Genomic DNA, 115,343 nt, shown 5'->3' on the forward strand with positions numbered 1-115,343 from the left:
AGGGCATCAACTTCCCAAATACCCTGGCTGTACCGATAATAAATTATCTTTACCTATCAATCGCACCACTGCTTTTTTGATCAGTGAAACCGGGCATACTCTGGAAGGAACGTGGATAAAACATAACGCTATTTCTACAAATGATATCAGTTCCTCAAATACTAAAATTGACAACACATCACGTGTCCCTGACGTTCATGGATCTACCGGGACAACTGATCCAAGCACCTTAGTAGGTCAAATAGCAGATGTTACTTCAATTGATAGTATAAGGATGTATTATACTCAAACCTTTAACAATGACACTTATAATAAATACTGGGCAAATCCGGGAGCTAAGCAAGTATGGTACTTTGCTAAGTTTTGGGTGTCATTTGATTCTTACACTTATATGTACAAAGACAAACTCCTTCGAGCCACCTTTGCAGATGGAACATCAGGCTTAGAAATCACAGGCGCGACGTGCGTGCCACCGTCCGGTACCATTCAGCTCACAGCGAAATTAACGAAGGTAGACGGAAGTACATACAATCTGCAAAGACACGACAAGTTAACCTGGCGGAGCTCGGATAGCAGTGTCATGACTATCAATGCTTCAGGTGTAGTGACAGCCGTAGCAACGACAGGGCAAGCGACGATTACGGCTCATTTTAAAGATACTGCCCAGGCACTGGATGAAACCGCCGATACCTCGATTCAGGTTGGGACAGGCTCGTCTTGCGGGAATACCGGTGGAGGAGATCCGGGAGGACCAGGTGGCCCACCCAACACATGCGGAATCCAAATCGGTGCTGCGAGAAAGGGAACTGTTTCATCGCATACGGTTATGGACCCTGTGGCAACGGGCGTAATTAAGGCGGACAATCGAGACGTTGAAAAGTTTGATGTTCTGGACGGGATACCGACTTCGGAATCCTTATACGTCAATGTTTTCGGACTCAATTATCTGTACAAGAACCAATGGGCGAACTTGTTGGGGGAAATCACCTACACCGTTCCCGTCAAAAAGACGTACATTCTCACCTGGACGATACCGGGAGAACCAAGCTCGGGTCCGGATGATCCCGGCACGCCTGATGAACCCATGGAAGAAGAGGTCCCGGTAGAAGAACAAGTTACGATAACGAGGCCGTATTCCTACTGGCAAATCGATAACCTGGAGGTCTATAAGTTAGCCAAAACAACCGTTAGCAATTATGCATTACCGGGTGGTTCAGTGAGCCTTACTCCAACCGGTTACACCCCTCCTGTCCTTACATCCGATCATAGCGCGAATGTTGACGATCATGTGGAGCCTGCATCATGCGAAGAAGTGGATTTAGGGATGGAAACCGTTTCAGGCGGTTCGAGCAGGCCAGCAGTACCGACAACGGATTTTACATCCGTAGCGGAGTCGGCTGTAGGTCAAAACCAAGTGAAAAACGATAGAGTCCTGTTTAACGGATCTACCGTAATGAGTGACAGCTGGGCGCAAGGGACGGCACCAACACCAGGGATCATTCCTCCGGCTGCGACGATTCAAAGAGACGTCCTATACGGCAGAAACTATCTCATTAGCAATACGTTATTGAATAAAGCGAATACGACGAGCACAGGAACGATTGAATATGATCTCATACCCGGCAACATTAATGGCGGGTCTAATCAATCATTTCCGGTCAATGCCATTAACACCGTCACCGTCCATACGCCGGTAGTCAATTATTCGTCGGTGACGGATGATCAGGCCCACAATCAGAAGACGACCCCGAACCCGGACCGGTCTGCATTCATCTTGGATAGGCCGTTTACGGTGCGTATTCCTACCTCGGGTCAGCATCGGAATATCCAGGGATACGGAGATCGAGACTATGCGAAATATGTAAGATCGAAGCAGGTCTATTTTCCGTTCGATGTCTACAGCAGCGACAGGAGCACCTTTTATCCCAAAGACACCTGGATCACAATCCCGACGGCTCAGCTGGACACGGAGTTTTTCCTGCCGGTATGGGTGGATGAGGGTGATTATCAGGTATACTTCCGTACGATTGCGGAGAACGCTCCTTCCGACTTTACGACACAGCCCAGCGCGAACCTGGATTTGGCTCACCATGTGGCTACGGATATTGAACCAGTTGAAGTGATCGGGCGCGTATATGATTTCCATATCACGGATATTGCCGATTATAACTGGGAGACGGTCTTCCGCAAACAAAAAGGGAATGCAACACCAAGTGGTGCGTCCTATTGGACAGGACTTCGGGATATTGACGGTGGAGCACGCGGGAACTCGCTTCCGTACACACTTCCCATCGCACCGGGCAAACATCCGGCACAGGGGTATAAGAATGCGGCCGTAAAGACAGGCTACCACTTCAAATTCGATTTAAAGACGAAGGGCAATATGTTTGGTGTACAAGACGGCATTTCAATTACACCGAGTTTTTATTTCGTTAATCAGGGCGGCAGCGGACGGCAGCCTGTTGATCTGTATTACCACAGCGGAAACCGGAAGTTCATTCGGATCGGTTCCCCGCAGGACACGGAGAAGCGTTATGTCATTCTGAATGACAGGCTGCGCAATGTTCCGCAAGGCGAGTTGCAGGATACCGCATCGTATTTGTACAACCGCGGCGGAGCCCCGGCGGGGATGTCCGCGGCAGCCTACATGAAGCAGTACTTGGAGAAGATCAGCAAGGGCAAGACCTGGGTAGGGCGGCTCGACTGGATGCTGCTGCCATTCGAAATACGCACACTGATCGGCCCGAAGTCAGGATTGCCTGCCTCCGTTGATACGGAGCGGGCCAACGCGGCTGTACAGCGCTGGTATGGTGAATACAGTCTTCCTGCCGATGTGTATGTGGTGAAGAAAGGGACCGACCTGGCCGCTTATGGACGGACGAACCGACTGGACGAGAAATCCTCGATTTTTCTCAAAAAAGGGTATATCGTGGTCAATTTCAACATCGAGACGATCCGGGAGGGCAATACGGCCAAACCCCATCTGCAATACATTCATGGTCCGCTCATGAATCAATGGCAGCTTGAAGGGTACAGCCGCACGTATAACGATCCGTATGGTAAGCGGTTTTCTCTTATGGACGGGGACGTCGTATTTTATCATGCCGATAAATCCAGTAAAGGAGATTTTAAATCCCAGGTGCCTCATTAAAATCGTGAAAAACCAGCTTCTCCCTGATCTTTAGGGAGAAGCTGGTTTTTGCAATTCAATAATGCGGCCAGACACCGTTATCATAGAGATAACGGGCAAAGGCCATTGGATTGTGGTATGAGCATTTCCATGCATCTGCCATCCCAGCCTCCAAAAAACCATAACGTTGATCGCAGCCATTGCATTCAATGAAATAGAGCTTTCCAACCTCGGTAATGCCAATATCCATTCCAAAATCAGCGGCAAACGGAATAAACAAGGATAGCGTTTTGGCGATGTGGAGGGAAAACTCAGCGATTCTTTCTATGGTTGGCCCGACAGGCACACCAGGCAAACAGCTGGATAATATGTCCGGTACCCGATAAGCTGAGCCGCCTTGAGCAATGTTGGAGACGAACGTTCGTGGGGCCGATGTTTTTGCAAACATGCCGGCGACCTCCCAGCGCCCGCTTCCCCCGCGCTGAACGGTAACTCTGATATCAAAGGGGCGGTCATCATATTCGGCAAGCGGAATGCGCTGCTGTACAAGGAATGGAGCTTTCCTGATCCGCTGATAGATCAGGGGATGGAGCTTTCCGGGCGGCAGGGTAACCGTTCTCCACCCCTTGGCCGATGGTAATGAGCGGGAGTAAGTGAATTGACTGCGTAGGGAGTTACCTTTCAATCGCATAATACCAACCCCGATGCTTCCATTGCATGGCTTTAGAACGAGATCCCCGTGCTGACTAAGCATGGAGTGAATCGAGGCGGGGGTAGCTTTAACCGTATGAGGCAGGGATGGTGATATCCCCTGGTCCTGCTCCAGCATATGATGTATAACGTTTTTACCGTAGCGTGTACGCCCGTTATAAATAAATATCCCGCGATTGATTAGTTGATCAATCAGCGCCAGCTCCTGTTTTTTATGATAAATAGCTCGCATATGAACAACACGCGGGAGGGGGATATGCACTCGTGAATATCCAACTGGAGCCGGAATATAACCAGTCACCTTTCCAGTCTCTAGTGAAATATGATGAATGGTAAAAAAACAAGGAATCAACCCGTTCACGGCAGCAGCTTCTTCATAATTGGTCAGTGATTCAGTGCCGGTTTCCCCGCTGGAAATTCTGCGATACGTATTGTTGTTGAGTAGAATGCCGACATATTCCAGATGCATGGTCATCCTCCTTGTTACCACAGATCATGTAGTCTTTGTACCACATCGTATGCATAAGAAAGATTGTCCCGGGTGGACGGGTGTCGCCCGTGGTTGGCCTATTCTTTACTGGATAATAGTCACCAATAGACCCTGATCCGGTATATGTTAAGGTATCAGACCATACAAATGACAGGTATGCGTTTTTTTTTTGAATAAGGCAACGAAACGCTACTGGTACAAGGGGATTGATACCTTTGATATATCAGCAGGTGTTTTTCATATAGATAAGATGTGAGAAGGATGTGGAGTTATGGGTTTGCGGAAGGTGGCGGTTGTGACGCCGGGATCGTTTGTTATTCCATCGGGGAGGAGCAGCTCCGTCGAGCGGGTAGTGGAGCAGACCATTCCATTGGCACAGGGTACCATGGATGTGCGCATATTCGGAGTGCTGGGAAAAGGGCTCCCTTCAAAAGACACGATTAACGGCGTTCCGTGCTACCGCCTGCCATCTGGTACGAATTATTATCCTTCCTTGCTGCGGAGACTTCAGAAGTGGAGACCGGATATTATTGAAGTTCACAATCGGCCGCTGCTGGCCCAGCGCCTCAAAATGCATCTGCCGGATGTGAAAGTCGTACTTAATCTTCATTCCAATACATTTATTATGCCTCCATATATGAGCGAGCAGCGCTTTGGGAACATTGCCCGCTGGATGGACGGCATTGTAGTAAACAGCCGTTTTCTGCTGGAGGATATTACTTCAAGACATGCTTGGCTTTTGGAGAAGATCACGATTAATCATCTTGGTGTTAGTCTTGATCATTTTACCCCGGCATTCAGCCCTGCTGCCAAGGCCCTAAAAGAGGCAAAGCTTGCTCATTACGGATGGAGTGGACGTCGTATCATCCTGTTTGCGGGACGGCTTATCCCTGACAAAGGGGTTCACCATCTGATTGACGTACTGCCACATATTATTGACAAGCATCCAGATGTTCTATTGCTTATTATCGGAAGTGCGGCTTACGGATCCGATCGTGAAACCGCCTATGTCCGGGAACTGAAAAAAGCTGCCGGACCTTATTTGCATTGGGTATACTTTCGACCCTTTGTCCCTTATCCAGCGATTGCAGACTGGTACTCGCTTGCTGATATTGTGGCTGTCCCCTCAGCGCCGAGGGAGGCCTTTGGACTCGTGAATGTTGAAGCAATGGCAGCTGGGGTTCCTGTCATCGCTGCGAACGCAGGTGGTATCCCGGAGATCGTGGAGAACGGTGTGACGGGTTATCTTGTTCAAAGAGATGATTTTCCTGGTGGACTCGCTGAACGGATTAACGGATTGCTTCAAGATGAGAATCTGCGTACACAAATCGGAATGGCCGGTCGTGAAACGGTACGTCAACGTTTCAGGTGGGATCATACAGCAGAACGATGGGCTAACCTGATGCAAACCATCTAACCGACAGTGGCAGTAGCCCTATCTCTTGAATAGGATGAATGTAACGATTAGAAGCAGAGGAGAGAGCCGACAGTGAACAAAGCCAGAAGGATCACCAGGATAAGAAGGGGAAGGCCCTTTCGGCGGTACGATGGCTATTATAAGAAGATGACCATCAGAGGAACTTCCGCCAACTGGTCAGATTTAGAGAAGGATGTGATGGATCACGCCTTGACTGATGATGTAATCAGTGCTTCCCATCTGCAGCATCGTAGTGTAAGAAGTGAGGCGATTGAGGATTATGCCATACACAGTATTCATTTGTCATCCGAATCCATCATTTCTTCCAAACTAGCACTTGAGTCGGTTCAACCGAGTCATCTTTCATTTAATCCGGTCCAAGGGATACCTGACACACCTTTACTTCAGCAGTTTGGATATATCCCCTTTACCTTTCCCGATGAACATGAAGCGATCGAAATTACAGTACCACTTCAGACCTCTTATCAAGATGAACATTACGTAGTGGTGGCATCGTGCAGTGATCCAGTGTTTCAAGCTGGCATTCGAAAACGGCAGCATGAGGAGGTGGCCATCGGAATTACACGACCAGCAGGTACATTGATCTCAGAAGGCTGGTTGTACTGGATTTCAATAGGCCGGATGGAAACATAAGGGAGTAGAAGGATGGGGGAAGCGAGATTCCACCCATCCTTTTTAGTAAGCAGGGAGGATCAAAATCGTAAACATGCTGAAGATGCCATTCCGGAGATTCAAGTGCCAATCATCCGCGGAAGTGATTTTTAAGGAGTTCCCCGTATTACTCTCAGTATTCGCGTAATGCTGCTCCAATCAAGTTGTATACATAATTACAGATTATGATGTGTCTAGAGGATAGAATGGTCCCTGCGGATGCCGTCACGGAGCGAGAAAGTCAACATATAATAGAAATGAATTGCCAAAAGATTATTCGGTCCTCACGCAGTGATGAGAAACGGGAGGCGGAATTTATATGAAGGACTTTTTACGATGAGGAGACGAGGCGCTCGCTTACGGACATCTTTATCGGCGACTCTTCCCAAAGCTGATCCGGTTGAAGGACGGAAGGATGGATTTATCGTTGGCTATTCTTATGGCGTTCAACACGGACAAAATAACGGAGATTGCTCATTTGACGGCATCAGCATCATTATCCCCATTCATGATCCAAATGAAGATGCCATTGGCAAGATCAGAAGAATCGAAGCCTTAACGCCGCATCCATATGAGCTGCTCATCGCTGATGCCGGATCCTCGGAAGGAACAAGGCAATATGCACGCGGCCGTATCGGAGCGGTACGACACATTGTCGGGAGAAGTGATCAAGGCATAGGGGTTGTTCTTAATAAGGCACTTCGTGCTGCACACGGGAAGAAGTTAGTTATTCTATATGGCTGTACACCTGTTATGGATAACTGGATTGGCGGTCTGACGGATGAGTTGGAACATGCCCCCGCTATCAAAACGGTTTGTGTGAGTTTTGCACAGTCAGGAACCCCCATACTGCCTAGGGATGAAGTGGATACTCATAATCGGTTAAATGCGTGCTGTGCTCTGTTCCGCCCGGAGCTGTTATCGGATGTTGGAGGACTAGATGAAGGGAGTCCATCATTACAGGAAAGCATAAGCGAATGGTTAGGACGTGTTCCACAGCAATATAGAACGATGCTGCAGGCTAAGGATCTATTCACCTGATTCGAAAGACGGCATTATTCATGGCACCAGAAAGCTTGTCGAAGCATATGTTGAAAAATATGATGAGCGAAGGAGAGTTATGTCGTGGAGAAAAAAATTGATGATATGGTCGAACACCTTTCGCACTCCCAGCGGCAGTTAGCGCGCATTTTAGAAGCTCAGCGTCATGCAGCAGTCCGCATGGCTCAAATTATACATTCATTACCCAATCATGAAATCCAAACCTCCGAAGAACCAAATTCACGAGAAGGACCATCGTTAGGGGGACAATTATTAGGAAGCCGATCGTCAGGATCCCAGGTGGAACAAGTCAATAGCAGCATTACTGCTTATTTGAACGCCATGGCCGACCTACAACAAACATCGGCAGACAGTTTGGAAATCGTAATGAAAGAGCTTAAAGCGACCGAGCAAGGTGAAGAATAATGGGATCCGACTTCGTTGGTTAAGGGGGAATGTATGTGAGTAAAGAGGAATCGTTCATGCGGATTCTCGATGCATCCGTTACTATTCAATATAATACCTATCTCATTCTTCAAGGGAAAGCGGTAGAGGCCGAAAAGGTTTGTCAATGGGTCCTGACTCAATATCCTCGTTCCAAGGGAGAGTTGAAGGATTCGTTATCCATTCACGAGCAAATTGTTGAGCAAATCGAGGGCTTGACGAAAATAGGCTCCGGTCTGTGCCGGAATCTGCGAATTATCCTCGGAACGGAAGCTGAACAAGATGACGCCATGGGATTTGATGCATTCGATTTCGGAGACACGGACTCATGATCGCGCGCATACAGCGGGAACATGAAGCCAAGATTGCTGTGGTATCATCCATTGCTAGAAGTCAGCAAGCGCTGGCAAGTATTTTGGAAAGTATCGCAGAGGTTACGGCACATTCTGAAACAACCGCGCGCACTCTCGCGGAGAATATTCGGCTGCTTGTCGGCTATCAATCCGTGATGGCTGAAATGTTGACAGGCATTCCGTTAAATCGGTACAAATTAGGCAGTCCGGCATCGCCCTGGATAACATCCGAGTGCCAGCTATCTTACAACGAGGCCGGGTTAGAAGCTACGAACTGAACCTTGCAGGAGGATTCGGCATGAACATGGCATTATCCGTTAGGAATCATCGAAAGACTTCAGAAATGGCACGGAAGAAATCATTCGCAAAGGGGCTGCGTAGCCTGAAGTCATCAGGCAGTAAACGCCGTCATGGCAAGAAAGGCAAGCGCCATCGAGCCGGTGGCCGTTACAGCTCCAGGCCTGGGGTCGGCAGATCCCGGCCTTTATCTCAAGTCCATGACCATGGGTATGATCATTCCTACATGGAAGACTTTAAAGCTGGATTTGCGAAAGGTTATGAGGATGGCAGACAGGCGGATGCCTCTCCATAACGACTCTGGTGGCATTCTATGTAACTTGAGCTGAAGAACGCTCCATCTTATATAGTATCAAAATTATTGAAGAATCTACCGTGGCCAATTGGAGAACGAGCACAGCACACCTCTGTTTGTTAGGCAAATGAATGGATGCGCATCTCTATGTTCGACATACAATGGTTTAAAAGCGAAAAATGGAGTGAGGACTAATGAGTCCAACCAGCAGAATAGACAAGCGATTCATTCGAAAAACATGGCGTAAGATGGATTTTTCCAAGTCATTCAAGTCCTTTGGCACCGAAGTGAGATTAGATCATCAAACAATGGAATGTTTAAAAGACTCATACAAAAGCAGCATATGGAAACTTGAAATCAAACATGAACAAAAGCGCATTCCCATCATTCTTAAAATTTCGAAACCGCTCGAAAAAGACCGACCGGAAAGCACGGTTGAGAAAAATATATACCGTAAAGGAAGAAAAGTACTTCAGCCGTTCATGCCACTAGTTTATAAAACCAAAAGAAATGTAAACGGACGCGATTTGTGGGTGTTCATGGAATACATCGAACCTCTTAAAGGGCGGGTGCAGTATAATCCGGATCACTTTGACAAAATCATTCCTACGTTAGCGAAGCTTCACTCCTCTACGATGAATGAACGCTTTAAACAACATGAGCGACTATTCGGTGATTGGCTGCCTCAATTTAGCTCTAATGTTGTGAGAGAAGAAAGAAAAAGCATAAATAAGTTAACCTTGTATTATTTAGATGAAGCGATGAAAAACAACCATTTAAAAGAAATGATAAATCCATATTACTCACTCGTGAAGGAACTGCTGCAGAGAGGGCCAGATTATTTCCCGGAGGTCGTTCATGAAGGCTGCAGCATTATCCACGGAGATCTTCACACTGCAAACATAGCGGCCTACAATGTTAAGGAGAAATCGTGGAAAATCAAGTTTATTGATTGGGAAGGCGCAAAATATGCTCCGTGCTGGTTTGATCTCGTCAATTTGATCGGGGTTTTCTTGGCATACCGCCGAGAGTGGGAAGATCAGGAGGAGGTTATAACCCGCCGTTGTGTTCAGTTATATTCGAATGAGATGAGAAGGCATGGAGTTATCTTTAAAACCGATCCATTCAAACTGTATCAGATGGCATTCCTAAAACGAATACTTGAGAAGGGGCTGTATCTGCAGCTGAATTGGGCTGTTACCGGTAAAAAAGAGGCGAAGCTACTGCCGGTGTATTTAGAAAAAATCAAAGTTTTAGGAAAAAAATTGGAGCTTTATTAGTACTTATTCGATTCAATGGATATTAAGTTGAGTACTACTCGGATAACCCGCGTGTTCAGCGGGTTGTTTTGCGTTGTTTTTGATGAATCTATCTCACAATCGCAGCAGAAATTCTTGGCTAATCGTTATCCAATTATTCGAGTAATGTTAAATCATGTGTGTGGAATGTTAAATCGCATTTTTTTAATGTCATGTCGGAGGTCCTCCACATAGGATATAAAAGGAATACGGAGTGGAGGAACGCGGATATGACAAAAATGGGTAGTTCGGAAGGATTCGAGCAAGGTCGTACGGATGGATTTAGAAAGGGAAAAGAAGATGGATATAATAAAGGGCTTGAGGATGCACAAGCCTTATTGGTAAACCCGCCTCTTAATGATATCAGTCTGAAATGGCGAGAGCTTCGATGTGCTGACCAGATTGCAAGCCATTTCGGATCTTCAGTTGTTTTAAACGACAGGAATATGGAATGTTTGAAAGAAACATTCAAGAGTGCAATCTGGAAACTCGAAATTACGGCAAACGGACAAAATTATCCGATTATTTTAAAGATATTCAAAGCACCTGTGAACGAACAGAAATTAATCGAGTTAAACATGTACCGGAAAGCAACCAGTATTCTACCGGATTTGATACCTACCATATATTTGATCGTGGAAGGTATGAATGGTGAGGATGTATGGGTATTCATGGAGTTCGTCCCTCAAGTAAAGGGTCAGGTTATCTTTACACCCGATTATTTCGACCGGATTATCCCTTCGTTGGCGAAGCTTCATGCACTAACCTATAACGACAATTTTTATAATCATTGGGAAACATTCGAGGAATGGCTTCCGCTTTACGACTCCGAAACCTCAACGCAAGAACGCCAGAAGAACCATCAAAAAACGATGGAATATCTGGATAAGGCAATGGAACGTCCTGAATTAAAGCAGAGACTGGAGTCGAGCTACGCTAATGTCCGTACCATGTTACAAAAGGGACCTATTTATTTTCCCGAACTTCTCCAGGCTGGTAAAAGTATCATTCACAATGATCTTCAAACTCCGAATATCGGCTGCCACAATGTAGCTGAAGAGACCTGGAATATTAAATTTATCGATTGGGAAGGGGCACGTTTCTCACCATGCTGGTTTGATATGTTTAATTTAATGGGTGTGTTTTTTGCATACCGAAAGGACTGGAGAGGTGACGAAAATGCCGTGATTGAGCGCTGTGCGCCTTTGTATGCCGCAGAAATGCTCAAATATGGAATCCGGTTCGATACGGACCCGGTTACGTTATACAAAATGGCTTATTTGCAGCGCGTTTTGGAACGCAGCTTGCTCCAGCAGCTTATTTGGGGAGTGGAAGATCTGAAGTCGGTTTATTTATTGGATCATTATTTAGAGAAAATCAATGTGTGGGGCAAGGAGCTCGGGTTATATTAATGCCAATGACTTTAGCGGGATAGGATCTAGGAGCATCAGAATCATTGGAAGAATGGGCAGGTCAATGCTCTAACAACAGGAGGGAGGTATAGGAATGAATCATGTGTTAACCTATCTAGATTTAGCGGATTCTCTGCTGTGCTCCCTTCCCTCCAGGGCTCGGATTGCAGGAAGCCCGAAGCTCCCATGCAATCGAACCTTCCGAATACGAGTCGACAGAACGATGCCCTTTGAGTTTGTTGCCAATTTGATGCCTCCGTTTTGCGGATTATGGGAGGCTGATGTCTGTTTTGATTACTCTGATTATGATAACGCTCTGTCCGGTATTGGCGGGGAAACTCAGGCGGATGTATATATCATCTGGTTAGATTGGCGGATCTACGCCAGCTCAATGAGCGCACAGGAAGCTGCTCATTGGCTGAATGAACGGATCGATAAACTCCGTATGGTAACGGATAAACCGATCTGGGTAAATAACTGGCCGGAGTCTCTGGAAGACGCAAATAGGGTGCTCAGCTTCCGTGCAAGTGATCGTGGATGGTTCCGAAAGTTAAATTCGTATTTGTTGGAGTCCGTAGAGAAGAACACAGGATGTGTTCTGATCGATTTAGCCGAATTGGCCCATGAAGGTACTGGATCCTTTTATGATTATCGGAACGAGGAAATCAGCAACTACCCATTTTCCAATCAGGCAACGACGATGATCTCCCGTCACCTGGGTGTACATCTCTTACCTGCTTCCTGTATTCCGAGACTTAAAGCAATTGCTCTTGATCTTGATGATACGCTTTATAACGGGGTATTGGGAGAGGAAGGGGCTGAAGGGGTAACGCTAACGGAAGGTCATCATCGGTTGCAAAGGCTGCTGCTCAAACTTAAACAATCAGGAGTGCTGCTTACGTTGTGCAGCCGTAATGAAGAAGAAGATGTTAAGGCTCTGTTTGATACCCGGAGCGATTTTCCGCTGAGATGGGACGATTTTGCCGCTGTCTGCGCGAATTGGCAGACAAAAGCAGAAAATCTGAATCGCTTGGCACGAATACTGAATATCGACCCGTCTGCTTTCTTGTTTGTGGATGACAATCCGGCAGAGTTGGTGAAGATGGCCGCTGTACTGCCAGAGGTTCGTCTTCTACGAGCAAAGCAAAACGGTGAAGAAACGATGTTTGGATTATGTCATTTTCCCGGATTGTATCAACTTCACCAGGATAACATGGCTGTATCCAGAACAACCGATATTCAGGCCAATCAGACAAGGGAGAAGATTAGACAAACAGCATCGGACTATCGTTCCTATTTAGACAGCTTGAACATGGTTGTAACCATCTATGAGAATGAAGCTTCCCATGTCACGCGGCTGCATGAATTAAGTCATAAAACAAATCAGTTTAACCTGGCGTTAAGGCGGATGACAGAAGTGGAGGCGAATGACGTTATGAATGCCTCGAAATATACTACGATTACGATTCGCCTCTCGGATATACTGTCAGACAGTGGAATTATCGGCGCTTTTATATGCCGGTTGGATGGTGAGCAAGCGCATTTAATCGAAACGCTTTTTAGCTGCAGGGCGCTTGGCCGTGAGATTGAAACGGTAGCCTTTGCTTGGATCTTGGAGAAATTAATAGATCGAGGAGTGCAGCGTATCAATATCGAAATGGCTCAGGGGCCGCGAAATGCTCCCGCCTTGGACTGGATAAAGCGTTTTGTTACGGGCTCGCCTGAACAACTGTCGCTTAAAGATCTCTATGCACGTGTAAAAGCAGCTTGCGGAAGTCATCCTGCTAGAGTGGAGGTAAATCGATGACTACAGAATTACGCAAACAAATCGGGTCGATCTTATCCGAGGTATTAAACACTGCATTACCGCCTCATGATAATCCAAAGCGGGAAGAGCTGGCGAATTGGGATTCTTTAAAACATATGGAACTCATTCTTCGTCTTGAAGAGCAATTTGATGTTCGCTTCTCCATTAGGGAAGTAGCGGGAATTCAAAGCTTGGATGACATCGCCAAGATCATTGAGGTGAAGTCGTGAAGCACAACATCAAAGTTGAACGCTTTGGGATTCGATTAAGACCCATTACGATGGACGACGCTGATTTTATTTTCAAACTAAGAAGATCCCCTGATTTATCCAGGTATATTGGAGAAATCGACTCTCGTTATTCTACTCATGAATCATGGTTGAAACAATATTTTCACAGAGAAGGCGACTATTACTTCTGCATTGAGCTTCTCTCGGGCGTACCTATCGGAACCATAGCGATCTATGATATTGATGGTCAAGCCGGGAATTGGGGAAGATGGATTATTTCCGATTCGATCCCTGCCGCTCCTGCCAGCGTATGGCTTATTTTTCACGTTGCGTTTGATATTCTGGGTTTGTCCAGTGTGTTCTCCAACACGGTTATTGATAATGCGAGTGTCGTTTCTTTTCATGATAACTGCGGTTTGCCCCGGACCGGAATTGAACGTAATGGCCTTACCATTAGAGGCGTATCCTATGACATGGTTATTCATACGGCTACGAAGGAGAACTGGCCTATGATTCAACAAAGATTAGAGAAGCCTGCAATATTGGCGGAGCGTCTGCTGAGGGAGAATCCGGAAGAATAATTAACATACTTTACGGAATGTAAGAAAATATGACTTGTTTACTGACGACAGCGAAACCGTTCGCTGTCTTTTCTGTATGTACCGGACGAAAAGGAATGACATGGGTAATATGTCTGGTGAATTCGCCGTTGCTTCTCTCAGGTGTATTTCATATTTTATCAGGAGAAGGAAATTCATGATCGCCCGGTAATTTCATCATGGGTGTTTTTTTGAACAAGGACTTACTCTTCAAGAAAGGATGGACAACCAGGATGAGCGAAATCTTGCATAAAATAGAAACCAAGACGGCAACGGTGGCCGTGATCGGTCTTGGTTACGTCGGACTATCTGTGGCAGTGGAGGCGGCAAGAGCCAATTACAGGGTGTACGGAATTGACATCGATAAGAATAAAACGGAACAGTTACAACGCGGAGAATCGTATGTTACGGATATAAAGGATGAAGATATCGATTCTTTGATCCATCAGCGCTTTTATGCCTTTCATGAGTTTTCAGTGCTGGCTGAGGCAGATATCATCGTTATTTGCTTGCCCACCCCGCTAAACATTAACAGGGACCCTGACGTTTCCATGATTCGGTCAGCGGTTGATTCCATCATCCGGTATGCTTCGAGAGATACGCTCATTATTTTGGAAAGCACCACCTATCCCGGAACGACCGAAGAATTAATTAAGAATGTGATTGAAGCCAATACGCAATGGGAAGTGGGAAAGGATGTTTTTGTATGTTATTCTCCGGAAAGAGTGGACCCTGGAAACCATAAATTCAATGTAAAAAACACACCTAAAATCTTAGGTGGAATCACAGAGGAATGTACCCATCTCGGCCTTCAATTTTATCGTTCTTTTTTGGATAACGTGATTCCGGTAAGCTCAACGGCCGCGGCCGAAATGGTTAAGTTGCTCGAGAACACGTTTCGAAGTGTTAACATTGCGCTTGTGAACGAGCTGACGCTCATGTGTGATCGAATGGGGATTAACATCTGGGAAGTGATCGACGCTGCTTCGACCAAGCCGTTTGGTTACATCCCCTTTTTCCCAGGGCCGGGGATCGGCGGCCACTGCATCCCGATCGATCCGACCTATCTGTCATGGAGAGCTAAAAAGTTCGGCTTCTATAACAAATTTATTGAATTGACCAGCGATATCAACAGCAATATGCCCCGATATGTCATATCGCAGATTACCGACATACTCAATGACAATGAAAAGCCGCTAAAAAACTCAAATATTATATGCATTGGAATGGCTTATAAAAAGGATGTCAACGATATGCGGGAATCGCCTGCACTCGAAGTGTTCAGGCTTCTACAGCAGAAGGGGGCTGCTGTAACCTATTATGACCCGCTCATTCCATGGTTTATAGACAATGGCCACAGGATATCCTCCATAGAACTTTTGCCGGATCTGATTGCCTCCGCCGACCTGGTCGTTATTACTACCGATCATAGTACGATCGATTACCAGTTTATTGCTGAGCATGCCGCTTTGCTGTATGACACGAAAAATGTGACTCGGTCGATTAAAGGAAACATCGTATTGCTCGGCGGACATAAGCGATTGGAGAAAAGTTTATCCCCGGTTGTGTCGATCAAAGATAACGGGGAAGGGAGGGAAGGGATTGATTGATGTTGTCATTTGTGTGCATAACGGTTTGAATGCGGTAAAACAATGTTTGAACTCCATTCAAAATAATACGACACAAAAAATTAATGTAATTATCATAGATGATGGAAGCGATCAAACCACAAAGCGATATCTGGAACAGTACACACGACAATTTCACTATACATTAATTCGACACGATAAACCGCAAGGCTATACGGCTTCTGCGAATCAAGGATTAAAACAGTCAACATCGCGATACTGCGTCCTCCTCAACAGCGATACGATCGTAACCGGTCAGTGGTTGGAAAGGCTGACGGAAACCATGGAATCCGATCGCAGGATCGGGATCGTCGGTCCGCTGTCTAATGCAGCCAGCTGGCAATCCATTCCCCATCTGGATAGGAGCCGGAATGGATTGGAGCCCAACTTAACGATCGAACAAATGGCCGAGCTTGTCTATCAATCCTCCGATAAGAATTTTCCGAGAGTCATGTTTTTGAACGGCTTCTGTTTAATGATCAAGAAGGAAGTCATAGACAAAATCGGGTATTTCGATGAAAAGAACTTTCCGATAGGTTACGGGGAAGAAGATGATTATTGTCTTCGTGCCCGCGCTGCTAACTTTAAATTAAAGGTTGCCACGCATTGTTATATCTATCATCAAAAATCGGCAAGTTTTGGATCTAATAGAAGGAAGAAATTGGCTGAAAATGGTAAATATGCCCTTTATCGAAAACATGGCGAGGCAAGGGTTAAGCAATCGATACAAAAAATGGTCGAACATCGATTGCTCAAAGAAACAAGGGCAAAATTAAAATGGCTATTAGCGTGCAGACGACAAATCATAACACGAAATCAACGAAAAACCGTAATATACACAGCGATAACCGGTAATTACGATAAGCTACAGGATCCCTTGTATTTGAGCAAGCATTGTGATTACTATTGTTTCACCGATAATCCGAAATTAAAGTCCGGAACCTGGAAAATGATTAAGTTAGATAAAATATTCCCTGATACGGCGCGTCAAGCTAGATGGGTAAAAGTTATGCCACATTTATTATTCCCGACCTACAAACACAGTGTTTGGGTTGACGGGAATATCCGAATTGTCGGAGATATCGATCGGTTTATTGAAAAATATAGCGCCTCACCGCTCGTGTTCTACAAACATTCACATCGGAATTGTATTTATAAAGAAGCTGAAGCTTGTATTGCCTTGGGGAAGGATAACAAAGAAGTCATATTAAAACAAGTAGCCTTGTATAAGAATGCGGGATATCCGAGGGATAACGGACTAATTGAGTCCGGCGTGATCCTAAGACGCCATAATGATCCAATCGTTACGGGGGCAATGACCACATGGTGGAGACAAATCATAAGTTATAGTAAAAGAGACCAAATCAGCTTTAATTACGTTGCCTGGAAGAATAACGTTCCATTTACCGCGATCAATGGCAATATCCGTAATAATGAATTTTTTAATTGGAGCAAGCATCACAATAAGCCGGTTATGAAAAGATTGAAACGCTAATATGTATCTTTGGGGCTGTTATCGTACAACGGCCCCTTCGTCATGTCTTTAAGCATGGCGGTGGTTAGTGTGGTGGAAGGAAAAATGTTTTATTTAACGCCACCCAAATGCCTGCTTACGATATCATCCTTCTTCAGTTCGTCTAATACAATCTCCTGTACCCGGAAACTCTTCAGGGGGAGTTTCATTTGCCTGATCGATCCGCCGAGGTAGTAGTAGAGGCTGTAAGGAAAAATCGCGTCTATATAGTAGAGTTCTTCAAAGGACTTCCCTTCAGGAAATCTCGCAAAATACTCTTTATTATATGAAGACAACACAATCCTCGGTAATAAATAACGGATATCCTTGATGGGAGAGTCAATTCTTGAATGCTCCAGGTCAATAATCCATATATCTCCTGATGTTGTTTTTATTGCGTTTAAATGGGTTAGATCCCCATGCACGACCCATCTTCTTTTGCTCACGGCTTTGAGATGGTCAGCGAGGAGGGGCGCTCTCCGGGAAGAAACTCTTATACATTTCTCAGCTAATTGTATACATGGTTGAATATGCTTCAAGGAGTACTGGTCTTTCCATTTCAACAATTCTTTTAATTTGAATTGATATTCAGATATCCACCTGTTTATTCCGACCTTCAAGTCGTCCGGATTTTGTTTGGGTGTGAGTGAACTTGGAAACCTGGCGTGTTGATGAAAATCTCCGATTACCCTTACGCGGTCAATTATCGATGCAGGACCGCCGGAGATATATCTAGACAAATAATAACGATGCTCACCTTGTTTCGTACATAGTTTCCGTTGATTCGTGGCGATTACCTCAGGAACCTTTAACCCCTGTTGGGATAGCGCGTATTGTAGAGTGATTGAAGGGGTGAACGTTTTACTTGATCTATAGTCCGACTTAAGGATATAGGTTTCGTTGTTATTGATTACCTTCCACACCGCTTTATCCGGCTCGTTCTGAATCCATTCGATTTTCGGCTTCTTGATATCATAATACTGGTTAAGAACCAACATTGCATCTTGAATTGTAGGCATGCCATCACCTCTCCATCGAGATCATAGGACAAGATCATCATCTAATCTATTACAGGTTCTATGGTATGTCGATCAGGCCTTGAAAAAGAGACCTCCAATTTTCCGCATTCTGTTTGACCGTAAAGTTCTTGGCCACGGCCTTTGCGGCCTTTTGTGAAATTTTTTTCCGAAGTTTGGGATTTTCGATCATTTCTCGAATCCCGACGTACCAACCTTGCTCTGTTTGAGGAACAAAATAACCCGTTTTTTTGTGGAATACCCAATCACGGTATATGGGGGATAATGAATAAATGCCGGGAATGCGGCAGGATGCGTAGTCGCGGAATTTCACATTACTTTTGCAGTGGTAGAACAGATCATCATCCATGGGTGCAAGACCGATATCCCAATTGGCCCGATACAGCCGCTGCATGAACTGGCTGTAATTTTCATTATGTTTACAATGCGAGACATTAGGATGACCCTTCAATTCTTCAGGACAGTACCCATAGAACTCCAGTCTGACAAAATCTCCGTATTCCTTAAGTATACGCTTCAATGCGGGAATAACGGGTCGGAAAGAACTCTCTTTTTTTGCACCTTCGTATCCGATCACGAGTCGATCTTCCTTTTTCGGACCTCTGGACAATTTTGTAAATGAAAGATCGATACTCCCTGGAAAATAGATCACTTTAGGAGTGAATTGCTTCTTAATCACTTCGCGAAAGACGGGTGATTCTACTTTGACCATGTGTACATTTCTTAGAAAGTAAGTATAGGTTTTTTTATAAGCGGGTTTTGCGTATATCTGGCCAAGACGAGTGGTTTGAGGGATCGCGAGAAAATGGTCGTCAATGACGTATACGGTCTTCTTTCCCTCACGGTGTGCCCATTCTAAACATTGGAGCGCTGCTGGCTCAATGCTTCTTAGAAACAAAATAATATCGTATGAAGAAATGATAGATCGGGTTACCTGTTTATGAGGAAGGATCTTAAAACTGCAGTATCCTTGTCCTTCCAGATAACGGAGAGGTGGGAGAAGAATGATTTGGTACGATGCGGTTCCCTCTGAGCCGACCACAAGAATTCTTCTCATTTAGTGACCCCCAATCAACAATGATTACTGGATGCCCTTGCGGGTAATTCAGTTGAAAAATAGTGCTTGCCCTCACGAGGAGAGCAAGCGTAAAAGTCATACATGAAACATGGAATTTAGAACAAGTTATTATCGGTACCTGTAATGGAGATTTGAGTCGGCGTGTTACCGGTGAACCGATTTCCGAATGCGGTGTTTTCATTGCCTGAAATGACGAGTCCAAAATTCTTGTTGAATTCCATCTCGTTGAATTCCACACTGCTGAACGTCGCGCCAATGGCGATACCGGTTTGAGTGTTTTCATCGGAATCGTTGGCTCCAAGATATCCGTTATCCCCACCTGTTGTGATCGAAATGCCGTTCCCCGTATTTTTTTCCACAATATTGCGGAGCAGTACGTTGTTTGCTGCAGTAACGGTGATTCCGCCTGTCGCGTTAAGCGTGACTGTGTTGCCGAATATCAGATTGTTCGCTCCAGTGCTCGAGATGCCGATTGTGCCGTTTTCAGATACAGTATTACCTACAGCCGCATTATTGGCACCGGCCAACAGAATACCCAGATTTGTATTGCTGAAGGATACATTCTGTGCGATCCAGCTGCTGGAGCTTGCTACGTCGATTCCAGCAGCGCCACCTGCGTCTTGAACACTATTTCTCCAGGCTACATGTCCGGTGCCGGTAGCTAAATTAATGCCAATACCAAGCGTGTTGTTAATGGTGTTGCCAATAATGCGGTGATTCGAACCAGTGGTAACATCAATCGCATTGGCCGTGTAGTTTTGAATGGTAAATCCGTTAATTTCAACCCCCGCAGCAGCCGTGACAATGAACGCACTTGGTACAGCGTTTAATCCCTGGCGTACCGCGGTACCTTCATTCTTAGCAATAACTTTTACGTTGGAAGTCGCTACAGTCACAGCCGGCTCCGAATACGTTCCAGCATGGACCAATACGACATCACCAGCGACAGCTGAAGCTACCGCAGTTGCAATTGGCGTCCCTGTAGGTGAAGGGAAGACTGAAATAATGGCCATCACTTCTACCTCCTTATATATAGAATTGATTAAGATTTTGTATTCTTAATCTAGTAACAGTTAATGCAATGGAAGAAAGTTATGTTAAGGCAGATGAATGAGATAAAATGCACATTTTTGAGAGGTTGAAAGGACAGATAGGTTAAAGCCTAGGTTCCTGCTGGCAAGACGTTATTTCATTTGATGATGTGCTTCTCTCGGTGAACCTGGCCGCGAATTTCCCCATCCGGATTTTGGATCGTGTGAACAGGCGGTACCTCGTTTCTTCCTAATAATAAAGCCTGGAATGTTCTGATAGGTCTTCACTTTCTTTCTTTTTAATGCTCTAGTTTATTCAATGTAGATAGAGTTGGTATGTTTATTGGTCTATAGCTCAACCCAATTTATTTCGCCTCAGGTACGAATGCCGTTACAGTAAAAAAACCTATACATAAAATGAGGGGGAAGTCTTCTTAATCCAAACTTGGCAGGTGAGAAACATGAAGAAACGAAGTCCTTCGAGTCCCGTTAACAGAACAAAGAGGAGAAGATCCCTATCCTCGATCAAAAATGCGGAGCTTCCGAAGGTATCCGTCATCATTCCTGCTATGAACGAATCGAAGACCATTGCGGCAGTCATTCGGCAAGCCTATCAAGTGCACCCCGACACGGAGGTTATCGTTGTTGCCAATGGTTCAACGGACGGTACAGCCGAAATTGCTCAAAGCATCGGAGCGAGGGTGATTCACATGCCCTTTCCGCTCGGTCATGATGTGGGACGAAGTATCGGCGCTGCAGCGGCTAGAGGAGACATCTTGCTGTTTACCGATGCAGACATTGTTATTCAAGCAAGTGATTTGACGCCTTTGACGAAAGCTGTGGAAGAAGGTGTGGATGTAGCTTTGAACAAGTATTTGGGTCCAACCGACAAGCATCACGTTCACAGCGTGATCCTCGCCAAGCATACGTTAAACATTTTGGTTTCCAATCCCGAATTGAAAGGAGCTTCTTTAACAACGATTCCACATGCAATGAGCCGTAAAGCCATAAATCTGATTGGCATCGACAATTTGGCTGTCCCCCCGAAAGCTCAAGCAATGGCCATTTATAATGGTTTGAAGGTACGAGGGGTCCATTACGTGGATGTGGGAAGAAGAAACCCCAGAAGGGGTAGAACCAGAGGAAATGATCCCCTTGAAACCTTGATCGTTGGGGATCATTTGGAGGCGATAGATTGGTTAATCTCTAAATCCGGCATGCGGGGAAATCGGTCGGATCTCACACGAAAAAGAGAAAGCGTGTGGTGATGGGATGGTGCGAAGAAAGCAGAGACGAGTTATGATGCCAGCCTCATATTCTTTTAGAAGAGCAATGAAGCCAATAAGTAAAAGAAAAAGTGCCAAGAACAAACGCAGCCGCCATAAATTAGGGGCTCGGATGTTCAAGAATCGTCTGAGTTCAAACGGAGTTATCGACTATTGGAAAGAGAAAGCATACACTGTCGGTTATCAACAAGCAGTCCATGAAGATATTGAGCGTAAAGATACTGACCCCCATATCAAATTGAATGAGAGTTGGAACCGCTGGTACCATTCAGTTAGGCCGCTACCATGGGAGATTTACCATGCGGCGGCGTCTAAATTTGTGGAAGGACACCGTAAGCATTCTGGAATCTATCTAGGAAATGCAGTACTCCTGCCAACTGACAAAAGAGTAGCGGCAATTGTCTTGGTGATGAACGAGAAAGATACGATTTTACAATTGCTGGAACAGCTTCATCGGCTGCCGCTACATGAGATCATTTTTGTGGTGAACGGATCAACCGATGAAAGCTTTGAAATGATCCGTAACCAATCGAAAGCGATTATTGTGCACTATAAACAAGCTTTGGGACACGATGTTGGCAGAGCGGTTGGGGCGAAGTTGGCCGATTCTGATATTCTGCTGTTCCTTGATGGAGATGTTCCGATATTAGCCGAGCATCTAGTACCGTTCATCGATGCCATTGAACAGGGTAGCGATATTGCCTTAAATGATATTTCTCCATTGATCGGGATGTTTTCCAAAAGAGACTACGTAACCATAGTTAAGGAGTTTATTAACCGATCCATGGGCAGGGCGGACCTCGAAGCGAATTCGCTTACGGCGGTGCCTCACGCGATCAAGAAAGAAGCAGCGCAGATCATTGGGTACGCCAATTTATCCGTCCCACCGAAAGCGCAAGTCATCGCCCTTGAAAAGGGTTTTAAAATAAATGCACCGGCCAGTGTAGACGTTATTTCAAAAAATCGACTCCGGGCTCGAAATGTCGGACTACAGAATGCCGTTTCCGATTTGATCATTGGAGACCACATCGAAGCTCTAAAAACAGCATTCGATTTAAAGGGATCACGGCTATCTTTTTCGGATCAGATTAGACAAAGGCAGCTAACCAAGGTTTAGAAGGTGGAAGCTATGCAAAAAACAAGTATCATTATTCCAACTTTCAATGGAAAGGATCTGCTAAAGGATTGTATTTATTCCATTAAACTTCATACGAAAGAGCCCTATGAGATCATTGTTGTTGATAATGGTTCCTCCGACGGTACCGTTGATATTTGCCGTCAGGAGGGGATTACCTTCATTTCATTGGCAAGTAACGTTGGCTTTCCGGCAGCATGCAACAAGGGATTAAAAATCGCAACCGGCGATACGATACTTCTGCTGAATAATGATGTCATTGTCACCCGCAACTGGTTACAGAATATGTTGAATTGTTTGAACAGCGAAACGAATATCGGTATCGTCGGACCACTTACCAACTATGCGAGCGGCAAGCAACAGATCGATATGCCTTATACCAGTTTGGAAGAGATGTCGAGCCAGCTGAATGAGCCGGATGCGAAAAAGTGGCTACAGGTGGAACGAATCGTCGGAATGTGCTTCCTGTTTAAACGGGAGTTAATGGACCGCATCGGACTGCTGGACGAACGTTATTCCCCGGGTCATTTTGAGGACGATGATTATTGTCACCGGGCCAGGAATGCGGGATATACGTTCAGGATAGCTGGGGATGTCTTTGTTTTTCATCATGGGAGTGCCAGCTTTGCCAAGCAGGACATGAGTAAAGTGAAGCATCTTGTTGATATAAACAGACAGAAGTTTATTGATAAATGGGGCGTCGATCCAACGATCTATGTATAATTATATAGTTTGCGAAAGGAAGGGTTATATGAAAGGCGTCATTCTGGCAGGAGGTACGGGCACCCGTCTTTATCCATTGACCAAAGTCATAAATAAACATCTGCTGCCTGTCGGGAAAGTACCGATGATATGTCACGGAATAGAGAAATTCAAAAAAGCGGGTATTGAAGATATTCTCATTGTGATCGGCAAGCAATCTGCGGGTTTATATATAGACCTGATCGGCAGTGGAAAAGAGTGGGGAGTAAATGCCACATTTAAAGTCCAGGAAGAAGCCGGGGGTATCGCCCAAGCTTTATACCTGGCTGAACCGTTCGTAACACCAGGCGAAAAATTCGTTGTCCTTCTTGGGGATAATCTGTTTGAAGATCATCTAACCACTTATGTTCGAGATTTTGAAAAACAAACCGATGGAGCGCGTGTACTTCTAAAGAAGGTTCATGATCCGAAGCGATACGGGGTTCCCGTCTTGGAGAAAGACAACATCGTAATGATTGAAGAAAAACCGGAGGAACCCCAATCTGATTATTGTGTAACCGGTATTTATATGTATGATTCGACTGTGTTTGAAACGATCCGAGCCATTAAACCATCGGCACGAGGTGAATTGGAAATAACAGACGTTAACAATGTGTACGCGTCGAAGGGGAAACTTGCCTATGACATTTTAGAGGGGTGGTGGACGGATGCAGGAACCTTCCAGTCCTTATACCAAGCCAGTGGCCGATTGTAGAGAACTCAATATTTGGAATGAATAAGTCCGGAGGCATGACTGCATGAGAATAATGAATGATCATTTGTTGCTTCAGGGAGAGGAACAATCGGCTCACATGGAAGGATACAGAAACGGTTTTACAGAGGGGCGGAGAGAGGGGTACCGGATTGGTTTTTCCGATGCAGTTATACGATCTTTACCCAAGGAAGAGGAGCCGATCCGGGATCTCCGAATTCTCTATGTCACCACAGGCATTGGCGTTCCGTATCCTGCGCTTGATCAAGCGGTGACTGAAGCTTTAAAGGTACTGGTTCGAAGTCTTTCGGTTGCAAATCCTTCAGATGATATCGTTCTTTTGGCTAAGAAATTTCAGCCGGATCTAGTACTAGCGTTAAACGGAGTTGTTTTGGAAGCTGATACGCTCAAGGAGCTGCGGGATAGCGGATTTAAAACGGCCATTTGGTTTACTGACGACCCGTACTATACGGACTGGACAGTATCGATCGCTCCCCGTTACGATTACATTTTTACGCTTGAATCAAACTGCGTATCTTTTTATCGAGATTTAGGTTGTGAACACGTCTATCATTTGCCTTTTGCAGTCAATCCTAATGTATTTTACCCGAAGCATGTACCCACCTCATATCAAACCGATATCTGTTTTATTGGAACAGCGTATTGGAACAGAGTGGAGTTAATGGATCATCTCGCCCCGATTCTGAAAAATAAAAAAGTGGTTATCTCTGGATGGTGGTGGGACCGGATGCAGCATTACGCCCAGCTGTCTGACAAGATCAAACTCGGAGATTGGATGACGCCAGAGGATACGGCCACCTATTATAATGGTGCCAAAATTGTGATCAACCAGCACCGTTCATCCGATGATGATACGATCAATGCCAACAGTAGAAAAGTACAGGCGCTTTCCGTTAATCCCCGCACATTTGAAATATCCGGCTGTGGCACACTTCAGTTATCGGATATCCGCCATGATATGAGCCAGTTATATTCCCCAGGATCGGAGATAGAGACCTATGGTTCTTATGGTGAATTGATGGATAAAATCGACTATTATTTGCGTCATGAGGAAGAGAGACAGCGAATTGCGTTGAACGGCTTGATGAGAACAAGAAAGGATCATACCTATCATAAACGTTTAGGTTTGATGCTTCGTACTATTTTCCCCTAGTTGTCTGGTCAAAATGGATTGTTATACCCGTTTCCTAATGAATTCTAAAGAATATATTGTGCGTAAGACGGGGTGATCATCATACGGCAGCACTTGGAAAAAAAAAGAAAAAGGTTGGTAAAGAGGCGACCTAAGCGGAAGTTAACTCTTCAAAGAACAAGATCCCATGCACCAAACGAGTGTACCCAGAAATTGTTGGAGCAAGCTGCAGCTTCTTTTAATGAAGGTTTTGATATCGGCTATGACGAGGCCATGATGAGGTCGCAGCAGCATTCCGTACCCGAAACGAAGGTCAAACCAAGCTCGGGAGAGGGGTACGCGAAGGGATTATATGATGGAGGAGAAGGTATTGTGGACTCGATTCTACCGGAGCTCGAGGTTCTCCCTGAAATTTCAGTTCGCCATATTATTGAAGAAGGTATGAAGCAACTGAGTTCTCAGTATTATCGTCTTATGAGCGCGGCGGAAGTTGCGGGAAGGATTAAAGAAGCTTTAGACTCAAGTTCCCCGTTGTCTGTTATCCGTTTAGGGGATGGAGAATTGCTTACGCTTGCGCAGGAAATGGTTTTGAACGAGGATGAGGTGCGGAAAGAAGGACATTTTTTAAGCTACGCCGGTGTTAGTTTACCCGATCTAATAGCAAGGGATCTGCTGGCAGCCTCTGTGAGAAATGCAGATATCGTTGGAATTCCCAAATTAAGATTGCCAAACTTCCAACCTCTGTGCTTTTCCGTGTTTAGAGCTCACGGCATTGATTATCGAAAGTTACAGCTAACCTTATCGACAGTCAACTATGCATTACATTTGGAAGGTTTGTTGCCTGGGATCCTTGCAGGACGTCGAGTTCTCGTTGTGGGCAATTCTGCTCCTGGTCTTTCACGGGTGTTGTCAGATCGCGGAATCAAGGTGACCGGCACGGTTGCTCCCGTGGAAGGAATGCACGATATTCCAAGAACAATGAATGAAATTCGAGGTCATCCATTCGACATCGCTCTTGTGGGTGCCGGCATTCCGGCTGTTATCATTACAGAGCGCATAGCCTCAGAGCTCGGGAAAGTCGCCATTGATTTCGGGCATTTGGCTGATTCATTAACCAATGGAGAGTCAACCTTATGAATCAGATGAGCAATCATAAAAGAAATGGTTACAACGACGGATTTAACAAAGGATTCAATTCCGGCTACAAGGATGGATATTCCCGTGGGCGGCATGTGGGAATAACCCAATTCACAAATGTCTTCCAAGGTACAAGTATCATTGTGCCGACCTATAATCAGCTTGACTATTTAAAAGAATGCATTGAAAGTATCCTCCACTATACTGATGTGCCGTATGAACTCATTATTATTGATAATGCATCTGATGACGGCACAGCAGAATTTCTCAAATCTTCCCAAGGACTCCGCTTTCAAATCAATGAAGAAAATTTAGGCTTTGCAGGTGCTGTCAATCAGGGACTTATGATGGCAAAAGGAACAACGTTGATGATCTTAAATAATGACTCCGTTGTAACGACCAACTGGCTCTCGAATTTGCTCAACTGTTTGCAAAGCGACTCACGGTTCGGAATTGTCGGACCGGTGACAAATTATATCAGCGGAGATCAACTGATCCATGTGAGTTACCAAGATATAGCGGAGATGCAGCAATTCTCCAAATCATACAATCAATCCAATGCGAACAGCTGGATCGTGACAGAACGATTGACGGGTTTTTGCATGTTGATTCGGCGAGATGACTTTAACCGGTTGGGTTTTTTTGACGAAGGTTTTGAGATTGGAAACTGTGAAGACGACGATTATGGGCTGCGTGCCCGGCTTCTTGGCATGCAGCTAGTTATAGCAAAGGATACGTTTATTCATCATTACGGCAGCGTCAGTATGAAGACGTTAAATTCCAAATTCGAACAAGTGTATGCAAATAATCTTACGTTCTACTCCAGTAAATGGGGAGATCCCCATGAAATGTTGTCCTTGAAGTGGCAGCAAAACATGAACAGCGGTATGAAGCTGCGTACCATTGATTTGTATCCGACATGTATCTTCGTGAGAGGCGCCAATTCGAAAACGTATTGGATAGAGAATGGGGTCAGGTATCCGATTCATGGTACCAGCGGAATTCAGCCAGTCCGAGTTTCACAGGTTGATCTTCGTTGCTGGGCGCTTGGGGATGGTATTTCTGCGGAGGACGCCATTGGGCGTATGAAGATGGTATATTTCTCATCGGATTCATGGGAACAGGAAGGGAGGCTTATCAAGCTTAGGAATGGCAGTGTTTATCAGTACAAGGGGAAGAGACTGCACCGATTCATGAATCGGCTCGCAGTTGCCGCTTGGCACCTTGATTCTTACGAGCCATTGCTAGTGAACGAGCAAGAGGTTCAGAAATATGAGGAGGAAGTTCCGATCATTTCTCCACCGGTAATTAAGGCAGATAACATTTAATAAAGAGCAGAGGGTGAGATGGATGAAAGCACGGAGAAAAAATGGCGGTGTATCGCTGCGATTGAAAAGAAAAGGTATCCGTGGAAGAGGTTTAAGAGGTAAGGGGATAAATAGAGCTTCTGGAGGAAAGAGAAGGAGGGGGCCGGGAAGCATAGCTCCGGTTCAAAATGCAGTCGACTATAACCAATCCTATGATGCGGGATTTGATAAAGCGTATAACGAAGGGTTTAACGTTGGTTATGCGGAGGGTATGGAGGCCGGTCATCAAGAAGCTTATAAAGGAGAAGGATAAGATGGCTTTAAGAAAAAAAACAAGGCCTCGAAAGCGAGTTGGAAAAGGAAAACGCCAACCTGTTCGTCTTAACGCATATCAAATAGGGAGTATTGATGGTTTTCAGCGAGGAAAAGAGGAAGGTTTTGCACAAGGGCGTGCGGAAGCCCAGAAAAGGTCTCATAACGCTGTTGCCGTTATCGAGTCGGAATTGCCAAAGATTAATGTTCTTGTAATCGCGGCAGGCATTATACCTTCGCTTGAAATCGGCGTTATTCAGCCCCTTAGTGCACTGAATAAACAAGAGAATCTGCAATTCGATGTGAAATTGGAAACCGATGTGACCCATGAAATGATTGCTGCCGCAAACACGATCGTATTTGTTCGTAATGTTGAGCCAGCCGCCTATGCATTATTGGAGTTGGCCCATCAGCTGAAAAAAAGGACGGTATATGTTATTGATGATAATTTCTTGGAGATTCAGCCGACGACTTCGGTAGGGGAATATTATAACGATCCGATCCGAAGAGAGACGTTTATTAAGTTTTTGAAAAATACGCAAATCATTAAAGTAGATGCACCTGATCTCGGCACCTACATTCATGAGCGGTACAACAGACATGTCATTTATTTCCCTGCCAGCATCGACTTTGAGTGGCTGGATCAGCACGACAGGAGAGATAAGAGTCAGGAGCAAGTTGTCATCGGTTATGCAGGAGGGGACAAAGAGGAAGATTTCGTTCCCGTCATTTCCGCTCTGAACAAAATTCTGGATTACTACGGGGGATTTGTGAGATTGGAATTTTTCGGCTACCTTCCGCCTTCACTGGCTGAACATCCAAGCGTTAAATATGAAGGTGGGGGGATGGAATACAAGGAATTTCTGAAGAAGCTAAATCAAAGCAACTGGAACATCGGAATTGCGCCTCTTGCCAACAATTCATTTAACAAGGGGAAAACGAATACAAAATTCCGTGAATACGGTGCCTGCGGAATTCCGGGTATATACTCGAAGTCTCCTGTTTATATGCATTGGGTCGAGCAGGGCGAAACAGGCTACCTGGTTGAGCATAACGAGGAGCATTGGTATGAGGGAATCAAGGCCATGATAGAAGATCCAGCGATGCGGCAGCGAATCAAGGAGAATGCGCAAAGTGCAGCTAGGCAGCATTTTGCACTTCAGACATGCATCGATAATTGGAAGAAATTTATATTCAAAACGTAAAATCGGGGGAGAGAGCGGGAAAATGGGGAAAAGAGGGGATATAAACGTTCTCATCATCGGATCGGATAAAATCGCTTCCTATAAAATCGGCATTGAGCAGCCGCTTCGCCATCTGCAGAAGATGGGAGTCTGCGAATTTGACGTCAGATCCGATAATGAGATGGACAGATCAAGGCTGGCTGAAGCGGATATCGTGCTCTTCTTCCGAACGGTTCAGCCTGAAGCATATAAGTTTCTGGAGATGGCCCGGGAGATGGGGAAAAAAACGGTGTACGTGATCGATGACCATTTTATCGCAATGTCCCCGGGATCGGATATGGGAAGATATTACCATGATTCTTCACGAAGAAAGACGTATGTTAAATTTCTGAAAAACGCTCAAATCGTAAAGGTAGCTTCCGGTTTTTTTGCCAAACATCTTGATACGCATTTCGGTCCCCAAAAAATTGTGTATTTTCCGGGAAGCGTTGATTTCGCTGCTATCTCCGGGTTGAAAAAGAACCGCAAGGAAGAAGGTAAAGTTGTAATCGGGTATGAAGGCGGAAAAAAACAAGCGGCTTTTGAACCGGTTACCAGTGCATTGATTAAAATCATTGGGAAATACGGGGATAAAATCAAAATGGAGTTCTGCGGGTATGTTCCTGATGAACTCAGAGAGAAGCCACAGGTCTTTACGGAAACCTATGATGAGAACTATAAAAACTTTCTAAAGCGTCTCTATCGGTCAAATTGGGATATCGGGCTAGCGCCGTTGGAACGAACGCTGCTGCATGACTGCAAAAGCAACAATAAATTTCGTGAATATTCCGCCTGTAGAATTCCGGGCATTTATACTTCCTCTCCAGCTTACGAAGAATGGGTAACCGGGAAGGAAAACGGTCTGATTGTTTCCAGTACTAGTGATGATTGGTATGAAGCTATGGTCCAACTGATAGAACAGCCAGAACTGCGCCAGAGCATTGCGGAACATGCCGAACAAGTAGCATGGGCAAATTTTTCAGTGGAAGCTTGCGCCGAACGATGGCGCTCACAAATTCTAATGTCGGAATAACGAGGATAACGAAAGGGGAGGTTCACTTGGACCATAAGCTGATACCTGTTCTTCAACCGAGTATAGGTCAAGAGGAAATTGACGCTGTGTCGGATGTTTTACGGTCCGGATGGCTTGGTCTTGGCCCTAGAACGGAACAGTTTGAGCAAGAATTTGCCAAGTATGTCGGCAGTCGTTTTGCGGTTGCTCTTAACTCCGGTACGGCTGCGCTCCATCTAGCCATGGACATTTTAGGGATTGGGCCCGGTGACGAGGTAATCGTTCCTTCCATCACGTTCATATCCACTGTCCATGCCGTTAGTTATGTGGGAGCAACGCCGGTTTTTGCGGATATTGAACCCGATACGATGAACATATCTCCGGCAGATATCGAACGGAAGATTACGGATAAAACAAAGGCAATTATCGTTGTTCACATGGGCGGGCATCCCTGCGACATGGATACGATCCATGAGTTGGCGAATTCCAGAGGCATCAAGGTAGTGGAAGATGCTGCGCATGCGTGCGGCGCGGAATATAAAGGCAAAAAGATTGGCTCCATCAGCGATATCACCTGCTTTAGTTTTCACGCAGTCAAAAATTTGACGAGTGGTGAAGGCGGGGCGATCACCTGCAATACAGAGTGGATGAATCGTAAGCTGCGTGAGAAGCGGTGGGTTGGTATCTCCCGGGATACGTGGATACGATCGTCGCATGAAAAGGTGTATGCATGGCAGTATTTCGTTGATGACGTAGGGTATAAATATCATATGAATGATATGCAGGCTGCCATCGGGCTCGTTCAGTTAAAAAAGCTGCACCAATTGAACGGAAGACGAAAGGAAATAGCGGCTCACTACCAATCCGAATTAAATGACTTGGAATGGCTGGAACTTCCTCAGGAACAAATGTATGCTCATAGCTCCTGGCATTTGTTCCAAGTTAAATTCAGCAAAGAAAACTCGAGAGATCGCATGATTGGCCACTTGCAGGAACACAATATCGCGACGGGTGTTCATTACTATCCATGTCACCTGCATCCTAGCTACCTGCATTTAAAAGCCATCGTGCCGCTATCCTCAGAGATCTGGAAAAGAATTCTAACTCTTCCCATTCATCCGAATATCACAGAAGAGGATATGGATCGGATCATAACCCGTATAAGGGAGTTTAAGCCATGAGAAAACTGTTGGTTCTAGGTGCAGGAATCTCTCAGCTTCCATTAATCGAAACTGCGAAAAGAATGGGGTTGTACGTCATTGTTGTGAGCCGCCAAGGAAACTATCCCGGGTTTGCCAAGGCTGACAAGTTTTATTATGAGGATACAACCGATATGGATAAGGTAGTTGAAATCGCCCGTCTTGAAGGAATTCATGGAATCTGTACAACGGGCACGGACGTGGCCGTCAAGTCGGTTGGCAAAGTCGTGGATGAATTGGGAGTTAGCGGATTGAGTTATGAGTCCGCTCAACTCTCCTCAAATAAATGGAAGATGAAACAGGCCTTTATGAAACATGGCGTAAGAACAGCCCGGTTTCTAAAAGTCACAACTTTAGAGGAAGCTTACAGCGCTTTCGAAGTATTGTCGCCGCCGCTTATCTTTAAGGCAGTGGACGGGGGAGCAAGCAAGGGCATTGTGAAGGTTGCAGATATCGCCCATGTGGAATACGCATTTGAAACCGTGCGCAAGGATACGAAACTGGATTTTTTCATCGTTGAAGAGTTTATTGAAGGAACCGAGTTCGGCGCACAGGCATTCGTCTACGAAAACCAAATTCAATTCATCATGCCGCACGGGGATTTCGTCTTTTATGGGGATACGGGTGTTCCCATCGGTCATTATGTCCCATATGAATTGCCCGAAGAAGTGCAGCAAGATCTGTTTTTCCAGTTGAAACAAAGTATCGAAGCGCTGGAATTAAATCATTGTGCAATCAATGCGGATTTTATTTTGAAAGACGGGCATGTGTATGTTCTTGAAATCGGAGGCAGAGCAGGAGCTACATGCTTACCCGAACTGGTGTCCACTTTCTATGGATTCGATTACTATGAGCAGATCATCAAGGCTGCTCTTCGTATGAATCCGTCATTTCCCTCTCATACTTCACAGCCTTGTGCGTGTGAACTACTGATCTCCGATAAAGATGGGGATATTACTGGACTTGAGAACGGAAATGATCAGCATGAGAATATTATTCAAATATCATTTGATTATCATATAGGCGAGAAGGTAAATAAATTCAGGGTTGGCACAGACCGAATCGGCCAGATCATCGTGAAAGGGGACCGTTTGGAAGAAGTGCTAAGCCTGCTGGAAGAAGTTAAAGAGAAGATAAGAATCGAGTTAGGATAGATCTCATATATATCATATCGAAATCTCGATCTGCAGCAGCGATCGGGATTTTTGCATGGGGGAGCGCATTGCCTATATCCTAATTTGGGATTAGACATATAAATAATTGAGAGAGCGGAAACCGACGTTTTCGGTAAAGCTCTTTCTAATCCATGTACCGGAGGCAGCAGATGAAAATCACGGATACAAAGCTCCAAGGCGTGAAACGGATTGAATCGGCCGTTCACCAAGACCATCGGGGATTTTTTATGGAAAGTTTCAATGATCGAGTTCTTAAAGGATGCGGCATTAACGACCATTTTATTCAGGATAATCACTCGATGTCACGTGAGGCGGGTGTTATTAGAGGACTGCATTACCAACTGTCTCCCGAGGGACAGACGAAATTGATCCGCGTTGTAAGCGGGGCGATCTATGATGTGGTCGTTGATATTCGTTCGGGCTCTCCTACCTATGGACAATGGCAAGGTTTTATCTTATCCGCAGCCAATTACCTTCAACTTCTCGTTCCCAAAGGATTTGCCCATGGTTTTTGTACCCTTGTTCACGAGACGGAGGTCATATACAAGGTCGATGCCTACTATTCGCCAGAGCATGATCGAGGTATAGCCTGGAACGATCCGGATCTTAATATCGATTGGCCCGTGAACAAACCTGTTCTCTCAGACAAAGATTCAAAGCATCCTCGATTGGCTATGGCAGAAAATAACTATATATACGAGGGGTGAGGTGGCATGAAGATCGTTGTTACAGGCGGTGCGGGATTTATAGGCAGTAACTTTATACGATATATGCTGTCTCAACATCCGCATGACGAATTTATTAATGTGGATAAACTAACGTATGCCGGCAATTCAGGAAATCTGAGCGAAGTGCGGACGAATCCTAAATATCGTTTTGTGAAAGCGGATATCAGAGACCGGGCAGCTTTAGAACCCCTCTTTAAGGAGGGGGTTGATGCGGTAGTTAATCTTGCAGCTGAATCTCATGTCGACCGCAGCATTTTGCAGCCTGAATTGTTTGTCTTGACGAATGTGGCAGGAACTCAGACGCTCCTCGATCTGTCGAGGCAATATGGAGTCGGCAAGTTTGTCCAGGTCTCTACAGACGAGGTCTATGGAACGCTGGGAGCCACCGGCCTATTTACCGAAGAATCACCGCTTCAACCCAACAGTCCTTATTCTGCAAGCAAAGCAGGCGCCGATTTGCTTGTTCGAGCTTATTATGAGACGTTTGGATTACCGATCAATATCACGCGCTGTTCAAATAATTACGGCCCATATCAGTATCCTGAAAAGCTAATACCGCTTATCATTTACAATGCTTTGCATAACAAGCCCCTTCCGGTGTATGGGGACGGTTTGAACGTACGCGATTGGCTGTACGTAGAAGATCATTGCCGGGCAATCGATCTGGTTTTGCGCCGCGGCGTTGAAGGAGAAATATATAATATTGGAGGACACAATGAAAGGAATAATTTGCAGGTCATCCGTACGATCCTGACTGAACTGAACAAACCTGAATCATTGATTCAGCACATTGAAGATCGCCTAGGACATGATCGTCGTTATGCGATTAATGCTGATAAGATAAGGAAGGAGCTTGGTTGGACTCCCCAATATAATTATGAAAGCGGCATTCGTGCGACGATCCGATGGTATCAGGACAACATAGCTTGGCTTGAACAAGTGCGAACACCGCTTGAAGAGGGTGATTAACAGGGCTTGCCCTGATTTCGTTTAACTGAATAAACCAGGACATTATAATGGAATGAAACACCGATGCTGAATGCTTTAATCGGCGTTTTTGGTGCATAAAAGGTCTAGTCAGCATTTATCTTCCATGTTAAAACCTTTCAGCATACCGGCTCTGCTGCAAGGTCATCCTATACGATGTTAACACACTCACTATAGAGATGGAGGATGAATCATGATTAAGTCCAAAGCCCTCAACCTGACCGTCTCCACAGCATTGCTGCTTAGTATGGCTGCGGTAGCAGGGTGCGGTAACACTACTGACGGCAAAACGACGCGTACCCAAAGTGTGGACGGTGGCCGTGTCGGTGTGAAATCCGTGCGGAATAATAACCTGCACGTGCGAAGCACGCAACAGCATGACCTGACGAACCTTAAGTACAGCAAAACGTTGTCCAAAAAGGTGTCTGATCTTGGCGTTGGTACAGCACATGTATTTGTGACCAACCACAACGCCTACGTTTCACTGTCCAAGGATGGCGCGCACACCAACAACATTGACGGTCATGTGACGGGTATGAGCACTCCAAACCGTTATACAGACGGCCGGACGACGACAGGCATGAACAGAACAAATGTTAGGAACCGTACGTTCGGAACTTCAAGCACGGGCAGCGTTGGCCTTCTGAACAACATGGCTAGGGGTACAGAACGTGTCGTGGGAAAAACCACACGTGCTGTAGAAAACACAACAGGCCTTGGTCGCACTGCTGATAACCGCGGCTTCGGTGTAAACGGAACGACCACCCATGGCGGATTTGGCGGCAGCAATTATAATACGTTAAACGGAACACGCACGAATGGACTTATGGGTACTAACGGCACACGCACTGATGGAATTATGGGAACACGCACTGACGGACTTACGGGTACTGACGGTATACGAACCAACAGCCTTACCGGAACTAGGGGAACGACTAATAACACTTATATGGGAACAGGCATCAATGGCGTTCCTTATGGAACTTACAACAATAACAACATGGGTATGATGAGCACTCGTGAAGAGGTTCCTCAGCATGTTCGACATGAAATTACGAGCAAGATTCGCAAAACCGCTCCACATATCAGTCAAGTATATGTTTCCACAGATGAAGGATTTTATCAGCATGCCCGTCGTTTTGGAACGGATGGTCATGCAGCGAACACGGTTGGAACGCTTTCGCGCGATTTCGGCACATGGATTAACCGCGTGTTCCCGCTTCATGTTGGCGGTCGTGACGGCATGAACGATACCCGCGGCAACCTGATGAAGAATGATACGGATGACGGTTGGTTTGGCGGTAATCGGAACAGCCGGTAAAACCTCTATACCAAAAGGAGCTGCTCTTTAGGAATGAAATTATCCCTAAAAAGGCAGCTCCTTTGCTTTGTTTGCTATAGGCAATCATCAATCAGATTAATGTTTGCGTTGTCCTTGAATCCAAACGCCTTGAAGCTCTAGATCACTTGAAAGGATTAGCACGTCGGCAAGCTTGCCGGCTTCAAGCGAGCCTGTAAGATCAGCGATGCCGATTTTTGTGGCGGGATTCAGACTTCCGACGCGGGAAGCCTGTTCAATGCTCAATCCAACCTCTCGGACCAACAGTTGAAAGCCTTTGATCATCGTCAGCGTACTGCCAGCCAGACTGTCCCTGTTGCTCTTGAGCGTGGCGATGCCGTTCTCCACAACGACCGGCAGGTCACCCAGCGTATATTCGCCGTCAGCCATACCGGTAGCGGACATCGCATCGGTAATCAGAATTAGATTTCCGTCCTGCTTCATACGGGCTAGAATCCGAATGGCAGCGGGGTGAACATGGATACCATCAGCAATGATCTCGCAGCTTAAGCGATCATCACTCAGCATTGCGCCCACCACGCCAGGCTTGCGGTGATGCAATCCTGTCATTGCATTAAACGTATGCACGCCATGGCTAAGACCTGCTTCCACGGCGGCTTCGACTTCCTCATAGGTGGCATCCGTATGCCCCAGAGCGGCTACGATCCCGTGGTTGTTCAGCCAAGAGATGGCCTCTAGCGCTCCCTCACGCTCCGGTGCCAGCGTCACCTGGCGAACCAGGTCAGGGTAAGTGGATACCCACTCTTCCAGCCAATCGATATTAGCATGGACGATATGCTCCGGATTTTGTGCGCCAGGCCATTTTGGACTGATAAAAGGGCCTTCCAGATGTACGCCTACCAGTCTTGTGTAAGGCATATCTTGGCTCTGGTAGTCGTTAACTTCCTGCAATACATGGTCGATGGCTGCCTTAGGGGCCGTCATCGTGGTAGCAAGCATGGCCGTAGTGCCCTGAGAGCTGTGGAACGACGTGATTTTATCCAGGACATCCTTGGTGGCATCCATGAAATCTTCACCGTTACCCCCGTGTACGTGGATATCAATAAAACCGGGAATAATGTAGCCATCCGGTTGATTGATCACTTCCGCTGCTGCCTGCTTCAGATCAGCAGGGAGCCCGGAAGTATCACCGGCGTATGAAATGCTCTCTCCTTGAATGGCCAGCACGCCGTCTTTGCAGATGCCGTTTGGCGTCAGGACTTGACCATACAGCAGTTGGACAGATTCTTTTCGTTCGCCACTCATACCAGCAGTCTCCCTGCGCCTTGATCCAGAAGGACAACCACGTTCGGATGACATTGAAGCAGCGATGCCGGACACTCTGTGGTAATCGGTCCTTTCAATGCGCGGTGAACAATTTCCGCTTTATCCTCACCGCGGACGAGAAGAAGGATTTGACGGGCTTTCAGGATCGTAGCAACACCCATCGTAATCGCATGGGTTGGCACATCATCCAGGGTAGGGAAGAACCTTGCGTTGGCGTTACGTGTTTTCTCCTGCAGCTCAACCACATGCGTACCGCCGCTTAAGGATTCGCCAGGTTCGTTGAAACCGATATGTCCGTTATGTCCAAGGCCTAGAAGCTGGAGATCAACCGGGCCGAATTCTTCCAGCATTTTATCGTAATTCAAGCATTCTTCTTCCGGATTGGTGGCATTGCCGTTTGGTACATGGGTCCGTTCGATCTGGATGTCCACATGATTAAAGAACTTCTCATTCATGAAGGTGCGGTAGCTCTCGGGATGATTCTCGGGAAGGCCTACATATTCATCCAAATTATATGTTGTGGTTTGGGCGAAGCTGACCAGGCCTTGACGATTCATTTCAATCAGCTTGTTATAGAGCCCGACCGGCGTGCTTCCTGTAGCCAGTCCCAGTGTGGCGCGCGGATTGGTGTGGAGCAGGCTGGAGATCTGGTTAGCGGCTGTTTGTACAAATTGTTCTTCATCGCTGAATGTGTAAATATTCATTAGTTATTGTCCTCCTCGGCTTTTGCGATAGTTTTGAACATTAAGATATGATTGCTCCAGACGGGGAACATACGTAGAGAAGTCCCGACTGGCCATACCCATGAACAGGATGTCAATAATGTGAAGCTGGGCGATACGCGAAGCCATGTCTCCCCGGCGCATTCCTTCCTCTAATGAAGATGAATACAGTGTGATGTCTGCCAGAGCGGAGATGGCACTGCTTCGGTACGACGTGATGCTGACCGTGAAGGCGCCGGCGTCTTTGGCACAATTCAACGCATCGATGGTCTCCGGCGTTTCGCCAGAGTATGAAACAGCCACGGCAACATCGCTTGAAGTCAGTGTGGAGGCTGATGTGATCTGCATATGCGAATCTGCAAAAGCCGTGCAGTTTTTGCCGATCCGGATCAGCTTTTGGTAGAAGTCCTGTGCCACAATGGAAGAGGTAGCCACTCCGTACAGATCAATGCGCTTCGCGCGGCATAGGGCATCCACGGCACGCTCCAGCTGACCCAAATCGAGCAGCTCTGTTGTATCCCGGATCGAAGTCAGATGATTGGATTCAATCGCCTCGACGATGCCGGCAAGCGGGTTGCCAGCAACGATATCCTGGTAGCGCGTATTTCCCGTGCGCGAAGCCATCTCGGCATGAGCGATCTCGGCGGCAAGCTTGAGCTTAAAATCAGGATACCCCTTACACTGAAAGTTCTTACAAAAACGGGTTACAGTGGCAGCGCTGACCTCACACTGCTCTGCAAGATCTTTAATGCCCATATGCACAATCTCGGATGGAGCTGTCAAAATAAACTCTGCGAGTCGTCGTTCCTGACGGGGCAGACTTTCCTTTTCGACAGAAATAATATGCAAGATTGGTGTCATCAAAAGCCTCCTTCAAGGTTCCCGGTGAGCTTATTGCCTGGGCATAACGAATGGGATTTTCATTTTGAAAATAATTTTTAAAAATATGAAAAAATAAAGAAAATAATTTTTACACCCTCATCATAGACCAACCTACGAGAGGAAGCAAGGACAAAAATCGCCAATACGGGCCAATCGCCCAAATTGTTGGCCTCTTTCGCACCTTCCCCCCTGATCTGACATAAGATGAGTTGACTGTATCCCTTACCCTTGTTAGACCACACATACCCGGGCAAGGAGGGGTGACACCATTGAAGGGGACCGACCATAACAGCAAGTTCTTGTTAACCCACCGTGAACGCGAAGTATTTGAATTGCTAGTACAGGATAAAACGACTCGCGATATCGCCGGGCAGTTGTTTATTAGCGAAAAGACGGTGCGTAACCACATCTCCAATGTGATGCAGAAGTTAAACGTCAAGGGCCGTTCGCAAGCTGTCGTTGAGTTGATAAAACTCGGTGAGTTGAAGATCTGACACCATGCCGGTTGCATGAACGAAAGCACAGCGAAAGCCTTCCTTCCCGTAGCAACGGGAGTGAGAAGGCTTTTTTGTGTTTTCATTCCGGGAAAATATATTCTGTGATTGGAAATGGTAGGAACCGCCATGACAAATAGAGATATGTTAAAATGTTCGCAGTTGGTATTAGATGTAGCATTCGTCGTTTATACGTGATCATGGGGTGCGAATCTGCTAATCGTTTGGTAGCTATTTTGTACAAATAGCCTGTACATGTCGGAGGTGAAATAAACATGGGATGGATGATCGGGATGATGGCCGGAGTGGTTCTTGTTCTTCTTGTATTTGTAGGGTTCAGACGCAAGAAAAGCAGCGGAAGTGAGCGTAATGTCATTCATTTGAAAACAAAAACGCGAACCCGCAGCGGACAGGATGGACAAGCGTGCAGTAAATGCCGCCGCAAGCGCCAATTAATCTTTTACGCGGATGACTCCGGCGCTGTAAGAGGGCTGTGCACCGATTGCAAAAGAGAGCTTGAACGGCATCAGGAATTATATCCCCTATAGTGAATAACAGTTCCCAATCGAAAGGGAGTGCAGAACTTGAACAGGTTTGGCAGGCTGAATACACTGCGGAATCAAATTTTCCTTGGATTTATGCTGGTGATGGTTATCGTATTGGCATTGGTCGGGGTGTTTGTATATGATCAGGTTTCGGCCTTGCTGCGCAACAGTGCGGAGAAGCATATTCAGCAGACGGCCGTGCAGGCCACGGGTAAGCTGGATGCGCTGCTCAAGCAGGTGGATACATTGACGGCTCAAGTCTCGACGAACGCAACGGTTCAGCGTTTTCTGGCGCAGGAGACTGCGGGTAAGTCGATTACATTCGGAGAACGGCAGTCCCTTCAACAGGAGGTTCGTAAATATGAAGCCTATGCTACGGGCATCCGGTCGCTGGAATTATATACGAAGGACTATCGGCGGCTGTTTCCGCTGGATGAAGGCCGTCTGACCAGCCGGGTTAGGGGCGATTGGATTGCTGCGGCAGACCAGGGCATGGGGAAGCTGGTATGGTTCGGTCAGGATCCCCGGGATCCGGATGTGGTGGTAGCGGTACGGAGAATCCGTCTGATTGACCATTCCTTTGCCCACGGCGGGTACTTGCTCGTGAAGCTGGAGAAGGACTATTTTGCGCTGGCGGATTCGGCTGGCGGTACGGACAGCGATTCGCGTGAAACGATGGGATTGTTTGATCAGGCTGGGAATGAAATCTCGTCGGATTTTGTTACCCCGGTGGATGCGAAGGAGGTTTTGCAACGCGAAGGGGAGACGGTTACGCTCGGTCATGAAAATTACATTGCCGTACAGAAACAGTCTGAGGCCACGGGTTGGAACTTGGTCATCTTGACACCTGTCGATTATACGACTGAGGGGATATCGGTGCTGCGAACCGCGATTATCGTATCCGGGGGCGTTGGTGCGCTGCTGTTTCTGATTTTAAGCTTTATTCTGACCACGATGATCATCCGGCCGATTTTGAATCTGATCAAAGCCATGCGCGGCGTGAGGCTGGGGACGCTGAGGCCCATTGCCGTCACCTCGAAGACGATGGAGATCAACGAGCTTAACAATTCATACAACCAGATGGTAGATTCGCTGAACGAATTAATCGAGGTCGTGTATCAGAAGGAAATCATTCAGAGCCGGACAGAACTTAAAGCGCTGCAGGCACAGATCAATCCGCACTTTCTCTTTAACACATTGGAAGCGTTTTATTGGGCGCTGGATGATCAAGGCGAAGAAGAGCTGGCCCAAATCGTGGTTGCGATGTCCGGCTTATTCCGTTACGTCATTAACCGCAAAGACGAGGATGAGTGGGTAACAATCAGGGACGAGCTGGATCATGCTGAACGTTATTTGATGATTATGAAAATGCGGATGCTGGACCGGTTATCCTGGAAAATTGAGGCCGATGAAGCTAGCAAAAGCGTGCCGATTCCGAAACTGTTGATTCAGCCGATCGTGGAAAATGCGATCCTGCACGGGGTTGAGCAGCGATTGGGGCCAGGTGCCGTCATTGTGCGGGCGAATGCCTCCGATCGCCCTGGATATACGGTCATTTCGGTTACCGACGACGGCCCCGGAATGGACGAGGAGAGGGTGGCCTCTCTTTATTCCTCCATGGAAAAAGGATACACGGAATCTTCTAAAAAAAGCGGTGTCGGCATTGCCAATGTAGAGCAACGAATCCGGTTGTATTACGCTTCCGGACAAGCCGGCCTGCGTATTCACAGCGTGGTGGGTCAGGGAACGACGGTCTCATTTCAAATTCCGAATGATGTTCAGGCTAACGATGCCAAGGGGGAGAAGCATGAAAACGATACTGATCGTGGATGATGAACCGAGAACGAGGGAAGGGGTAAGAAAGACCCTGGAGGCATGGTCGTCTGGCCGCTGCAGAATCGTGACGGCATCAAGCGGCGTAGAGGCGCTGGAGTGGCTGCAGGGACAGGTGGCTCATCTGGTGGTGACGGACATCCGCATGCCGGAAATCGGGGGACTCGAGCTCATAGAGAGATTGCATGAATTAGAGCATCCGCCGGTCATTATTGTCATATCCGGTTATTCGGTATTCGATTATGCCCGGAAAGCGCTGCAATATGGCGTCGTGGATTACCTCCTGAAGCCGCTGGATAAGCGGAAGCTGGTGGCTGCGGTCGAATCGGCTCTGGAACGCCGGGAAAAAATAGATCGGATCGAGCGGATGGAGAAGCTGGTGGATCCCAAACTGCTGGAGACGTCGCAGCAGGATAAGCGCTACAGCATCCAGGTACAGGAAGCGCTGAAGCACGTGGATCAGCATCTTCAGGAGTCGGTATCGCTTAAGGAAGTTGCAGACGTGCTTCATCTGAATTCCAGTTATTTCAGCGTGTTATTCAAAGAGCAGACGGGGCTCACCTTCAGCGAATATCTGACGCGCCGCAGGGTGCAGCGGGCCAAGGAGCTGCTGGCGGGCACCTCGCTGCCTGTCGCGGAAATTGCAGAGAAGGTAGGATACCAAACGGCAAAATATTTTGTGAAGGTGTTCCGTGACCTTGAGGAAGTAAGCCCGAGTCAATACCGCCATAGCGTATCTGATAGCGGGGCGGAAATCTAATAAAAGTGGAATTAGTCCCAATCATTATGACCTTATACAATCATCCCCTCACTGATAAAATTTGATTAAAGCGGTTTCAATACGCGAACAGCATACTAGAAAAGGGGTTGTAAACGTGTTCAACAAAAAATGGACGGTTCTGCTTTTAACATTGTGTCTCGCTCTGGTTGCGACTGGTTGTGGATCGAGCAACAGCAGCACGGGGGATTCAGGCAGCAGCGGCAGCGAAGGCGAGAAAGTTACGGTGAACTTCATGCACTTATGGCCGGCAGGCGTTTCTGCAGGACAGAACAAAATCGTGAATCAGATCATCGAAGAATATCAAAAAGAGAATCCGAACGTGACGATCAAACAGGAAGTTCTGGATAATGAGCAATACAAAAATAAATTGAAAGTGCTTTCCGCGTCGAACGAGCTTCCGGACGTAGGGGTGACCTGGGCAGCCGGATTCCTGAAGCCTTATGTAGAAGGCAGCTTGTTTGCGCCGGTAGATGATTTGCTGGGGGGTCAGCTTAACGGAAAATTCGTAGCTGGCACGACCGAGGCTTATGCGATTGACGGCAAAACGTATGCGCTTCCACTCGAGTTCAATATCGCGCCGGTATATTACAACAAAGCGATATTCGAACAGCTTAACTTGGAAGTGCCGCAAACCTACGAAGAATTCAAGAATGTTGTGAAGGCGCTGTCCGATAACGGGATTGCTCCTATCGCACTAGGCAACAAGGACCGCTGGACCGGTTCGCTCTGGTACATGTACCTGGCAGATCGAATCGGCGGACAAGAAACGCTTGCCAGTGCAATTAGCGGTTCGGGTTCCTTCAAGGATGAATCGCTTGTAAAGGCAGCCGCAGAGGTTCAATCGCTGGTGGATGGCAATGCGTTTGTCAAAGGGTTCAACGGCTTATCCAACGAGGAAGCGAAATCCGAATTCCTGAACGGCAAAGCGGCCATGTACATGATGGGCACCTGGGAACTGCCTAACTTTACGACCAATGAAGAGATCCCGCAAGAGTTCCGCGACAGCGTCGGTTTCTTCAAATTCCCGACGGTTGAAGGCGGCAAAGGCGATATTAACAGCTGGGTAGGCGGACCGGGTGTTGGCTTGTTTATTGGCGAGAATTCCAAGGTGAAAGAGGAATCCAAGAAGTTCGTTGAGTATTTCGTAACCAAGTGGGGCGAGCAGTCTGTTACAGGTGCTGGTGTCATCCCGGCAACGAAGGTGGATACCTCAACGCTTGAGCTTCCACAGCTGTACATCGATCTGTTTGATGAAATGAATCAAGCAAGCAGTATCACCTTGTTCGCGGATGTACAGATGGAGGCGAATGCCGCCGAGACGCATCTGAACATGATTCAGGCGCTCTTCGGCAAAGCCGTAACGCCGGACAAATTCTCCGAAGAGCATGATGCAGCGATCTCCAAAGGGAACTAAGACTCTTTAGGACAACAAAGAAACGGGACCCTGGTTTATCCGGCAGTGATGCCGGATAAATCTTTCCTCTAGACCATATGGAGAAAGGAGTCGGACACTTTGGATAAAGTGATGTCCAACAAAAAAATCATCGCGCTGTACGTGCTGCCTGCACTGCTTGTGATTATGGCCGTCGTTTATATTCCAATTCTATTGACCGCCTATTACGGACTGAACGAATGGAACGGCATTGGTGCAATGACCTTTATCGGACTCGATAATTACCAGGCGCTGCTCTCAGACGGCAAGTTCTGGGATAGTGCATGGCACTCCCTGCTGTTAGCCGTATTCTCGGCTGCAAGCCTTATGATCTATCTGGCCGTGGCGATGGTGCTGGCCTCCAAGATCAAAGGCGCCAACCTGTTCCGCAAAATCTATCTCATACCCATGCTGCTGTCCTCCGTTGCGATCGCGCAGCTGTGGCTCCGCATTTACCACCCGACGAACGGGATTGTGAACAGCTTCCTGGAGTCCATCGGGATCACGAACCCGCCGGCATGGCTTGCTGAATCGTCGCTTGTCTTGTTTGCTTTGTTTATTCCGATTCTGTGGCAGTATGCCGGTTTTTATATTTTGATCTATTATGCAGCTCTGAAGAACATCCCGGCATCGCTGGTTGAAGCTGCCAAGATCGACGGGGCAACCTCCATGCAAATTGCGTTCCGGATCAAGCTTCCACTCATCATGGAAGTGATTAAGGTTACGATCGTGCTGGCGGTGGTAGGTTCCTTGAAATATTTTGACCTCATCTTTGTCATGACGGACGGGGGCCCTAACGGCGCGAGCGAAGTGATGGCTTCCTATATGTATCATACGGCTTTCCGCGCTTATGATTTCGGTTACGGCAGCGCGATCGGGTTCTTCCTGCTGGTGATCTGTCTGATCGTAACGTGGGTCATCCGGAAATTAACGGCATCAAAAGAAACGATCCAATATTCATAAGGAGGGAAACTTCATGATATCCGGAGCCACAGGACAACTCCAAGACGGGCGTGCTCGGTCCGGAAACGGAGTGGGAGGTAAGCTGGGTTACACGCTGCTGTATATCGTGCTGATCGGAGTAGCCGTATTTCAGCTGTTTCCGCTCGTATGGCTGCTGCTGTTCTCATTAAAAAACAATCAGGAAGTATTCGATCTTCCTCCGCTGTCCCTTCCCATGAATCCGCGCTGGGAGAATTACGAGAAGGTATGGAGTGCCGGCAACATCAGCGTTTATTTTCTGAATAGCGTCTGGATTACCGTCGTAGCAACAGCACTAACGGTCATATTAGGGAGTCTTGTCACCTTCGCGATTACGAGAATGAAGTGGAAGGGCAGTTCCTTTGTCCTCGGTTTGTTCATGGTTGCCATGATGATTCCTGTTCATTCCACCTTGATCCCACTGTTCAGCATGTTCAACAAGGTTGGCTTGACCGATCATCCGGTTTCTTTGATATTGTCGTACGTGGCTTTCAATATGCCGATTACGATTATGATTCTGCTCGGGTTTTATTACACGCTGCCAAAGGAAGTGGAAGAAGCAGCGGTCATGGACGGCTGCTCGGTTCACCGGGTCTTCTTCCGGATTGTGCTTCCGATGACGGGCTCGGTGCTGGCGACAACAGCCATTATTAACATGATCTACAACTGGAACGAGTTTATTTTCGTGAATACGTTTATCAGCTCGGATATGTTCAAGACGCTCACCGTTGGCGTGCAAAACTTTATCGGACAATATACAACCGATTGGGGTGCTATTGGCGCAACCTTGATGATCAGCATTTTGCCAATATTGCTGATGTTCCTTTTCCTCAGTGATCGTATCGTGGAAGGCATCGCTGCTGGTTCAGTGAAAGGTTAAGTTTCATAGAACTCATCCATTTCCGGGTAAAAAATATCGAGCCGCTTCCAAGAAGACTATCTTGGAGCGGCTCGTTTGCTATATATCTCCATCTATAGCACAGCTTTCAGAAGAAGAGGCATCCGAAGGTTGGATCTACCTTTGAGATGCCTCTTACTTCAATCCGCTGTCGTTAAACCCATCCCAATGCCCGGGCCACCTGAGTAACAAGGAAGGTAACGCCGATTGCGATAGCCGTCGGGATGGCAAAGGACAGGAACGTCCACTTCGCGCTTTTGGTTTCCTTCCAGATGTTGACGAGCGTGGTTCCGCAAGGATAGTGGAGCAGTGAGAACAGCATCATGTTTAGCGCGGTCAGCCAGGTCCAGCCTTGATCCAGGAAGATTTGCTTAAGGGCAAACATATCGGTAACCTCGGTCAGGGAGCCCGTAGCCAAATATCCCATCAGCAGGATTGGCAGCACGATTTCATTTGCGGGCAGTCCGATGATGAAGGCCATCAGAATGAAGCCGTCGAGTCCGAGCGCTCGCGCAAACGGATCAAGGAATTCAACGAAATGAACCAGAATGCTGGAATCGCCAATATAGATGTTGGCAAGTACCCAGGTAAGCACGCCTGCAGGTGCCGCTACGATAATGGCTCTGCGCAGGACATAGATGGTTTTATCCAGGGTTGACCGGAGAATCGTATTCAGAATCTTCGGTTTACGGTATGGCGGCAGCTCCAGGGTGTAGTGGGAAGGAATGCCTTTCAAGGCGGTTTTAGATAATCCCCATGATACCGCGAGCGTGACAACGACACCGATCAGCACCATGCCCATAACAACGGAAGCCGTCACGAGCGTCTGGGCTCCTCCCGAAAAACCTGCAGCCATGAACAAGGAGGCCAGCAGGATCAGGGTTGGCCAGCGGCCGTTGCAGGGCACGAAGTTGTTGGTCAGAATGGCGAGCATTCGCTCCCGCGGCGACTCGATAATCCGGGTCGACATAATGGCCGCCGCATTGCAGCCGAATCCCATCGCCATGGTAAGGGACTGCTTGCCGTGCGCTCCCGTTTTTTTGAACAGGCGGTCCAGGTTAAAGGCTACCCGAGGCAAATAGCCATAGTTCTCAAGCAGTGCAAAGGCCGGAAAGAAGATGGCCATGGGAGGCAGCATGACACTGACGACCCAGGAGGTACCCCGGAACAATCCGAGTATCAGCACACCATAGAGCCAATCGGGAGCATGGAGAGCCTGAAAGGCCATCGTCAGGTATCCTTCGATCCAGCCAAAGAAACTTGCCAGCATGGAGGAAGGCACGTTAGCGCCTGCGATCGTTAAGTAAAAAATAACGCCGAGCATAGCCAGCATGATCGGAAATCCCCACAGCTTGGAGGTGAAGATGCGGTCCAGACGCTCGGAACGGTACAGAAGCTCCCGGTTGGTCACGGTGACGGCTTCACTGCACAGCTCGCGGGATTTTTTGAATAACTCACCCACGATATCTTCCCGAACATCCTCTACCTGCTCAGCAGGAATGATGGCTGTTAGAGCTTCCAAGCGCTTTAGCTGTTCCAAGTGAAATCCCCCCTTTATCCGAAGCTTTTAATCGGTCTTTCAGCGTCGCGATCAGCCTCCGGTCTCCATCGAGAAAACGGATGGCCAGCCATCTGGCTGGATATTCGTCGCCGAAAATGTCTCGTAATTCGGACTCCAGGCCGGAAATTTGCGCTTCCAGCTGTTCGTTATATTTCATCCGGTACGGCGTAGTCGGAGTCTGCCCTGTGCACATTAGAAGCAGCTGCTCGGACAGGTTATCCAGCCCATCGTTATTTCTGGCTGATATCGGAATGACGGGAACGCCGAGCTGATCCGTAAGCTTGCGTGCGTTAATCTTGATTCCTTTTTTCTTCGCTTCATCCATCAGATTCAGGCAGACGATGACCCGGTCGGTCATTTCCAACACTTGAAGCGCAAGGTTAAGACTTCTTTCCAGCGCCGTAGAATCCAGAACCAGCAGGGTAACGTCCGGTTTCTCAAAAATAATATAATCGCGCGCCACTTCTTCATCGGCCGAGTTGGAGAACAAGGAGTACGTTCCGGGCAGATCGATAAATTGGAAGCGGGTGTCTTTGTAATCGTAATTGCCGCTTGCGAGACTGACCGTTTTGCCGGACCAGTTGCCGGTGTGCTGCTTTAGGCCGGTGAGGGCATTAAAAAGCGTGCTTTTGCCCGTGTTCGGGTTGCCAGCCAGTGCGACAGTAAAAGTTCTCATAATGACATCACCTTACCCCAGATTAACTGACTTTCTTCTTTTCTTAATGCAATGACGGTACCTGCTACTCTATAAGAGGTGGGGTCACCGAGCGGGCTGGCTTTCAGCACTTCTATAACGGAACCCGGAACGAATCCGAGGTCCAGAAGCCGCCGTTTATGCTCCCCGCGGATATCCACCTGTTCAATCAGAAACCGCTCGCCGAGCGCTGCCTGATGCAAATGCTGCCTATTCTTTGTCTCACCCATAAAGTTTAACCTCTCCCTACTAAATTGGGCCGAGCATATAATGTTTCCTCGAAGCAACTTTATGCCTATAGTATGACTGAATGCGTGTGTTGTCAACTGAATTCATCAGATATTTATTCGAGTTTCATGCGGCGTTTGACGATGCAATCACCATTTTATGCTTGAAGGGAGAACAAGATCCATGTAATATCTATATATGAGCAATTATTCATATAATTGGAGTGATACCTATATGATGTGGGATGTAATCGTTATCGGCGCGGGGCAGGCAGGATTGGCAACCGGCTATTGGTTGCGGCAGGCAGGGATGAAGTTTCTGTTGTTGGATCGGGGATCGGAGGCAGGCGATGCATGGAAGACGAGATATGATTCGCTGAAGTTGTTTACACCGAGAACTCACAGTGCATTGCATGGAATGAGGATAGATGGGGATCCGGACGGGTTCCCGGACAAAGATGAAATGGCTTCCTATCTGAAATCCTATGCAGAACGGTTTAAGCTGCCCATCCAATTTGAGACGGATGTGAAGTGTGTCCATAAGGAAGAAGACAGGTTTATAATCGAAACCCATGCGGGAGAATATCATGCGAAGTCGCTGATTATCGCTACCGGGCCGTTCCGGCAGCCTCGCATTCCGGCGTTTGCAGCATCGGTTCCAGCGGATATTGTCCAGCTGCATTCCTCCGATTACAGGCGACCTTCCCAGCTTCAAGAGGGCGGCGTTCTTGTCGTTGGCGGCGGGAACAGCGGGGCGCAGATAGCGGTCGAACTGTCTGGCGGTCGGGAAACGTATTTGGCTCTTGGACAGCAGCCGCGGTATTTACCCATGACCGTTGGGGGCAAGGGGATGTTCTGGTGGTTGGACAAACTCGGCATTCTATCAGCCAGCGGTTCCTCCTGGGTGGGACGTAAGCTGAAGCGTCGGGGAGACCCGATTTTTGGATATGAATTGAAACAAGCGGTCAAGTGCGGTAAAGTGGTGTTGAAAAAGAGAGCCGTTGATGCCGGCGCTTCCGGCATGCGATTCGAGGATGGAACGGAGCTTAAGGTTCGGAATATCATCTGGGCAACCGGCTTTGTTTCCAGCTATGATTGGCTTCATGTGGATCAAGCGCTGAATCATAAGAAGGCTGTTATTCATACACGCGGTATCAGTCCGGTGAAGGGGCTCTATTATGTAGGTTTGCCTTGGCAGACGCACCGGGGCTCCGCACTCTTGGCAGGAGTTTCACGGGATGCCCGCGAAATCGTTCAAGCCATTATGGAGAAGAGGGGATTAGTTTATGGAAAAAGAGCACCATGAGCTGCTGCACGAAGACCAGGCCATGGAAGCGTCACGACTGCTGAAGGCCATTTCGGATCCGACGCGGATCCGGATTCTTCATTTGCTCTCGCAAGAAGAATGCCCGGTCGGCCATATTGCCGAGGTGCTTGGCATGAGTCAGTCGGCGGTATCCCACCAGCTTGGCTATCTGCGCAGTTTAAGACTGGTCAAATACCGGAGGGACGGAAATACATATTTTTATACGTATGAAGATGATCATGTCATCGGGATCTTGCGGCAAGTGCTGGATCATATCGCTCATTAAGTATGCCTGTCCTTTTCATGCTTGACATTCTGAACGTCCGGCTGTAATGTATTGGAAAATGAATTTCCCGTGAATAACGATCATCAAGGACATGAGGATGCATGATTCGGCGAGACAGAAAAGAAGCCCCCGGCTGAAAGGCTTCCACCGCTTGGCTGCGTCCTTCCTACCTTGTAGTTGCCCGCTGTCAACAAGCGGAGCCGATTCGGCCCGTTACCGCCTTATGAAGCATCTTGCAAGGAGCGCCTTTTGCGTCCCGCAAGATGGAATCAGGGTGGTACCACGAGCACATTCGTCCCTAGGAGCGAATGTGCTCTTTTTTGCGCTCAGGCAGGTTCATTCATGGAGATAAGAAGGAGTATGAGGAAGATGCGGCAAAGCCAATTATTGATGACAACGATGCGTGATGTGCCTTCCGAGGCGGAGGCACTGAGCCATCAATGGATGCTCCGTGGCGGCTATATCCGTCAAACGGCGGCAGGAATCTATTCGTATCTGCCGCTGGGCTGGCGGGTCTTGCGGAAGATCGAAGCGATTATTCGGAAGGAAATGGATGCCTCTGGCGGGCAGGAGATGCTCATGCCTGCCGTCCAGCCCGCCGAGCTGTGGAAGGAATCGGGCAGGTACGATATTTACGGATCGGAACTCATCAGGCTGCATGACCGCCATGACCGGGAGTTCGTGCTTGGGCCAACCCATGAAGAAGTGATTACGTCTATCGTTCGCCAAGAGATTTCTTCCTACCGGAAGTTGCCGGTGAACCTGTACCAAATTCAGAGCAAATACCGGGATGAGCGGCGTCCGCGTTTCGGCCTGCTGCGGGGCCGTGAATTCCTGATGAAGGATGCGTATTCTTTCGACCGGGACTGGGAGGGCCTGGATGTGTCCTACCGGAACATGTATGAAACGTATGAACGAATCTTTAGGCGCTGCGGTCTGACGTTCCGGGCGGTGGAAGCTGATGCAGGTGCCATTGGTGGGCAAGGGGAAACCCATGAGTTTATGGCGCTGGCGGATATAGGCGAGGATACCGTTGTTTCGTGCAGCGATTGCAGTTATGCAGCAAATCTGGAGCGTGCGGAGTCTAAGGCTCCGGCTAAGCAGGTTGATAGGAAGTCCGCGGCCGCTGACGGTCATTCTGCCATAGAGCAGATATTGACGCCAAATGTGAAGAGTATTCAGGAATTGACTAACTTCCTCCAAGTCCGCTCGGAGCAATTGATCAAGACACTGATTTACCAAGTGGACGGAGAACGAGTCGCGGTCCTTGTCCGGGGAGACCGTGAAGCGAACGAGGCAAAAGTGAAGTCTTACCTAGAAGCAGAACTCGCGGAATTAGCGAGTGCCGAAGAGGTGATGCAGGCGACGGGAGCCCCAGTCGGGTTTGCGGGACCGGTAGGCCTTTCCCTAAAAGTATTGGTCGATTACGAAGTAGCAGCGATGGCAGAGGGGATTACAGGTGGCAATCAAGGGGATTTCCATTTAAAGGGGGTCCGTCCAGGACGTGATTTTTCGCTGGAGTATACCGGCGACTTTCGGAATGTAATCGAAGGAGAACCTTGCCCGCGCTGCGGAGCGCCGCTCGAATTTCATCGCGGGATTGAGCTTGGACATGTGTTCAAGCTGGGTACGAAATACAGTGACGCCATGAACGGTATGTATCTGGATTCCGACGGGCGGGAGAAACCGCTGATCATGGGCTGCTACGGTATTGGCGTCTCCCGCGTCATGGCCGCCATCGCCGAGCAGCGTATCTCGGATGAGCGATTGGTCTGGCCGATGTCCGTCGCTCCGTTCAAGGTGCACATTATCCCGGTTGCGGTTAAGGATGAGGCCCAAATGAAACTGGCTGAACATATCTACAGCGAGCTGAACAAGGCTGGTCTGGAGCCGCTGTTGGATGACCGGGACGAACGGGCCGGCGTCAAGTTCAAGGATGCCGACCTTGCCGGCGCTCCGCTGCGTCTGATCGTTGGCCGCGGTGCAGCTAACGGAGAGGTCGAATGGATGGGCGAGGACGGCCTTAAGATCAAACTACCTGCTGAGGAAGCCATCCAGCGTTCACGCGAGGAGGCAGCCCGACAGTTGTATGGATGAAATCCGGTCCAACCCAAGGAATCGGTTGCCCGGAATCACGGGCATGAACGAGGATCCGTAAGGATACGAACGATCGAATAAACATCTTTCTATAACGGAACACCCCTGAAATAGCAAGAACGTGAGCTGGTCCTTGACTATCCAGGGGTGTTTTTTTTGCGTCGGCCAGACTAAGGCTATCCTTTCACCGCTCCGGCCGTAATGCCTTTGGTCATCTGCTCGGTGAACAGGAGATAGATCAGAATGGTTGGCAGGGCGATGATGGTCATAACGGCAAATTGCGCTCCGTAATTGGAGGAATACTCCCCTGCAAACTTCATGATGGAGAAGGGGATCGTCTTGATGTCCTCGCTGGTGAGGAAGGTGTTGGCCATAATGAATTCATTCCATGTGCTGATAAAGTTGAGCACGCAGATCGTGGCGATCGCCGGCTTGGTAATCGGGAAGATGATTTTGAAGATGACGCCAAATATACCGGCCCCGTCCATCACGGCCGATTCCTCGATCGCCCTGGGGATGGTCTCCAGAAACCCGGTCATGATGAACATGCTGATCGGAATGACGATGGCCGTATACGGAAGAATCAAGGTGAACAGGTTGTTCAGCATGTCCAGCTTGTGGAACAGGATGAAGTTCGGCAGCAGCGTGGCATGAATCGGAATGATCATGCCGAGCATGACGAATCCCAGGAAGAAACCGCTCAGCTTCCATCGCATGCGCGTAAAGGCATAACCCATCATGAGTGACAGCACAGCGGAAGCCGCAACCGTGATGACGGTGACCAGCAGGCTGTTAAAGAAGAATAGAGGCACGCGGCCATAGGTGAACGCGTTTTTATAGTTTTCCCATTGGGGCGGGTCCGGCCACACCAGAAAGTTTTTCCCGAAAAAATCCCCGCTTTTCAGCAGAGAGTAATCCACCAGCCAGATCAAAGGGAAGAGCTGGATCAGGGCAACGACGATCATAAAAGCAAACAGCGCGATTTTAGGCCAGGGGCTGCGCCGGACGATCCGGCTTGAAGCGGGTATAGCTTGTGGTTTCCGGGCTGGTGGCGATATTGGTAATGACAACGGTAAATCCTCCTTTTTCGCTTAAAACTCTCCGACGTCTTTTTTCAAAGCTTTATTCAGCACGACGGTTAGCATCAGACAAAATACGATGAACAGCACCGAGATGGCATTCCCGTATCCGTAGAGGGACGAGGAGAACGCGACCTTGTAAATGTAATTGCCCAGAAATTGCGTGCTGTTGGCGGGTCCACCGTTTGTCATGAGAAACACGGTTTCCATCTGTTTCAGGCAGGTGGTGACAGCAATGATGATAGCCACACGCATCATGGGAGCCAGCAGCGGGATCATGATCCGGGTGTACAGCTGCGTATGGGTGGCGCCGTCAATTTTGGCCGCTTCGCCCAGATCCTTGGGAATCCCCTGGAGACCCGAGTAGTACAGCAGCAGCGCATATCCGAAACCTTGCCACATGACAACCACGATAATGCACCAGATGGCGGTATGGGGATCGCCGAGCCAGTCATGCTTCAGCACGCCCAGCCCGATGCCCTCCAGAAATTTGTTGAGCAGCCCGTAATTGGGATGGAAAATCCCGCTCCACAGTTTAGCGGTCACCACAATCGAGATGACGGCTGGAATAAAGAAAATGGTCCGAAATATTTTCTCGTATTTCCCGCAATGGGTAAGGAAGATGGCGAGCAGAATGGCGATCGGATGCTGGATCACAAGGGTAGCGGCCGTGAGCAGCAGCGCATTCCGGAGCGAATTCCAAAATACGGGGTCCTCGAACAGAATCTCCTTATAATTACTCAGGCCTACAAAATCGTATTTGCCGATTCCGCCCCAATCGGTCGAGCCGTAATAAGCGCTCATGACGATCGGGATGCAGATCATGAATGCAAACAAGATCAAGCCCGGGGCGATGAGTAGAAAAATGGCTTTTTTGTCACTAAGTACTTTGTGCATGGCGTTCAACATCTCCGTCCTTCATAATCTTGATGGGGCCACGCGCTTTCACTGGCTCCCAAATCTCCGACTAAATCTATCGTATCCGAGCGCTGATGGCAGGAACATGCCGGAAATTTACGATGAGTGTATTCATTTTTCAGAGGATGTTTCATTCATGCCGCGGCGAGCGAAGCCGGCTCCGAGATCCTGCGTGATGTTCAGTGAACCGTGGACTCCAATCGAGGCAAATAGGAATGGTTTTTCGTAATTTTCGCATGAAAAAAGAGCGCCCCGCAGGCCATACAGACCTTGTCGGGACGCTCCGTGAATTTCCATGTTATTTGGCGTTGGCTTTAGAAGCCGCCGCATCCAGTTCCTTGGCGAATTGCTCCGGCGTGATTTTGCCCGACAGCAGCTGCTGATGGATCTCCATCGATTTTTGCTTGAACTCGTCGCTGGATATGTCCTGAAGCGGCGTGCCGGCAGACGAAGTCATATTGGTGAAAATATCGATCAGCTGCTCTTGCAGCTCGGTTTCTTCACCCGTTAAGTACTGGTCGAATTTTTGCGCTGGCGTGCCTGCGCCCGATTGCCATACTTTTTTCGGCCAGTTGTCCGGCGCGAAGAAGTATTTCATGAACGCGATGGCAGCGTCCGCGTGCTTGGTGTTTTTGGAGATGGCGTAACCGCCGCCATACCATGCCGCGATGTCCGTTTGCGAGCCCTTATCGGAAGCCGGGAAGGAGATCGCGCCGACGTTCTGACGGAAATCTTCGGAGAAGTTCTCATCGGTAGCCAGACTGGCTTCCCAGTTCCCCATGAAGAACATCGCCGCCTGTCCTTGTCCGAACAGGTTTCGCGCCGTACCGTAATCGGCCGTCAACCAGCCGTCCGCAAAGCCTTTGGCATCGGCAAAAGCCAGCATGTCCGAGGCACCCTGAATAAGGGTTGGGTCCGTGAAAGAGATTTCGCCGTTAAATGCTTTGTCCATCAGCGTAAAGTCGCCGCTTGCACGCTGTGCGTAATAATCGAACATAATCGGCAGCGTCCAGCCTTCCATCCCGTTAATCGCGACAGGGTTAATGTTCTTGGCTCGCAGCTGCTTCACGACATCCAGCAGTTCCGCAACAGTGGCTGGTACCTTTAAACCGTTATCGTCAAAAATCTTTTTGTTGTAGTAGAGGACGGCATAGTCCGTATTCCGCGGAATCCCGTACATTTTCCCGTCTTTGCTGAAACCGTCGACCGAGCCGGCCACGAAATTGCTACCGCTAAAGTCATCCGGATTCAATTCGAGCAACATGTCGTTATCGAGCAGCGGGGAGAGGAAAGAAGGTTGTCCCCATGCCTGAATAATGTCCGGCAGCTGGTTGGTGGAGGCATACACTTTGATTTTGGCTTTGTAAGGCTCATCCTGCAGCGCTTCAACCTCGATTTTGACATTCGGGTTCTCCTGCATGTAGGCGTCGATGATTTCCTGCTCGATTTTACCTGGGCCGTTCGCGCGATCTGCATAAGCCGTGAACATCTTCAACGTTACCGCTTCTTCCGTTTTCGTGCCTGGATCTGTCCCGGTTTCATCCGGCTTCGGGTTCGATCCGCTGTCCGTTGCGGTCGTTCCTCCGGAACCGCCGCAACCTGCCAGAATGACGGCCATGATCACCGTCAGCAGCCACAATCTCATAGGTTTCATTTGGTTAACCCACCTTTATCGATATTTTTCAGCTTGCAAGATTCATCATACCGGGCCGAGGAAACGGGCAACATGCCTAAAATTTCAGATGGATGTATGCATTTTTCAGGTGTTGGGGCGGAGCCGATCTTTTTGCAGTAATAATCCGCTATAATAACAGTAATTTCAATCCTTCACATATTCTTCTGAAAACAGGTGATGGTATTTATGAATGGAACCCCACGATATAAGCGGTGGTATACCGGCATGCCGATCCGGTTCAAGCTGCTGTTCTGGTTTGTCCCGCTGCTGATGGCGACCATTGTTGCCATGGGGTGGATCGCCTACGAAATATCGTCCAATGAAGTGATGGACAAGATGAAGCAGACCCAGGATCAACTCACGCAAAAAACGGCCGACCAGATCGACAGCGTCGCCAAGGCAATGCTGTTTTTTTCCAACAACCTCTTTTTGGATGATGAAATCCAGAGATTGCTGGAGTCGGGCTATCAGCCTGCGGAAAGGCAAAAGGCTTTCAAAACCGTCTCCAACATGATGGTCGCCAGCGATTCCATCCAATCGATGATATTATACACGCTCAAACCAGGCTACGAACACTTGGAACCGTTTGCAACGAATCAGGCGGGAATCACTAGCGCGATGACCTTGTCCAACTTCATGGAGGGCCCATACTTCGATGCCGCACTCAAGGCCAAGGGCAGTCCCGTCTATGGTTTGGTCAAACCGTCGGACGGCATTTTTGTCGGGGATCATTATCATAAAATCGTGCTGTCGCGCGTCATCGGCAATATCTACGACCTGAAGCCGGCTGGCCTGATCATGATCGGCGTGGATGCGGCCCGAATCGGCCGATTGTACCTGGGGCAGCCTACGCTTGCCACCGAGATGTATGTCATAAGCGAAGACGGGCTCATCATCACGGCCACGAATCAGCACTGGATCGGAAAATATGACACGGAGCTTCCCTATAACGGAGCGGACGGAGCCCATGCCGGATTCTCAACGGAAGAGAGGCTTGGGCTGTGGAAGGAGTCGCGGGATTGGATGATAACCCAGACGGAATCTCCGAGCACGGGCTGGCATGTCGTCGTGGTCAATACGCGGGAGAAGCTGGTAAGCGAACTGGGACGGATCGGACAATTGACGGTAGCTGTGGCCGTGGTCTGCTTCATCATCAGCCTTGTCGTCACCTGGCTGCTGTCCAACATGATTACGAAGCCGCTCATGAAGCTTTCCCGCTCGATGCGCAAGCTTCAGACGGGCGACTTCACGCAGCGGGTGCATTTTACCGGAGAGGATGAGATCGGTGAGCTCGGTAGCGGTTACAATGCGATGGTCAAGCGCATCAAGGTGCTGATCGATGATGTGTACGCAACGCAGCTGAAGCAGAAGGAAGCGGAGCTGAAAACACTGCAGGCGCAAATATCCCCTCATTTTCTGTACAACACCTTGAATACGATCAGTTGGACGGCGGAGAAGAAGGGGGAGAAGGATATAGCGGACATGGTATATTCCTTGTCGCAGGTATTCCGGCTCAGCCTGAATGACGGAAAGGATTTCTTTACGATTGAACAGGAGATGGAGCTGGTACGGAACTATTTGTTTTTGCAGAAAAACCGCTTCATGGACCGGTTTGATTTCTCGATTGAGATTGAAGCGGAGGTGGCCGCCTTCATGATCCCTAAGCTGATCCTGCAGCCTTTGGCGGAGAATGCCATCATACACGGAATTGAGCCGATGAACGGGAACGGTTTCATCACCCTAAGGGCATACGGGCTGGAGGATGCCGTCGTGTTGGAGGTGTTGGACAACGGGATCGGAATGTCCGAGTCGCAGCTGCACAAGCTCAGTTCCGGCTTGCAGCGGGTGGAGAATCGCAGCCTTGAGGCCAGGGAGGGCGAGCTGCGGACCGGATTTGCCCTCCTGAATATTCAGGAGCGTCTGCGATTGTTCCAAGCCGGTGCTTATCTTGAACTGGACAGCAGGGAAGGAAGAGGGACCCGGGCTGTCATCCATCTGGAGAGAAAAGGGGATTGACCTGGATATGAAACTGCTCATAGCGGAAGACGAGATTTCAGTGAGAGAGGGAATGGTCCGGTTGATCGATTGGGAATCCCACGGGATTGTCATTTGCGGCGAAGCGGGAAACGGTAGTGAGGCATTGTCGATGATGGAGAGCTGCTGTCCGGATATTTTGCTGACGGATATCCGGATGCCCCATATGGATGGGCTGGAGCTGATCGAAGCGGCCAAGTCCCGCGGGATGAAGTTTCGGCCGATTATTCTTAGCGGATATAACGAGTTCAATTATGCGAAGCAAGCGCTCCGGCTTGGCGCGGAGGATTTCATTCTGAAGCCTTGCCGGCCCGAGGAGATTCTAAGGACGGTGCTGGAAGCCAAGAAGGTCGCCGAGTTTCAGGAAGCTCGCGAATCCAGGCTGAAGGAGAGAGACCTGTCCTGGAACCGCAATATTCCATTAATGAAGAGCCAGGTTCTATCACAGTGGACGCGATATCCGGCCGTCCCGCTTGAAGACAGGGGGCGCCTCATGCAGGAACTGCAAATGCATATTCGGAATGCCGGGGTTCAGGTAGGGTTGATTCGTGTCGATACGTCTCGAATTCCGCTGGATGAACGGGATGTCGTTCTCCTGCGTTATGCGGCGGCCAACATTGTGAAGGAAACACTGGACAGCGTGTACGGAGGCCGCATCGAAGCGTTCCAGGAAGGCGATGACCTGTTATGGGTAGCCAGTACGGCCGAGGGCAGTCGGGGTTCGGTCAATCCGGCGTCCATCTTGGGGCCGTCCCAAGAAGGACTTGAGCCGCATATCCGGGCGCTGCAGGGGAATTTGGAGAAGTATTTGAAGATGACGGTCAGCATTGCCCTCGGATCCTGGAAAGCGTCCATCAATCAGGCCCATGACTCGTATCAGGAATCGGTTCAGGCGATGGAGTCCCGCTTCTTTAAGGGCAGAGGGGGCGTGTTCTTCTATTCGGGCAAGGAGCGCAAAGAAGGTGCCGGAAGCGAGGCCGGAGTTGCGTCTTCGTCCATATTGGACAACGAGCGGTTCGAGACGTGCGAACGGGAGATGCTGGATTATTTGCGGCTCGGAAGCTTTGAGCAAGCCTTGGATCATCTGGATGTGTGGCTCGATATGTTCAAGACGCAGTCCCATTACAGCAAGCAGGAGGTGAATCTGCGGGCGACCACGTTTATGATCAGCCTGCAAGGGATCGCCAAGGAGCACAGGATCGGGGCGTTCGAGTGGAAGAACCGGCTTGTGAATTCCATGGAGCAGCTTCCGCAGGTGGAGACGCTGGAGGAGCTGGCGACCATCGTGAAAAAAATGATGCAGCATCTCGTGGAAGCCTGCTCCTCCAACCGTACCTTACACCGCACGGTCCAATCCGTACTCGAGCTGATCAAGGAGAAATACAATACCAACCTGACGCTGGAGGCTGTCGCCCGCGAGGCCTACATTTCCAACACGTATTTAAGCTCCTTGTTCAAGCAGGAGCTCGGCGTCAATTTCCTGGATTATTTGCATCAATACCGAATCGAGAAATCCAAGGAGCTGCTTCGGCAGGACCTCAAGATCTACGCCGTCGCCCGTCTGGTCGGCTATCAGGAGGAGCGACATTTCAGCTCCACCTTCAAGAAGTGGACCGGCGTAACGCCCTCACAGTATAAGTTGAGTATTCATTGAGTCTGAGAAGGGTAGAGAGACATGCATTGTACGGGGCGACTTGTGTTCACCTTGCAGGTACTTAGGAAGGACTTAGAATACGAAAACGAAAGCGTAGCATCGCCCCGAGAGGGGCTTTGTGGTATGGAAACGGAACGTAAGGGCCATGCAATTCCCTTTAAAGGACTAAGGAAGGCATCCCTAAGATTGTACAGCCTTTCAGGGGTGCCTTTCTTTTTGGGAGTATGGGGATTTTCATAAAAGATAGCTTTGTGAGGAGCGAGTTCGAAGGTTTTCAACTATTCGTGGACAAGCACGAAGAAGCGGAGCGGGCGAATCGATTCCGGAAAAGCGGCAGCGATTGGAGGAACGATACGTACGTGCAGCGTCTTTTAACGGAACCTACTAGCTCATTCATTTCATAATGCAGCATTTTAGCAATCGATCATTCCAAGGTACCGACTATCGAATAGCCCCTGAAACAAACCATCGCAGCCTGCTATACATATCCCGACTACAAGCTTATGATGAAAGAGTCAGAAATGAAGTCATATTGCGGACGGAGGTTGCATCTACGATGAATCAGGATGAGAAGGGAAATAGCCCGGACATTCATCATATAGAAGAGCATCAGCTTAGCCAGGTGAAGATTGCATTGTCCAACCCCTTACGATGGGTCAACAGCTATGTGCTGCGGGGAGATGACGGAATGACCATCATCGATCCGGGACCGCGCACGGCTTCCTCGGAGCGGGAATGGCTGGCGGCGATGGAGCAGCTGGAGATGGATTTCAGCGACATCGTCTCGATCGTGCTGACCCATCATCACCCGGACCATTATGGGCTTGCCGGGTGGTTTCAGGAGCGGTCGGGCGCCAAGGTGTGGATGTCAAAGCGGGCACATCGTGAAGCGATGCTCATGTGGGGAACGGATTCCACGATGGATCGCACGCTCCCGGCCTTCTTCCGGCAGCATGGCATGCCGGAATCCAAGCTTGCCCTGCTGCCGGAGCATCTGAATGGCTTCTTCCCCCAAGTCACGCCGCAGCCGGACATATCGTTTATCGGCGAGGGCCTGCCGTTCCGGATGGGCAACCGGATCTGGGTGCCGGTGCAAACGGCCGGCCATGCTCCGGGGCATCTGTCGTTCTTCCATGCAGACAGCGGCGTCCTGTTATGCGGCGATGCCGTGCTGCCGCAAATCTCGCCCAACGTAAGCCTGCTGCCCGGCAGCGACGCCGAGCCGTTGGCTCGATTCCTCGCAGGGCTTCGCCGCTTGCGCGAACTGCATGTCCGGACGGCGTACCCCGGACACCGTCATCCGTTCACGCATTTCCGTGAACGGATCGACGCGCTCCTCCTCCATCACGAGGAGCGCCTGACCGCCATCGCCGGCATGCTGAGCGCTGCCGGACGGCTAACGGCCTTCGAGGTCTGCACCGTCCTCTTCGGCGAGAAGCTCGGCATCCACCAGCTGCGCTTCGCCATGTGCGAAGCGCTGGCCCATCTCGCCGAGCTGACCCGCCGCGGGGAAGTGATCGAAACCGGGGACGGAATGCGCTATTTTTCTGTACGGAAAAAGCCGCATTCCTGATATAATCAAGACATAAATAAAACCGTCTGCTTGTACGTTGACTTCCATCATGCGTAGAAAGGGCGGTTTTTTGTTTAATAGATTCAGAGGGCTACATTGTGGAGCATCCGTTGTCTTACATGGCCAGACCGTTATCTGTATAACCGCTACATCAGGATGCTTGGCAAGCGGCGCCACGGCACTTTTTCTCAAACGAAGAGAAGGCGCGTTCATTCCAAAGAAGGGGCTTTCTCCTGATTAGAGACAGAGTTTCTCTCTACCCCGCATATAGTTGATATACCTTGCTGTTTAAGCAAGGCATCCCCTCAAGCGTTTTTTTCTTAATTACTCATCACCATGATCCACTCCACCATATTCGTATCGAAGCGTTCCCTTGGTTAAATCCGCAAATTTCATGTTCTAGGATTCGTATCTTATAAAGCCCTTAAAGGAGAATCTGCCATGAAGAAAAAAGATGTGGTCGCCATGCTGCTCGCAGGAGGTCAAGGCAAACGGCTGAAAGGTCTGACGAAGAGGCTGGCCAAGCCGGCTGTTTATTTTGGGGGTACATACCGGATCATTGATTTTCCGCTGAGCAACTGCTCCCATTCGGGAATCGACACGGTCGGGGTGTTAACCCAGTATGAACCACTGGTTCTGCATTCTTACATTGGCGTAGGAAGCGATTGGGATATGGACCGGTTGAATGGGGGCGTATTCGTGCTCCCGCCTCATGAACGCGAGGACGGGACGACCTGGTACCGCGGGACGGCGGATGCGATTTATCGGAACCTCAAGTTTATTGACCAGTACGATCCCGAGCACGTTTTGATTTTGTCGGGAGATCACATCTATAAGATGGATTACGACCGGATGCTGACTTATCACAAGGAGAAGGATGCGGATTGCACCATCTCCGTCATTGAGGTGAACCTGGATGAAGCGAAGCGGTTCGGCATGGTGAATACGGATGAGAACTACCGGATTTTCGAGTTCGAGGAGAAGCCTGCGCAGCCGAGGAGTACGACGGCATCCATGGGCGTTTATCTGTTCCGCTGGAAGCTGCTGCGATCTTATTTAATGCGGAATGCGGAGCTTCCGGATACAAGCCATGATTTTGGCAAAGACATTCTCCCGAGCATGCTAGAGGACGGCAAGACACTGTACGCTTATCCGTTCGAAGGGTACTGGAAGGACGTCGGCACCATCGAGAGCCTATGGGAAGCTAACATGGATCTGCTCTGCAAGCACCCCAAACTGGACTTGAACGATCCGATGTGGCGCATTTACACCCGGAACCCGAATCAGCCCGCAGAGTATATTTCTCCAACCGGCGTCGTCCGGAACAGCATGATTAACGAGGGCTGCACCGTATGCGGCGAGGTAGAGCATTCGATCCTCTTTTATGGGGTGGAGGTAGGGGAAGGCAGCGTCATTACCGATTCCGTCATCATGCCCAAGGTGCGTATCGGCAGCCATGTACGCATAGACCGGGCTATTATCACCGAGGACATGGTTATTCAAGATCATGCCGTCATCGGTCCGCCTGAGGAAGATCCATCCCGAATTGTGCTTGTAAGCGATCAAGATGAAGACGTCCAGAAGCTGCTTCAATCGTCGTCTTCGTCCCATAATAATCAAGGTTAGGACGGGATACGCAGATGAGAGAACTCATGGGTATCATTAATTTGGAGCATGAACGGGATGTGCTGAGTGAATTGACGTATTACCGGTGCGGGGCTGCTGTGCCATTCGCGGGAAGGTATCGCCTGATCGACTTTGTGATGTCGAATATGATGCATGCGGGCATTGAGGATATTGCGCTGTTCGTTCGCAGGAAATACCGCTCCCTAATGGATCATCTGGGTGAAGGCAGGCCGTGGGATATGCACCGCAAGCGTGGCGGCCTATTCATACTTCCGCCGGATTGGAATGATGAAGCGGATGTGTCCGCTGGCGAGCTGCGGCATATTTATAACAATCTCGATTTTTTTGAGCGGGGAGCTGCAAAGCATATCGTGCACTCCGGCAGCCAGCATATCAGCACGGTCGATTTGAACGAGGTGTACGAATACCATCTGGAGCAGGGTGCTGACGTGACGCTTGTTTATACAAGGGTAAATGCGCCGAGGGAAGAGCATCGTTCCTGCACCCGGCTCGATGTCGATGAGGACGGCATGGTCACGGATATTCATTACGATCATAAGCATGATGCGGTATACATGGAGATGTTCGTGATGGAGAAATCGCGGTTTCTTGAGATGGCCGATCATTGCATCGCCCATGGGGGCAATCACTTTTTCCGGGACGCGATTATGCATAACCGGAACAAGCTGAACATTGCGGGATATGAATACCGCGGGTATCACGCAGTGATCAATTCGCTCGAAAGCTATTACCGTACCAGCATGAACCTTCTGAACCCGAAGGCGTACAACAGCTTATTCCGCAAGCAGGCGGTCCACACCAAGATCAAGTATGAGGTTCCCGCCAAATATTTGAATTCAGCCGATGTGAGCAACGCGCTGGTCGCCAACGGTTGCCAGATCGACGGGGAAGTAAAGAACAGTATTCTGTTTCGCGGAGTACAGGTAAAGCGAGGCGCAAGCATCCATAACTCCATCATCATGCAAAAATGCATCATAGGCGAGAACGTGAGGCTGGAGAACGTCATACTCGATAAAGATGTGATGATCTCGCGAGATCATAAGCTTCAAGGCGATTTTCGCAAACCTTTTGTCATTGCCAAGGACATCTCGATTTAATCGCAAAATAATACGAATCCGTCAGGAGGAACTTTCTTTTGTTTAACAACAAGGAAACATTCAAGCAGGTCTTTACGGAGCAGTTGGTGAGTCGGTTGGGGAAGGGACTTGAGGAAGCGACGGCTGAGGATGTATACAAAATACTCGGCGGCATGATTCGGGAGTATGTCGGACGGGAATGGGCGGCTGCCAATCGGATATACCGGGATACCGGGCAGAAGCAGGTGTATTATTTCTCGCTTGAATTTTTGATCGGGCGGCTGCTGGGAAACAATCTGCTGAACCTGGGTGTATTGGATATGGTCCGCAGCGGCCTTTTGGACCTGGGATGGAATTTGGAAGAGATTGAGGAGCAGGAACCGGACGCGGGGCTAGGCAACGGGGGGCTCGGACGTCTTGCGGCATGTTTTCTCGATTCGTTGGCGTCGCTAAGCTATGCAGGCCATGGATGCGGCATCCGGTATAAGTACGGATTGTTTGAACAGAAGATAATTGACGGCCATCAAGTCGAGCTGCCGGACAACTGGCTCCAGCGGGGCAACGTCTGGGAAGAGCGGCGGGCTGACAAGGCGGTGGAAGTCCAATTCTGGGGTTGCGTGGAAGTGGATGTGCAGGAGGGGCGAACCGTATTTCACACGGTGGATTATGAGCGTGTTCAGGCTGTACCCTACGACGTTCCGGTGATCGGTTATGGCGAGGGGCAGGTAAATACGCTGCGGCTGTGGAGCGCCGAGTCCGCTTCGGATATATCCAGAATCCGTTCGGCCCATCATCATAACAGCTATTATAAATTTTTGGAATATAACCGTTCGGTCGAATCGATATCGGAGTTTTTGTACCCGGATGATTCGGCATACGAAGGCAAGCTCCTTCGGCTGAAACAGCAGTACTTCCTCTGTTCCGCAGGCGTTCAAAGCATTCTTAGAACGTTCGACAAGCTGGGACGGACCTATCATGAACTTCCCGAGCATGTTGCCATTCATATCAATGATACCCACCCGACGCTGGTGATTCCGGAGCTGATGCGGATTCTGATCGATGACAAGGGCTTCGGTTGGGATGAGGCCTGGGACATCGCGAGCCGGACCGTATCCTACACGAACCACACCTTGCTTAGCGAAGCGTTGGAAAAATGGCCTGCCGGCATGGTTCGTGAGCTGCTGCCGCGCATTTACATGATGATTGAAGAGATCAATAAACGCTTCTGCGGCATGCTGCTGGAACGCTATCCAGGGGACCGTGAGCGCATATCGCAGCTCGCCATCATCGAAAGCGACCAGATCCGCATGGCCAATCTGGCGATTGTGGGTAGCTATCATGTGAACGGCGTAGCTGCGCTGCACACGGAACTGCTGAAGACCCAGGTGATGAAGCCGCATTATGAGCTGTATCCGGAGCGATTCAGTAATAAAACCAACGGGATTACCCACCGGCGCTGGCTGATGCACAGCAACCCCGGCCTGAGTCAATTGGTCTGCGACGGTATCGGCACTTCATGGATCACGGATCCTCATCAATTGATCCAGCTCAAGTCACTTAAGACCGACACCGCCTTTCAGCAGGGGATTCAGCGGATCAAACGGAGTAATAAAGAACGGCTTGCCGAATATATCGCGAATAAGCAAGGGATCGTGATCAATCCCGATTCCATATTCGATGTCCATGTGAAGCGGCTGCACGGTTATAAGCGGCAATTGTTGAATATTTTACGAGTGATGCACGTGTATAACGAGATTAAGGATCAGCCAAGCGCGGATCGCGTTCCCCGTACCGTCATTTTTGGGGCGAAGGCAGCGCCGGGTTACTATCTGGCCAAAAGCATCATCAAACTCATTAATGTCGTTGCCGAAGTCGTGAATAAGGATCCGCAGGTCAATGACAAACTCCAGGTGCTGTTTCTGGAAAATTATTCGGTGTCTCTGGCGGAGAAGATTATTCCCGCAGCCGATGTGAGCGAGCAGATTTCCACGGCTGGCAAGGAGGCATCCGGCACGGGAAACATGAAGTTCATGATGAACGGTGCGTTGACCATCGGCACGCTGGATGGGGCTAACGTGGAGATGTTCGAGCTGCTCGGCAATGAGAATATGTTCCTGTTCGGTTTGAAGCTGGAGGAAGTGCTCGAGTATTACAGGACGGGAGCTTATGTATCCAGGGAACGGTATGAGCAGGATCCGAGAATCGCCCGCGTGCTGAGTCAGTTGATATCCTCAGGACCGTTCTGCTGTCACGAGTTGGAGTTTGGTCAGATTCTTCAGTCCCTGCTGGATCATAACGATGAGTTTTTTGTATTAGCGGACTTTGCCAGTTATGTGGCAACCCAGTCGGATATCGATGATGCTTATTTGAATAGTGGATCCTGGACCGAGAAGTCAATTGTAAATATCGCACACTCGGGACATTTCTCCAGTGATAACACGATTCACCGTTATGCATCCGACATCTGGAATGTTTCTCCTGTTAAAGTCGGTGTGAATAGATAATCTATCTCTATTACAAAATCTAAAAAAAGAACCCCGCCATAGGCTTGGCGGGGTTTCCATAGGTGCTCTATTGGAATGTTCTTCATCATAGCATATGATGGATGCTTGGAAAATGACTAGATAGATTTACCGATTTACGTGATTGGACAGCCCGTTTTTTCATAGGTGAGAAAAGCCTTCTTATTGGTTAGCGGAGGCCTGCTTATTATAGAAGAAACTCATCGTTCCGGCCCGAAATGCTAAAATGCTTTCTACTGCAATCGTCTATCATTCTTTGAAATCACCCAGTTCACGATTGGAATAGGATAGGTTCGGTGAGTTCCTTCCTTCTGATAGGCAGGGAAAAAGGAGATTCGCATTCTGTGCGAATCTCCTTTTTGGGAGAGTGGTTTATTCTTTTGGAAGCTCTTCAGTCGTTCCGAACAGCTCGATCTCCCGCTCCGCTTGCTTGCGATGGGCGATCCGGCTGCTGGCGGCCGCGGCAACCGCGCCGACGATATCGTCGAGGAAGGTATGTACACGGCCGCTTGATTTATCATTCAATTGCTCGAGAATGCCGGGCTTGAGCTTGTCAATATACCCGTAGTTCGTGAAGCCGATGCTTCCATATACGTTAACGATGGAAAATGCCAGGATTTCATCCACGCCGTATAACCCTTCGTCATTGGCCAGCATTTCTTGAAGCGGGGATATGAGATTGCCTTCCTCCGCCAAAATATCTAATTGAATTCCGGTTAACACCGCGTTTTGGACTTCGCGTTTGCTAAGTACGGCATCAACATTCTCCATGCATTCTTCCATAGTCAAATTCGGGTAGTATTTTTTCTGAAGGATCATCACTAGTTCAGCGATTTCCTCCAACTTGATTCCACGCTTATGCAGCAGGCTCCGTGTCGCTTCCGCTACCTTCTTGCTGTTCAGACTGTATGGAATGTTTGAATCGTTTTCTGCCATGATGGAACTCACCTCATTTTCGTGGTTGATGAAGATGCTTACGACGATTGTACTTTTTCCACCCCCCTTTGTCCAGAAAGGACAAAACTGCGAGTTATTTTTTTGGAAAGGGCTCGTATACATAGGAGTACAACCTGTACAAAAAAATGTTAGGGAGGAACAATACATGAAACGTAGTAATCGTAATCTTCGCAGGCTTTCCGCCGCCGGGCTGCTTGCTGTTCCGATCGTGTTGTCCGGCTGCGGCGTGTTTTCCGGGAAGCAATCGGAGGCGATTGACCCGCCGCCTGCGCAAGTGGAGAAGCAGATGCTGAACACGGCCGGATCCACAGCGGCACAAGGAGACATTGGCACCCAGACAACGGTTTATCTTTCGGATGCGCGGGGAATGCTGGCACCTGTAACCTTGGGTATTCCGAAGGTAGAAGGTGCAAGCGCAGTGAAAGAATCTCTTGAAGTGCTTGTGAACGGAGGCCGCTATGCTGGCTATGTTCCACAGGGCTTCCAGGCGGTATTGCCTGCCGGTACGCAGATCCATAATGTGACGGTTGATCCGGAGAGTAAATTGGCCGTTGTTGAATTCAATAAATCGTTTACGGAGTATCAAGCGGCAGATGAACGAAGAATCTTGGAGGCGTTGACGTGGACGCTGACGGGACACGAAGGCATCGAGTCGATGCAGGTATGGGTGGACGGAGTCAAACTGACGGAAATGCCAGTCAACCACACGCCGCTGGACCGTCCGCTTTCACGTGCGATGGGTATCAACCTTCAAAAGGCGGATGACGCATTGTATACTTCCTCTTCGCCGGTTACCGTTTATTTCTCTTCCGTGACGCCTGACGGCATTCAGTATTATGTACCTGTTACAAGACTTGTTCCAACCGGACAGGATGCGGTTAAGGCTGCCTTGAATGAACTGATCCGGGGACCGCATTACGGTGATGGGCTTGTCGAGGTCATCCCGGACGATACCACCGTTGCATCGGTCGAAAAAGGTGAGGACGGCGCTGTTACCGTATCGCTTCAGGACAGCATGTTTGAGCAGGGAGAGCAGGTTCCAACCGAATTGCTGCAGGCCGTCGTGCTAACCGTAGCCGAGAATTCGGATGATGCGAAGGTGAAAATTCGGATGAATGATCTCTCTGAGGTGGTTGGAACGGATAGCCGCAATTATAGCGAGCCTGTCGGCCGTCCGGAGTTCATTAACGAAATTTCGATTTGACGCTTCACCGCTATCTTTGAAATATGCGCCGGAAAAGGTGCTTTTGTGCCTGCACTTTGGTAGAATAGGGAATGCTAATCAGGATTGCGATAAGAAGTAGGAGGCAGAAAACATGAGATCTAACGGACGTAAGAGCGATGAGCTTCGACCGATGAATTTATCGACCCATGTGAATAAATATGCGGAAGGCTCCGTGTACATCGAGATGGGAGACACCAAGGTGCTGATTACGGCGACCGTGGATGAGAAGGTTCCCCCGTTTCTGAAAGGACAAGGAAAGGGCTGGGTGACGGCTGAATACTCAATGCTGCCGCGCGCAACACAATCCCGCAACCAACGGGAAGCCAATCGCGGTAAACTCAGTGGCCGGACGATGGAAATTCAGCGGCTGATCGGCAGAGCGCTTAGGTCTGTTGTGAATCTGCATGCACTTGGCGAGCGGACAATTACGCTGGACTGCGATGTAATCCAGGCGGATGGCGGAACGCGGACCACCTCCATTACAGGAGCATTTGTAGCTTTAGCCATAGCGGTAAATAAAATTGCAGAACAACATAAACTAGCGGTATTTCCGATAACGGACTACCTGGCCTCCATTAGCGTGGGCATTGCTGGCGGACAGGCGCTGCTGGATCTGAACTATGAAGAGGATTCCAAAGCGAAGGTAGATATGAATCTGGTCATGACCGGAAGCGGCAAATTCGTTGAGGTTCAGGGGACTGGCGAAGAGAGCCCGTTTTCTCGTGAGGAGCTGGATCAGATCCTGGAGCTTGGGGAACAGGGAATCCGCGAGCTCATCGAGCGTCAGCAGGAGGCACTTGGCCCCATCGCAGCTAAAATCGGTTCCGTGAATGCGGGTACTGGAGTATAGTCCCATGACATTGACACTTGGAGACACGCTAATTGTAGCTACCCGCAATCAGGGGAAAGTCAAGGAATTTACGCATGCTTTTGCTGCTTTCGGTACGGAGGTCAAGAGCATGTACGATTACCCTGATCTGCCGGATGTCGTTGAGGATGGAGCAACGTTCGCAGCCAATGCATTTAAAAAAGCCAAGGCGGTTGGCGACGCACTGGGATTGCCTGTCCTGGCTGATGATTCCGGATTATGCGTGGATGCGCTGAACGGCGCGCCAGGCGTTTATTCCGCGAGGTATGCCGGCGAACACGGCGCGGACGAGGACAATAACGAGAAGCTGCTCGGGGAATTGGAACAATTAAGGCTCGGTGAGGATACGGAGCAGCCCTTGCTAAGTCCGGCCCGATTTGTCTGTGTGCTGGTGCTGTATGATCCGGTCTCGGGAGAAAAGCTCGAGGCTGAGGGGAGTGTTGAAGGCTGGATCACGTCGGATCCGTCCGGAAAGGGCGGATTTGGATATGACCCGCTGTTCTACCTGCCAAGCCATGAGAAGACGATGGCCGAGCTTTCCCTGGAAGAGAAACAGGAGATCAGCCATCGGGGAAAAGCACTGCGCAAGCTTGTAGCGGACCTGCAGGCGCGATAACCGAATAAGGTGCTATAAAAAGAAACCATACCGGCCTACTGCTGGTATGGTTTCTTTGATTTTTTAGAACAATAAGGACTTAACGTATGGATACGTTATACTCTTTGAGCCAGTAATGCACCTGGGCCAGGTAGGCGAACAGCTGCGGACCGGACATCAATTGACCGAACCAAGGGAGATTGGAGGACGCATCCGGCGAAGAAGCCAGCTCCCGGATTCGTGCCGTATCGACGAGCGGAAGCAGCGGCGAAGAAGGATCGTCCAGAATGGACAGCACCTGCGCTTTGACGGCTGCCAGATAGTTCGGATTGTGAGTTTTGGGATATGGGCTTTTTTTGCGGTACAGGACATCGTCCGGAAGCACACCTTCAAGGGCTTTGCGCAGAATGCCTTTTTCACGGTCGCCTGTCGTTTTGATGCTCCAAGGAATGTTCCACACATAGTCGATCAGTCGATGATCTGTGTAAGGTACGCGGACCTCCAGTCCAACGCCCATGCTCATCCGGTCTTTACGATCGAGGAGCGTTGGCATGAAACGGGTGATATTGAGATAGGACATGACCCGCATTTTGGCCTGCTGCCCGGTCTCCCCGGCCAGCTTCGGCACTTCGGCTACCGCATCGGTATAGCGGTCTCCGAGGTAATCCAGCGGCTTGATCCAGTCCCGGATCTCGGCAGACAACAGCCCGGCTCTCATATCTGGGGCAACAGACCATGGGAAAGTACCGGAATTCAGCATTTCTTCCCGGTGAAACCAAGGGTAACCGCCGAATATTTCATCAGCGGCTTCACCGGATATGGCGACGGTTGCGCCTTTTTTAATCTCATGGCAGAAGAGGAGCAAGGAGGCGTCAACGTCAGCCATTCCCGGGAGGTCCCGCTTCTGCGTAGTGACATCTAGCGCTTCGACCAGTTCGGGGGTGTCGAATTCGATCCAATGGTGGTTTGTGCTGAGCTCCTCGTGCATCCGTTTAATCCATGGCGCATCCGCACCCGGCTGGAAGGAATGGGATTTAAAATGTTTGTTGTTGTCCACATAATCGACGGAGTAGGTGTGCACTTGTCCTTGGCCCGTCCGCTTGTAGTAATCGACGGCCAGCGAGGAAAGTGCGCTGGAATCGAGCCCGCCGGATAACAGCGAGCAGACCGGTACATCGGATACCAGCTGACGTTCAACGGTGTCGCGCAGCAGATCGCGCAAGAAGCTTGCCGTCTGATTCACATCATCTTCATGGGGCTTGCTTTCCAGTTTCCAGTAAGTATAGTTGCGCAATCCTTCCCGGTTAAAGATCATGGCCATACCAGGACGAAGCTCTGCAATATCCTTGTAGACACCGTGTCCCGGGGTTCGGGCCGGACCGATAATAAATACTTCAGCAAGCCCCTCTGCCCCGACCACAGGCTCCACCTTCGGATGTTGAAGCAATGCTTTTGGTTCCGATCCGAATACGAGCGTTCCGTCAATGTAACTGTAGAACAGGGGTTTTACTCCAACTCGGTCCCGTGCCAGAAATACCTGTTCCCGTACGCTGTCCCAAATGGCGAATGCAAATATTCCATTGAGGCGTTCCAAACAATCCGGGCCCCATTCGATATAGGATACTAACAAAACTTCCGTGTCGCATTTGGTATTGAAACGATGACCACGTCGTACCAATTCGTCTTTAAGCTCCGCAGCGTTATATAATTCCCCGTTATATACAATGGCATAGACTTCCTCTTCCTGATGAATGATCATCGGCTGAGCGCCATTTTCGGGGTCGATCACGCTGAGTCTTCGGTGACCGAATGCGCACGGGTTGGAAATCCAAGTGCCGGATCCGTCAGGTCCGCGGTGAGCCAAACTTTCTGTCATTTTTACCAGCAGCTGCGAATCCTGCGTCAAATCGCCGCTCCATTGTATAAAACCGGTTATTCCGCACATGACGGTTCATCCTCTCTTTATCTTTGTCATACGCTGTCCCATCTTTTTAATCCTACGTCGCCAAAGTGATACAGATATATGCCGAAGGAAGGCATAAAATGTCTGTCCTTTTACGAAAACTAAGAAAGAGGACGAATATTCAAAGAGAAGGAGAGATGCGTCCATGAATAAGTCGACCTATTACGTTTCCGTACAGAGCCGCTCTGTGTTGACTGAACAGGGAGCGAGCGCTTATGAATGGGAGATTGAAGCAACGCAGGAAGAGGCGGATCAAGTTCGGATTGAGCTGGACATGATGCAGGAGAAGGACGAAGAAGCGATGGGATACATGTTTCCTTGGGCGGATACGCCGCAACAAAGCACCAATGCCCTGTTTCAATCCTCCCTGGACAAGGTGTATCGAACCATTTATCAATTGGGTACACCGGCCACACGCCAGCAAATGGAAGAGCTGCGATTGCTCTCGGATTTGACATGACAATAATAAGGATTGTGCAGTCCCTGCACATCTTGATGAAGGAGAATGTATGATGTATGCAATCAGAGATGCAAAAATCCGCCGCATTACGGAAGTAAACGGTGCCCCTTGCGCTGAGGTTGAGGTCTATCCAGCAGTGGAAGGAGAAAGTGCATTGCTGGCTTATCTGACGCCATCTTCCCCGCTGGGAGGCTATGAGCTGGTGAAAATCGTCCGCAGCAACGCCAGCACGGATGTGGATTGGTTCGACAACAGCATGCATGATGCATTTGTTGATGCCACGGACGAAGCGTTCGAGAACGATGTTCAATCCACCGCGGAGGAAGACCGGGATGCCTTCAAGCAGCAGCTGCTTTCTACAGGCCAGCTATATGAGCAGCTGAATCATAGGCTCAGTGAAGGACCCCAATATTTCTAGAGCCTTGAAGAATGAAGAGATCTGTCCGGCACTATGGGCAGATCTCTTTTTGTATGGATTCGGCACCACGGATGGTGAAAGGCACCACAATGGTGCCGCTACCGTTTTTGTGGCATCCACGCTGGGCTGTAAAGTGAAGACGGCAATGAGAAAATGTACTGTTTACAACAAAATAACACAAGAAAGACCATACGGTTAACCGCATGGTCCTTTTAGGATAAGATGCTCAATAAGCATGCTCCCTCAGCACTTGAATGCCCATGATCACGTTATAAACAAAAGCCCCGAAGTAGAGGATGCCGAAGAGGATAAGGTATCCAATGATGGAACCGAAGGACCCTGAGGTAACGGCCATGTAAATCAGCGGTATCGCTGCTATGACGGGAAATACGTGTGAGAACAGGGCGCGACGGGCGTGCTTGGCAACATAGGCGTCCGGGGAGAAAATCCATACGAGGAGAGGAAGGAGGAAGGGGGCAAAGAAGATGCTGAAATACGATAAAGAGGATAAAAGCTGTCTCATGATATCACGCTCCTGAAGTCATTTTCATGATATACATATTACCCAGTAAGCCCGCTCCTGATTCGGTTCTGAACCATTCCGAAAAAAAAGTTCTTTGAAAAATACAAAAGATGCGATATAATATACTTCGTTACTGTTTAAAAGATTTTCATACATATATGTCCCAGTAGCTCAGCTGGATAGAGCAACGGCCTTCTAAGCCGTCGGTCAGGGGTTCGAATCCCTTCTGGGACGTAAAAGAAAGAAGCTGCCATGATTGGCAGCTTCTTTACGTATTCCAGAGGGGTGATGAACTCCACAAATGGGGTTCGTCGGAGGTTAAGCTTCGTAAGGATTACATCGCAGTCGGCCGAAGGCCGTATCCCGACTGGGACAAGAACGTCCATGAGGATGAGAACCCCTGGTAGGGGTTCGCCTGCGCATAAGCTTCGGGAGGGCACTTCGCAGTCGGCCTGATTCGCGATTGGAAACAGGCGAGCCGCAGAAGGAAGCCGTTCATTTTTATAAGAAGCTGGGGTATGCCCAGATTGAACCAATTGGTGAATACATCGGGAGCGAATATAGCGTATGTTTTGAGAAGTGTCTGACATCCTAGCGGTTTCGCCTTATAATAGAAGAAAAGTATTTTACGAACCATATTGAGGAGGCATCGAGCATGCAGCTTACTAAAATATCACAAAATACCGCCATTTTATTGGAGCATGCCAGAAAATCGGGGCTGACTTCCTCCCAACTGCTGGAGGCTGTGCGCTCTGGCGAGGTAGAAAGATTCCAAGTCGCGAACAATGGTCATTTTCACTACGAGGAACTGTTCTCTTATGCCGGAGAGCATGGGGAAGATTTGGAGAAGGCCGTTAGCGAGGGATACAAAATTACGTTTAATACCCGCAACGGGTTGAAAATCTGGCTGGAGGAAGCCTTTTGCATCAGCTCGGAATCCGATTTTAGTGTAGGTGAAGGCATTATTGAAGGGCTGAAGTTCCAGGAGGAGCAGGTCGCACGCTTGAAGGAAGCGCTGGCTGTCAACTGGACCCTGCAGGAAGAGCCAACTGCAGATGGTATCCAGGTCAGACTGACCGTCAGAGGATTGCAATAATATCTAAGATAGCCACCGTACTTGTTCAACAAGACTAGTACGGTGGCTTTTTTAAATACAACATGATTCGTTAATTTCTTCAGAGGGAGATTTACATCCGGCTTGGCGTGGGCAGTCCCAGCACCTCCAGCGCTTCACCAAGGGTGTTCTTGAATAAGGAAGTGAGCCATACACGGAATTGGAGCACTTCATCCGCCGATTTTAGAATAGGGCATGCCGAATAAAAATTGTTGAACAAAGAGCACAGCTCATAAGTAAAGTTGCAGATGGCGCTTGGGGATAGATCCTGCCCGGCGGCGTATAGGGTATCATGCCAGGTACTGATATGGCGAAGCAGAGCATGCTCCGCTTTTTCCATAGCAGGGAACCGAGCAGGCACAGACGGCGCAACACCGGCTTCTTGAGCTTTATTGAGCACGCTGAGTGCACGCGCGTAGGAATAGAGCAGGTATACCCCCGTATTTCCTGATATTTCAGTGGCCTGCTTCAGATCGAACACCACCTCGGTTTGCAGTGCAAAGCGAAGCAGGTAGTAACGGATGGAGGCGGCTGCGATCGTATGACTGGACAAACCGTTTTTATCGGAACGGGAATCTTCGATGACCTTGGCTACTTGGTGGATAAGCTCGGTGATTTTAATTCCGATTCCCTGACGTCCGGACATCGCATAGGACGCTTTCCCGTCGGTAGTATCGATTCCGAGATCCGCAGCCGCAGAAGGGCTTAACGAAACAACGCCGTAGCTGACATGACGGAGCTTGTCGGCCTCTTTATGGAATCCCAAGCTTTCCAGTGCCTGCTTCACCATCGCCTGCGGGTACTGCTGTCTGTAATCGATGACGTTGATGACCATGTCTGCTTTGCCGAAAGAGAGCTGCTCGCCATGGGTACTCGTCGTCCACACCTCATCCGTGAACTTTTTGTATACAAAATCATTGGAGAGCACACCGTATTTCCACAAGTGGTAGGCGATGTCTTTGGCCGTGTAAGTCAGAATGCCATTGGAGCGGACGAGCACTTTATCCATACTGTGGTCTGACTCCGGATCGTCCACGGCTTCCGTTCCTGTTTGCTTGAGCACCCAGCAGCCTGCAAGTTTACCCTCGGTTTCCTGATGGAAGAGCGGCGTATTCTTCAACAGCTCGAAAGCGGACGACCAAAATCCCTCTCTGACAATACTGCTCTCCCACACAAGCAGATCATAGTCAATGCCGAACTGCTTCATTTCTTCAAGATGCTCTTTGACGATTCTCTCGGCAACGAGCAGTCCGATCCAGGATAAATTCTGGTTGCCCTCTTCCAGTGCGTGCAGAACCTCAGTCCGATGCTGAACCAGCCCAGGCTCCCTTTCATAGGCTTTATTGGTACTTGAGTACACGTCCCAGCAGTAATCGCCGAACCGGGCATGTTCCTTCGATAGCGGCGTGTGGAGCATCCCAACCACCGTATCTGCCAGTTGATTGCCAAGGTCGTCGATATAATTATGAACCTCTACCTCGTAACCAAGCTTCCTCATCAACCTGACCAGCGTATCTCCGATACAGGAGTTTCTTAGATGGCCGATATGGGCGGATTTGTTCGGATTAATGGAAGTGTGCTCAATGACAATCTTCTCGTTAGTTGCCGGAGGCAGTTCAAAGTGGTGCCCGGCCCAATATTCCCAATCGATACGCAGATTCATAAAGCCTGGGGCTACAATCTCACTGGAAAAGACCAGCTGTTTGTACGACGCGTCCTGCTCAAGCTCGGCTTGAATCAGCTCGGCAATGTGCATCGGAGCCTTACGAAGCAGCTTCGCAAGCTGCATCGCAATGTTGGTGGCATAATCCCCATGCTCCATACTGGCAGGCTGCTCAATCCGGATTGGAGTGGAATCGGGCAGTTTGGCGCCCAAATCTTCACACACCTGGTTTACAGCTTGTTGTAGGCTTGAAGTAATCAAATGACTTAACAAATTAAATCCCCCTTTTTGAAAAAAATACGTCAGAAAAATCAAAAAAGCCCTCATCTCCTAAAGAGACGAGGACTTGTGCTCGCGGTACCACTCTTGTTGTTAAACCGAAGGGTTTAACCACCTTTTTACGATAACGGTGTAAGCCGGGGCTTCCTACAGTATTTCACTTCGGAAGACCATCTCCTGGGTCCGCTTCACGGCCGACTTTGTACCGGTTTCCACCCTCCCGGCTCGCTTGGACTAAAGTCAAGTGCAGTTACTCTCCCAATCAACGAAAATCACATGTTCAAGTTTTTCATATTATTAACCATTCTATTTAGAAAATCAACCCTAAAATGACTAAACCTTCTCTGCAAAGACACGCAGGCGCCTGTAATCTCCATAAAACGCATCCTCATGCCAGAGTGTCGCTTGGGCAGCTTGGCTGATGCGGGCAATGGCTTCGTCCTTCTCATCAGCCGAGAATCCAGTGAAGAAACGATCGCCAAAATGCAGCAGCCAATACTTCACGCCATCCTTGCCCTCAGGCAGCTTCGTAGGACGGTCAAAGTGATGGGCGATATGCACGCGGAACCCTTGGGATTCAAGCAAGGTCGCATACTGGCCCAAGCTGGGAAAATACCACGGATTCCGGCTGTCGGCATCAATTCCATAATGATCGGCGAACACTGTTTTCAAGGCTTGGTAAATTCCGTCGATATTCCCCTTGCCTCCAAACTCTGCGACGAATCGACCACCGGGCTTGAGTGCGCCATAGACGGAGCGTACCACACCAGCAGCATCCTTCATCCAGTGTAGGGCGGCATTCGAGAAGACGGCATCATACGGTGTTTCGGTTTCGAAGTTCTGTCCGTCTCCGGTCATAAACGTCAATTCAGGATATTTGCTTTTGGCGCGCTCCATCATCTCGGCCGAATCATCCATGCCGGTTACATGAGCACCCGAAGCGGAGATTTCATAAGCCAAATCACCGGTTCCGCAGCCGAGATCAAGAATCCGTTCTCCGGGTTGAGGCGCAAGAAGTTCTGCCACTCCTTTTCCATAAGCCGAGACAAACGATAACTGCCGATCATAATCGTAAGCTTTCCATACTTGCTTTGACATAACAACACCCCTTCACCCATGAATTATCCTCATTGTGACATATTCACCTTATAATTAGAAATATATAAATGTGATAATGTTGATAGGTTTTATCAATAAAAGAACGGACAAAAAGCCGCTGAGCAGCGGTTTTATGTAGAACATTATTTGACGGCAACAAGAAGAGCGCCAACAGCAATGAGAGCAACGCCGGCTGCGTTAATCCAGGATATCTTTTCTCCAAGAAAGACAAAGGCCAGAATGACCGCGATGACAACGCTCAATTTATCGATAGGTCCGACCTGCGATACTTTGCCGTATTTGAGTGCGAGAAAATAAAACAGCCAGGACAATGCCCCCGCAATGCCGCTGAGCACAATGAAGCTTAATGCTTTCTTCTGAACCAGAATGTCACCGAGTTCCGAGAATTTGCCCTGAACCCCCACGACCCCCAACAGAAACAGTGCCATGATGACAGAGCGAATGGCCGTTGCTGAATTGGCATCGATGTTTTGCAGGCCTATTTTTCCGAAAATAGCGACAAGTGCCGCCGTGGCCGCCGACAGCAATGCGTATACAAGCCATAATGGCAATGCTGATCTCTCCTTCCTGACAAAGATAAAGTCTCTGATTAATGTACCGGATTCCTTTATAATAGTATAGAGCAATTTTACCGATATCATGAATTTCTATGAGATCTGAACAATTTGGAAGGGAGTGGATGAAAAATGACGTTTCATATAGCACCTTACGCAGAAGAGTATCATGATCAGTTGGTGGAGCTGTGGCATCGTGCCGTATCTCAAACCCACGATTTCCTGACGGAGGAAGACATCCGGTTTTATTATGACATGATTCAAAACGGAGCTCTGAGAGCCGTGGAGATCTGGGTGTGCTTAAATACGGAACAGGAGCCGGTTGGATTTATAGGGCTGGATGGTTCCAAAATCGAAATGCTGTTCGTGGATCCCCTCCATCACGGCCAAGGTACGGGAACGAATCTGATCCGGCATGCCGAACAGCTGAAGGGGCGGAGGCTGCAAGTCGATGTGAATGAACAGAACCCCAAGGCCCATGCCTTTTACAAAAAATACGGATTCGTGCAAATCGGCCGCTCCGAGCTGGACGGCTCCGGGAAGCCATTCCCGCTTATTCACATGGAGCTGCAGTAAGGTCATGGATCAGCGCAGCTGAGCCCATCGATAATCGTAAGCATAACATCCTCAGCCAAAAACTCCGCGAGATTACTCGCAGAGTTTTTTTCGTGGGAAGCGGGGCGCCAACCCGGCGCCGGCCGCGGTAGCGGCAGACGGGCACTATCTTCTTTGAAAGAACTTCGATAGTCGTTATACCTTAACTAATCTGATGAAAAAGTGGGGGAGCAGCCAACTGGAGGAGTCTAAGCTGAGGAGTCAATGATGTTTTTCCGAATAACTTGTCGTTTCGCTATCCTTGTCGTTCCTATCAGAAGAGGGTATCGGTCGGGCTGGAGCATCACCTGAAGAATCGCTGCAGCAGTCGCTGGATCTGATCGAGGACCCGTATATCTACTTTATAGTGAATCCCGATAGAGCGAATCTCACCGCTGGTTTGTGACCAAACGGGATTACCATGTCGTGCCGGAGTATATCGGACGCAGTAAAGAGCATGAAGAGCGCCTTACCCAACTGTGGTCCAAGCAGGTCGGCCCGGACGAAATGGTTTACCTATACCCGATGGAAGGCAAGTATTTCTGAACGTCGTGACACTGGACAACCTCTCCGAGCGAGAGCGTTGTCTTCTATTTTCGTGAAGAAGTCGGAGCGGGGGGAGTGCTTGGCGGTAGTATAGGATTGTCTGCAGCAGGTGTAGAGAGTTGTGCGGTCGCATTGCGTTGCCTTAACGGACTCAGGAGCCGTTAATTGAGGAAAAAACACTCGTACAGGTATGGTAACGGACCTGAAGTCCGTTATTTATGACAAAAGAGGGTAATTTGCCTGTGAATTTGCTAAATAACGGCTGTGGTGTCCGCTAAATTCTAAATTAGGCCGTTTTTTCAGAAATAACGTACCTACGGTCCGATAGAGTTTGTGTTCTGTGCGCGATGTTGGGAATCTGCTATGGAGGTCATGCGCCACATTGTACCTCAGAAGAGATGCGGCCTTTACAGGCCGACTGCGAAGTGGTCCTCCCGAAGCTTAGGCTCCGACGAACCCAATTCTGGGTTCATCATCCTTCTGGAATACGCAAAGAAGCCGCCAACTATAACTAGTGGCGGCTTCCTCTTTTACGTCCCAGAAGGGATACGGCCTCGCAGAGGCCGACTGCGCAGCAATCCTTCCGAAGCATAGGCTCCGGCGCCCCCCTACCAGGGGTGCTCATCCCCGTGGACGCAAAAACACCGCCCCTAAGAGGCGGTGCATTTTTTACGTCCCAGAAGGGATTCGAACCCCTGACCGACGGCTTAGAAGGCCGTTGCTCTATCCAGCTGAGCTACTGGGACATAGGAATTTTTCAAGCAAAAAATATATTATCACATACGCTGGAGAAATTCAATCATTATTTTAAGATGCAAAGTTTTTTGGTTCTGCAAGATTATGAGAGCAGCATATCGGGTTATATTGATAAAATATACGCTGGACTATATAAAGATAGTCGTCCACCCGTTGCCGGATGTGGCCAAGTACGAGGGATGTCAGCCCCTTTTTAAACTTGGCAGTACATATGCTATAATCAACGAATACGAAAAACAGGACTAGAAAGGAGGTGTCCTTATCAAGGACTCTTACTCCCAAGAACAAGAGGACAAGAACATCATCCTGTTTCCGAAGACGCTGGATTATTACCAGATTCAGCTTACGGTTATGCTCGAGAATGAACGTTACGGTGAAGCGATGGAGGTTCTGCGCTTTCTGCTGAAATGCGGAGGACAGAATGAACGGCATTATGAAGAGTGGAATTCGCTCCTCGACTGGCTTGAAGCCGCATTTCCGGAACAGGCTGTCCCCCGTTCGGTTGATTCCGAAGCAGAGCCCGAGGAGGATGATCCGGACGAAGCGGAAATGGCAAGGCAGATGGTTAGGGACAAAGTCGCTCAGGATGCCGGATATGCCGACAAGCTGCTGGCTTCGGTCATGAACGGGCCGCTGACAGAGCAGACCATTTTGGCGCTGGAACAGCTCGCTTATTTGGACCGTCCGGAGATCGACGCTCTTTTGGTCGAGTGGCTGCATGATACGCCGCTTCATCCGCTGCTGCAATTTCGGGTGTTGCAAACGCTCCGGAGAAGAGGAATGGAAGGGAATGTGAGCCTTCATCGCGGGCAGGAAGCCGTCGAGATTGAGATCGATTCGGTTCCCTTGGACCCAGGAAGTTTCCCGGACGCCATTTCGAAAATTTTGGAGCGTGTGGCCGATCAGACTGAGATTCATGAACCGACACTATTTTATTTTGCACAGGAATTATGGTCTCAGTTCATCATGGCGATTTACGGCACCGAAGATTACCATTCCATGCTGGATGAAGAAGAATCCACGCTTGACATATGGGCGGCTGCTCTGCATGACATTGTGTCGGAGAGTCTGAAAGGGTTTCGCAATGAGGAGGAAATCCGCCCGCTCTACGGCATAACGGACACTATGCGGTTCCGCTATGAGGGAGCCTACCGATCTCTTAAACAATTTGTTGCTGCGGGCGTGGAAGATTAGCGAGAGTTGGAAAACGTTTACGGTATCGTAGCATAAGGGTTCGCCCTTGAAAAAGAATTTAATGTTGTTTATACTATAGTGGTTATTCGGTACGTGATACATTATTGCGTCGACCACGTGAATTATTTTGGAGGGGAAAGCATAAATGAAAGCAACTTGGGAAAAAATAGAGAAGAACCTTGGGGTTCTTGACGTTGAGGTTGATGCGGAGCGCGTTGCATCCGCCCTCGACAAAGCTTTTAATAAAGTAGCCAAAAAAGCAAATGTACCTGGATTCCGTAAAGGTAAAGTACCTCGCTCGATCTTCGAAGCTCGTTTTGGCGTTGAGAGCTTGTACCAGGATGCAATCGACATCCTTCTTCCAGAAGTATACAGCGAAGCTGTAGAACAAGCGGATATCTTCCCTGTGGATCGTCCAGAAGTGGACATCGAGCAATTCGCTAAAGGCGAAACTTTTAAGTTCAAAGCAAGAGTAACGGTAAAACCAGAAGTTAAACTTGGCGAATACAAAGGTGTTGAAGTTGCTGCAGTAGCTGCTGAGGTTTCTGACGAGGAACTGAGCGAAGAGCTTGAGCGTCTGCAACAACGTCATGCTGAGCTTACAGTAATCGACGAAGGTGCTTCCCAGTCTGGCGATATCGTTGTGATTGATTTTGACGGTTCCGTTGACGGCGTTCCTTTCGAAGGTGGACAAGCTGAGCGTTATTCCCTTGAGCTTGGAAGCAACACGTTCATTCCAGGTTTTGAAGATCAAGTCATCGGAATGGCTACTGGAGACTTCAAAGACGTGGAAGTGACATTCCCTGAAACTTACCATGCTGAAGATTTGGCTAACAAACAAGCTATCTTCAAAGTGAAAGTTCACGAAATCAAACGCAAGCAGCTTCCTGAGCTGGATGATGAATTCGCTAAAGACGTAAGTGAATTCGATACGCTTGATGAGTACAAGGAAGATCTGAAGAAACAACTGCTGACTCGCAAAGAGCAAGAAGCACAAGGCGTTCGTGAGAACGAAGCCGTTGAAAAAGCAGCAGCTAACGCTGAAGTTGAAATTCCTGACGCTATGATTCAATCCGAAGTTCAAAACATGATGCGCGATTTCGACAACCGTCTTCGCCAGCAAGGCATGAACCTGGAAATGTTCCTTAGCTTCTCCGGCCAAACGAATGCCGATCTGGAAGGTCAAATGAAGGACGATGCTGCAAAACGCGTTCGCAACAACCTCGTGCTCGAGCAAATCGCGAAAGAAGAAAAACTCGAAGTATCTGAAGAGGAAATCAACAAAGAGCTGGAAAACATGGCTGACACATACAAACGTCCTGCTGATGAAATCCGCAGCATCTTGGGTGCTAACGGTTCCCTTGACAGCCTTCGTGAAGAACTGCTTCTTCGCAAAACCATCGACTTCTTGTTGGAAAACAGCGTAGAAGGCGCTCCTGTTGAGAAGAAAGAAGCAACTGAAGAATAATAAATAGGCGGCTGCGAAAAGCTGCCCTCACATTAGATAAGGCACGTACATTTCATGCGTGCCTTATTTTTAACTAAGAATAGCCAATTTACTACTAAATGTGACATGAATTGGTTATTAATTTCGACATACATAATGAGACAAGTTGGCAGGATATAATTCTTGGCAAGTTCATAGGATGTAAGCGGGGTTAAAAAATGACATCGTGCTGTGAACATGTTAGAATAACTTTTGTAACGTTGTAGTATATTTTTCAAGGAAAAGAGGTTGGTCGCATGAGTCTTGTACCTATGGTTGTGGAACAAACCAGTCGAGGCGAAAGATCTTACGATATCTACTCAAGATTACTGAAGGATCGCATAATATTCCTCAGCAGTGCGATCGATGACGATGTTGCCAATCTTGTCATCGCCCAGCTTCTGTTTCTAGCTGCGGAAGATCCGGAAAAAGACATCTCTTTGTACATCAATTCCCCTGGCGGTTCGGTTACAGCCGGGATGGGTATATATGATACGATGCAGTTGATCAAGCCTGATGTGTCCACGATTTGCGTTGGCATGGCTGCCAGCATGGGGTCACTGTTGCTTACTGCAGGAGCGCCAGGTAAACGCTATGCTCTTGAGAACAGTGAAGTGATGATTCATCAGCCGCTCGGAGGCATTCAAGGTCAGGCATCCGATATCCAAATCCATGCAGATTGGATCATCAAGACCAGACATAAGCTGAATCAAATCTATGTGGAGCGCACGGGTCAGCCCCTTGAAAAAATCGAACGCGATACGGACCGCGACTTTTTCATGAGCGCGGAGGAAGCGAAGGCGTACGGGATTATTGATGATGTTCTGTCTTCACCGACCAAATCTTAAGGGGTGGTAATAGCATGTTTAAATTTAACGATGACAAAGGGCAGCTGAAGTGCTCCTTCTGCGGTAAATCGCAGGAGCAGGTCCGCAAGCTGGTTGCGGGGCCCGGTGTTTATATATGTGACGAGTGTATTGACTTGTGTTCAGAGATCGTTGAGGAAGAACTCGGCCATGAGGAAGAAGTGGATCTGAAGGATATTCCGAAACCTCGTGATATTCGTGACATTCTGGATCAATACGTAATCGGTCAGGATCAAGCGAAGAAGTCCCTTTCCGTTGCCGTTTACAATCACTATAAGCGCATCAATACCCAGAACAAAATTGAGGACGTTGAATTGCAAAAGAGTAATATTTTGCTGCTCGGACCAACAGGTTCCGGTAAAACATTGCTCGCGCAAACCATGGCCAAAATTCTCAACGTGCCGTTCGCTATTGCAGATGCAACTTCACTGACCGAAGCTGGTTATGTAGGTGAGGATGTTGAGAACATTCTGCTGAAGCTGATTCAAGCAGCGGATTATGATGTGGAAAAAGCGGAACGCGGCATTATCTATATTGATGAGATCGATAAAGTGGCTCGTAAATCGGAGAACCCGTCCATTACCCGTGACGTTTCCGGTGAAGGGGTTCAGCAGGCCCTGCTGAAAATTCTTGAAGGCACCGTTGCTTCCGTGCCTCCGCAAGGTGGACGCAAGCATCCACATCAGGAATTCATCCAGATCGATACGACGAACATCCTGTTCATTTGCGGCGGTGCATTTGACGGATTGGAGCAGTACATTAAACGCCGGATCGGTAAAAAGGTCATCGGCTTTAATGCAGCCGGAGAAAACCAGAAGGATCTTAAGCCAGGTGAATACCTGACGATGGTTCTGCCGGAAGATCTGCTGAAATTCGGCTTGATTCCGGAGTTCGTTGGTCGTCTGCCAGTTGTGTCTACGCTCGAACCATTGGATGAGGCAACATTGGTACGGATTCTGTCCGAGCCGAAAAACGCGCTGACAAAACAGTACCAAAAGCTGCTTGAATTTGACAACGTAAACCTCAAATTTGAGCCAGGTGCGCTAGAAGCGATTGCCCGCGAAGCCATTAAGCGCAATACCGGCGCACGCGGACTGCGTTCCATCATTGAAAGCATCATGCTGGATGTGATGTACGAAGCGCCGTCCAGAGATGATATTAAGGATTGCGTCATTACGGAGCAAGTCGTTCGTGATAAAGTGATTCCTGAACTGCAAGCCAAAAGTAACGAAGACGATAAGAAACAAGAAGAAAGCGCCTAATGTGCTCTAGCGCATTAGACGTGGAATAAATCTACGCTGATTCTCCACTTCCAGTTATACCCAATTGGGTTGATTGGAGTGGAGCTTTGGCGTTATATGGGAGAGATCGTACCATGTTTTTGAGACAAGACACACGGCCCGTCAAGGTGGGGAATCTCACTATTGGGGGAAAGAACGAAGTCATTATTCAAAGCATGTGCACCACCAAAACAGCAGATGTGGAGGCGACCGTTGCCGAGATACTCCGTCTGGAAGAAGCGGGATGTCAGATCGTTCGCGTTACGGTGAACAATGAGGAAGCAGCTGCAGCCATTAAGGAAATCAAGAAACGCATTCATATTCCGCTTGTGGCGGATATTCATTTTAACTACAAGCTTGCCCTGATGGCGATCGAGAACGGTATCGATAAAGTCCGGATCAATCCGGGAAACATCGGTAAGCGTGAAAAGGTCGAGGCTGTCGTGAAAGCATGCAAAGAGAAGGGGATTCCGATTCGAATCGGAGTTAACGCCGGTTCCTTGGAGAATCATCTCATTGAAAAATACGGGTATCCGACACCGGAAGCCATGGTGGAAAGCGCCTTGTATCATATCGGCATCTTGGAAGAACTGGATTTCCATGATATCATCGTTTCTCTTAAAGCTTCTGATGTACCGATGGCAATTGCGGCTTACACCAAGGCGGCGGAAGTTATACCATACCCACTTCATTTAGGCATAACCGAAGCAGGCACCCTGTTCTCGGGTACCGTCAAGAGTGCTGCCGGACTTGGCGCACTGTTGTCTCTTGGAATCGGCAGCACGATGCGTATTTCTTTGAGTGCCGATCCTGTGGAAGAGATCAAGGTAGGCCGGGAGCTGCTCAAATCCTTCGGTCTGATCTCGGATGCTGCAACCTTGGTATCTTGCCCGACCTGCGGACGTCTGGATATCGATTTGTTCTCCATTGCCAATGAGGTGGAGGAATATATCTCGAAGATCAAAGTGCCGATTAAGGTTTCCGTTCTGGGCTGTGCCGTAAACGGCCCCGGCGAGGCAAGAGAAGCCGACATCGGTATTGCCGGCGCTCGGGGTGAAGGTTTGCTCTTCCGTTACGGAGAGATGATCCGTAAGGTACCCGAAGAGACTATGGTTGAAGAGCTCAAGAAAGAAATCGATCATATCGTGAAGGTGTACGAGGAAACGGGTGAAATCCCGGGCCGCAAGCACAAATCCACGGTCTAAGCTGGATAACTAAGTCATTAATATATCCGCTTATATTAAAACGGCAGTCTCTGGATTGGAGAGACTGCCGTTTTGTTTGTTGTTTTCTAAGGAAGCAATAGGTCCAACGAAGTCCAAGGTCTGTTTCTCACATTTCATTGAACGTATTTTGAACTTATAAGGTATAGCAGTGTGAACCAAGACAAGTGGTCGCTTTTTAGTATAAAGTTGCAATGGTGCGTTCTGTTGTTCCAAGTATCATCGCTCCTAACTGAGCTTCTTTTTTATGAAAGCCCAGCACTACCCACTCTCCCACCCCCATGATTTAGAAGGATGCCATGCGCCGCACCAGCGGAGCGGACGAATCGATTCCGGAGAAGCGGATGCGTTCGCCTTTGTTTCCGAATTTCTACATTGGTACTCGTCATTCATGAAATTCGGAAACAACAGCGATCGGAGGAACGATACGTCCGCGGAGCGTCTCACAACGTCTCCCATCCACTTTTTGATACTTTACGACTTCGTTAATGCATCCTGATTAAATCACCCTCTTTTACAATTTGTTCCCCCTCCCGCGTTTTACCATCCGAGGAATCGGCAATACTACCATGTATTAACGTTTGGATGAAGACATAATGGAGTACAGGAGGAATGACTTGTGAATTTAAGTATCGTAATTATGCTGGTGCAACTGTTTTTTGCGGTCATCATCGGCATTTATTTTTGGAATTTATTGCGCGGACAGAAGACAAGCAAAACAGCGGTGGATCGGGAATCGCGCAAGGAGCTCGATAAACTCCGAAAACTCCGGTCGATATCGCTAACGAAACCGCTCGCTGAGAAAACAAGGCCGCAAACGATGGATGACATCGTGGGGCAAAAGGACGGTTTGCGCGCCTTAAAGGCAGCGCTATGCAGCGCGAACCCTCAGCATGTCATCGTTTACGGACCCCCGGGGGTCGGTAAGACTGCTGCTGCCCGCGTCGTGATGGAGGAAGCCAAGAAGAACCCGCAATCGCCGTTTAAATATGACGCAAAATTCACGGAAATCGACGCAACGACGGCCCGTTTCGATGAACGGGGAATTGCCGACCCGCTCATCGGGTCTGTTCATGATCCGATTTATCAAGGTGCCGGTGCCATGGGGGTTGCAGGCATTCCTCAGCCGAAGCCGGGTGCGGTGACCAAGGCCCATGGGGGGATCCTGTTTATTGATGAAATCGGGGAATTGCATCCCATCCAGATGAATAAGCTTTTAAAAGTGCTGGAGGACCGCAAGGTACTGCTTGAAAGTGCATATTATAATTCGGAGGATGCCAATACACCTGCCTATATACACGATATTTTTCAAAATGGCCTTCCGGCAGACTTCCGTCTGGTGGGTGCTACGACACGTTCGCCCGAAGAGATTGCTCCTGCACTTCGCTCGCGCTGCATGGAGATTTTTTTCCGTCCGCTTTTGCCTGAAGAAATTGGGAGAATTGCAGAGGATGCCATTCAGAAAATTGGTTTGAATGCAGCGCCTGAAGCGGTGGAAGTTGTGAAGCAGTACTGCTCCAATGGACGGGAAGCGGTCAATATGATTCAATTGGCTGCCGGTCTTGCTTTGACGGAGAAGCGAGATTCGCTGCGAGCGGCGGATGTAGAATGGGTAGCCAGCAGCAGCCAGCTTCAGCCAAGGCCCGACCGGAAAATACCGGAGAAGCCTCAGATTGGCGTAGTAAACGGATTGGCCGTATATGGCCCGAATATGGGGGCACTGCTTGAAATTGAAGTATCTGCGGTTCCTGTCGAAGAGGGCCGGGGTACCTACAATATCACCGGGGTTGTGGATGAAGAGGAATTTGGCGGAGGCTCGCGCAAGCTGCGTCGCAAGAGCATGGCCAAAGGCTCGATCGAGAATGTGCTAACCGTGCTGGGTTCGATGGGCTTTACACCTAAAAACTATGACCTGCACATCAATTTTCCCGGAGGAACACCGATTGACGGTCCTTCCGCCGGTATTGCGATGGCAACAGCAATTGTATCAGCCATCAAAGGAATTGAAGTCGATAACAAGGTCGCCATGACCGGCGAGATGAGTATTCATGGAAAAGTGAAACCGATAGGCGGGGTCATCGCTAAAGTGGAGGCGGCATTCCAGGCAGGTGCTACCCGCGTCATCATCCCTAAAGACAACTGGCAGACGCTGTTTCAGGATTTGAGCGGCGGTTTGCGGGTAATTCCGGTAGAGTCGCTGGATGAAGTATTCAGCCATATTTTTGGTGGATCGTTCGCTCCGGAGTTGGTACAGCTCCCTGCAAACGAGGTATTTCCATCCGCTTCCGCTTCATTGCTGCAGGCGACGCCTCCGCGCAACGGCAAAATAACGGACGCCGGAGGATGTTAAGCTTCGTTTGGTTGGTTTTTTATACGCAGATTTGATAAAATAGGAATAGTGTCAACATTGAGAGCCATTGGAGGTGCGAAAGCGATGGGACCCAGTAAATCCAAAGGTCGTCGTTTTCCTTTACTGCCTTTGAGAGGTCTGTTGGTCTATCCAAGTATGGTGCTTCACTTGGATGTAGGCCGGGAGAAATCGGTAAAGGCTTTAGAAAAGGCGATGGTTGAAGACAATTTGATTCTCCTATGTTCTCAATCGGAAGTGAACATTGAAGAACCGACGCAGGATGATATTTTTCGGATTGGCACAGTTGCGAATGTACGCCAGATGCTTAAGCTTCCTAACGGTACCATACGTGTGCTAGTGGAGGGTATGGAACGGGCGGAAGTTATTGAATATACGGATCAAGAGGAATACTATGAGGTCATCGCTCGGGAGCTTCCCGAAGAAGAGAATCATGACCCTGAAGTTTCCGCATTAATGCGAACCGTACTGTCTCAGTTTGAGAATTATATCAATCTGTCGAAGAAGGTGACACCAGAGACACTGGCGGCCGTTTCCGATATTGATGAGCCGGGCCGACTGGCGGACGTCATTACGAGTCATTTGTCACTGAAGATCAAGGATAAGCAAGAAATTCTCGAAACAATTGATGTTCGCAAACGCCTCGAGAAACTTCTAGATATACTGAATAACGAGCGTGAAGTGCTGGAGCTGGAGCGCAAGATCAACCAGCGGGTCAAGAAGCAAATGGAGAAGACCCAGAAGGAATACTATTTGCGCGAACAGATGAAGGCCATCCAGAAAGAGCTGGGCGACAAGGAAGGCCGTGCAGGGGAAGTAGAGGAACTTCGAAGTCAGCTTCAGGAGCTTGAGCTGCCGGAGCGCGTACATGAGAAGGTAGAGAAGGAAATCGACCGACTCGAGAAAATGCCGGCGAGCTCTGCAGAGGGCGGCGTGATTCGGAACTATGTCGATTGGCTATTGGCGCTGCCATGGACGAACAAGACCGAGGATGATCTGGACATCGTCAAAGCGGAGCAAGTGCTGGATGAGGATCATTACGGTCTCGAGAAGCCGAAGGAACGCGTGCTGGAATATCTGGCGGTCCAAAAGCTGGTGAAGAAGATGAAGGGGCCTATTCTTTGTCTTGTTGGTCCTCCAGGGGTCGGTAAAACATCGCTGGCCCGTTCTATTGCCCGATCTTTGGAACGCAAGTTCGTGCGTGTTTCATTAGGCGGAGTAAGAGACGAGGCGGAAATCCGCGGTCACCGGCGCACTTATGTTGGGGCTATGCCGGGACGTATCATTCAAGGCATGAAAACAGCGGGTTCGATGAATCCTGTGTTCCTGCTGGATGAAATCGATAAGATGGCCTCCGACTTCCGCGGCGACCCATCTTCCGCACTGCTTGAGGTACTTGACCCTGAGCAAAACAATACGTTCAGCGATCATTTCGTGGAAATTCCTTTTGATTTGTCTAACGTCATGTTTGTCACAACGGCGAATGTGCTTCACAACATTCCAAGACCGCTCCTGGACCGGATGGAAGTGCTGTACATTCCAGGCTATACGGAGCTGGAGAAATTGCAGATTGCCAATCGTTATTTGCTGCCCAAGCAGAAGAGTGAGCATGGTCTTGCGCCGGAGCAGTTAATTCTGGACGAGGAAGCACTCATGAAGGTGATCCGGGAATATACCCGTGAATCTGGGGTGCGGAATCTGGAGCAGCAAGTGGCTGCCCTATGCCGCAAAGCCGCCAAACAGATCGTGACTAATCAATCGGAATCCATTGAGATTAAGGCTGACGATATTAAGGAATATCTCGGTATTCCGAAGTTTCGCTATGGTATGGCCGAGCTTGAAGATCAAGTAGGCACGGTAACAGGGCTTGCGTGGACGGAAGTGGGCGGCGAGACGCTGACCATTGAGGTTACCGTGGTGCCTGGTACCGGCAAGCTGATCTTGACGGGTAAACTGGGTGATGTGATGAAGGAATCGGCTCAAGCAGCCTTCAGTTTTACCCGCTCGAAGGCGGTAGAACTGGGCATTGATCCGGATTTCCACGAGAAGCTGGATGTCCATATCCATATCCCGGAGGGAGCCATTCCGAAGGACGGCCCTTCAGCCGGCATTACGATTGCGACGGCTCTTATCTCATCTTTAACCAAACGGCATGTAGCCCGTGATGTGGCCATGACGGGGGAGATTACACTTCGGGGACGTGTTCTTCCGATTGGTGGCTTGAAAGAGAAATCCCTGGCAGCCCACCGTGCCGGCTACAAAAAAATATTACTCCCTAAGGATAACGAACGTGACTTGCGTGATATACCTGACAGCGTGAAGAACGACGTTGAGTTCGTTCCGGTATCCCATATGGATCAGGTTCTGGAGCATGCGCTCGTTGAACAAGCGGGAGTGCACTAGAGAGGAAAGTCTAATTATGAAAGTTACGAAAGCCGAGTTTGTCATCAGTGCTGTCGTACCTGCTCAATATCCTGAAGACGCCTTGCCGGAAATTGCTCTGGCAGGGCGTTCCAATGTGGGCAAGTCATCACTGATTAACCGTATGATATCCCGTAAGAACCTGGCCCGAACCAGTGCAACACCGGGGAAAACCCAGCAGCTCAACTATTATCGGGTGAACGACGACCTGTATCTGGTCGATTTTCCCGGCTATGGTTATGCGAAGGTATCCAAGACCCAGCGTGCGGCATTTGGCGAAATGATTGAGAGATATTTGCTCAGCCGGGAAGAACTGAAGCTTGTATTACTGATTGTGGACATGCGTCACCCGCCTTCAAAAGATGACATCAGCATGTATGAATGGCTGCAGCATTATAACCGGCCGGTATGCGTGGTTGCGACCAAGGCGGACAAAATTCCGAAAACGCGCCGTGAGAAGCATGTAAAGATCGTGAAGGAAACACTAGGCTTCAAACCCTATCACTCTTTTGTCATGTTTTCATCCGAGCTCGGTCTGGGTAAAGATGAGTTATGGGCCATCATGGAGTCCCATATGGGGACTATGGATGAAGAGGAAGAGCCATATCTGGATTCGGAAACGGAAGGCAATGAGCAAGCCTGATCCGATTAATTTCGTGATATTTTTTTCAAGGCTAATATAGGGAATCGGTGAATTCTTTACAGGAAAGTGAGCATCTTGCGGGAAATATCGCTCTGATTCCGGCTAATTCCGTTTTTTTATGAAATATGATGGATATTCTCATTCGAAAGACAGGAAAGACCGCTTGGATTTGCTGTATAATGGTAGTAAGTTAAAAGAATTGAGGGAGATTTTTATGGCTCAGCGGTTAGCCACAGAATATGTTAATGCCACAATGCAAATGACGGATATTCAAATGGATCAATTTCTGCAGTATACCCAAGCTTTCCGGGTTACTAACCGGGTAAAAGTCATGGATAGCGGAGAGCAGGAGTTCGTGCTCGAAGATGAAAGCGGGGAAGAAGTTCATTTGCCCTTTGAACGCAAGAATGGCTTGTACGTCTGTGAGCTGTCGTGCCGATTGGTTACTCCCCATCTGACAAATGCCGTACGCAAATTGTTTGCGGCTTTTAAGGGATCAGGTAAAGTGAATCGGATTTATCGCGGCTTTACGATGAGCTACGACTACCACGCGGGAACGGTGCACAGAATTACGCAAGTCACCGGGAACGACAGCATTGTCATTTATGAGTACAAGAATACGGCAGGAGAGCTGCAGCGACTCTTCAACAGCAATGAAGCAGAGAAAGAGATCGAATCCATCCAGCATCATATTAACGTGCTTCTGGACCAACGGATTGCAGCAGGGAATGATAATCTTATTACGAAGACCATAGATGAGCGGCTGCGACGGTTTAATCAACGCCTATTCGTGCTAGAGGCCTAAGGAGGCTGCCCTGTAACAGGGCGCCTTTTTTATTCACGGATCCATGACACCAAGTGGTTCATTCGCACATATATTGAGCTGTAAAATATTTATGGGTTATTTTCGAAAAAGGTGTTGCATTTAAGCGTCATAGATGTTATTTTTAATCTCGTTGAAAAGAATATAGGAACCAGGATTCACTCAGGACATGTAATGTTGCGAGAGATTATTCCCTCGGGAAGTGAATGACGTAGGTCCTAGCGGATGAAATTTTCAAACATTTTATTCCTAGGAAGGGGGAAACCGGAAGATGGAATACTCAACTTTCGGAAGACACGTTGCTGTTGATACTTGGGGAGTCGATTTTGAACTATTGAACAGTGCAGAATTTTTGCAAGCTCAGATGGTGGAAGCCGCTGAAGCATGTGGAGCAACGGTAATGTCCGTCCAATCCAAGCAATTTGAACCACAAGGTGCAACTGTGCTGGTGTTGCTGTCGGAAAGCCATCTCTCGATTCACACATACCCTGAGAGAGGTTTTGCTGCGATTGACTGTTATACCTGCGGGGAGACAGTAGATCCGCAACTGGCTATTGACTATCTGGTATCCGCTTTGAAACCTGAAAAATGCTATGCTAAGAAACTCGTGCGAGGACTCGGCGAAATGACCGTGGAAACGCCTGAGATGAACCAGGCTGAACTCGTTTAATCCAGCCTTCTAAAAAAATGCCTATACTGATAACCATGGAGGTTTCCATGGTTATTTATTTTGGGATTGAGAAGTACGGCCGATTTCCAGTCCGTCGTTCTCTGAAATGAGATTTCGTAGAAAATAACACGTATATCTGAGGTGTTCTATATCCACAATAGTAAGGTACGATCTACAGGTAGAAATCTTCATGAATGGAATGAAGAAGTATGGGGATTTCATAAACATTTCATAAAATAGACAAGGGTGCTCAATATACTGTGATATAATGAACAGGGTCAAGACAGTCCGTTGTGAACGGCAAAATTACTCGGAGAAATAGGCAGGTGAACATGCAATGCACATCGTCGTTGTTGGGTTGAACTATCGCACGGCGCCCGTGGAAGTCAGAGAACGTTTTACATTCTCGGAAGAAGACATGCCGAAGGCGTTAGAGCAGCTAAATTCGACCAAGAGCGTATTGGAAGGCGTCATTGTCGCTACCTGCAACCGTACTGAGATTTATGTTGTGGTAGACCGCCTTCATATGTGCGGCTACTTTATCCGCAGTTTTATGGAACAGTGGTTCGGCATTAATCGTGAAGAATTTACACAGCACCTCTATATATATGAAGACGAACAAGCGATTTCCCATCTGTTTAAGGTTACTTGCGGCTTGGATTCCATGGTCATTGGAGAGACGCAGATCCTGGGACAGGTGCGCAATGCTTTTTTGACGTCGCAGCAGCAGAATGCCACCGGTACTTGGTTTAATATGTTGTTTAAGCAAGCTGTTACGCTCGGCAAGCGGGCTCATTCCGAGACATCGATCGGAGAGAGTGCTGTTTCTGTCAGTTATGCTGCGGTGGAACTGGGTAAACGGATTTTCGGTACGTTTAACGACAAAAAAGTAATGATTCTCGGCGCAGGCAAGATGAGCGAGCTTACCGTGAAGCATCTTTATGCCAACGGTGCTGCGGAAGTAATTGTAGCCAACCGTACGCTTGGCCGTGCGGAGGAACTTGCACGCAAGTTCCAAGGGACGCCGTGCACCATAGCCGAAGCCAAGAATTTGCTGCATGAAGTCGATATTATTATTAGCTCTACGGGCTCGAATGAATATGTTCTGAATGCGGAGCGGGTTAAAGAGAGCATGAAGAAACGTCAGGCCCGCCCGTTGTTCATGATTGATATTGCTGTGCCACGGGATATCGATCCAGCGATTGGTGAACTTTCCAATGTGTTCTTGTACGATATTGATGATCTGGAAGGCATTGTAGAGACCAATATGGAAATGCGCCGGGTGGAAGCAGCGAAGATTGAAGTAATGATTCAAGAAGAGATGGATGCATTCCACACATGGCTGAAGACGCTCGGTGTCAGACCGGCGATTCGGGCCTTGCAGGAGAAGTCGAATACCATTCATGAAGAAACGATGGAAAGCTTGTTCAACAAGCTTCCAGAACTGGATGAACGCCAGCGAAAAGTCATCCGTCGTTTGACCAAGAGCATCGTTAACCAGATGATGCATGATCCCATTAACCGGATTAAGGAAATGACGGGCGGCAAGCAGGGCGGTGAAGCACTGGATTATTTTTCACAAATCTTTGCGCTGGAAAGCCTGATCCATGAGAATGAGCAGGAAGCCCGCAGCCGCAACAAGAAAGCAACTGCACCCGTTAAAGCTGAACGGACGAAGAATGCTGTAGATCAGCAGGCAGAAGAGAAACCGCTTAAGGTGTCTCTAGCCCCAGCCACCCTTTGAGGAGGGTGAGTACAAACCCATGCTGTTAAACTTAATTTATATCACCGGCATTTGTATCTATGCCCTGAGCCTTCTGTTTTATATCTCGGATTGCGTTTCACGCAATTCGGTGGCGAAGCGGATAGGCACAGGGCTTCTTGTTATTACTGCACTGTTACAATTCACCGGAATCAGCATCAGAGCGATGGAAGGCGGACATTTCCACTTCCCGGTGTTTACGCTGTTTGATTTCCTGTTCCTGCTGGCGTTCTGCATATCGATTACTTCGATTGCCCTGGCGTATTTGAAGCGGTCGGAATTTGCCGTCCTTTTAATGAACCTCGTCGGGTTTAGCGTCATGCTGGTCAATCGTTTATGGTTCACGGCGGGAGACAATGCATTGTACAGCTGGGAGACGGAACATCGTCTCTTGCTAATTCATATTGCCCTGGCGAGTGTCAGCTTCGCCGCTTTGACCGTCGGGGCTGTGTTTGCGGCGATTTATATGTTCCTTCACCGGAAACTGAAGCACAAGCAATGGAATGATACGATCCGCAGGCTGCCAAGTCTGGAGAAGCTTGATGTTTATTCTTATAAAGCGCTGATGGCTGGAACGATTATTCTGGTCATGTCGCTCATTTTGGCCGTCATGTCGGTGGCCATGGCTGGGCGATGGACCTTGTTCTTGGATATCAAAGTCCTGTCTACATTGACGGCTCTTGCGATGTATTTGGTTTATTTCATCAAACGTCGCCTGTGGAGAAGGTCAGGCAGGGAAGCAGCCATATGGGCCTTAATCGGGTATGGATTCATTATTTTGAATTTCTTTCTCAATACGTGGTCCGCTTTCCATAGTTGGTCAGGAGTGTGATGGCAGATGGCATATGATGATCATTATGTGCCCATCCTGCTGAATTGCAGGGGACGTCTATGCTTGATTGTCGGCGGCGGCAAGGTGGCGGAACGTAAAGCCGACACCCTGCTGAATGCCGGAGCAAGCGTACATATTCTAAGTCCCATACTACGAAGCGAGAAACTTCAACGTTTGGCCAATGAGAAGGCTCTTCGATGGACGAAGCGGAAGTATCAATCAGACGATCTGACAGGCGCGTTCATGGTTCATGCGGCAACGGACGACAGCATGCTGAACCTGAAGATAGCGGAGGACGCCGATCGTCTTGGCGTGTTGGTTAACGTAGCCAGCAACGGCGAGGCCGGGACGTTTATCAACCCGACGGTGCTGCGGCGAGGGAGGCTTACACTGGCTGTATCAACATCAGGAGCTGGGCCGATGGCCGCACGCGGTATACGCGACGATCTCGAAGAACAGTTCGGGCCTGAGTATGAGGATTACTTGGATTTTTTATATAGGATGCGTTCGATAATCAGGGAAGAGGTGGAGTCTGCTGATGCACGCAGGCGGCTGCTGCACAAGGCATACCGCATGGATATGCTCGGAGAGATCCGCCGCGAAGGTTATGCGCCCTGGAGTGAGGATAAAATCAAGCAGTGGATTGCGAATAATCAGGAGGAATGAAAGATGCGCACAATCGTAGTTGGCAGTAGACAAAGTGCTCTGGCACTGACACAGACAGGACAGGTTATCGATGATTTAAAGCGTTTAGCCAAGGAGCATGGTCTGGACTATGACTTCACCGTCAAGAAAATCGTCACCAAGGGCGACCGCATACTGGATGTTACGCTTTCCAAGGTAGGCGGCAAAGGATTGTTTGTCAAAGAAATCGAGCAGGCGATGATCGACGGTGAGATTGATATGGCGGTTCATAGCATGAAGGACATGCCCTCTGTTCTGCCCGAAGGTTTGGTATCCGGCGCGGTGCCGGCAAGAAAGGATCCTCGTGATTGCCTGATCTCCAAAGAAGGGGCGACGCTGGATGACCTTCCTACAGGTGCCAAAGTGGGGACAAGCAGTTTGCGCCGGTCCAGCCAGCTCAAGGCCTATCGGCCGGATCTGCAGATCGAATGGATTCGAGGGAATATCGATTCTCGCATTCGCAAAATGGAGGATGGTGAATTTCAGGCCATCATTCTGGCGACCGCAGGTCTTCAGCGCATGGGCTGGGAGGACCGGATCACATCGTACTTGCCGGTTGAAATCAGCCTGCCTGCCGTTGGCCAGGGCGCACTCGGGATTGAATGCCGCGAGAACGATGCTGAGCTGCTGCATTTGCTCTCACTTTATAATGATGATGTCACCGCACGAACCGTTGCGGCTGAACGCAAGTTTCTGAGCGAGCTGAACGGAGGATGCCAGGTGCCTATCGGGGCTTACGCTGTCCTGAAGAATGTGGATGCCGAAGATTCCCGCGGAGCACAAAACGTTATACAATTAACAGGAATGGTTGGCTCTCCTGACGGCGAAATCGTATTGAAGGAAAGCGCCGAAGGAACCGACCCTGAATCGCTCGGAGTGGAAGTGGCTGCAAAGCTGAAAGCTAAAGGAGCGGAGAAGATACTGGCACAAGTTAGGGGTTGAGGGGATGGCAGGCAAGGTTTATCTCGTGGGAGCAGGACCGGGCGATGCACGCCTGATCACGATTAAAGGCAAGGAATGCATTGAGAAGGCAGATGTCGTGGTGTACGACCGATTAGCCAGCCCTCGGCTGCTGCGGTGGATGAAGCCCGGAGCGGAGAAGGTCTATGTAGGCAAGCTCCCCGATCGGCATACGATGAAGCAGGAGCAGATCAATCAGCTGCTGGTTGATTACGCTTTGGAAGGCAAGACGGTCGTCCGTTTAAAGGGCGGCGATCCAACCATCTTCGGTAGAGTAGGCGAAGAAGCGGAGCTGTTATACCGTCATGGCATCTTGTACGAGATTGTACCGGGGATCACCTCAGCGATCAGCGTTCCGGCTTATGCCGGGATTCCGGTGACGCATCGTGACCATGCTTCATCTTTATCCATCATTACCGGGCATGAAAGTCCCGAAAAGCTGGACCGGATGATTCAATGGGATAAGGTGACCAATGCAACGGGGACTTTGATTTTTATGATGGGTGTGGCCAAGATCGGCTATATCAGTCGTCAACTGATCAAACACGGCAGGCCGCCAGAAACCCCGGTGGCTCTTATTAGATGGGGAACCCGAGCGGAGCAAGATACGCTGACGGGGACGCTGGCGGACATCGAGGACAGAGTCAAGGCAGCGGATTTTCAGCCGCCTGCCGTCATCGTTGTTGGACAGGTGGTGCTTCAGCGGGAGCACCTGAAGTGGGCAGAACGGCTGCCTCTGTTCGGTAAACGAATTCTGGTCACGAGGGCCCGAAGCCAGGCCAGTGCATTGGTATCCCAAATCGAAGAGCTCGGCGGAGAGCCTTATGAATTTCCCGTCATCGACATCGTCATGCCTTCGAAGGACGATGTGCTTGCTGGCGTTCAGCAAGCACTGGACAAGCTGAGTACGTATGAGTGGGTATTCTTCACCAGCGTGAACGGAGTCGAATTCTTTTTCCGCCAATTGAAGGAGAATGGGCGCGATATTCGTTCCCTAGCCTCTGCCCGCATCGTCGCGGTTGGCCCAGCAACAGCCCATGCTCTTGGTAATTACGGCATAGCCGCTGAAGTCATTAAGGAGCGGTACCAGGCGGAAGGCATTATCGATGCTTACGGTTCAGAGCTCAAGCCTGGTCAGCGTGTGCTGCTGCCTCGCGGCGATCTGGCACGCAGGTGGCTGCCGGAGAAGCTGACGGAAATGGGACTGCACGTGACGGAAGCCGTGATCTATGAGAACGTGCTGTGTGGTGAGGATGATGATGAGCTGTTGAAGCTGCTTCAAGATGGCGGCATTCACGCCGTTACTTTTACCAGTTCCTCTACCGTTACCAATCTGCTGAAGGCGCTGAAGGGGATGGGCGTAGCAGATCCTGCCGAACTGTTAAAAGGATCGACGATTGCTTGCATCGGACCTTTAACCGCCCAGACGGCAGAGGAAGCCGGTCTGCACGTATCCCTCCTCGCCGAGGAAGCGACGATCGACAGTCTGGTGGAGGCCTTGTGCATTTGGAATGAGAACGATCCACGCCGCGTTGCGCCATAATATCCTTTTCTTTTAAATACATGATCAAAAATTACATCATCAGGAGGTATACGTCATGAGTTTTCCAATCGTACGCCATCGTCGGCTGCGTCAAAATGCCGGCATTCGCAGCATGGTCCGTGAGACCGTGCTTCATACGGAGGATCTGGTTCAGCCAATCTTCGTTACCTATGGCAGTGGAGTGAAATCCGAAATTTCCTCGATGCCGGGGGTCTATCATTTTTCGCTCGATACCTTGAAAGAGGAAGTAGACGAAATCGTAAGTCTAGGCATTCCTGCTGTGCTCCTGTTCGGAATTCCTGAGACCAAAGACAGCGTAGGCACATCCGGTTTTGCGGATGACGGGATTGTCCAAGAGGCTACCCGTCTCATCAAGTCGTGGTATCCCGATCTTCTGGTGATTGCTGATACGTGCCTGTGCGAATTTACCGACCACGGCCACTGCGGTATGGTGCATACCTTTGAGCGTGACGGTCACACCTGCGGCGATGTATTAAACGACGAGTCACTGGAGCTGCTCGTTCGTACAGCGGTTTCCCAAGTGAAGGCGGGAGCCGATATTATTGCACCTTCCAATATGATGGACGGTTTTGTTCAAGCCATTCGTTCCGGACTTGATGAAGCCGGATTTTATAACGTGCCGATCATGTCTTACTCGGTTAAGTACGCTTCGGCCTTTTACGGACCTTTCCGTGAAGCTGCCGATTCTGCGCCGCAGTTCGGCGACCGTAAAACCTATCAGATGGATCCGGCCAATGTGAGAGAGGCGCTTCGCGAGGCGGAGACGGACGTGCTGGAAGGCGCCGATATGCTGATGGTGAAACCAGCTATGGCCTACCTTGACGTTGTCAGATTGCTGAGAGACCAGTTTGATCTGCCGATTGTCGCTTATAACGTAAGTGGGGAATATTCCATGATTAAGGCGGCTGCTCAGCAGGGATGGATCAGTGAGCAGGCGATTGTGATGGAGCTGCTGACGGGGATGAAGCGTGCCGGTGCGGACATTATCATCACGTATTTCTCGAAGGATGCAGCACGCTGGATGCGCAGCAAGTAACCAATAACGACTAAAGAGTTAGGAGTGCATCGTATGAGCCAAGATATGCGGAAAGAAGAATTATCGCGTTCTGCTTTTGAAGAAGCGAAGTTATACATTCCCGGCGGTGTCAACAGTCCGGTACGTGCGTTTAAATCTGTGGGATTAACGCCGATTTATATCGATCGCGGAGAAGGTAGCCGCGTATATGATATCGATGGCAACAGCTTTATCGATTACGTAGGTTCTTGGGGACCGCTGATTATGGGCCACGCGCACCCTGAGGTCGTTGAAGCACTTCAGGAGACCGCTGCGAAGGGGACCAGCTTTGGTGCGCCAACCCTGTTGGAAACGAAGATGGCGAAGCTCGTCTGCGAGCGCGTGCCGTCTATGGAGGTTGTGCGAATGGTGAATTCCGGTACGGAAGCTACCATGAGCGCCATCCGGCTGGCGCGCGGTTATACCGGGCGCAGCAAAATCATCAAATTCGAAGGCTCTTATCACGGTCACGCCGATAGCCTTCTGATCAAGGCGGGATCGGGCATCGCAACGCTGGGTCTTCCCGATAGTCCCGGTGTCCCTGAGAGCGTGGCTTCCAACACCATTGCCGTTCCTTATAATGACTTGGAGTCGGTAGAGCTTGCCTTCAAGCGGTTCGGCGAAGAGATCGCCGCAGTCATTGTTGAGCCGGTGGCCGGCAACATGGGCGTGGTACCTCCACAGCCAGGGTTCCTGGAAGGACTCCGCAAGGTCACTGCCGATTATGGTACAGTGCTTATTTTCGACGAGGTCATGACCGGATTCCGCGTGGATCTAAACTGTGCGCAAGGACGTTATGGCGTTACGCCGGATTTGACATGTCTGGGCAAGGTGATCGGCGGCGGTCTGCCAGTCGGTGCTTATGGAGGCAAGCGTGAGCTGATGGATCAGATTGCTCCGGCAGGGCCGATCTATCAAGCAGGAACGTTAAGCGGAAATCCGCTCGCCATGGCGGCCGGCTACACGACTCTAAAACTGTTGACGCCTGCTATCTATGAACAGCTGGAGGAACGGGGAGCCCGCCTTCAGGCCGGATTTGAGCGAAACGCTGAGGAATTCGGGATCCCGCTTACGATCAACCGGATCGGGTCCATGGTATGTCCTTTCTTCACGAATACGCCGGTTGTCAATTTTGATACGGCCAAGACAAGTGATCTGGATCGTTTCCGTCAATATTTTGCAGCGATGGTAGAAGAGGGAGTCAGCGTACCTCCTTCCCAGTTCGAGGGCATGTTCATCTCGGGAGCGCATACGGTGGAAGATATCGATGCCACCATCGAAGCCAACTACAATGCCTTCAAGAGCCTATGAGTTACGGGGGCAATTGGAGCAAACGCGGCGAATGGCTGGAGATGACGCCGGGCAAGGCGCTGTTAGGTCAGCCGGATCGGAACGAGGCTGCTGCCAAGTGGCTTATGGAAACGGTCGGTATGCCCGAGAAGCTGTATCGCAAGCTTCATCATGAGCAAGGGATACAATGGAGAGGGGACCGGCTTCGGCTGGTCCTTTTTCCTTATCGGGATTACGGCATCGAACCGAGATGGCAGAAGCTAGATGTATTGTACGAGGACGATTTCTGCCTGGTCGTGAACAAACCGGCCGGCATGGCGGTCCATCCGGACAACGAGAGCACGGAGACGACGCTGAATCATGTGGTAGCTGCATATTACGAAGCCGAAGGCATTCATACGGCAGTCCGGCATATTCATCGGCTGGATAAGGACACAACAGGTCCCGTACTGTACGCCAAGAATGAATATGCGCAGCTAAAGCTTGACGAGGCCATGCGGGAGAAGAAGATCGTCCGGATTTATGCGGCTATCGTTCAGGGGAGGGTCTCGCAGGATCTGAAGAGAATCGATTTGCCGATAGGCAAAGACCGCTATCACGCAAGCCGCCGGCGGGTTTCATTAACCGGGCAGGATGCGATCACGCATATTCTCTCATCTGAAGTGTATCCAAAAGCCAGCCTGCTGCAAATTCGTCTGGAAACGGGCCGTACGCATCAGATCCGGGTGCATCTAAGTCATATGGGACATCCGCTTCTGGGAGATTCCTTATACGGAGGACCCGAGACGTTCCCGCGCCAGGCGCTGCATGGCAAACGTCTGTTGTTCACTCATCCTCTCTCGGGCGAGAGTATCGAGGTGGAAGCGCCCTGGCCTCAGGATATGTTGGAGTTAAGAGAGCAAATCATAGAGTCAGCAGGCCGTTAAGAAAATTTGCAAAATCCTGAATGAACCGGTAACTTTCACGCACAATTCGCAAAAAAGTCATGCTCTCCTATTTTCGGCATATAGATAAATTGAGTGGCAAAACTTAGGCTCATGCCGTGATAACAGATCACGGATAGTATATGCCAAAAAGGAGGACATTCCCGTGTTTGACCAGTCCTACGGATTGCGGTTCGATATTTACGAGCGTATTAATTTAACGGAAGATTTGCCGGGAATCGATGAATTGGAAGAGGCGGAGTTGATCCCGCACATTCAGGTGATCAGTCAGCAGGACCAGGCCACGCTTCGGGGTCATCTGCTTCTTGCAGGCCTGTATAAAGGTGACACCGAAGCCGGAGAGACGGAGCCGCTCGAACACTGGATTCCGGTCGAAATCACGGTCCCGCTGAACCGGGTATCATCATTGGATGACATCGCGGTCGAGATCGAGAATTTTGACGTGGATTTGTTATCTAAGCGCAGCTTGAACATTACAGGGGTTCTGTCGCTCAAAGGAATTCAGGCGGCGGCTCCGGGAGCCCGTGACCAAGTATGGGCCAATGAGGAATTCACAGTGGTACATGCTCCTGAAGCGACAGATTATTCGAACGGGGAGCAGCAGTTCGCAGCCAACCCGTATGACCAGTTTCAAGGCGGAGCTAACACTGACGCGAATTCGGCTTCACCTTCTTACTTCAACGAGGCTCAGCCCAAAGCCCAAGAGTCCGGGACGGATGCACGCACACAGCAGTATCTGGCATCCTGGGCGCAGTACGAGAACCAAACTCGGGATTCACAGGCCTCGGACAGCACCCTAAGCATCTCCGGTGCGACTGAAGCCCGGGATACGGTCGAATATGCCTTACATAGCGAGACGGAAGCTCAGGCAGCTGAGCCGTCGATTCCAAGTGTATGGCAATTCGAACGGGCTGCCTCCCAGCCGGAGCCGGTGCAGGAAGATTCAGCAGCCGGTTTCCCTGGTGTCACTGAGCGTAAGGACGAAGAAGTTGAAGTCGTACCGGTGCTGGAATCACCGGAAACGGAGGAAACCCAGCCTGTTTTTGCTGAGGGAGCAGTACCTTTGGAGGATATGGATGATATAACGGAGGAGGTTTCCGTTAAAGTTGAAGAGGTTCCGACCAAACCGGAGTTAAAGGTGGCCTTCAACTCGAAGAACAGCAGCACAAACAGCACATCGGGTGTAGGCTTATCTTCATTGCTTCAATCGAGCAGAACGGTTCAGGATCAAGCCGCTCGGGACGAGGAAGAAGAGGCGGAGGAATTGGTTGATTCGGCTTCGGCCGAGGATGTGGAGTGGAAGAGTCTGTTCCTGGGTAACCGCCGCGAGGAAACGCCGTTCCGCAAGGTCCGGATGTGCATTGTACAGCGTGAGGAGACACTCGACGTGATTGCCGAGCGTTATCAACTGACGCCGCGGGAGCTTTTGTTATATAACCGCATGTCCGAGCAGAATGTGGAAGAAGGACAGGTATTATACATTCCCCAGTAATCGGTGGGGGGAGCAATTGCGTAAGAAAAAGCAGGTCAAGGTAGGACATCCTTGGCCTGCTTTTTCAATGTATAAGATTTATTGATTCGGCAGGTATGATGTCTAAATCGATCGGAAACACTCGAAATATTGACTATATGCAACAACCACGGTATATTTGAATAGAATATGTACAGGTATTTCATAAGCTAGAACAACGTTGAACGGGAAGAGTAGGAAGGTATGGCCTTCAGAGAGCGGAATTGCTATCAAGCGCTGTGAGATTCCGCAGGAACCAGCTTGCCGAAGTCACCCCGGAGTTGCGGACTTGAGATAGAGTAGGGATCGATTGCTACCCTGGTTAGAGTTCGCCGGCCGCAGCCGTTATCTGCGTAAAGTGTCGTGCTTGATCGTAAGCCTTTCATGTTCTTCATGGGAGGACACGGTTGATGAATTATTTTATAAGCACGAAACAAAGGTGGTACCGCGAGAGAACAGTCTTTCGTCCTTTGAGGACGAAGGGCTTTTTTTGTTTCATGCCAAACATTGATATTCATGCCCACTCCCGGAGGCTAAAACATTTCGGGTTGGCAAAACTGATTAACAGTATCGGAGGTACGAAAATATGGATCAAAAACAAAACCAATCCCAGTTAGAAATGCCGACGACGTATGATCCGAAGGCAGCTGAACAAAAATGGTATCCGTACTGGAAGGAAGGCGGCTTCTTTGAAGCTGGCAAACGACCGGATGCGGAGCCGTACACGATTGTTATTCCTCCACCAAACGTTACGGGAATGCTTCATATCGGCCATGCCCTTGACTTTACGCTGCAGGATATTCTGATTCGTGTAAAGCGGATGCAGGGTTATGATGCGCTGTGGCTGCCGGGCTCTGACCATGCGGGCATCGCCACGCAAACCAAGGTTGAGCAGAAGCTTCGCGAAGAAGGCGTTACCCGATACGATCTGGGACGTGAAAAATTCCTTGAGAAAGTGTGGGAATGGAAGGATCTATATGCGAATACAATCCGTGACCAATGGTCCAAGATCGGCCTGTCCCTCGATTACTCCAGAGAACGTTTCACGCTCGACGAGGGGTTGTCGGACGCGGTTCGGGAAGTATTCGTTAAGCTCTATGATAAAGGGCTCATATATCGCGGTAAACGCATCATCAACTGGGACCCGGCTGCCCGCACGGCTTTGTCCGATATTGAAGTGGAGTACAAAGAGGTCAACGGCCATTTGTATCACTTGCAATACCCTCTGAAAGACGGCAGCGGCTCCATTACCGTAGCAACCACCCGTCCGGAGACCATGCTTGGCGATACGGCGGTAGCCGTTCATCCGGAAGATGAACGCTATAAAGACATGATCGGCAAAACATTGGTCCTGCCGATTGTCGGCCGCGAGATTCCGGTTATTGCCGATGAGTACGTTGAGAAGGACTTTGGCAGCGGAGCGGTTAAAATTACGCCGGCACATGATCCGAATGACTTCGAAATGGGTCAGAGACATGACCTGCCGCAAATTACCGTGATGGATGAATCCGGGACGATGAATGAGTTTGCTGGTAAGTACCAAGGTCTTGACCGGAGCGAATGCCGCAAGCAGATCGTAAACGACATGAAGGAATCGGGCGTATTGCTCCGCATCGAAGATCATGTCCATCAGGTTGGCCATAGCGAGAGATCCGGTGCGGTGGTTGAGCCTTATCTGTCGACGCAGTGGTTCGTTAAGATGCAGCCGCTTGCGGAAGCAGCTGTGGATGCGCAGAAATCCGGCAAGGGCGTTAACTTCGTGCCTGACCGCTTCGAGCGAACCTACCTGCATTGGATGGAGAATGTACGCGATTGGTGCATTTCCCGTCAATTGTGGTGGGGCCACCGGATTCCGGCCTGGTATTCCGAATCGACGGGCGAAGTGGTTGTTGCCATGAATGAAGAGGAAGCGCGCGCGAAGCTTGGCAAGGATGATCTGAGACAGGATGAGGATGTGCTGGATACCTGGTTCAGCTCCGCATTGTGGCCGTTCACGACCATGGGCTGGCCGAATCTGGACAGCGAGGATTTCAAACGTTATTATCCAACGAGCGTTCTCGTGACGGGTTATGATATTATTCCGTTCTGGGTATCGCGGATGATCTTCCAAGGGCTTGAATTTACGGATCAAATGCCGTTTAAAGATACGCTGATCCATGGTCTGGTCCGGGATAGCGAAGGCCGCAAGATGTCCAAGTCGCTCGGAAACGGTATCGACCCGCTTGAGGTTATTGAACAGTATGGCGCAGATGCCATGCGTTATATGATATCGACCGGCAGTACGCCGGGTCAGGATCTTCGTTTCCGCTGGGAACGCGTTGAACAAGCGCGTAACTTCGCGAACAAGATCTGGAATGCGTCACGTTTTGCTCTCATGAACCTGGAGGGCTTCACGGCGGCGGATATCGACATTTCCGGAGAGCTGGGAACGGCCGACAAGTGGATTTTGCATCGTTTGAACGAAACTTCCCGCGACATTACGCGTCTAATTGATGCCTACGAATTTGGCGAAACCGGTCGACTGCTCTACAATTTCATCTGGGATGATCTGTGTGACTGGTATATCGAGTTTGCCAAGCTGTCCCTGTATGGCGAGGATCAACCGGCCAAGAAAAAGACGCAGTCGGTGCTTGCCTATGTGCTGGACCGCACGATGCGTTTGATCCACCCGTTCATGCCGTTCATCTCCGAAGAGATCTGGCAGCATTTGCCGCATGAAGGCGAGACGGTGATGTTGGCTTCATGGCCGACCTATGATGAGGCGTTTGAGAATACGGAAGCCGTTACCGAAATGAACCTGCTGATGGATGTCATCCGCGCTGTACGTAACATCCGGGCGGAAGTAAACGTACCAATGAGCAAAAAAGTGGAGCTGCAATTAAAGCCGGTAAGCGAGCAAATTGCCAGCATTATCGATCGCAATGCGGATTATATTTGCCGCTTCTGCAACACGTCGGAGTATCAGTCCTCCCTTGCGCTTGAGGCGCCGGATAAGGCGATGACCGCTGTGGTTACAGGTGTTGAAATGTATCTGCCGCTTGCCGGGTTGATCGATATCGCTCAGGAGATCACGCGTCTGGAGAAGGAAATTCAGCACTTGAACAGCGAAGTCGAGCGTGTGGAGAAGAAGCTGAACAATCCTGGTTTCGTATCGAAAGCACCGGAAAAGGTGATTGAAGAAGAACGGGCGAAGCTTGTGGATTACTCGGACAAACGCAGTAAAGTGATCGCACGCATCGAAGAATTGAGAGGCTGAGGGCAAGATGAACTTGGACCAGAAGGTGAGAACGATGGTTGATCATTCGGCAGCAGCAGCTGTAGCTCCGTTCCATACCTATGAGGAAGCGGTAGCTTGGATCAATGGGCTGATTCCGTTTGGAATCCGCCCTGGCATGGATAGAATTCAGCGATTGATGGAGCTGCTCGACCATCCGGAACGGCGGTTGAAATTTATTCACGTGGCCGGAACGAATGGAAAAGGCTCCACATGCGCTTTTTTAACAAAGGTTTTGCTTCAAGGGGGATTCACGGTTGGCACCTACACTTCTCCCTATATTACGAAGTTTACCAATCGGTTTCAGTATAACGGCGAGGACATACCGGAAGAGACGCTGCTGGCGCTCGCGAATCGCTTAGAGCCGCTTGTAGCCGAAGTGGCGAGATCCGGGCTTGGATCGCCCACGATGTTTGAGGTGTCCACCGCCCTTGCGATCCTGTATTATGCCGAGGTATCTTATCCGGATGTAGTGGTATGGGAGACGGGACTTGGCGGTCGCCTGGACGTGACCAATATCGTTCATCCCATCATTTCGGTGATCACGAATATCGGGATGGACCATACCGACGTTCTGGGTGATACCATTCAGGAGATCGCCACGGAGAAGGCTGGCATTATCAAGCCTGGAGTCCCTGTGGTGAGTACGGTAACTCAGCCTGAGGCTGTCGAAATTCTGAAACAAACGGTAGAAAAAAAACGTACAAGTCTGTATCTCGTAGATGAACAATTCTCCTATGAACGACTGCGCGGGGATGAAGAAAGCCAGACTTTCCGCTTTAAGGGCCCGTTCCGGGACATGGATCTGGACATCTCGATGCAAGGCGAGCACCAATGCGCCAATGCTGCGCTTGCCATGATGACGCTGGAAGTGCTTCGCCAGTACATGGCTTTTATCGTGGATGAAGAAGAATTACGTACAGGGTTTAAGGATACTTTCTGGGCGGGAAGACTGGAACAAGTACAGTCCTCCCCGCGGATTGTTCTCGATGGTGCGCACAACCCCGAAGGGGCTGAAACCTTGGCCAAAAGCTTGCCGCAGATCTATAAGTATCGGAAACTGAACTTAATGATGGGAATGCTGGCAAATAAGCATCATGAATCGTATTTGCAGCATATACTGCCAATAGTGGATACGCTTATCCTGACTGAACCGGATTTCCGGAAGAAACTGGACGCCAAGGCGCTTGGTGACATCGTAGAGCAGGTAAGGGAGAAATACGCCAAACATACACTGCAAATCATCATAGAACCAAATTGGAAAAACGCACTTGAAGAGTTGAAGTCACGGACGGAAGCGGAGGATCTTGGGGTGGTGTCGGGCACGTTGTACCTGATTGCCGACGTGCGTTCCAACCTCCTGGGCCTTTCCGATTCTGAAAAAGGTTGGTGATATCTGTTGAATACATCGGAACATGTTCATTTTATAGGAATTGGCGGCTACGGGATGAGCGCCATTGCAAGAGTTATGCTGGAGATGGGTTATAAAGTCACGGGTTCTGACGTGGCATCGCAAGAATTGACAGAAAAGCTGGCGGCCAAGGGCGCCAAAATATACATTGGACATACCGCCGAGCAAGTCCAGGGCGCGGACCTTGTGGTTTACTCGACGGCATTGTCCAAAGACAACGTGGAGCGGGTCGAAGCAGAGAAGCTGAACATTCCTGTCCTTCACCGTGCGCAGATGCTGGCGCGTCTCTTGAACGAACGCAAAGGAGTCGCCGTAGCGGGTGCGCATGGTAAGACAACCACTTCATCCATGATTGCGCTCGTGATGGAAGAATGCGGAGTCGATCCGACATTTATAATCGGCGGGGAAATCATGAATGTTGGCACCAATGCCAAAGCCGGCGAAGGCGAGCACGTGGTGGCCGAAGCCGACGAGAGTGACGGTTCATTCCTTCAGTACCACCCATGGCTCGGCGTTGTTCTGAATATTGAGGCCGATCACCTGGAGAATTACGAAGGGGATTTCAATCGTCTAAAGGCAGCTTATGTACAATTCCTCAGCCAGATTAAGGCAGACGGGACGGCCGTGGTTTGCGCGGACGATAACAACATCCAGGCTATTTTGCCTGACCTTAAATGCAATGTGACCACATACGGCATTCATGCTGATGCGGAGTATACGGCAAAAAATCTTGTGCTCGGCGACCGTCACGTCAGCTTCACGATGCTTCATAACGGAATGGAGCTGGGCACCGTGGAACTGTCCGTACCGGGTAAACACAATGTCTACAACGCAATGGCTACGGTGATATGCTGCTTGAAAGGCGGAATCTCGTTTGAAGCGATTGTAGAGGCCATTGTTAAGTTCAACGGCGCTAAGCGCCGCTTCCAGGTGCTTGGTGAAGCAGAAGGCATTCTGGTGATTGACGACTATGCGCATCATCCGACGGAGATTGAGGCTACGATCAGTGCTGCTAAAGCTACGGGCAAACGGATTATTGCCGTATTCCAGCCGCAGCGGTATTCGAGGACCTTTTTCCTTCTGGATGCGTTTAGCCGCGCGTTCGGAGAAGCCGATGAGGTGATTATCACCGATATTTATTCTCCTGCCGGCGAGAAGCAAATCGAGGGTATCAGTTCCGGTAAGCTGGTGGAGCTGATTGTCCAGAACAGTAATGCCGGTGCCCGCTATTTGCCTACCAAAGAGGATGTTCTGAACGATCTCAAAGGTCGTGTAAAAGAAGGCGATCTGGTTCTCACGATGGGGGCAGGAGATATTTGGAAAGTCGGCGCTGCTTTAGCAGAGTCTATTAAAGGCAAGAAGTAAATGGATTGCGCGCATGCTTTGCTGCTTCGCTGCAGCAGGGGATTGCATGGGCTTTTGTCTTTCGAACGGAGGCAAAGCGAGCGGAATCGCTAAGTATAACAGGCTGATCAAGATGTTTTCTTGATCAGCCTGTTTGTTTTGTTTTTCGCACACTCATAAGTTGCCAAGCTTGATCATATAGCTAGTGTAGAAGGACAAGTGAGGTGTGTGGATATGAATAAAGCACGGATGACGATTCGTTTTGATCACGATCCGCCGAAGGACAGTCATAAGGATCATATGCGTGAGGAACGGGATCCGTATCAAAAAGTTCCAGCAAGACGCAATGACCAAGTTGATGACCGCCATCTCGTATTCGACGAGTTTGACACAACGGCGCCAGATCGGTTTGCCGATGCGGGCACTTCGTTCGAACCTAGGAGTAGTATGCAGCATGATCATCTACGCGTCGTTCCGCCTCTCCGGGAGGAGGGGGAGACCCCGAATGTGAACGGTCAAGGGTGGAGAACCTCGCGTCATAACCGGTCCAGGGGCCGATTAGCTGAGGAAAGACGACGTCTGGATCATATCGACGGCGGGTCATTTGGTGACGGACCTGAACATAACGATACATATGACGATATGCGTGAGCGTAAGGAACTCTATGACCTTCATGATGACGTGTATCCCGGAAGAGTGGACCCCGAAGCGAACGACTCCAACTGGAATCTCGGGCCTGAGGCGGATCTATATGAGTCATCTGCTGATGACTACAGTTATTATCGCTCACGCAAACCTACCTCCTTCTGGAAAATGGCTGTGTCTGTGACAGCGGCTGTTGTTACGGGTTTGCTGTTTGGGTATATGGTGCTGTCTATGTTTAACGGCGGTAATGCAGGTGAGGATCCAACATCGGGACAGCTTGAAACCAATGATGCAGTGAATCAAGCCCCGGCTGATTCCTCTGGTGGAACGGGTGCAACCCTCGCACCTGATTTAACTGAATCGGCTGTTCACATTCCAGGTCAAATCTTTTATATGCTTCAGTACGGTGTGTTCAGCACCCCGGAACGGGCTGAGCAAGCGAAGGGGGAGCTGCTGCAGTCCGGTATTGCCGCCGGCGGAGATTCGGATGAGGAGAACCGGGTGTATGCGGGCATTTCACCAGACCGCGAGCAGGCCAAGCTGCTCAGCAATCAGCTTAAGGCCGAAGGCGTCGAATTATACGTAAGAGAAATCGCGCTCCCTAATATAGAGTCAGCTGTCTTTGCGGGCGAGGAGCAGACGCTGACGGACTATTTTACGATAAGCGGGCAGCTGGTAGCGGAGCTTAGTAAGCTATCGGCATCGCTGCTGGGGAAGCAGGAGGCGGGCGCGGTGGCGCCGGTGAATATGACTGCGATCACAAATCTGCACCAGCAGTGGATCCAATCGATGAAGTTGCTGTCCGCCGGCTTGGGTCCGGAGACCGGGGCTGTGCTGCCGGCGATGGAGCAATCCATGAACAGTTCAATCACTGCGCTCTCCGAATATAACAAAAATCAATCCAAGGGGCATTTGTGGGAGATTCAAACAGGTATGATGAACTATGTCATGGGCCAAAAGAAACTCCTGGATGGCCTATAAATGTAAAATCCGGCTTGGAACTGGAAATAGTTCCCCCTGCCGGATTTCTGTTTGTATTGCTTATCGATTCACCGTATAATAATTAGGGTGTCAAAATATGGCGAGGGAAGAGGATGCATGAAGAAAAACAAAGGAATGCTCATCTTGTTTTTGCTGCTGGGGTGGCTGACGGGAACATGGCTTGCTAAGGCGCTTCAGCCTGTCAAGGCTTTGTCGTTTTTAACGTCTACTACACCGATTAAGTGGTCGCCTCGCGCTGATTTTGACATTATTCGTTATGATATTAACCTTGAACTTAACTTTTGCCTGCTCAGTCTGCTCGGCATTATAGCTGCACTTTGGTTATACCGCAGGCTCTAAGACATGACAAAGGAGATTATCCCCCTTGAATGAGAAGAGAAACCGCCGTATCATATTGGCCTCCACCTCTCCTCGGCGTCAGGAATTGATTGCCTCCCTTCGTATCCCATTCGAGATAATGCCTAGTGAAGCTGATGAGGACACCCCGCAAGGGTGGTCGCCAGAGCGAATTGTGGAGTCACTGGCACTACGTAAAGCGGAAGCGGTTCTCCGAAAGCTGACGGATGATCCGGGAGATGGTATCATTGTGGGAAGCGACACGATTGTAGTTGTAGATGATCATGTCCTCGGGAAACCGGAGGATCATGCTGACGCGGCAAGGATGTTGTCCATGCTTCAAGGACGGGCTCACCTCGTGTACACGGGCGTGGCTTGTGTTGATCGGGAATCCGGTCATACAAAGGTTGCCCACCGTGTGACAACCGTAAAGATGAAATCGTTAAGTGATGATGCGATCGCGGCTTATGTAGAGAGCGGGGAACCTGCTGACAAAGCAGGCTCGTATGCGATTCAGGGCTTGGGTGCAACCATCGTGGAAGGAATCGAAGGCGACTATTTTAACGTTGTCGGCCTGCCGCTTTCTCTGCTGTCGGACATGCTGTCTGAAATGGGGATGGATGTACTCACCGATTCATAGATATAGAACAACGGCATGCGAAATGTAGGGGAATCCTGAAGTTTCGGTGACCTGCTGATTTAAATCTTAGAAAAGAGGGGAATATATGGAGTCGCCAACGCTATTGCTGCGCGACATCCCCCATGATGAACGACCTAGAGAGCGCATGATGCAATATGGGGCGAGCGCTTTAAGCCATGCAGAATTGCTGGCGATATTGCTTCGGACCGGTACCCGCCAGGAATCTGCCGTACATATAGCCCAGCGGCTGCTGGGGGAAGCAGGCGGCATCCGGCAGCTCGTTGATCTTAGCATTGAGGAAATTACGCAAATCAAAGGAATTGGAACCGCTAAGGCTGTTCAGCTGAAGGCTGGCATAGAGCTTGGACGGCGCTTAGCCGCATCGAGACATGTAGAGCCAGTTATTATTCGCAGTCCGCATGACGCGGCAGAACTGCTCAGTGAACAGATGCGCTATTTACAGAAAGAGCATTTTGTCTGTGTATTTTTAAATACGAAAAATCATGTCATTGCCCAGGAAACGTTATCGATGGGAAGCCTTAATGCTTCCATCGTTCATCCCCGCGAGGTGTTCAGAGCGGCCATCAAATGCAGTAGTGCATCCCTGGTGTGCGCGCACAACCATCCTAGCGGAGATCCGACGCCCAGCCCGGAAGACATATCGCTGACTGCCCGCTTAGTGGAGGCAGGACAGATTGTCGGGATCGACGTGCTGGATCATCTGATCATTGGGGACGGATCGTTTGTAAGTTTGAAGGAACGGGGCTTGATGTAATATAATAGTTCAGATTGACGAAGAAAGGGAGATACATCATGTTAGGTGGTTTTACGAAAGATTTGGGAATCGATTTGGGGACGGCAAATACGCTGGTTTATGTTCGTGGGAAAGGAATTGTCGTAAGAGAGCCTTCCGTGGTTGCTCTGCGTACAGATACTAAGAGCATTGAAGCCGTCGGAGAATCGGCTAAGAAAATGATTGGACGCACACCAGGCAATATTCGTGCCATTCGTCCGATGAAAGACGGCGTCATCGCTGATTTTGATACAACAGCTACGATGATTAAATACTTTATTCGTCAAGCACAGAAGCAACGTTCCATATTCCCGCGCCATCCGAACGTGATGGTATGTGTACCTTCCGGCATTACGGCGGTAGAGCAGCGTGCGGTTGAAGATGCGACCAAGCAAGCCGGTGCACGCGAAGCTTATACGATCGAAGAACCTTTTGCAGCTGCAATCGGTGCCGATTTGCCTGTGTGGGAACCTACAGGCAGCATGGTTGTTGATATAGGCGGAGGTACGACCGAGGTTGCGGTCATTTCTCTTGGCGGTATCGTAACCAGCCGCTCTGTACGCGTGGCAGGCGATGAGATGGATGAGTCTATTATTTCCTATATCAAACGTCAATATAACTTGATGATCGGTGAGCGCACATCCGAGCTGCTCAAGATGGAAGTCGGTTCCGCCATGCCGCTGGAGACCGTGGAAACGATGGAAATTCGCGGCCGTGACTTGGTGACGGGTCTGCCGAAGACGATTACCATTACTTCGGATGAGATTAGCGAAGCGTTGGCAGATACGATTAATGCGATTGTTGAAGCTGTTAAGGTTACGCTTGAGAAATGTCCTCCGGAGCTTGCTGCGGATATTATGGACCGGGGCATCGTGCTTACGGGAGGCGGCGCATTGCTTCGCAACCTGGACAAGCTGCTCGCTGAAGAGACTGGCATGCCGGTGATCGTTGCAGAGAATCCGCTGGATTGCGTGGCCATTGGTACAGGTAAAGCGCTCGAGAACATTCACTTGTTTAAATCCCGGAGCAGCTCTGCCGTCCGTTCCAAACGGTAGAAATCAAAATAGAAGTGTAAACCCCTAATGTTGGGAGAGAAAACAGTAAGTTAGAGGGTGTTGCAACTGTTTAAGCTGCTAGGTAATAAGCGATTGTTTATTATGCTCATCGGGCTGGTAGCGTTTATCGCTATTATGGGGTTTACGCTCGGTCCGAGAGCTTCTTTATCTTGGCCTGAAAAATTTGTCAAAGATACGGTCGGTTTTGTGCAAAGTGTGTTTTATAAGCCCGCTGCCTATATAGCGGGTTTCTTTGAAGATGTACGGAACATGAAGGAGATCTATGAAGAGAATGAGGAGTTGCGTAGAGCGGTTGCCCAATATTCTCGAGAGAGTGCGAATTATAACACGATGAAAGCTAATTACGAAAAGCTTCGGGATCAGCTCCATTTTACAGAGAACCAGAAAAATCGTGACAAATATGAGTACCGTACGGCCCAGGTGCTCAGCGTCAACTCGGATCCGAATAACCGGACACTTGTCGTCGATCTAGGCGAGCGCGATGGGGTTCGCCCCAATATGTCGGTCACGACAGTGGACGGCATGGTCGGTATTATTAGCAGTGTGAGCAATTTCACCTCAACGGTGAAACTGTTGACATCGATGGACGCCCAGGATCCGAACCCGCAGCCGATTTCGGTAACGGCCATCGGCAAAGAGGATAAAACGTTTGGCGTGGTTGAGAGCTACGATGAGAAGACCAACACACTGCAGATGACGCGTATTCAGGAGAATGATCCGATCAAGAAGGGCGATAAAATCATTTCATCCGGTGCCGGAGGCGTTATACCACAGGGCTTGATCATTGGTGAGGTAAAAAGTGTTCAGGTAAGCCAATACGGTCAGAGCAGAACAGCTACGATCAAACCAGCGGCCAAGTTTGATGACTGGAAGTATCTGATCATCGTCTTTACGCCTGAGGAGCCGGAATAAGATGGCACGTAAACAGATTCTGGTCCTGTTGCTGTTCGTGTTGTTTATCCTGCAGGGCACGGTGGTTTTCTGGTTAACGCCAAGCTCGCTGCAGCTTCAGATTTATCCTAATTTTGTATTGGTCTGCTTGTTCTTTGTATCGATTTATTATCATCGCCATACGGGGCTGGTGCTCGGACTCATATTCGGCATGCTTCACGATATCGTGTATTACGGCGAGATGATTGGCACTTATTCATTTGCTATGGGCGTATCCGCATATCTGGTGGGACTTGTATTCAAGTCCCCGCGGGCACCATTGCCCATGATGATGACCGTTGTCATTCTGGGAAGTTTGTTGTTTGACAGTACGCTTTTTGGCATATATAAGGTGTTTCGACTCAATCCGACTTCTTATAATTGGTCACTGCTTCATCATATGCTACCCAATCTCCTTGTTCATTTTGCCTTTGCTCTGGCGATTTACGTTCCTCTTCGCAAGCAGATTGAGTTGGTTACGAAGAATCAGAGAAGGAAGGCATCCTGAACCCTCCATTATGACATTTTACTAGACTAGCAGGAACTTGAAG

The 115,343-nt window shown here is 49.2% G+C and carries 102 protein-coding genes, 2 tRNA genes and 2 other annotated features; of the genes, 83 read left to right on the plus strand and 21 right to left on the minus strand.

The genetic code is table 11. From position 1 onward, the window contains the following. The first annotated feature begins 466 nt into the window (after window positions 1–466). Complete coding sequence (locus MHH48_RS07865) at window positions 467–3,151, plus strand: DUF5704 domain-containing protein (protein WP_256720557.1); 2,685 nt, start codon at window positions 467–469, stop codon at window positions 3,149–3,151. A gap of 55 nt (window positions 3,152–3,206) precedes the next feature. Here the strand turns inward: MHH48_RS07865 and MHH48_RS07870 are convergent, their stop codons facing one another. Continuing rightward, window positions 3,207–4,310 carry a YheC/YheD family protein gene (locus tag MHH48_RS07870; protein ID WP_076323041.1) on the minus strand — a complete coding sequence of 368 codons (1,104 nt, stop codon included), beginning with the start codon at window positions 4,308–4,310 and terminating at the stop codon, window positions 3,207–3,209. A 292-nt stretch (window positions 4,311–4,602) separates the two neighbouring features. Between MHH48_RS07870 and MHH48_RS07875 the strand changes: the two genes are divergently transcribed. The 14 genes from MHH48_RS07875 (at window position 4,603) to MHH48_RS07940 (ending at window position 17,319) form a co-directional block, all read left to right on the plus strand. Then, a complete protein-coding gene (locus tag MHH48_RS07875) occupies window positions 4,603–5,748 on the plus strand; it encodes a glycosyltransferase family 4 protein (protein ID WP_076323042.1) in 1,146 nt (381 codons plus the stop codon). Window positions 5,749–5,820: 72 nt separating this feature from the next. Next, window positions 5,821–6,402 carry a WIAG-tail domain gene (locus MHH48_RS07880; RefSeq protein WP_076323043.1) on the plus strand — a complete coding sequence of 194 codons (582 nt, stop codon included), beginning with the start codon at window positions 5,821–5,823 and terminating at the stop codon, window positions 6,400–6,402. 354 nt (window positions 6,403–6,756) lie between these two features. Then, window positions 6,757–7,461 (plus strand): glycosyltransferase family A protein, encoded by a 705-nt coding sequence (locus MHH48_RS07885; RefSeq protein ID WP_076323044.1) that lies wholly within the window; start codon window positions 6,757–6,759, stop codon window positions 7,459–7,461. Window positions 7,462–7,545: 84 nt separating this feature from the next. Next, the gene (locus MHH48_RS07890; RefSeq protein WP_083659676.1) at window positions 7,546–7,887 is read left to right on the plus strand and encodes a nucleoside-diphosphate sugar epimerase; all 342 of its coding nucleotides are present in this window, start codon (window positions 7,546–7,548) and stop codon (window positions 7,885–7,887) included. 29 nt (window positions 7,888–7,916) lie between these two features. After that, window positions 7,917–8,237: a hypothetical protein gene (locus MHH48_RS07895; protein ID WP_244878965.1), complete on the plus strand. Its 321-nt coding sequence runs from the start codon at window positions 7,917–7,919 to the stop codon at window positions 8,235–8,237. Further along, the gene (locus tag MHH48_RS07900) at window positions 8,234–8,536 is read left to right on the plus strand and encodes a hypothetical protein (RefSeq protein ID WP_076323046.1); all 303 of its coding nucleotides are present in this window, start codon (window positions 8,234–8,236) and stop codon (window positions 8,534–8,536) included. Before MHH48_RS07895 ends, MHH48_RS07900 begins: the two co-directional genes overlap by 4 nt. Window positions 8,537–8,556: 20 nt before the next feature. After that, window positions 8,557–8,850, plus strand: a complete 294-nt coding sequence (locus MHH48_RS07905) for a hypothetical protein (protein ID WP_076323047.1) — start codon at window positions 8,557–8,559, stop codon at window positions 8,848–8,850. A gap of 194 nt (window positions 8,851–9,044) precedes the next feature. Further along, window positions 9,045–10,130, plus strand: a complete 1,086-nt coding sequence (locus MHH48_RS07910; RefSeq protein WP_076323048.1) for a phosphotransferase — start codon at window positions 9,045–9,047, stop codon at window positions 10,128–10,130. Window positions 10,131–10,378: 248 nt separating this feature from the next. After that, complete coding sequence (locus tag MHH48_RS07915; protein ID WP_076323049.1) at window positions 10,379–11,560, plus strand: phosphotransferase; 1,182 nt, start codon at window positions 10,379–10,381, stop codon at window positions 11,558–11,560. A 94-nt stretch (window positions 11,561–11,654) separates the two neighbouring features. Beyond that, on the plus strand, window positions 11,655–13,367 hold the full coding sequence (locus MHH48_RS07920; protein ID WP_076323050.1) for an HAD-IIIC family phosphatase: 1,713 nt from the start codon (window positions 11,655–11,657) through the stop codon (window positions 13,365–13,367). Continuing rightward, entirely contained in the window at window positions 13,364–13,597 is a 234-nt protein-coding gene (locus tag MHH48_RS07925; protein ID WP_076323051.1) for an acyl carrier protein, read from the plus strand. The genes MHH48_RS07920 and MHH48_RS07925 overlap by 4 nt, the downstream gene beginning before the upstream one ends. Continuing rightward, a complete protein-coding gene (locus MHH48_RS07930; protein ID WP_076323052.1) occupies window positions 13,594–14,178 on the plus strand; it encodes a GNAT family protein in 585 nt (194 codons plus the stop codon). Before MHH48_RS07925 ends, MHH48_RS07930 begins: the two co-directional genes overlap by 4 nt. 251 nt (window positions 14,179–14,429) lie before the next feature. Further along, window positions 14,430–15,806 carry a nucleotide sugar dehydrogenase gene (locus MHH48_RS07935; protein ID WP_076323180.1) on the plus strand — a complete coding sequence of 459 codons (1,377 nt, stop codon included), beginning with the start codon at window positions 14,430–14,432 and terminating at the stop codon, window positions 15,804–15,806. After that, window positions 15,799–17,319, plus strand: coding sequence for a glycosyltransferase (locus tag MHH48_RS07940; RefSeq protein WP_076323053.1), 1,521 nt, complete (start codon window positions 15,799–15,801; stop codon window positions 17,317–17,319). The genes MHH48_RS07935 and MHH48_RS07940 overlap by 8 nt, the downstream gene beginning before the upstream one ends. A gap of 89 nt (window positions 17,320–17,408) precedes the next feature. Here the strand turns inward: MHH48_RS07940 and MHH48_RS07945 are convergent, their stop codons facing one another. The 3 genes from MHH48_RS07945 to MHH48_RS07955 all read right to left on the minus strand — a co-directional run bounded on the left by MHH48_RS07945 (window position 17,409) and on the right by MHH48_RS07955 (window position 20,465). After that, window positions 17,409–18,356, minus strand: a complete 948-nt coding sequence (locus MHH48_RS07945; protein WP_076323054.1) for a phosphotransferase — start codon at window positions 18,354–18,356, stop codon at window positions 17,409–17,411. A gap of 58 nt (window positions 18,357–18,414) precedes the next feature. Then, the gene (locus MHH48_RS07950) at window positions 18,415–19,431 is read right to left on the minus strand and encodes a glycosyltransferase (protein WP_076323055.1); all 1,017 of its coding nucleotides are present in this window, start codon (window positions 19,429–19,431) and stop codon (window positions 18,415–18,417) included. 116 nt (window positions 19,432–19,547) lie between these two features. Next, a complete protein-coding gene (locus MHH48_RS07955; RefSeq protein WP_076323056.1) occupies window positions 19,548–20,465 on the minus strand; it encodes a right-handed parallel beta-helix repeat-containing protein in 918 nt (305 codons plus the stop codon). A gap of 479 nt (window positions 20,466–20,944) precedes the next feature. Between MHH48_RS07955 and MHH48_RS07960 the strand changes: the two genes are divergently transcribed. The 15 genes from MHH48_RS07960 (at window position 20,945) to MHH48_RS08030 (ending at window position 35,911) form a co-directional block, all read left to right on the plus strand. Further along, a complete protein-coding gene (locus MHH48_RS07960) occupies window positions 20,945–21,751 on the plus strand; it encodes a glycosyltransferase (protein WP_076323057.1) in 807 nt (268 codons plus the stop codon). Window positions 21,752–21,782: 31 nt separating this feature from the next. Beyond that, window positions 21,783–22,886 (plus strand): glycosyltransferase family A protein, encoded by a 1,104-nt coding sequence (locus tag MHH48_RS07965; protein ID WP_256720558.1) that lies wholly within the window; start codon window positions 21,783–21,785, stop codon window positions 22,884–22,886. 12 nt (window positions 22,887–22,898) lie between these two features. Then, window positions 22,899–23,627 (plus strand): glycosyltransferase family 2 protein, encoded by a 729-nt coding sequence (locus MHH48_RS07970; protein WP_076323059.1) that lies wholly within the window; start codon window positions 22,899–22,901, stop codon window positions 23,625–23,627. A 28-nt stretch (window positions 23,628–23,655) separates the two neighbouring features. Then, a complete protein-coding gene (locus MHH48_RS07975; protein WP_076323060.1) occupies window positions 23,656–24,360 on the plus strand; it encodes a sugar phosphate nucleotidyltransferase in 705 nt (234 codons plus the stop codon). A 43-nt stretch (window positions 24,361–24,403) separates the two neighbouring features. Beyond that, complete coding sequence (locus tag MHH48_RS07980; RefSeq protein WP_083659677.1) at window positions 24,404–25,531, plus strand: DUF3880 domain-containing protein; 1,128 nt, start codon at window positions 24,404–24,406, stop codon at window positions 25,529–25,531. 192 nt (window positions 25,532–25,723) lie between these two features. Continuing rightward, the gene (locus tag MHH48_RS07985; RefSeq protein ID WP_083659678.1) at window positions 25,724–26,647 is read left to right on the plus strand and encodes a GT-D fold domain-containing glycosyltransferase; all 924 of its coding nucleotides are present in this window, start codon (window positions 25,724–25,726) and stop codon (window positions 26,645–26,647) included. Further along, window positions 26,644–27,975 carry a glycosyltransferase family 2 protein gene (locus MHH48_RS07990; protein ID WP_076323062.1) on the plus strand — a complete coding sequence of 444 codons (1,332 nt, stop codon included), beginning with the start codon at window positions 26,644–26,646 and terminating at the stop codon, window positions 27,973–27,975. The genes MHH48_RS07985 and MHH48_RS07990 overlap by 4 nt, the downstream gene beginning before the upstream one ends. A gap of 61 nt (window positions 27,976–28,036) precedes the next feature. Then, complete coding sequence (locus tag MHH48_RS07995) at window positions 28,037–28,267, plus strand: hypothetical protein (protein ID WP_144023456.1); 231 nt, start codon at window positions 28,037–28,039, stop codon at window positions 28,265–28,267. Between the two features lies 1 nt (window position 28,268). Then, a complete protein-coding gene (locus tag MHH48_RS08000; RefSeq protein WP_076323064.1) occupies window positions 28,269–29,471 on the plus strand; it encodes a glycosyltransferase in 1,203 nt (400 codons plus the stop codon). A 22-nt stretch (window positions 29,472–29,493) separates the two neighbouring features. Next, a complete protein-coding gene (locus MHH48_RS08005) occupies window positions 29,494–30,522 on the plus strand; it encodes a glycosyltransferase (protein ID WP_076323065.1) in 1,029 nt (342 codons plus the stop codon). Window positions 30,523–30,548: 26 nt separating this feature from the next. Then, on the plus strand, window positions 30,549–31,682 hold the full coding sequence (locus tag MHH48_RS08010) for a DegT/DnrJ/EryC1/StrS aminotransferase family protein (RefSeq protein ID WP_076323066.1): 1,134 nt from the start codon (window positions 30,549–30,551) through the stop codon (window positions 31,680–31,682). Further along, on the plus strand, window positions 31,679–32,854 hold the full coding sequence (locus MHH48_RS08015; protein WP_076323067.1) for an ATP-grasp domain-containing protein: 1,176 nt from the start codon (window positions 31,679–31,681) through the stop codon (window positions 32,852–32,854). The genes MHH48_RS08010 and MHH48_RS08015 overlap by 4 nt, the downstream gene beginning before the upstream one ends. Before the next feature lie 170 nt (window positions 32,855–33,024). Then, complete coding sequence (gene rfbC / locus MHH48_RS08020) at window positions 33,025–33,582, plus strand: dTDP-4-dehydrorhamnose 3,5-epimerase (RefSeq protein WP_076323068.1); 558 nt, start codon at window positions 33,025–33,027, stop codon at window positions 33,580–33,582. 6 nt (window positions 33,583–33,588) lie between these two features. Continuing rightward, on the plus strand, window positions 33,589–34,572 hold the full coding sequence (gene rfbB / locus MHH48_RS08025) for a dTDP-glucose 4,6-dehydratase (RefSeq protein ID WP_076323069.1): 984 nt from the start codon (window positions 33,589–33,591) through the stop codon (window positions 34,570–34,572). Between the two features lie 211 nt (window positions 34,573–34,783). Then, on the plus strand, window positions 34,784–35,911 hold the full coding sequence (locus tag MHH48_RS08030) for a YhcN/YlaJ family sporulation lipoprotein (protein ID WP_076323070.1): 1,128 nt from the start codon (window positions 34,784–34,786) through the stop codon (window positions 35,909–35,911). Window positions 35,912–36,007: 96 nt separating this feature from the next. Here the strand turns inward: MHH48_RS08030 and nagA are convergent, their stop codons facing one another. From nagA to MHH48_RS08045, 3 genes are read right to left on the minus strand one after another with little or no spacing between them, the layout of a single operon-like run. Next, window positions 36,008–37,195: an N-acetylglucosamine-6-phosphate deacetylase gene (nagA, locus tag MHH48_RS08035; protein WP_076323071.1), complete on the minus strand. Its 1,188-nt coding sequence runs from the start codon at window positions 37,193–37,195 to the stop codon at window positions 36,008–36,010. Next, window positions 37,192–37,920, minus strand: a complete 729-nt coding sequence (nagB, locus tag MHH48_RS08040; RefSeq protein ID WP_076323072.1) for a glucosamine-6-phosphate deaminase — start codon at window positions 37,918–37,920, stop codon at window positions 37,192–37,194. The genes nagA and nagB overlap by 4 nt, the downstream gene beginning before the upstream one ends. Before the next feature lie 3 nt (window positions 37,921–37,923). Next, window positions 37,924–38,799 carry a MurR/RpiR family transcriptional regulator gene (locus MHH48_RS08045; RefSeq protein ID WP_076323073.1) on the minus strand — a complete coding sequence of 292 codons (876 nt, stop codon included), beginning with the start codon at window positions 38,797–38,799 and terminating at the stop codon, window positions 37,924–37,926. A 290-nt stretch (window positions 38,800–39,089) separates the two neighbouring features. On the opposite strand from MHH48_RS08045, the gene MHH48_RS08050 reads away from it, so the two are divergent. The 7 genes from MHH48_RS08050 (at window position 39,090) to MHH48_RS08080 (ending at window position 45,766) form a co-directional block, all read left to right on the plus strand. Beyond that, complete coding sequence (locus MHH48_RS08050; protein WP_006208732.1) at window positions 39,090–39,314, plus strand: LuxR C-terminal-related transcriptional regulator; 225 nt, start codon at window positions 39,090–39,092, stop codon at window positions 39,312–39,314. 275 nt (window positions 39,315–39,589) lie between these two features. Further along, on the plus strand, window positions 39,590–39,862 hold the full coding sequence (locus tag MHH48_RS08055; protein WP_076323074.1) for a hypothetical protein: 273 nt from the start codon (window positions 39,590–39,592) through the stop codon (window positions 39,860–39,862). A 36-nt stretch (window positions 39,863–39,898) separates the two neighbouring features. Then, window positions 39,899–41,692 (plus strand): sensor histidine kinase, encoded by a 1,794-nt coding sequence (locus tag MHH48_RS08060; RefSeq protein WP_076323075.1) that lies wholly within the window; start codon window positions 39,899–39,901, stop codon window positions 41,690–41,692. Beyond that, window positions 41,667–42,452 (plus strand): response regulator, encoded by a 786-nt coding sequence (locus MHH48_RS08065; protein WP_076323076.1) that lies wholly within the window; start codon window positions 41,667–41,669, stop codon window positions 42,450–42,452. Before MHH48_RS08060 ends, MHH48_RS08065 begins: the two co-directional genes overlap by 26 nt. Before the next feature lie 115 nt (window positions 42,453–42,567). Next, the gene (locus MHH48_RS08070) at window positions 42,568–43,887 is read left to right on the plus strand and encodes an extracellular solute-binding protein (RefSeq protein ID WP_076323077.1); all 1,320 of its coding nucleotides are present in this window, start codon (window positions 42,568–42,570) and stop codon (window positions 43,885–43,887) included. A gap of 99 nt (window positions 43,888–43,986) precedes the next feature. Beyond that, complete coding sequence (locus MHH48_RS08075) at window positions 43,987–44,868, plus strand: sugar ABC transporter permease (protein WP_076323078.1); 882 nt, start codon at window positions 43,987–43,989, stop codon at window positions 44,866–44,868. Window positions 44,869–44,881: 13 nt separating this feature from the next. Then, complete coding sequence (locus MHH48_RS08080; protein ID WP_076323079.1) at window positions 44,882–45,766, plus strand: carbohydrate ABC transporter permease; 885 nt, start codon at window positions 44,882–44,884, stop codon at window positions 45,764–45,766. A 172-nt stretch (window positions 45,767–45,938) separates the two neighbouring features. Here the strand turns inward: MHH48_RS08080 and MHH48_RS08085 are convergent, their stop codons facing one another. From MHH48_RS08085 to MHH48_RS08095, 3 genes are read right to left on the minus strand one after another with little or no spacing between them, the layout of a single operon-like run. After that, the gene (locus MHH48_RS08085; protein WP_076323080.1) at window positions 45,939–47,324 is read right to left on the minus strand and encodes a nucleoside recognition domain-containing protein; all 1,386 of its coding nucleotides are present in this window, start codon (window positions 47,322–47,324) and stop codon (window positions 45,939–45,941) included. Next, window positions 47,275–48,021 (minus strand): FeoB small GTPase domain-containing protein, encoded by a 747-nt coding sequence (locus tag MHH48_RS08090; protein ID WP_076323081.1) that lies wholly within the window; start codon window positions 48,019–48,021, stop codon window positions 47,275–47,277. Before MHH48_RS08090 ends, MHH48_RS08085 begins: the two co-directional genes overlap by 50 nt. Continuing rightward, on the minus strand, window positions 48,018–48,269 hold the full coding sequence (locus tag MHH48_RS08095; protein ID WP_076323082.1) for a FeoA family protein: 252 nt from the start codon (window positions 48,267–48,269) through the stop codon (window positions 48,018–48,020). The genes MHH48_RS08090 and MHH48_RS08095 overlap by 4 nt, the downstream gene beginning before the upstream one ends. Window positions 48,270–48,504: 235 nt before the next feature. On the opposite strand from MHH48_RS08095, the gene MHH48_RS08100 reads away from it, so the two are divergent. From MHH48_RS08100 to MHH48_RS08110, 3 genes are all read left to right on the plus strand, one after another. Next, window positions 48,505–49,572, plus strand: coding sequence for an NAD(P)-binding domain-containing protein (locus MHH48_RS08100; RefSeq protein ID WP_076323182.1), 1,068 nt, complete (start codon window positions 48,505–48,507; stop codon window positions 49,570–49,572). After that, window positions 49,553–49,858 (plus strand): metalloregulator ArsR/SmtB family transcription factor, encoded by a 306-nt coding sequence (locus MHH48_RS08105; RefSeq protein WP_076323083.1) that lies wholly within the window; start codon window positions 49,553–49,555, stop codon window positions 49,856–49,858. Before MHH48_RS08100 ends, MHH48_RS08105 begins: the two co-directional genes overlap by 20 nt. A 369-nt stretch (window positions 49,859–50,227) precedes the next feature. Then, window positions 50,228–51,955 (plus strand): proline--tRNA ligase, encoded by a 1,728-nt coding sequence (locus MHH48_RS08110; RefSeq protein ID WP_076323084.1) that lies wholly within the window; start codon window positions 50,228–50,230, stop codon window positions 51,953–51,955. Between the two features lie 176 nt (window positions 51,956–52,131). Here the strand turns inward: MHH48_RS08110 and MHH48_RS08115 are convergent, their stop codons facing one another. From MHH48_RS08115 to MHH48_RS08125, 3 genes are all read right to left on the minus strand, one after another. Beyond that, window positions 52,132–53,025 (minus strand): carbohydrate ABC transporter permease, encoded by an 894-nt coding sequence (locus MHH48_RS08115; protein ID WP_179090641.1) that lies wholly within the window; start codon window positions 53,023–53,025, stop codon window positions 52,132–52,134. 21 nt (window positions 53,026–53,046) lie between these two features. Continuing rightward, window positions 53,047–53,931, minus strand: coding sequence for a sugar ABC transporter permease (locus MHH48_RS08120; protein ID WP_076323184.1), 885 nt, complete (start codon window positions 53,929–53,931; stop codon window positions 53,047–53,049). A 319-nt stretch (window positions 53,932–54,250) separates the two neighbouring features. Continuing rightward, complete coding sequence (locus MHH48_RS08125; protein ID WP_083659680.1) at window positions 54,251–55,606, minus strand: extracellular solute-binding protein; 1,356 nt, start codon at window positions 55,604–55,606, stop codon at window positions 54,251–54,253. Window positions 55,607–55,813: 207 nt separating this feature from the next. Between MHH48_RS08125 and MHH48_RS08130 the strand changes: the two genes are divergently transcribed. From MHH48_RS08130 to MHH48_RS08155, 6 genes are all read left to right on the plus strand, one after another. Further along, complete coding sequence (locus MHH48_RS08130) at window positions 55,814–57,643, plus strand: sensor histidine kinase (RefSeq protein WP_076323086.1); 1,830 nt, start codon at window positions 55,814–55,816, stop codon at window positions 57,641–57,643. Between the two features lie 7 nt (window positions 57,644–57,650). Further along, window positions 57,651–59,315: a response regulator gene (locus tag MHH48_RS08135; protein ID WP_076323087.1), complete on the plus strand. Its 1,665-nt coding sequence runs from the start codon at window positions 57,651–57,653 to the stop codon at window positions 59,313–59,315. 403 nt (window positions 59,316–59,718) lie between these two features. Next, the gene (locus tag MHH48_RS08140; RefSeq protein ID WP_256720559.1) at window positions 59,719–60,888 is read left to right on the plus strand and encodes an MBL fold metallo-hydrolase; all 1,170 of its coding nucleotides are present in this window, start codon (window positions 59,719–59,721) and stop codon (window positions 60,886–60,888) included. 441 nt (window positions 60,889–61,329) lie between these two features. Then, window positions 61,330–62,514, plus strand: coding sequence for a glucose-1-phosphate adenylyltransferase (locus tag MHH48_RS08145; protein ID WP_076323090.1), 1,185 nt, complete (start codon window positions 61,330–61,332; stop codon window positions 62,512–62,514). Window positions 62,515–62,528: 14 nt separating this feature from the next. Further along, window positions 62,529–63,632 (plus strand): glucose-1-phosphate adenylyltransferase subunit GlgD, encoded by a 1,104-nt coding sequence (glgD, locus tag MHH48_RS08150; RefSeq protein ID WP_076323091.1) that lies wholly within the window; start codon window positions 62,529–62,531, stop codon window positions 63,630–63,632. A gap of 38 nt (window positions 63,633–63,670) precedes the next feature. Beyond that, window positions 63,671–66,115 carry a glycogen/starch/alpha-glucan phosphorylase gene (locus MHH48_RS08155; RefSeq protein ID WP_076323092.1) on the plus strand — a complete coding sequence of 815 codons (2,445 nt, stop codon included), beginning with the start codon at window positions 63,671–63,673 and terminating at the stop codon, window positions 66,113–66,115. Between the two features lie 390 nt (window positions 66,116–66,505). Here the strand turns inward: MHH48_RS08155 and MHH48_RS08160 are convergent, their stop codons facing one another. Next, window positions 66,506–67,069, minus strand: coding sequence for a phosphatidylglycerophosphatase A (locus MHH48_RS08160; protein ID WP_076323093.1), 564 nt, complete (start codon window positions 67,067–67,069; stop codon window positions 66,506–66,508). A 166-nt stretch (window positions 67,070–67,235) separates the two neighbouring features. Between MHH48_RS08160 and MHH48_RS08165 the strand changes: the two genes are divergently transcribed. The 3 genes from MHH48_RS08165 to MHH48_RS08175 all read left to right on the plus strand — a co-directional run bounded on the left by MHH48_RS08165 (window position 67,236) and on the right by MHH48_RS08175 (window position 69,799). Continuing rightward, window positions 67,236–68,294, plus strand: coding sequence for a GerMN domain-containing protein (locus tag MHH48_RS08165; protein ID WP_076323094.1), 1,059 nt, complete (start codon window positions 67,236–67,238; stop codon window positions 68,292–68,294). 112 nt (window positions 68,295–68,406) lie between these two features. Continuing rightward, window positions 68,407–69,165 (plus strand): ribonuclease PH, encoded by a 759-nt coding sequence (rph, locus tag MHH48_RS08170; RefSeq protein ID WP_076323095.1) that lies wholly within the window; start codon window positions 68,407–68,409, stop codon window positions 69,163–69,165. 4 nt (window positions 69,166–69,169) lie between these two features. Next, window positions 69,170–69,799, plus strand: coding sequence for an XTP/dITP diphosphatase (locus MHH48_RS08175; protein WP_076323096.1), 630 nt, complete (start codon window positions 69,170–69,172; stop codon window positions 69,797–69,799). Window positions 69,800–69,878: 79 nt separating this feature from the next. Here the strand turns inward: MHH48_RS08175 and asnB are convergent, their stop codons facing one another. Beyond that, window positions 69,879–71,723: an asparagine synthase (glutamine-hydrolyzing) gene (asnB, locus tag MHH48_RS08180; protein WP_076323097.1), complete on the minus strand. Its 1,845-nt coding sequence runs from the start codon at window positions 71,721–71,723 to the stop codon at window positions 69,879–69,881. A gap of 163 nt (window positions 71,724–71,886) precedes the next feature. Between asnB and MHH48_RS08185 the strand changes: the two genes are divergently transcribed. Further along, the gene (locus MHH48_RS08185; protein WP_076323098.1) at window positions 71,887–72,201 is read left to right on the plus strand and encodes a hypothetical protein; all 315 of its coding nucleotides are present in this window, start codon (window positions 71,887–71,889) and stop codon (window positions 72,199–72,201) included. 49 nt (window positions 72,202–72,250) lie between these two features. Beyond that, window positions 72,251–72,619 (plus strand): hypothetical protein, encoded by a 369-nt coding sequence (locus tag MHH48_RS08190; protein ID WP_340390669.1) that lies wholly within the window; start codon window positions 72,251–72,253, stop codon window positions 72,617–72,619. A 226-nt stretch (window positions 72,620–72,845) separates the two neighbouring features. Here MHH48_RS08190 and MHH48_RS08195 read toward each other — a convergent pair whose 3' ends face one another. Then, window positions 72,846–73,142 (minus strand): DUF4870 domain-containing protein, encoded by a 297-nt coding sequence (locus tag MHH48_RS08195; RefSeq protein WP_076323100.1) that lies wholly within the window; start codon window positions 73,140–73,142, stop codon window positions 72,846–72,848. A 160-nt stretch (window positions 73,143–73,302) separates the two neighbouring features. Here MHH48_RS08195 and MHH48_RS08200 point away from each other — a divergent pair. Together MHH48_RS08200 and MHH48_RS08205 are read left to right on the plus strand one after the other, a co-directional pair. Beyond that, window positions 73,303–73,376: transfer RNA gene (locus tag MHH48_RS08200), tRNA-Arg, on the plus strand. Window positions 73,377–73,797: 421 nt separating this feature from the next. Further along, window positions 73,798–74,238, plus strand: a complete 441-nt coding sequence (locus MHH48_RS08205; RefSeq protein ID WP_076323101.1) for a hypothetical protein — start codon at window positions 73,798–73,800, stop codon at window positions 74,236–74,238. 91 nt (window positions 74,239–74,329) lie between these two features. Here MHH48_RS08205 and argS read toward each other — a convergent pair whose 3' ends face one another. From argS to MHH48_RS08220, 3 genes are all read right to left on the minus strand, one after another. Beyond that, the gene (gene argS / locus MHH48_RS08210; RefSeq protein ID WP_076323186.1) at window positions 74,330–76,192 is read right to left on the minus strand and encodes an arginine--tRNA ligase; all 1,863 of its coding nucleotides are present in this window, start codon (window positions 76,190–76,192) and stop codon (window positions 74,330–74,332) included. 58 nt (window positions 76,193–76,250) lie between these two features. Further along, window positions 76,251–76,473 (minus strand) — a binding site (T-box leader). A gap of 58 nt (window positions 76,474–76,531) precedes the next feature. Continuing rightward, window positions 76,532–77,296: a class I SAM-dependent methyltransferase gene (locus MHH48_RS08215; RefSeq protein WP_076323102.1), complete on the minus strand. Its 765-nt coding sequence runs from the start codon at window positions 77,294–77,296 to the stop codon at window positions 76,532–76,534. A gap of 143 nt (window positions 77,297–77,439) precedes the next feature. Further along, on the minus strand, window positions 77,440–77,868 hold the full coding sequence (locus tag MHH48_RS08220; RefSeq protein ID WP_076323103.1) for an EamA family transporter: 429 nt from the start codon (window positions 77,866–77,868) through the stop codon (window positions 77,440–77,442). Between the two features lie 135 nt (window positions 77,869–78,003). On the opposite strand from MHH48_RS08220, the gene MHH48_RS08225 reads away from it, so the two are divergent. Beyond that, the gene (locus MHH48_RS08225; RefSeq protein ID WP_076323104.1) at window positions 78,004–78,447 is read left to right on the plus strand and encodes an acetyltransferase; all 444 of its coding nucleotides are present in this window, start codon (window positions 78,004–78,006) and stop codon (window positions 78,445–78,447) included. Window positions 78,448–79,683: 1,236 nt separating this feature from the next. Here the strand turns inward: MHH48_RS08225 and MHH48_RS08230 are convergent. After that, window positions 79,684–79,757 (minus strand) — tRNA-Arg (locus MHH48_RS08230). A gap of 361 nt (window positions 79,758–80,118) precedes the next feature. Between MHH48_RS08230 and MHH48_RS08235 the strand changes: the two genes are divergently transcribed. From MHH48_RS08235 to ispG, 5 genes are all read left to right on the plus strand, one after another. Further along, window positions 80,119–80,961: a hypothetical protein gene (locus tag MHH48_RS08235; protein WP_076323105.1), complete on the plus strand. Its 843-nt coding sequence runs from the start codon at window positions 80,119–80,121 to the stop codon at window positions 80,959–80,961. A 145-nt stretch (window positions 80,962–81,106) separates the two neighbouring features. Further along, window positions 81,107–82,429: a trigger factor gene (tig, locus tag MHH48_RS08240; protein WP_076323106.1), complete on the plus strand. Its 1,323-nt coding sequence runs from the start codon at window positions 81,107–81,109 to the stop codon at window positions 82,427–82,429. Window positions 82,430–82,704: 275 nt separating this feature from the next. Continuing rightward, window positions 82,705–83,295 (plus strand): ATP-dependent Clp endopeptidase proteolytic subunit ClpP, encoded by a 591-nt coding sequence (gene clpP, locus MHH48_RS08245; RefSeq protein WP_006208779.1) that lies wholly within the window; start codon window positions 82,705–82,707, stop codon window positions 83,293–83,295. A 14-nt stretch (window positions 83,296–83,309) separates the two neighbouring features. Beyond that, window positions 83,310–84,575 carry an ATP-dependent protease ATP-binding subunit ClpX gene (gene clpX, locus MHH48_RS08250; RefSeq protein ID WP_076323107.1) on the plus strand — a complete coding sequence of 422 codons (1,266 nt, stop codon included), beginning with the start codon at window positions 83,310–83,312 and terminating at the stop codon, window positions 84,573–84,575. Window positions 84,576–84,688: 113 nt separating this feature from the next. Beyond that, window positions 84,689–85,798, plus strand: coding sequence for a flavodoxin-dependent (E)-4-hydroxy-3-methylbut-2-enyl-diphosphate synthase (gene ispG / locus MHH48_RS08255; protein WP_076323108.1), 1,110 nt, complete (start codon window positions 84,689–84,691; stop codon window positions 85,796–85,798). Between the two features lie 30 nt (window positions 85,799–85,828). Here the strand turns inward: ispG and MHH48_RS08260 are convergent, their stop codons facing one another. Continuing rightward, window positions 85,829–86,032 (minus strand): hypothetical protein, encoded by a 204-nt coding sequence (locus MHH48_RS08260; protein ID WP_076323109.1) that lies wholly within the window; start codon window positions 86,030–86,032, stop codon window positions 85,829–85,831. 403 nt (window positions 86,033–86,435) lie between these two features. Between MHH48_RS08260 and lonB the strand changes: the two genes are divergently transcribed. The 24 genes from lonB (at window position 86,436) to mreD (ending at window position 115,300) form a co-directional block, all read left to right on the plus strand. Continuing rightward, complete coding sequence (gene lonB / locus MHH48_RS08265; protein WP_076323110.1) at window positions 86,436–88,166, plus strand: ATP-dependent protease LonB; 1,731 nt, start codon at window positions 86,436–86,438, stop codon at window positions 88,164–88,166. 84 nt (window positions 88,167–88,250) lie between these two features. Continuing rightward, a complete protein-coding gene (gene lon / locus MHH48_RS08270) occupies window positions 88,251–90,587 on the plus strand; it encodes an endopeptidase La (protein ID WP_076323111.1) in 2,337 nt (778 codons plus the stop codon). A 16-nt stretch (window positions 90,588–90,603) separates the two neighbouring features. Beyond that, window positions 90,604–91,248 carry a ribosome biogenesis GTP-binding protein YihA/YsxC gene (gene yihA / locus MHH48_RS08275; protein ID WP_083659682.1) on the plus strand — a complete coding sequence of 215 codons (645 nt, stop codon included), beginning with the start codon at window positions 90,604–90,606 and terminating at the stop codon, window positions 91,246–91,248. 214 nt (window positions 91,249–91,462) lie between these two features. Then, window positions 91,463–92,053, plus strand: a complete 591-nt coding sequence (locus MHH48_RS08280; protein ID WP_076323113.1) for a non-ribosomal peptide synthetase module — start codon at window positions 91,463–91,465, stop codon at window positions 92,051–92,053. Between the two features lie 289 nt (window positions 92,054–92,342). Beyond that, complete coding sequence (gene speD, locus MHH48_RS08285; RefSeq protein ID WP_076323114.1) at window positions 92,343–92,741, plus strand: adenosylmethionine decarboxylase; 399 nt, start codon at window positions 92,343–92,345, stop codon at window positions 92,739–92,741. A gap of 337 nt (window positions 92,742–93,078) precedes the next feature. Further along, window positions 93,079–94,485, plus strand: a complete 1,407-nt coding sequence (gene hemA / locus MHH48_RS08290; RefSeq protein ID WP_076323115.1) for a glutamyl-tRNA reductase — start codon at window positions 93,079–93,081, stop codon at window positions 94,483–94,485. A 19-nt stretch (window positions 94,486–94,504) separates the two neighbouring features. Continuing rightward, window positions 94,505–95,335: a cytochrome c biogenesis protein CcsA gene (gene ccsA / locus MHH48_RS08295; protein ID WP_076323116.1), complete on the plus strand. Its 831-nt coding sequence runs from the start codon at window positions 94,505–94,507 to the stop codon at window positions 95,333–95,335. A gap of 6 nt (window positions 95,336–95,341) precedes the next feature. After that, on the plus strand, window positions 95,342–96,001 hold the full coding sequence (locus tag MHH48_RS08300; RefSeq protein WP_076323117.1) for an NAD(P)-dependent oxidoreductase: 660 nt from the start codon (window positions 95,342–95,344) through the stop codon (window positions 95,999–96,001). A 3-nt stretch (window positions 96,002–96,004) separates the two neighbouring features. Continuing rightward, on the plus strand, window positions 96,005–96,961 hold the full coding sequence (hemC, locus tag MHH48_RS08305; RefSeq protein ID WP_076323118.1) for a hydroxymethylbilane synthase: 957 nt from the start codon (window positions 96,005–96,007) through the stop codon (window positions 96,959–96,961). Window positions 96,962–96,965: 4 nt separating this feature from the next. After that, window positions 96,966–98,522 (plus strand): uroporphyrinogen-III C-methyltransferase, encoded by a 1,557-nt coding sequence (cobA, locus tag MHH48_RS08310; RefSeq protein WP_076323119.1) that lies wholly within the window; start codon window positions 96,966–96,968, stop codon window positions 98,520–98,522. A 55-nt stretch (window positions 98,523–98,577) separates the two neighbouring features. Beyond that, window positions 98,578–99,579 carry a porphobilinogen synthase gene (gene hemB / locus MHH48_RS08315; RefSeq protein WP_076323120.1) on the plus strand — a complete coding sequence of 334 codons (1,002 nt, stop codon included), beginning with the start codon at window positions 98,578–98,580 and terminating at the stop codon, window positions 99,577–99,579. Window positions 99,580–99,612: 33 nt separating this feature from the next. Next, entirely contained in the window at window positions 99,613–100,908 is a 1,296-nt protein-coding gene (hemL, locus tag MHH48_RS08320) for a glutamate-1-semialdehyde 2,1-aminomutase (RefSeq protein WP_076323121.1), read from the plus strand. Further along, the gene (locus MHH48_RS08325; RefSeq protein ID WP_076323122.1) at window positions 100,905–101,813 is read left to right on the plus strand and encodes an RluA family pseudouridine synthase; all 909 of its coding nucleotides are present in this window, start codon (window positions 100,905–100,907) and stop codon (window positions 101,811–101,813) included. Before hemL ends, MHH48_RS08325 begins: the two co-directional genes overlap by 4 nt. Before the next feature lie 163 nt (window positions 101,814–101,976). Next, window positions 101,977–103,323, plus strand: coding sequence for a LysM peptidoglycan-binding domain-containing protein (locus MHH48_RS08330; protein WP_076323123.1), 1,347 nt, complete (start codon window positions 101,977–101,979; stop codon window positions 103,321–103,323). A gap of 190 nt (window positions 103,324–103,513) precedes the next feature. Further along, window positions 103,514–103,815, plus strand: a binding site (T-box leader). Between the two features lie 112 nt (window positions 103,816–103,927). Then, window positions 103,928–106,597 carry a valine--tRNA ligase gene (locus tag MHH48_RS08335; protein WP_076323124.1) on the plus strand — a complete coding sequence of 890 codons (2,670 nt, stop codon included), beginning with the start codon at window positions 103,928–103,930 and terminating at the stop codon, window positions 106,595–106,597. A 7-nt stretch (window positions 106,598–106,604) separates the two neighbouring features. Beyond that, window positions 106,605–108,008: a folylpolyglutamate synthase/dihydrofolate synthase family protein gene (locus tag MHH48_RS08340; RefSeq protein ID WP_076323125.1), complete on the plus strand. Its 1,404-nt coding sequence runs from the start codon at window positions 106,605–106,607 to the stop codon at window positions 108,006–108,008. Window positions 108,009–108,014: 6 nt separating this feature from the next. Beyond that, window positions 108,015–109,391, plus strand: a complete 1,377-nt coding sequence (gene murC / locus MHH48_RS08345; protein ID WP_076323126.1) for a UDP-N-acetylmuramate--L-alanine ligase — start codon at window positions 108,015–108,017, stop codon at window positions 109,389–109,391. Between the two features lie 213 nt (window positions 109,392–109,604). Next, entirely contained in the window at window positions 109,605–110,996 is a 1,392-nt protein-coding gene (locus MHH48_RS08350; protein WP_076323187.1) for an SPOR domain-containing protein, read from the plus strand. 117 nt (window positions 110,997–111,113) lie between these two features. Beyond that, entirely contained in the window at window positions 111,114–111,356 is a 243-nt protein-coding gene (locus tag MHH48_RS08355; RefSeq protein WP_076323127.1) for a DUF4321 domain-containing protein, read from the plus strand. 25 nt (window positions 111,357–111,381) lie between these two features. Next, window positions 111,382–111,993: a Maf family protein gene (locus MHH48_RS08360; protein WP_076323128.1), complete on the plus strand. Its 612-nt coding sequence runs from the start codon at window positions 111,382–111,384 to the stop codon at window positions 111,991–111,993. 85 nt (window positions 111,994–112,078) lie between these two features. Beyond that, window positions 112,079–112,768 carry a DNA repair protein RadC gene (gene radC, locus MHH48_RS08365; protein WP_009593994.1) on the plus strand — a complete coding sequence of 230 codons (690 nt, stop codon included), beginning with the start codon at window positions 112,079–112,081 and terminating at the stop codon, window positions 112,766–112,768. A gap of 38 nt (window positions 112,769–112,806) precedes the next feature. After that, window positions 112,807–113,841, plus strand: coding sequence for a rod shape-determining protein (locus MHH48_RS08370; protein ID WP_009593998.1), 1,035 nt, complete (start codon window positions 112,807–112,809; stop codon window positions 113,839–113,841). Window positions 113,842–113,898: 57 nt separating this feature from the next. Beyond that, window positions 113,899–114,774, plus strand: a complete 876-nt coding sequence (mreC, locus tag MHH48_RS08375) for a rod shape-determining protein MreC (RefSeq protein ID WP_076323129.1) — start codon at window positions 113,899–113,901, stop codon at window positions 114,772–114,774. Window position 114,775: 1 nt separating this feature from the next. Further along, window positions 114,776–115,300, plus strand: coding sequence for a rod shape-determining protein MreD (gene mreD / locus MHH48_RS08380; protein WP_076323130.1), 525 nt, complete (start codon window positions 114,776–114,778; stop codon window positions 115,298–115,300). The last annotated feature ends 43 nt before the right edge of the window (window positions 115,301–115,343 follow it).

Source organism: Paenibacillus sp. FSL F4-0100, from assembly GCF_037993005.1.
Classification (GTDB): Bacteria; Bacillota; Bacilli; order Paenibacillales; family Paenibacillaceae; genus Paenibacillus_AQ.

Excerpts from the sequence above, each read along its gene's own strand:
- MHH48_RS08165 (WP_076323094.1), top strand. The coding sequence starts at position 67,236 with ATGAAACGTAGTAATCGTAATCTTCGCAGGCTTTCCGCCGCCGGGCTG.
- hemC (WP_076323118.1), top strand. The coding sequence starts at position 96,005 with ATGCGCACAATCGTAGTTGGCAGTAGACAAAGTGCTCTGGCACTGACA.
- MHH48_RS07905 (WP_076323047.1), top strand. The coding sequence starts at position 8,557 with ATGAACATGGCATTATCCGTTAGGAATCATCGAAAGACTTCAGAAATG.
- asnB (WP_076323097.1), bottom strand. The coding sequence starts at position 71,723 with ATGTGCGGAATAACCGGTTTTATACAATGGAGCGGCGATTTGACGCAG.
- MHH48_RS08225 (WP_076323104.1), top strand. The coding sequence starts at position 78,004 with ATGACGTTTCATATAGCACCTTACGCAGAAGAGTATCATGATCAGTTG.
- MHH48_RS08280 (WP_076323113.1), top strand. The coding sequence starts at position 91,463 with ATGGCTCAGCGGTTAGCCACAGAATATGTTAATGCCACAATGCAAATG.
- MHH48_RS07925 (WP_076323051.1), top strand. The coding sequence starts at position 13,364 with ATGACTACAGAATTACGCAAACAAATCGGGTCGATCTTATCCGAGGTA.
- MHH48_RS08065 (WP_076323076.1), top strand. The coding sequence starts at position 41,667 with ATGAAAACGATACTGATCGTGGATGATGAACCGAGAACGAGGGAAGGG.
- hemL (WP_076323121.1), top strand. The coding sequence starts at position 99,613 with ATGAGCCAAGATATGCGGAAAGAAGAATTATCGCGTTCTGCTTTTGAA.
- clpX (WP_076323107.1), top strand. The coding sequence starts at position 83,310 with ATGTTTAAATTTAACGATGACAAAGGGCAGCTGAAGTGCTCCTTCTGC.
- MHH48_RS07895 (WP_244878965.1), top strand. The coding sequence starts at position 7,917 with ATGTATGTGAGTAAAGAGGAATCGTTCATGCGGATTCTCGATGCATCC.
- MHH48_RS07965 (WP_256720558.1), top strand. The coding sequence starts at position 21,783 with ATGATGCCAGCCTCATATTCTTTTAGAAGAGCAATGAAGCCAATAAGT.
- MHH48_RS08130 (WP_076323086.1), top strand. The coding sequence starts at position 55,814 with ATGAATGGAACCCCACGATATAAGCGGTGGTATACCGGCATGCCGATC.
- MHH48_RS08055 (WP_076323074.1), top strand. The coding sequence starts at position 39,590 with ATGGGATGGATGATCGGGATGATGGCCGGAGTGGTTCTTGTTCTTCTT.
- MHH48_RS08190 (WP_340390669.1), top strand. The coding sequence starts at position 72,251 with ATGATGTATGCAATCAGAGATGCAAAAATCCGCCGCATTACGGAAGTA.
- MHH48_RS08215 (WP_076323102.1), bottom strand. The coding sequence starts at position 77,296 with ATGTCAAAGCAAGTATGGAAAGCTTACGATTATGATCGGCAGTTATCG.
- rfbB (WP_076323069.1), top strand. The coding sequence starts at position 33,589 with ATGAAGATCGTTGTTACAGGCGGTGCGGGATTTATAGGCAGTAACTTT.
- glgD (WP_076323091.1), top strand. The coding sequence starts at position 62,529 with ATGAGAGAACTCATGGGTATCATTAATTTGGAGCATGAACGGGATGTG.
- hemB (WP_076323120.1), top strand. The coding sequence starts at position 98,578 with ATGAGTTTTCCAATCGTACGCCATCGTCGGCTGCGTCAAAATGCCGGC.
- MHH48_RS08370 (WP_009593998.1), top strand. The coding sequence starts at position 112,807 with ATGTTAGGTGGTTTTACGAAAGATTTGGGAATCGATTTGGGGACGGCA.
- clpP (WP_006208779.1), top strand. The coding sequence starts at position 82,705 with ATGAGTCTTGTACCTATGGTTGTGGAACAAACCAGTCGAGGCGAAAGA.
- rph (WP_076323095.1), top strand. The coding sequence starts at position 68,407 with ATGAGATCTAACGGACGTAAGAGCGATGAGCTTCGACCGATGAATTTA.
- MHH48_RS08120 (WP_076323184.1), bottom strand. The coding sequence starts at position 53,931 with ATGCACAAAGTACTTAGTGACAAAAAAGCCATTTTTCTACTCATCGCC.
- MHH48_RS07990 (WP_076323062.1), top strand. The coding sequence starts at position 26,644 with ATGAATCAGATGAGCAATCATAAAAGAAATGGTTACAACGACGGATTT.
- MHH48_RS08195 (WP_076323100.1), bottom strand. The coding sequence starts at position 73,142 with ATGAGACAGCTTTTATCCTCTTTATCGTATTTCAGCATCTTCTTTGCC.
- ccsA (WP_076323116.1), top strand. The coding sequence starts at position 94,505 with ATGCTGTTAAACTTAATTTATATCACCGGCATTTGTATCTATGCCCTG.
- MHH48_RS08300 (WP_076323117.1), top strand. The coding sequence starts at position 95,342 with ATGGCATATGATGATCATTATGTGCCCATCCTGCTGAATTGCAGGGGA.
- mreD (WP_076323130.1), top strand. The coding sequence starts at position 114,776 with ATGGCACGTAAACAGATTCTGGTCCTGTTGCTGTTCGTGTTGTTTATC.
- MHH48_RS07945 (WP_076323054.1), bottom strand. The coding sequence starts at position 18,356 with ATGCCTACAATTCAAGATGCAATGTTGGTTCTTAACCAGTATTATGAT.
- MHH48_RS07975 (WP_076323060.1), top strand. The coding sequence starts at position 23,656 with ATGAAAGGCGTCATTCTGGCAGGAGGTACGGGCACCCGTCTTTATCCA.
- speD (WP_076323114.1), top strand. The coding sequence starts at position 92,343 with ATGGAATACTCAACTTTCGGAAGACACGTTGCTGTTGATACTTGGGGA.
- MHH48_RS08045 (WP_076323073.1), bottom strand. The coding sequence starts at position 38,799 with ATGACACCAATCTTGCATATTATTTCTGTCGAAAAGGAAAGTCTGCCC.
- MHH48_RS07960 (WP_076323057.1), top strand. The coding sequence starts at position 20,945 with ATGAAGAAACGAAGTCCTTCGAGTCCCGTTAACAGAACAAAGAGGAGA.
- MHH48_RS07920 (WP_076323050.1), top strand. The coding sequence starts at position 11,655 with ATGAATCATGTGTTAACCTATCTAGATTTAGCGGATTCTCTGCTGTGC.
- MHH48_RS08000 (WP_076323064.1), top strand. The coding sequence starts at position 28,269 with ATGGCTTTAAGAAAAAAAACAAGGCCTCGAAAGCGAGTTGGAAAAGGA.
- MHH48_RS08355 (WP_076323127.1), top strand. The coding sequence starts at position 111,114 with ATGAAGAAAAACAAAGGAATGCTCATCTTGTTTTTGCTGCTGGGGTGG.
- MHH48_RS08125 (WP_083659680.1), bottom strand. The coding sequence starts at position 55,606 with ATGAAACCTATGAGATTGTGGCTGCTGACGGTGATCATGGCCGTCATT.
- hemA (WP_076323115.1), top strand. The coding sequence starts at position 93,079 with ATGCACATCGTCGTTGTTGGGTTGAACTATCGCACGGCGCCCGTGGAA.
- MHH48_RS08015 (WP_076323067.1), top strand. The coding sequence starts at position 31,679 with ATGAGAAAACTGTTGGTTCTAGGTGCAGGAATCTCTCAGCTTCCATTA.
- MHH48_RS07910 (WP_076323048.1), top strand. The coding sequence starts at position 9,045 with ATGAGTCCAACCAGCAGAATAGACAAGCGATTCATTCGAAAAACATGG.
- MHH48_RS08110 (WP_076323084.1), top strand. The coding sequence starts at position 50,228 with ATGCGGCAAAGCCAATTATTGATGACAACGATGCGTGATGTGCCTTCC.
- MHH48_RS07915 (WP_076323049.1), top strand. The coding sequence starts at position 10,379 with ATGACAAAAATGGGTAGTTCGGAAGGATTCGAGCAAGGTCGTACGGAT.
- MHH48_RS08030 (WP_076323070.1), top strand. The coding sequence starts at position 34,784 with ATGATTAAGTCCAAAGCCCTCAACCTGACCGTCTCCACAGCATTGCTG.
- MHH48_RS08185 (WP_076323098.1), top strand. The coding sequence starts at position 71,887 with ATGAATAAGTCGACCTATTACGTTTCCGTACAGAGCCGCTCTGTGTTG.
- nagB (WP_076323072.1), bottom strand. The coding sequence starts at position 37,920 with ATGAATATTTACACATTCAGCGATGAAGAACAATTTGTACAAACAGCC.
- MHH48_RS07950 (WP_076323055.1), bottom strand. The coding sequence starts at position 19,431 with ATGAGAAGAATTCTTGTGGTCGGCTCAGAGGGAACCGCATCGTACCAA.
- MHH48_RS08175 (WP_076323096.1), top strand. The coding sequence starts at position 69,170 with ATGACATTGACACTTGGAGACACGCTAATTGTAGCTACCCGCAATCAG.
- MHH48_RS08325 (WP_076323122.1), top strand. The coding sequence starts at position 100,905 with ATGAGTTACGGGGGCAATTGGAGCAAACGCGGCGAATGGCTGGAGATG.
- MHH48_RS08090 (WP_076323081.1), bottom strand. The coding sequence starts at position 48,021 with ATGAGAACTTTTACTGTCGCACTGGCTGGCAACCCGAACACGGGCAAA.
- cobA (WP_076323119.1), top strand. The coding sequence starts at position 96,966 with ATGGCAGGCAAGGTTTATCTCGTGGGAGCAGGACCGGGCGATGCACGC.
- MHH48_RS08235 (WP_076323105.1), top strand. The coding sequence starts at position 80,119 with ATGCTCGAGAATGAACGTTACGGTGAAGCGATGGAGGTTCTGCGCTTT.
- MHH48_RS08205 (WP_076323101.1), top strand. The coding sequence starts at position 73,798 with ATGCAGCTTACTAAAATATCACAAAATACCGCCATTTTATTGGAGCAT.
- MHH48_RS08080 (WP_076323079.1), top strand. The coding sequence starts at position 44,882 with ATGATATCCGGAGCCACAGGACAACTCCAAGACGGGCGTGCTCGGTCC.
- MHH48_RS07875 (WP_076323042.1), top strand. The coding sequence starts at position 4,603 with ATGGGTTTGCGGAAGGTGGCGGTTGTGACGCCGGGATCGTTTGTTATT.
- MHH48_RS07885 (WP_076323044.1), top strand. The coding sequence starts at position 6,757 with ATGAGGAGACGAGGCGCTCGCTTACGGACATCTTTATCGGCGACTCTT.
- MHH48_RS07935 (WP_076323180.1), top strand. The coding sequence starts at position 14,430 with ATGAGCGAAATCTTGCATAAAATAGAAACCAAGACGGCAACGGTGGCC.
- yihA (WP_083659682.1), top strand. The coding sequence starts at position 90,604 with ATGAAAGTTACGAAAGCCGAGTTTGTCATCAGTGCTGTCGTACCTGCT.
- MHH48_RS08335 (WP_076323124.1), top strand. The coding sequence starts at position 103,928 with ATGGATCAAAAACAAAACCAATCCCAGTTAGAAATGCCGACGACGTAT.
- tig (WP_076323106.1), top strand. The coding sequence starts at position 81,107 with ATGAAAGCAACTTGGGAAAAAATAGAGAAGAACCTTGGGGTTCTTGAC.
- MHH48_RS07970 (WP_076323059.1), top strand. The coding sequence starts at position 22,899 with ATGCAAAAAACAAGTATCATTATTCCAACTTTCAATGGAAAGGATCTG.
- rfbC (WP_076323068.1), top strand. The coding sequence starts at position 33,025 with ATGAAAATCACGGATACAAAGCTCCAAGGCGTGAAACGGATTGAATCG.
- MHH48_RS08105 (WP_076323083.1), top strand. The coding sequence starts at position 49,553 with ATGGAAAAAGAGCACCATGAGCTGCTGCACGAAGACCAGGCCATGGAA.
- MHH48_RS08100 (WP_076323182.1), top strand. The coding sequence starts at position 48,505 with ATGTGGGATGTAATCGTTATCGGCGCGGGGCAGGCAGGATTGGCAACC.
- MHH48_RS08095 (WP_076323082.1), bottom strand. The coding sequence starts at position 48,269 with ATGGGTGAGACAAAGAATAGGCAGCATTTGCATCAGGCAGCGCTCGGC.
- MHH48_RS08350 (WP_076323187.1), top strand. The coding sequence starts at position 109,605 with ATGAATAAAGCACGGATGACGATTCGTTTTGATCACGATCCGCCGAAG.
- MHH48_RS08160 (WP_076323093.1), bottom strand. The coding sequence starts at position 67,069 with ATGGCAGAAAACGATTCAAACATTCCATACAGTCTGAACAGCAAGAAG.
- ispG (WP_076323108.1), top strand. The coding sequence starts at position 84,689 with ATGTTTTTGAGACAAGACACACGGCCCGTCAAGGTGGGGAATCTCACT.
- MHH48_RS08135 (WP_076323087.1), top strand. The coding sequence starts at position 57,651 with ATGAAACTGCTCATAGCGGAAGACGAGATTTCAGTGAGAGAGGGAATG.
- MHH48_RS08140 (WP_256720559.1), top strand. The coding sequence starts at position 59,719 with ATGCAGCATTTTAGCAATCGATCATTCCAAGGTACCGACTATCGAATA.
- MHH48_RS08145 (WP_076323090.1), top strand. The coding sequence starts at position 61,330 with ATGAAGAAAAAAGATGTGGTCGCCATGCTGCTCGCAGGAGGTCAAGGC.
- MHH48_RS08340 (WP_076323125.1), top strand. The coding sequence starts at position 106,605 with ATGAACTTGGACCAGAAGGTGAGAACGATGGTTGATCATTCGGCAGCA.
- MHH48_RS07870 (WP_076323041.1), bottom strand. The coding sequence starts at position 4,310 with ATGCATCTGGAATATGTCGGCATTCTACTCAACAACAATACGTATCGC.
- lon (WP_076323111.1), top strand. The coding sequence starts at position 88,251 with ATGGGACCCAGTAAATCCAAAGGTCGTCGTTTTCCTTTACTGCCTTTG.
- MHH48_RS07900 (WP_076323046.1), top strand. The coding sequence starts at position 8,234 with ATGATCGCGCGCATACAGCGGGAACATGAAGCCAAGATTGCTGTGGTA.
- MHH48_RS08005 (WP_076323065.1), top strand. The coding sequence starts at position 29,494 with ATGGGGAAAAGAGGGGATATAAACGTTCTCATCATCGGATCGGATAAA.
- radC (WP_009593994.1), top strand. The coding sequence starts at position 112,079 with ATGGAGTCGCCAACGCTATTGCTGCGCGACATCCCCCATGATGAACGA.
- nagA (WP_076323071.1), bottom strand. The coding sequence starts at position 37,195 with ATGAGTGGCGAACGAAAAGAATCTGTCCAACTGCTGTATGGTCAAGTC.
- MHH48_RS07955 (WP_076323056.1), bottom strand. The coding sequence starts at position 20,465 with ATGGCCATTATTTCAGTCTTCCCTTCACCTACAGGGACGCCAATTGCA.
- MHH48_RS07980 (WP_083659677.1), top strand. The coding sequence starts at position 24,404 with ATGAGAATAATGAATGATCATTTGTTGCTTCAGGGAGAGGAACAATCG.